This window comes from Desulfomonile tiedjei DSM 6799 (genome assembly GCF_000266945.1).
GTDB lineage: Bacteria > Desulfobacterota > Desulfomonilia > Desulfomonilales > Desulfomonilaceae > Desulfomonile > Desulfomonile tiedjei.
Map to the genome: position 1 here is coordinate 807,401 of NC_018025.1, position 115,343 is coordinate 922,743.

Here is a 115,343-nt window from a genome sequence, read left to right on the forward strand (position 1 = left end):
ATATCGCTTACAGTTCCCTATGGGCCTTTGGATATCGGGATCGCTTTTTATCCGTACCGATTTGCAGGAAGCTCCAGCATTCGGGAGGTCGTTGAAAATCAGGTGTCCCTTGGAGACAATTTCAACCCATACACTATTGCAGTGTACCCCGGCCAGCCTAACGGCGTAAATCCGTACCGACAATATTTCAGTCGTGCTGACGGAAGCGGGAGTTTCTCCAAAGACTTCCTGGCATTTGTGATGTATAGCTGCGGGCCGCTAAGAGCCGGCATTCTCGGTTCTTATGGAGCATATCACATCGGTCCTGAAGCTCAGTTGATTGACCCTGCGGGGATTCCCGCTCAAACCACCTGGGCGGCTCAGGACACGGAACTCTCTCACGGCACCACCTTTCTCAAGTACAACAACGGCCGGTTCTTCTTCAATGCGGAGGCAGCGTGGTTATACTGGACGGATCGCTTTGGATCGGACCCCAACGGAGAGGTTACGCCGCCCCATACCCGGTATGCGGAGCAGTGGCGCTATATGGTTGAATTGGGGCTGATGGCGGGACCTGCCAAAGTGAGTCTCCTGCATGCCTGGACTCCAGGTCCGGACAGAAGAGCTGGCACCATTATCGGCAAACAGCCCGCCCTTTTTGTATGGCATGCCGAGTATGATCGGCAACTGGGAAACTTTGATGTGTTCAGGCCCTACAGTTATCTTTTCAGCTACAACTACGGCGGAGGACTGAACGCTTATAACCTTTCCGGAGACGGATACTTGAGAGATGCTTCGGTATTTGCAGCCAGAGCCGACTATGCCGTTGCATCCAACCTCAATGTCTTTGGAACCTTTTTCTACGCGAACAGGACGTCCAACGGGTATAGCTGGGGTTCACTGGGCCCCAATGCCGGTGTTGGTGATTTTGGGAACGTTCCTGACGGGAATGTGAGCTTCAATATTAACCGCTATCCGACTTCTCCCAACATCCCCGATACTGCTCTCGGATATGAGATCAATGCAGGATTGGATTGGAAGCTTTTGGAGGGGTGGACCGCAGGAGTCGTCTTGGGCTATTGGCAGCCCGGCAAGTGGTTCAATTACGCATGTGCGGATCGGTCCGTTCCCGGATGGCAAGCAGGGACCGCAGCCAACAATTTTGGAACCAATCCGAACAGAACGATCGATCCCATCATCGGCGGTGAACTCTCGCTGGTATTTGAATTCTAACGCGGCAGCCGCGCTTCGATTAAGCGACTTCTTTGCGGAGTATTATCATGAAAAAACTGTTGTTCATACTGCTGGTAATGGTCCCCCTGACGGTCGTAGCCGGTCAGGCGTACGGTAGTCATCTGCTTCAAAGTAGTTCACAGATAGGACATAGCATTACATCTGCAAACTTTTCCCATCGATATAGCGACGGCTCCGGGATTCTTTCCGGGAACGATGCAAAGGCGTCTGTTCGAGTGGCTCATAATGCTCCCGCAAGACCCTTCCCGGATATAAAAGGTGACGACAAGCCGGGCGAGGATCTTGATCTCAGAATTGTTGATTGGGACAAAGCGAAAACCGACAAGAAGCCCAAAGTGGCTCCGGCTGGAGAGAACGAGAAAGGAGATAACGGAGAGGAAAACGGGAACGGAGAAGAAAACGAAGAAGAAAACGGTCAGGACGAAAAAGATGACGGAGTTGGAGGCTGGGACAGACAGTGGGACTGTCCAAAGCTCGGCTGATACCAGCTCGTCTCGAATCGCTTAAGAAATCGGGGGAACACGCGTTGAAAGTGGTCCTCCGATTTTTTTTGTTTAGAGGGATGTGTGCATACAAGCCGGCAGAATCTATTTATGCCTCATATCAATGAGCGTTCAAAGAAGTAATCCCGCCATCACCGGGAGCAAATCCGGTCCGGCAAATAACAGGTTTCTCAATATTCCCTCTATGAAAGCACATTGGTATCAATCTTGACGCATGCATCCGATGCGCGGTCGCAAAATACGTGTTCGATCGACCGCCAATCTCTCAAAAAATGGAAGTCGACAACATTATATCTTGACGACTGTGCCACGATTTGGCAGTATGTACTACAATGTCCATCTATTTTTGCTCCCAGTATCCTCCGCGCACAGCAGTAGCTGCGCGGAGGATACTGTCCCAGTGAGTGAATCCGTAATGAAGATGGCAAACGTGAAAATGCGCTTTCTTCGAACGAGGTGATTGGCTAACGGGATATGGATCTCCTGCCTCCTCGAAGAATCTTGGCATGTGCGGCAGCTTACAATTGAGTTCCAATTCCTGCACGTGTTGCAATGACACCATTTTGCCGGTCGCGATGGGTAAGCCTTATGCAATTTTAATTTCCACTGCGATCGGCAATTTTTTCGGGAAACAGTTTGATGAGGGACTACTGAGGCTTGATACGCATTCGCAATCAAAGAGCGAACATCCGGGAAACCCTTCTTAATAAGAAAGGTTCCTGAGATATTACTCCTTTGAAAGCGACTTGATATGAGTCCCCGAAAAAAGTCTGATTGCCCGAATCTGGAGACAATAAATGAGGTTGACCAAAGTTGGAATGCCGTTCATTCCGGGAGTAAAAAGTCTGCCCGTGGGCATCACTTACGACTACACGCCCGGAGGTCATACTCTGACAATGTGCATGGCCGATCCTACGACAGATGACATTTTGGCCGTTAACAAGCACGAGGCAGTTTTTGGGTTACTGTTAAGACAGAGCACCCTGTTTGTATTGTCAAAATTTGGGCATTCACCTTGGAAGCAATCATATTACAATTGGTGGATTAATGCGCCGGTAATGCGGCCGGACCCATGCACCGATTTGCATAGGCTCGAGATGAATGGCGGTATAGTGGCTACTGTGTGTCTGGTAAATGCAGGGAACGGCCTCCTGGAGGCTGTGCGAGCAGTGAGACTTTCGCTGGCATTTAGCAGGGAATTTCTCCGAGCAGTGTGTGCTCAAACCAAAATTCCATTCGACCCGTGGCGTCATGCGGAAATTGTGGAGAACGTCCTAGATGACTTTGCATCCGGAGCTGACGTCATGAAAGATGTTCTATGCATCTGCTCGGAGATTCCCGGCGGATTCGACCGTCTCGAAGACAGGACTTCGCGAGGATTTGCAGGATCTGCGTTTGTCGGAACCGCCTGAGAAGATAACAGACAATTTTCTGAGAAGGCTTCCTCGGTTCCGCTCCTTTGCTTCAAATTCTCTGCCGGCGCATAGTTAAGCAATTGTAGTTCGGCTACTTCTTTTCGTCAGCCATTTTGGGCTCGGCAAAAGCTGAAAATTCTATGGATGTGTCTACTCTGATGGTGTCCAGGTAAGCGGAATATTCTTTTGCAGACATCAGTTTTTCAATTTGCTTCTTGTGCATATCTATTTCGGACCTGACGAGTTTGTATTCCTCGAACAACACTTCAATCAAGTTTTTCAGTTCGCGTTTTCGCCTTCTCGCCTGTTCTACCGCTTTCAACGCCCGCTCGAGCTCTCCCAAGTGCCGCCACCTCCACGCAAATGCCGATGCAAAAATTGCACTCACAAGACAGACCGGCATTTTGAGTACCTGTTCTTATACAGATACTGCATCATACATGAATTGTCGAGAACAATTCCTATAGATATGCTGAAGAATGAAACGGAAAAGACAAGCAAGAAATCCGGCCGAAACATAACAATTATTTTCACCGACCTCTCATAGCGATTCGCTTTTCTTTTTGTAATCTGGCAGGCTGGAGGTATCCTTCGCTCCGGACGACGCAAAGCCGTCTAATCACTCCGCTCAGAATACCTCAGCCTTCGCCATCTTATATGCATAATTGCGAAATAGTATCAAAAGCATTCCCTTTGCACGTGAACAACTCTTTTGCCAAGCTTAGCCCCGTGCTATAGGTTTTCAAAATAGTTCCGAGAGGTTTTGAAATCAGCATGTGTAGCGGTATGAAACGTTTTGGGTTAAACTGACTCTGCCAGAGGACCGGTCTTATACCGATGCGCTATCAAAGAAGTGACAATGCTGAAGCTGGTGCTTCGGTGGGTCTCCGAAACGAAGTCAGGCTGCGCCGTCCGTAACGGAGGAGATCCTCCAGAGCCAGCAACCGATCGGCTTTCCGATATTACTCGTATGAAAGCGCATCGGTATTGTGCGAGTTCGCAATTAAAGAAGGAAAAATGGTATCATATCAAGAAATTTTCGACTCAAACCGGTTTGTGCCGATTTCAGACAGCCATTTCTTATCCCGTGCCAAATCGGCAGGGTACAAGGAGGTTCAGAGATGACTGACCGCATTGATACATCGGCGTCGCTCTCCTGCTGCGAGCAACCGGAATTGCAGCCACTCATAAAGCGTCTGGAAGAGACTGACGCTGAAATGCGGAAGTACAAAGAGCTATTTGAAGGCCTTCTGAGCGCCATTGATTCGTCGGCGGATGCAATCATAATTTACGATCTTGAAGGTAATGTTAAATACGTGAGCGATTCCTTTTCTCGGCTGTTCGGTTGGACGAAAGAAGAATTGCTGGGGAAGCGAATACCGTTTGTTCCCGAAGCAGAGCAAAACGTCTCACTGGCTCATATAAATCAACTGATCCAAGACGGCATATCCGTGAGCGGGTTCGAGACCAGGAGAAGAACAAAGGACGGACTCACCCTGGATGTGAGTATCAGTTCTTCGCGATATCTCGATCACAAAGGAGAACCGGTTGGGATTCTCGTCATTCTTCGTGACATTACTGCCTGGAAATCCTTACAACGAGCCAGGCAACGGGCCCTCAACCATCTTTCCCATGAGTTGACCACTCCACTTGCCATTATTGACGGTTCCTTGGCCAGGTTGGCAAGGCAAAATCTCACGACCGAAGAACGGCTGACATGCTTTCAGAGAATTAAAAGGAACTTGCAGCGGTTGAAAGAGGTTCACCTGATGGTGCAACAAATTGTTGCTCCCATTGAATACCAGCCACGTCCATTTCCCGTTATACCGTATATTTTGGATATTCTGGATACACTTCGGAAGCGAAGCTCTGGGAGATCGGTAGCTGTATTCCAGACATTGGAGCCTGTGGATGCCGACAAAATAGATCCGGACGTGTTGAAGAAGATTCTGGATACGCTCGTCAAGAACTCTATCGAAAATACTCCGGATGGCGGCACAGTGACCGTTATCCTGGAGAACAGCCCGTTAGGCCCTGTGTTGCACGTAAGAGATAGCGGTGTCGGCATTTTCCCGGAGGATCAGCCGTTTATCTTTGAAGCTTTTCATCATACCCAGGACACAGAGCACTACTCCACAAAGAATCCCTTCGATTTTGATGCAGGTGGCAAAGGACTTGAATTGATGCAATTAAAGATGTTTGCAGACGAAGGGTATATCGATATCACATTCAAGACAGGCAGATGCCGGCATTTGTTGACTCACAAAGAGCACTGTCCCGGCGACATCTCCTCGTGCCCGCATGTCGAAAATGAACAAGGCTGCAGAGAATCCGGAGGGACCAGCTTTTCCGTTCTGTTCAGAGGTCCTCATATGCAAAACTGAAGTGTGCCGTTATTCTTTGCACGGCTTTTCTTACGCATCCTCTTTGCTCAAGATGCTCAATCTGAAAAAACCGGGATTCCCGAAGGCCCTTATTGTGCCGGCAAGTTTCTTAAAGATTTACTGCCACTTGTTTGCGAAACCTGGACCAGTGGAATCGAGAATTTCTCCACGATCATTTCAAGTGTTCGCAAGAGCCCGGGGCGATTGCTCTTCTTCTTTCGTTTATGGCGACAACTATCTATTATTGTAACAATTCCTTTGTGTTTTTGCACGTATGTCACTAAATCTGTTTGGGAATTTCTGGATAAAACGGAAACCGTGCACGAAATTCCATACTGCTTCGCGCATCGCAAGTTCATGATTTCATAAGCATTTATATCGGCAGAGCCGTTGTCATCAATGAGCGCGAGCACTTCCAGGGAAGCTTTCATTCTGAGACACAGATTCACGGCATAATCGAAGGCATCGGATCCATTTTCAGGATCGTCCAGAACCAATAATACGGCTTTAGAGGGTGTTGATGCAGGGACAATTTCCAGAGCCGTATCGAATTCACCTGCTTCAGCGAACGCGGCTGCAGCCCAATGAGTCTCTGCTTGGTCTATGAGATCTTCATTTGGCTTGCATTCCAGAGATTCTTGCTCTGGGGCGCGTGCGCTTTGCGCGCTATCTTCGTTATCGAAATATTCAAGGGCAGTTTCATGCTCGCCGGCTTCTGCAAAAGTAATGGCATTGAGCATTTTTTCCAGCTTCTTCTTCATTCTCTTCATGGGGCCTCCTATGCGGAGCTGTAACAATTTTCATGCCATTTTGGATTTGTTCAGAACATGGCGGAATACGAAGTTTTCTTTAAATCGTCTCATCAGGTTGGCTGTGTCGGTTTGCAACAAATATCGGCCATCATTCCGAAAACAAACCAAAAATCGGGCAACTGCTCGGATGTTACATGGATGGGCGTTTCTGTTGCAGTATGCAACGCCTGCTTTCCTTTCCGGTGGCAATCATTCACCTGCATGTTACACAAAAGTCTGTTGCATAATGAAACGCCAGAAGTCTTACGCCAGTCACCAATAGATCTATTTGACTGGGCGGTCCGGTCAGGCACGCCGGACTCTACCATAAACGGTAGCGGCCGATCGGTGCAGACCGAATTAAGGTGAGAAAAGCGAATTACCACTGAATAGCAGGACGTCTTGCGCGGAGACAGCTTATGTTTCATAATGCAACACAAGGCTTCTTACTTATGCCATTGAAAAAAAGAGATCACATCATTATTGCGTGATTACAATATGTTGACCAGTGATCATTTCGTTCGGCATTTGGAACGAAAGTTGCTCTGAGGAATTATGGGTAGAATCAAGTCAGGAACTGCGCCAACATTCGGGAGAATCCATGTTCGGGACCTTGTATTCCATAAGTCTCCGCCGCAAAGTCATCATTGGAGCCGCTGTGGTCTATCTCTTCATGACGGCAACCATTCTCGGCAGTTATTATTCAATGCGATCCCTGGAAGATAAAATCAGCTACTTAGAAAACGTGAGTAAACTCGAAGAATCGGTTCTGGAAATTCGCAGATTCGAAAAGAACTATTTTCTTTATGGAAACAAGGACTCCCTGACTACAGCGCTCTATCATCTAAAGAGAGTCGAAGCATTAATCGCCGATAATACTGCCAAAATTGAGTCACTCTCATCACCCGGGCAGATTGCCGAATTCAAGGCTTCTCTGGCCGAGTACGGCCAATTGCTGGGTCAATGTTCCAATTCATTTGTGAAAGATTCCGACGGAAAGCCGGACTGCGAAAGCGCTATGAGAAAAACGGGGAATGCCATGGCACAGTTCGGGGAGACCGTAGCCAAACGGAAGCGTGACTCTATAAAAGAAACCATGAGAGCCACTGTCACACTGCCGTTATTCGGACTCATTGTCGTGGGATGTGGACTCGTTGCGATCGGGAGCTTTTTGTTTACCAAAGTCACCCGATCTTTGCTGCTCTTAGAGGACGGGACAACACGGATAGCTCAGGGAGCTTTCAAGCCGATTGAGACTCTACCGGCGGAACGAGATATCAGAAACATTCTCATAGCGTTCAACAGTATGGCGCTCCAACTGCAAGACAGAGAAGAACAATTGGTGCAATCGAAGAAGCTCGCCAGTTTGGGCACCATGCTGGCAGGGGTAGCTCACGAGGTGAACAATCCCCTTTCGAACATCTCTTCTGCATGTGAGATATTATTGGAAGAATTGGACGAAGCCGACAAGGAATTCCAGCGCAAGTTCCTGAAGAATATATTAGTACAGGTGGAAAAGGCACGCACGCTTATTCTGAATCTTCTGGAATTCTCCCGCGCAAAAGAACTCAATCTGGAAAGCGTGAGTTTGAAGGGAATCGTGGAAAGGACTCTCGAATCGCTCTCTGGAGAAAAGCCGACAGACCTCCGGGTTACCGTGCAGATCGATCCGGCAATTCGTGTTCACGTCGATCGGGGAAAGATGGAACAAGCCTTCACTAACCTCATTTCTAATGCATTTCAAGCTATAGACGGCGATGGAGAAGTGAAGATAAGAGCTTTGGCTAAGAAAGACGGGATAGTGAAAGTCAGGATATCTGATTCCGGAAAAGGAATTCCCGAAGAAAATCTCCCCAAAATATTCGATCCGTTCTTTACGACCAAAGACGTGGGCAAAGGTACGGGCTTGGGACTCTTCATCACTCATGACATCGTCTTGCGGCACAAGGGCATGATCCAGGTCAAAAGTTCACCGGAAAAGGGGACGACGTTTACTATTCAACTACCGGCAGTGGAGAATTCGTGATGTATGATCCTCCAAAGATACTTATAGTTGATGATGAGGAAATGGCTCTGACGAACCTGGAACACGTTCTCAAGAAACAGGGCTACCATATTACGACAGCGGATACGGGACCTAAAGGACTGAATTTCATCAAAACCCAGACCTTTGATGTCGTATTGACAGACCTGAAAATGGAAAAGATCGATGGAATGCAGATTTTGGATGAGTGCCGGCAACGACACCCCTGCACTGAAGTCGTCATGATAACGGGATATGCTACCGTTGATTCAGCGATTGAAGCTATGAAAAAAGGAGCCTATCACTATGTTTCGAAACCGTACAGGATTGACGCTGTTCGCAAAGTCGTGGCTGAGGCACTGGAAAAGATCCGCTTGCGAGAGGAAAATCTTCAGCTAAAACAAGAGTTGAAAAAGCTTCAAGACGACGGCCGGGTGAAGCTTATAACAAAAGATGCCGCCATTCTGCGACTCCTTCAGGTGGCAAGGCAGATTGCTCCCACCGACTGTAATGTGCTTATCACTGGAGAATCCGGTACGGGCAAGGAATTGCTGGCTCGCTTCGTACACGAGCACAGCCACAGAAGTGAAGGCCCGATGATGGCTGTCAATTGCGGGACTTTCAATGAAGAACTGCTGACCAATGAACTTTTTGGGCACGAAAAAGGGGCTTACACAGGGGCCCACGTCAGTAAACCCGGAATTATAGAGCTCGCCAGTGGCGGCACCCTATTTCTCGATGAAATTACGGAAATGTCCATAAACATGCAGGCAAAACTGCTCAGGGTGATCCAGGAACGGCAGCTCATGAGAGTTGGTGGGACGGCCAACGTACATATTGATGTCCGTTTCATTGCAGCGACCAACAGAAATGTTCACGAAGCGGTTGAGTCCGGTGAATTCCGTAAGGATCTTTACTACAGGCTGAATGTGGTATCCCTGAACCTATCGCCGCTGGCAGAACGCAAAGGTGACATCCCGCTTCTCGCACAATTCTTCGTGGAAAAACACTCCCGCCTCATGAAGCGGGAAATGCCGGTTCTTTCCAAAGAGGTGCTCGACATTCTCAAAGATTACGATTTTCCCGGCAATGTGAGAGAACTCGAGAACATAATCGAGCGCGGAATCGCTCTGGCGACTGACGGAGTAATAGAAGAAAAGCATCTTCCCGACGACATCATAAATCTCAAGATCACAACGTACAGACGTAAGGATGGTACTTTGCCGACTCTGGAAGAACAAGAAATCCGGTACATAAAGCAGGTATTGGAGGAAACCGGAGGAAACAAGACTTTAGCTGCAGAGACTCTGGGAATAGACAGAGTGTCGTTGTGGCGGAAAATCAAGCGCTATGGACTTGAGTAGCCGGTCTGACACCGTCCCGACCAATAAGTTGTTTCTTAATTTTTCAGTTTGTACGTTTTTTGCCGGCGAACTCAGGACTCACTGATTGCGTTGATGTGCGTCCTCGAGGAACACCACGCAAGAGCGACATCACTCCCGAGCGCACTTTCAACTCGTTACTCCGAGAAGCATTTCCTGTTTTTCTCCGATGCGGCTTGTAACCATGAGCCTTCCAGATGCGAGCGACTGTAGCGTTGCTGACACCTTGGGCCTCTGCGAGTGTTCGGGTCGTCCAACGATTGCCGTTGGGAGGATCTGTGTACAGTGTCGCTTCCATGATGGCTCGGACCTTTTCGCGCGCGATCTTCTTTGGGCTCGGTCCCCGAGGAGCATCTTTGGTCAGCCCGTCGGGGCCGTGCTTTTCGAAACGTCTTTTCCAGAGCAAGACAGTCGGACGACACGTATTAAGCTCCTGCGCAATTGCCGTATTGGATAAACCGTCTGCAGCCAGGAGGCAGATGCGTGCTCGAAAGAAAACCCGTTGGGGTATGGTCTTGGCGCGTACCCACGTTTCCAGAAGCTTGCGTTGATTTCTGCTCATGCTCAGTGGTATTGATTTCCTCGCCATAATGTGTTCAGCGGACCTCCTCTCTATCGGTTAACAGGTGAATGTGTGTGGGTAATGAAAGGAGAGTTAATAGAAGATGGAGGTTCTCCCCAGGCACTGCGATATTGAAACAACTATATCGGAATTCGCTCGCTCGTGCCAGGGGAAAAATCTAGCATGAATACTCAACCTATCAAAGGTTCCTTATACATGCTCGTAAGTCTCGGCTCCTATCGCAGCAGCATATTCGGCCCGCTTTGCTTTGAACATGCTGCCCAGTATGATAACCGCGCCCACGGCAAGCGCCAGACACATGGTGATGAAGCTCACTGTATCGAGTAGCGAGAGCATGGATGCATCGGTTGACATGAAGCCTAATTGTGTCAAGTAGCGTGGCATTGCCAACGCTCTACTCAGAGCGACTATGAGCATAATAGTGCCCATGACCACTTTGATCATGTGTTCCTTAACGAGGGTCGTTCCGATAGCTCCCAATTGTACTCCAAGCAAGGAGCCTGCGAGAATGATCAAAGTGAGTCTGATGTCCACCATTCCATGAATAGCCCACTTTACCGATCCACCTAAACCCATGATGAAAGCGATGACAAGTTCGGTTGCCGAAGAAATTAGACCGGTTGCTCCCACTACATATATCATACCGGGCACACCCACAAAACCTCCCACAGCGATTGTAGCAGCTAACAAACCTGTAAGGAGTCCGACGGGAATTGTGAACCACAGCGAAATGGTCAAATCTGCGGTTTTGAAATGAATCATCGGTGGAAGATTGATCTTCTGAAGTTTCCGGGCTAAAGCGGAGATCTGATCTTCAGCTCCGGATTTACTTATCTTCCATGCGTCATAGAAAACGTAACCACCAACAACCACCAGGACCAGCACGAACGATAGGCTGACGTAAAGGTTGGAACCGGCTTCTCCCCACCTGCTCAGGATGTATTCTTGAATTTTTATGCCTATCTGCACACCTACTGAGGCTGAAGCAGCCATAACAAGTCCAAGTTTGAGATCGACCTGCCCGTACTTGTAGCGTTTGTATGCGCCTACCAAAGCTTTGGGGAATTTATGACACATGTTGCTGGCCACAGCGACAGCAGCGGGAACCCCCAGGCTCATCATCCCGGGAGTCAGTACGAAAGCTCCACCCGATCCAATGAATCCGCTTACGAGGCCTCCAATAAACCCTACTATAAAGAGGAAACTGACGTTCATCCACGTCAAATCTATGAATTTGACGGCCTCTACAGCCTGGTCATGCATATCTCACTCCTTTCAGATGAGAGAAAGAGGAACGTGTTTATACAGACATACGGAGCCGAGGTCGCTCTCTCTTGGTAGCTCTCGGAGCCGACACAGCGGGACGTTTCACTGCCTGCTTGGTTACCGCTTCAATGCCGAGTGCCGACCAGAGATTACTGGCAAAAGCTCCATGCGCAAACGAGAACACAAATACCGTCGCTATGGGGAATACTGCGTAGTATCCCCCTCGTGCAAAGAGTTCCACGACTGTGTTTGCATGGGAGAACACAGCAGCATAGAGGATCGCAGTGACTGCGCCGAGCAGCATTGTTTGGATAACAAGTTTTTTCTGTGATTTGTCAGTTTTAGCCGACATGATTTACACTCCTCACATGAAGATTAGTCAAATAAAAAGGATCGCGAGCCGTCAGACGCGGTAAGAATGCTCACGCACTCTTATTCCTGGCTGTTTCCGTTTCTGATCCTGCAGTTGCGGTTTCCTCTGGGTCTCATTGAGAATTCCTCGAGCTTCTTGCCATTCGCCTTCTTCGGCAAATGCCACTGCCGCAGCCATCACTTCAAATCTCTTAAGCCAGTTCCGCATCTTCGTGCTCCTTTCCATCGCGAGAGATGTCACGAATCAATAGATCAATTTGCGTGCCATTCGGGTGCAATGCTGTAATTAGCTAAGAATACATGGTAATATGAATTGGATCTTTCAATGGAGAGTTCAGAGTGTTGTTGCAGTCTGCAACAACACTCATGTCGGAGGAGACTACTTATGAGATTTCAGTTAAATAGAAATTATTGCACCCGGCGTTTCACATGTTGCAACAAGCAACACTGATTTTTCTTCTCCGTTTCAAGCGCGTATACCATGCCTTCGCATTTGAGAAAGCAAAATCCGGGACAAAACTATTCAATCTTACTCTTCGAATTGGAAAATGCTAAGATGGCTTCTCGAATAGCTTGTCCCTTATAATTCTTCTCGTTGCAAGGATTCTCAAAATGGCCTTTTTTCGCAAATCCCAAGAAGACGAAAAGCCTTCGGTCCCGCAGGAGATACTCGATCTGCGCGCAGGAATCGACAAAGCACGGTTGCCCGATCACGTTCGCCCTGCAGCTCAAAAAGAATTGGAGAGACTGGAAAGAACGGATCCTTCGCTTCCGGAATACATTATCGGGTTAACCTACCTGGATTATCTGCTGTCTCTTCCCTGGAATCGTTATACGGATGACAATCTCGATCTTCAACGAGCCGAACAAATTCTGGAGCGTCAACATTACGGGCTGCACCATGCCAAGCAACGAGTGCTCGAATTTCTTGCGGTTCGGACTCTCAGGAGTCATAGGAAATTTCGCATCCTTATTGTTGATGACGAGGAAATGGCTCGTTCAAACATGGAGCACGTAATCAGCAAAGAAGGTTACGAGGTTCAGACTGCTGCCAACGGCCTGGAGGCGCTTCATCGTCTGCAAAGTGAGACGTTCGACCTCGTCATCACGGATCTCAAGATGGAGAAGCTTGATGGAATGGAGCTGCTTCAATCGGCAAAGCAGTCTTCTACGCCTCCGGAAATTATTCTCGTTACAGGGTATGCCACTGTGGATTCCGCTGTTGACGCCTTCAGCAAAGGTGCTGCACATTATCTGATAAAACCCTACAAACTTGACGATCTCAGGTCGATTGTGAACCGAACCCTCGATAAGAAGAGACATGCTCAATTCACTCGAGGTCCGATTCTTTGCTTTGCCGGTGCTCCGGGAACGGGAAAGACGTCAATTGGACAGGCTATTGCCGAATCGATGCAGCGAAAATTCGCACGGATCTCTCTTGCCGGCTTGCGGGACGAAGCTGAACTGAGGGGACACAGACGGACGTACGTCGGAGCAATGCCCGGGAGAATCATCAGTGAAATCAAGAATCTCAATCTGAAAAATCCGGTGCTGATGCTGGACGAAATCGATAAGATAGGGCAGGATTTCAAGGGCGATCCGGCTTCCGTCTTATTGGAAATTTTGGACCCGGAACAGAACCACGGGTTCAGAGATCACTATCTTGATGTTCCTTTTGACCTCTCCGCGGTCATGTTCATTGCAACTGCAAATGTTGTGGATAATCTGCCTTCCGCGCTTTTGGACCGACTCGAAGTCATCCAATTTCCGGGTTATACCGAAGCTGAGAAGATGGAGATTTCGGAGCGCTTTCTTATCCCTCGGCAGCTTTCCGACTGTGGACTGAGCGACCGAGATATCACATTCGAGGATGATGCTATAACTACTATCATCAGGGATTACACTCGAGAAGCCGGGCTGCGAAATCTTGAACGCGAAATCGCCAATGTGTGCCGCAGGCTCGCGTTTCTTCATCTTCTGCAAGGAGATCGGAACACTCCTGCAATTGTGAATTCTGGTATGGTGGCAGAATTTCTCGGTCCGAGAAAATATCGCCATGAAATTGCTGAAGCGAAGGATCGCATTGGCATTGCAACGGGGCTGGTTTGGACCGAATTCGGAGGAGAGATAATTTTTGTTGAAGCTGTGCGAATGAGAGGAAGTCAGCAGCTTATCCTAACCGGCTCTTTGGGAGATATACTTCGAGAATCGGCTCAGACTGCCTTGAGCTATATCAGGAGCAATGCGGAAGCACTTGGCATCGATCCGGACTTCTTCCACAATTCGGATATTCATGTCCATATTCCTGCCGGAGCCATACCGAAGGATGGACCTTCAGCCGGTATTACCATCTGCATGGCGCTTATATCGCTCCTGACCTCTCGTCCGGCGAAACGTGATATAGCCATGAGCGGCGAGATAACCCTGAGCGGTCGAATCCTTCCGGTAAGCGGTATCCGTGAAAAGCTGCTTGCCGCACAGCGAGCAGGAATCAAAACAGTGATTTTTCCCGCAAGGAATCAGGCCGATGTTGAGTCGTGTTCCAGTGAAATTACGAAGAACATCAAAGTCGTTCTGGCTGAAGAGATGATCGAAATTGTAGATCTGGTGCTTCCGGTGATATAGCTTTTTCTTGCAGCACCATGGATTTCGGCGGTGCCAGAAATTCTTTACGCTGTTTGATAAAGCTTCTTACGGATAGCTGCTCCCTGATTCTACTTTGGCGATATTATAGTAATTGCCAAAATCAATGTCCGATTGAGGATTAGGAGTATTGGTGGGTGCCGGCCTCCGTGCCGGCACATCTTCAATATGATAAATGATATCGCTAGAATGGACCGGCAGAGACGCCGGCCCCTACCAAATATCCTGTAATTCACACGCGGGCTAAACGACAGAATTCTTGGCACCGACCATACATTTATCTTGTTGCGACTATTTCCCGCATAGCACGTAAAACCGCATCCACATCAGGGAGCGTATTGAACGGCCCCAGACTGAAGCGCACTCCACCGGCCGGAGATGTCCCCAGGTCAAGATGTGTTAATGGAGCGCAATGGAGACCGCTTCGTGTAGCGATGTGAAAGTCGCCATCGAGAATGTCTCCCAGATCTCGAGCATCCATTCCGGCGATATTGCACATAAGCACCGCGACATGATTATTCAGATCGTTTGCGCGGTACAGGTGCACTTGATCCATCTCGGCAAATCCATCACGAAGTCGCCTGCAAAGCATCATCTCTTCCCGGTAAATGTTCTCTATGCCTCGTCTGGTTATATAACGAATCCCGGCAGAAAGCCCGATGATCCCAAGCAGGTTGATCGTTCCGGCTTCCAAGCGGAAAGGGTAATCGTCCGTCTGAAGCAGACTGCTTGAATCGACACCTGTGCCCCCGAATCGTGTCGGTTGTATTTCCAGGTCCTTTCGCAGCACAAGGCCGCCAATGCCTGTCGGTCCCATAAGTGCCTTGTGACCTGTGAAGGCCACTGCAGCGACCTCAAGTTCCTTCATGTTTACGGGAACCACGCCCGCGCTCTGGGTGACGTCCAGAATGAACGGTATTCCACGTTCATTGCACAGAGCGGCAATTTCCGCTATGGGTTGAACCGTTCCGATTACATTGGAAGCATGCGTCAGGACGACCAGTTGTGTCTCGGGTCGCATCAAATTACGAAAATCCTGAGGGTCCGTAAATCCTTGCTCGTCGAACGGGACGAGGTCGTAAGTAACGATTCCTTCTTGACGCAGATAATACAGAGGACGGAGCACGGAATTGTGCTCAAGCCGAGAACTGATGACGTGTCCGCCGGGTTTCGCCAGACCGAGAATAGCAGTATTAAGTGCGTCGGTCGCATTGTTGGCGAAGATAACGCGATCCGGAGAGTCGCCTCCAAAGAACTGACAAATCTGATTTCTGGTGCGAGATACGATTTCGTCTGCCTGTGACGCCAAATCGTACGTGCCCCTGCCCGGCGAAACGCCCAACTTTGCGTACACTTCGTGCATTTCCGCGAGCACTTCCGGGGGCTTGGGAAATGTCGTGGCAGCATTATCAAGGTAAATGATTCGATCCTCGTCCGTCATCGATTCATACCAATGCCCTTTCAAACCAGTAATGTCTGTGAAGGTTCAGGAAACACTTCTTACTGGAAGTTTCCTCCGGTATCGTCGCTTGATTCCGTATTAGCCGCAGCTCTTGGGATTCGGTAGTCCTGCCAAGCGTCGAGCACCTCGCCTGATTCCTTTCGGGAAACTTGCTTCAATCTGCGATATAGTCATGCCAGTAGCTTTTTTCAACTCTGAATTCAACGGCGCTCTACCATTGGCGAGGTAGTACTCTCGCAAGATGTTTATGATACGCCAATGAACTTCCTGCAACTGAGGCAGCCCATCCTCGAGAGCAAAGCTTTCTGCTACAGCTTCACTCCAGGATTCAGGATGGATAAGGAAACCCTCCTCATCAAGAAGGACTTCCTCTCCATTTATGCGAATTAACGTCTGGCTCACCCGAGTGCCTCATACCAACTCGCTTTCAAGAAGCAATACTCGAGGAACCTTTTTTACAAAAAAGGTTCCTCGAGTATTACTTCTTTGAAAGCGAGTTGGTATAACATGTATCTACTACGGTTTCAAAGCGTCCAAGACTCGCTGGGGAGTCGCCGGAAGGTTGCAGATGCGAGTTCCTCCCGTGGCATCCTGTATAGCGCTCATTATTGCCGCAGCAGTGGGCAGCAAGACGAACTCTCCTACTCCCACAGCGCCGAGTGTTCCTTTCTTTCTTGGTGTCTCGAGCAGTATGATTTCACTCTCGAAAGCGGTTTTCATAGTGGGAAACTTGAGGGAAATCCAATCAGTGGTTGTGCCGTGAATGTACTCTTCACGGAGGGCCATTCCCGCGCCCATGTCCAACCCACCTTCAATTTGCCCTTCTACGATTGTGGGATTGATGACGGTTCCGGGATCTACTGCTGCGGTTATCTTCACCACACGAACTTTTCCTGTTTCAGTGTCGACTTCCACTTCGGCTAATTGAACTCCGTGGACTCGAGACTCAAAAGGAGCCCCAAGACCGGTCTTGGGGTCCAAAAGAGTCGCATCTTGGATTCTTACTCCAAGATAACGTGTTGGCTTCCCAGCTGCCACAAGATCGTCGTATCCTGTTGCTCCGACTTCCGTCATAGCTTGTTTCAGATCTTCAATCGCCTTCACCATGGCTCCGCCGCTCATGTACGTGACCCTGCTTCCCGAGGCTGTGCTGGCATCAGGAGTCTGGTCGGTGTTCCGCGTGACCAGATGGACCTTTGAAGGCGGGATATTCATGAGATGAGCGGCAATCTGAGTAAGCATCGCATCATTACCTTCTCCGGGGTCGGATATAGAGCCGTACACAGTAAGTCCACCGTCCGGCATCAGTTCCACTGCTACGTTGGACCTGTCGGCTCCTCCTCTTCCAATACCAAAGCTTCCGCCCGCGATGCCTACTCCGCGACGATACCGGCTGTTCTTGCTAGCGGCTGCCTCGTCTCGAGCGCGATGGTAATGCGGTCGCAATGCCTCAAGACATCCCGGATAGGGCCATTCCTCGATCACCTGCCCAGTAGAGATAGATTCCCCCGGTTGAAGTGAATTGAGGAGGCGGAACTCCAAAGAGTCCATACCCAGACGCTGTGCCATCAGTTCCATCGCAGATTCCAGAGCATAGTTCACCTGAGGTGGCCCTGCTCCTCGAGCAGCTCCTCCCCATGCGCCGTTCGTGTACACCAGTTGTCCGTGAGCCTCCACGGCAGGAATGTTGTAGGAGCCACTCAGCATGAATAAGCACCTGTTCACGATGGCTTTGCCAACTGACATATAAGCCCCATTGTCCAGAGTGAAATCAATCTTGTAGCCCGTCAGTCTCCCGTCCCGATTAGCTCCCAACCTCACCTTCATCTTGAACGGGTGACGTTTGGTAGTAATCCACATGGATTCCGTAAGGGTGCACACATAGCGAACCGGTCGTTTAAAATGGAGCGCAGCCGCGGCTGCAAGCGCTTCGGCGGTAATATCCAGCTTGATGCCGAATTGGCCACCGATGAAGGACTGTTCGTAGCGCATATTTTCCCAGCCCACCGCTCCCTGAAGTACCATCAGGTGATGATGTATATTGATGCTTCTTCCGACGACTACAAGTTTGGGCTCTTCCTCTTCTTCCGTCGTTTCAAAGTAGGCCAGGGATGCTTCCGGCTCCAACGGAGCCTGATGAATAAGCTGGGTCGAGAACTCGGCTTCCACAATCTCATCCGATTGGCTAAGTGCAGATGCCGCATCCCCCTTTATCTGCGGGTGCACGTAACAGAGATTCGGCGAATTTTCGTGTACTCTCACGGCATCGTCTGCAAGCGCCTGGTCGGTTGTTTCAATCACGGGCAAAGGCTCATACTCCACGAGAACCGCTGCCGCGGCAGCGCGAGCCTGATCTCTGGTTTCTGCGGCAACAAGGGCTATAGCGTCGCCCATGACATGAACTTTTTTGTCACACAACAGAGGCTGATCATCCTGCAATCGATTTGACCCCTTGATGTCGCTTGCTACCATAATTCCCACTACTCCCGGCATCTGAGCAGCCGCAGAATAGTCTATTTTCTTGATGATCGCGTGAGCCTGCGGGCTTCGCGCCACGGCCAATTCCAGGACTCCGTCCTTCTGTATGTCTGCGGCGAATTTTGCGGTTCCGCATGCCAGTGCGAGAGCATTCGGCCTTGGGTGTGAGACACCGATCATACCCGCGCTCAAATCCGGACGATGTTGTTCGATAGTAGTTTGTCCGTTCAAAACATCGGCAGCCAGGTTCACAGCTTTGATAATCTTCTTGTATCCGGTACAGCGACAAAGGTTGCGCCTGAGCGCTTCCTTTATGGCATCGTCGTCAGGATGAGGATTCTTGTCGAGCAGAACCTTGGTAGCCAGAACCATACCCGGAGTGCAAAATCCGCACTGAACTGCGCCGGAAAGCACAAAAGCCTCCTGAATAGGGTGAGGCTTGTCAGGAGTGCCCAGACCTTCTATGGTGACAATCTCCGCTTGTTCCAGATCCGCTATCTTGGTCAGACACGAGCGAACCGCTTTGTTGTTTACCAACACGGTGCAGGCCCCGCATTGCCCTTTCCGATCGCAGGACTGTTTCACGCCTGTGAGCCCCAGATCCTCTCGGAGCACATCGAGCAGTACACGCCGATCGTCGTCACCCACGTGCAGAGTAACCGGACTACCGTTCACTTTAAAATCGATTTTCTTCATGCAGGTCGTTGCCTCCTTGCCTCTCATTGACCTAACGTCACCAGGACCTCACCTTGGCCGCACGGTTGTTCCATCCCGGTTCAACCATCACCAGTTCACCGCGATTATCACATTGAGGCGAATCTTTCGCTCGGAATTCCGTCGAAACTCTAATTCTTGCTGAGCACAATCCGAGGAAAAATCTGCTGTGGTCCCCCCGCGCCTCTGATACCAATGTGCTTTCATAGAGGGAATATTGAGAAACCTATTATTTGCCGGTCCCGGCAAATCTCCTTCGCTACGAACGCCACGCCTTGGCGTGGCTGACTTCGCTTCGGAGGCATGCCGATCCCGGGTTTGCTCCCGTCGGTGGCGGGATTACTTTTCTGAACGCACATTGGTATGAGTTCCACGCTCGCTCGGCTCCTGGAATTGCAGGAATCTCTCACAGGAACCAGATGTAGAGACTGCATCTTCCAGTGGCTAGTTTGCTGTAATGTACGCTGTACGAGCCGTTTGTGTCAAGAGAGACATTAGGTCGCCATATCCGGGAGGGATTTAACAATTCCGGAACCGGTAAATAAGACTTCCATGCATGCGTTAAGATCCATCATGGGCTTGCAGTAGCCCTTTTTTCTTTGAACCGGATAGGCAGCGTGTAGCTTATACTTTCGCCATCCAGAAATCCAGGCAATGAAGGGAATTTATCTGAAGCCTTGTACATGATTTCCACAGCCGCATTATCGAGGATTTGACAGCCGGATGTTCCCACCACTTCCACTCTGGCCAATTTCCGATCCCTGTCTATTGTGAATGCTACCATTACCTGCCCATGACGTCTTTCTTTGAGGGCCTCCTGCGGAAAAAACGTCGCCTGCCGTATGGCGGCAAGCAGCAGGGATTCGAAATCCCGCATTGCGTTTCCCAAGGCAGCGCGCCGCATATGGAGCGTGCTGGCTACCTGGGGAAGGCTTGCAGACGACTCCTCTTTCTCAGGTTCCTTCTTCTTTTCGGGCTCTGCAACACGAGGTTCACTATCAGGCAGCTTTTCTGCGATTGTCTCATTGAAATCCGCGGGAGTTTCCTTGATAGTCTGTGCCAGTATTTCAGGACTCTCTTCAGGTTGAGACTTCTCCTCGGCTTTTTCCGACTCCACTGCAGCGGGTGAATCGAACGGTGCAGGCGTGGGGGCGACAGCAGTCATATCCCGATCCGAGATTACGGAGACAAAGACTCGGTCCGGATCGCCGAAGGGATCGCCCGCTATTCCGGACATTGCAGGAAGCAGCATGCCAACGGCAGCGAATCCGCAAAGGTGAACGGCCATTGAAGCGCTGATAAAGGGTATGAATTTCTTTGAAATCATCTCGTTTCCGCCGAATCCGGGCTGTTAGGTTGATCTTTTTTTCTCTGGGTCAGAATTGCAATTCGATGCAATCCCGCTTGCTTGACCATTCCCAGGATGTCCACCATTTGCCCGTATGCTGTGCTGCGATCGCCTTTGATGAGAACAGTGGTGTCACGATCTTCACGCGCCCGGGTCAATAATTGTGATAACAGCGATTGGCTGTCTACAGGGTCTTTGTTCATATAGATCGTGCCGGACTGATCCACGGAAACAGTTATCTCTTTCTTCTCCTTGTGAATCTTCTGAGAAGATGCTTCAGGAAGATCGAGCCGAATACCTGGTGAAACGTTGAATGTCGTCGACAAAAGAAAAAATATGATCAACAGAAATACAAGATCGACTAATGGAGTAATATCCAGCGAACTATTCTTTGATTTTCTTTTGGTGCTGAGCCACATTTGACTCTTCCTCGTAATGGTATAACAAGTGTTTTTCTCGTCAGGTTCTCGAAGGAGTCAAAACCCTCAAAGAAGGAGAGTCCGGCTGCTGCTTGATAAGGGCTTCGGTTATGGCCACAGCCTTCTTTTCCAGCTCAAGGGAGATATGCTCGGACCGACTCTGAACATACCTATCCATGACCACTACTGGAATCGCCACGGCAAGACCCGCGAACGTAGTAATGAGCGCTTCGGAAATTCCCGCTGCGAGAAGTGGCGGGTCCACCACGGTGTGTTTGGATATCACGTCGAAGGCCTTGATCATGCCCGAAACAGTTCCAAACAGTCCCAGCAAAGGAGAAATGTATGCGACTGTACCCAGGATCGACTGATATCGTTCAAGCTCCACAGCTTCCTGCTCACCGATCTCGGATACCATGAATCGGATCATATCGCCTCCCTGATCGTGGTGCGAAAGGCCGGCCCGAGCAATTCGGGAAAGAGGAGAATTAGGGTGGGCATCGCACAGTGCTGCTGCGTCTTCGGGTCGCCCCTGTTTGATGTGTTCCCGAAAGTTTCGGACGAAACCATTGGGAATCAACTTGTTGTGGCGAAGACTCCAAAGACGCTCGAGAAATACGGTTACAGCGGCAACGGAACATAATAAAATGGGGTACATCGCTATTCCACCCCGGTGAAACAGGCCAACGAGATCCATGATATTCACTCCCTGAACGCTAAATTAGTGCGCGACCGCGAACAACATCGCAGGACATATAAACGGAAAAATCGCGCGGATCATAGCACAATATGCTCAACTGTGCCACCATGCATTTCTTCTGTCAAGGTGTATCTAGAATGCACGCGGCGCTCCCGCTCTAACGAAAGCTTCTGCTTGGTCGATACGAGCTAGCCCGAAACGTAGTGGCCGTTGAAAGCGAAGCGTCCGAAAAAAGAGACGACCATTTCTCTAAATGCATGACGCCGCTTTCGTCCAAACGAACAATGAGGATCTGGCGCATTCATCTGCGCAGACGGCCGAGCCCATTCCTTCACGGAATTGCTGAGAGATTTCGGTGAGAATGACGAGGAGAGAACCCCTGACCTCCGCGGCTACGGCGGTCAAGGGGCAGGCGGGAATAAGGTCTGTCTTCCCGTTACCTGCATTCTCTTCCATTGCGTTGTTCGCGTCAAGATCTTCTTGCTATTTATCTCATAGGTTCTCTGCCATCAGCAGATGGGGGTATGAGGTGCCGGTATGAGAGTCGCCTTACAATGACTGTCAAATTTCAGTGTCGCGTTATTTGGATTCTTCTTCCATCATTTCAGCAACTTTGCATTCAACTCTGGACAGGATTTTCGGCCTGAATAACAGTTGACATCTTGAAAGGACTGTTGGTATCGTATAACCGACTTGTCGGTTCCGAAATCCTACCGACATGCTTTGGGGAAAACGGTGCAAAACCGATGCTGCCCCGCAACTGTAACCGTTGACGAAATCTGCTTATACCGCTGGAAGAAATTCCGGGAACGTGCGGAGATTAGGTAAAGACGGAAGCCAGAATACCCAAGCATGGAGGTTCACCGAAAAATCCTGCGCGGGCGGGATGGTGAGAGATAAGGTCAGACCCTCTTTCGCCGCGCGCGGAAGAGGGTTTTTCGTTTTCTGACGATGAGTAACGGAAGGCTGTGACGAAAGGGCTACAGATGTGAACTGCAGGCTTTCTACACAGTCTGATGAGCCAACGTTTTAGCGATGATCGAATGGACAGAGCCTGGGCTGGCTTTCACCAGCCGAGGCTAGACGCTGTGAAAGATCTTGACAAGCTACTGTGCTCAGTAGTACGATTCAGCGTAGCGTGCTACTCCTGCGCCTGACTATAATCTGTTTGATACCGATTATGGTGACGGTTATCGCGGATACGAGTGCTCGACAGGTTCCCAGGGGGGAATGCTGAAGAGGAAACTCCTGACCTCCGCGGCTACGGCGGTCAGGGGCAGGTGGGAATAAGGTCTGTCTTCCCGTTTCCCGCCTTCTTCCTCCTTTTTGCAATTCCCGATGCGAAATTGTAGTCGTTAATCGACCACTGTCTCGGTAGCCGGATCTGCACCGGCGAGACTGCTGCCACTATTTCCGGGTCAGGTCTCGGCTCCCACTTTCTGCAATAGGAGGATGGATTCATGTACCGTCTTGCCGTTTTATTCGGCATCGTCATCTTATCATTTGCATCGATTGCGCCCGGATTCTGCCAGGGAATTCCTGGCCGCTATCCGCAACCTTTTCCTACTATCAATTCTTGTGTACCAAGTCGTCCGGCTCCCTCTGTATCCCGGACGATCCAGGTTGATGTACCCGTACCGTGTGCTCCCTTACCATGCGGCCCGACAATGGCCTGCCCACTCAATCCTTGCGGTCCGCCAGTGTGCGGAGCACCACCCTGCGCGCCTTCCCAGCCGGTACAGGTACGTGTGGATGTGGTCGTTCGTCCTGAAAACCCTCAGCTGTGCGTACCACAGAGATTCTGCTGCGAAAATCCTCCTATTTTCGAGCCATTCTTCTGCAAGGCTGCGGGGCTGATCCAATCCTTGATCGTTGCTCCGCTGAGTATCGGTGAGAGGTTCATGGGGCACCCGGTGCCTGCGCCTTTACCGCCGGCCACTCCGATACCTTGCTGCCATATGCCTGTGGCTAAATGCCCACAGCCACAGGCTGCGACTCAATGCATGCTGCCTTGCCCACCTCCGATCAGTTATGCATCACCGGGGCTACAGGCCAAGGTTAAACCTTCCTGTAAGCCAATGCCGGCCCAAGGGTATCCTTCCTGCAGTCCGTTTTCCAGATGATGGAGGAGCCTTGCTAGGCTTTTGAAACCCCAGGAGATTACTTTTCTCTATCTCAACAATATGTAAGATGTCTTCACGGCATATTACATGCTGCTACATAAGGGATAGGTACTATGAGTCGTTTTCATTCCAAATATAAGAAGCATCTGATTGTAGTCTTTCTGATCATGGGACTGACTAATCTTGGAGATTTGCTGGTATGGGCTCAACAAGCAGAGCCAGTTCCTCAGCTGGAGCCAGTAGATGTAGAAGCTCCTGAGCGACGCCCGCAAGCCAGGGGCACTACTGCCCCCAGAGCGGGTGCGGATTACGATGAACCGGTTCCTCCGAGGCCATCGTTTGATGATCGTGGGGGTGTGTCTCAGGTGTTTTCGGGAAACGCAATGCCTGAGTCCACGAGTTCTTTGGTGACCGGAAAATCGCAAGTATCTCAGAGCGCAACCTCGCTCCCTGCACAAGTTCAGGTGATCACACCCCAAGACATCCGAGGGCTCAACTACTGGGGTGACAGTTCCAACCTGTTTATGCAAGTGGCCGGAGTCAAAGCCGTAAACTGGGGTCAAGGCCTGATCGGCAATGGCTTTTCTATGAGGGGTTTTACCACATATGGTTTTACTGGCGTCTTCGTTGACGGGGTGCCTCAGAATTTCCCATCAGCTGCTGGAGGCTCAGGTGAGTACGATATCACATGGCTTGCCCCGGAGGCGATCGAGAGAGTAGAGATCATCAAGGGTCCTTTTTCCGCTCTGTATGGCGATTACGTATTGGCCGGCGTGATCAACATCATCACGAAAAAGAGCGAGCCTTCACCGAGCGTGACTTTTTCCGGAGGCAGCTTCGGCTCTTTTCGCGCCTTTGGGGTCTTCAGTCGAGAGACATGGGTTCCTACGCCGTATCTCCCGTATGATTACTACAATATCGAGGGTTACAGGGATAATTCTCAGATAAGCTGGGTTAGTCCCTTCAACAAGATTTCCTTCCCGATTCTGGGAGGAATTCTTTCTGTGCGATACAACTACTTCAGCGCGGATTGGGGTGCGCCCGGGTATTGGCCGATCGACTGGGTCAAGGGCGGACTTGTGAAAAGAACTAGCGCTTTTAATACGACAGACGGCGGCTATACGAGAAGACAGGAGTTCGTGCTGAATTATGCTCCGGCGTGTGGAGAACGAGGGCTGTACGGGACACTGTACGTGGATAGACGGAATACCATCAGGTACTACTCGTTTAACGGTGCGACTTTCGCCACACGCTATGCCCCCGGTCAATCAGCGCGCCAGGACGACCGCACATACCGGGGAGGCCGCCTATACTACAATTTTGTCTTCGGCGATATGGGTTCACTCATCGTAGGGGGAGAAACCAGGCAAGACAGGGGTGAGGCGCAGCAATACGTAACAGTTGACAGGCAAAGGAGAACGACCACCTATGATTACGACATGAGGTTGTCCAACTGGGCGATCTTCTTGCAAGGCCAGATCAAACCTGCTGAGTACCTGAAGATTGTCGGTGGCGTGAGATGGGATTATTTCACAGAGGGCTTCGAAAATCTCGGGCGGCCTCAGAACTCTGGAAAAGGCTTTCCGTTCATCCAGTCCCCGAAGATCGGGTTTGTCATGACACCAACCCCGAATTTTAATATTTTTGGAAATGTCGGCCAAGGTTTCCGATCACCTACGAACCTGGAGATGTCGACATATAGAGCTAACGCCAGGGCGAACTTCGATCTGGAACCAGCGCAGATCCAGACTTACGACTTGGGCTTTAATGTCTCCCTCTTCGGCAATCTCTATTTGGCCGCTGATTATTACCACACAAACATGCAGCGAGAAATCAGGACAGTGAACGGCCAGCCGATGGCCATCGGTGATACGGTGCGCAAAGGCTATGAATTCGAGGCCAGATTCTATCCGACCAACTCCCAGGATTTCAGCGTCTACGGCAATTATGCGTGGGTTGATGCGAAGGTGATTGATCCTGTGACCCCGGGGCAATTCCTCGTGCCCGAGGTGTCGGAACATGTGATCAAAGCAGGGGTATCGATGCAGCGGGACTTCAGTCGAGGTAGAAAAGTGCTCGCGGATCTGTACTACGAATACACCAGCGGCGCTCCGTATTACGGATCCACTACGATCCCCGTCTTTGGGCCGGACTACGATGTGTACAACTTCAAACTCACTTATACCGGAAATGGATGGTCTTCGTTCCTTTCCATTCGGTGCAAACCACGTGAATACTCTAACGATTTCACATGGGTAATGAATAACCTTCTGGTGTTTGATCCTCAACCAAAATGGGAGTTGGCCTCGGGGCTCACGTACAGCTTTTGGTAGAGGCAGCAATTCGTAAGCTACAGGAATTCAGATGCGTGAAATAAGCGGCATATGGGGCATCCGGTGCCTTCATGCATTCCGAAGCTGCAGTGCCAGCCGTCCAGCACCCGCGTGCCGCCCTGCTTTTACACTGCCTCCATGTATTAGCAAGTGCCGTCAACCTGTTGCCAACTGTGCGACAAATTCCCGGCATTCGATGTCAACGGTTCGATGGGACCATATTATGGCCCGGTCTCAAGGTGATGGAGAGGTCGGAAGCCACGGAGAATATTTCTTCGACACGAAGTCAGCGAATCCGCTTATTCACGGCAAGCCTCAGGCTGCCATCAAGGAATACATGCTATGAGAGTATCTTATTTCAACTACAAGGTTTGGCTGTATGCGTTCTTGCTCGCTTTGGGAATGGCTAATGTTGCCGATGTTGTCGCATTGGCTCAGGTAACGGAAGAGGTTCCTCAGCTCGAGCGAATCGATATAGAAGCTCCCCAGCGACGTCCAGCAGCCAGGACGGGACTACCCCCAGAGCAGGGTCTGGTTACGACGAGGGAACACCGTCGACTCCCCAATCATCCGACGATCAGACCTCATTGTCCATGTTTTCTGCAAGCGAGATTCCTGCATCCACCAGGTCACTGGTAACCGGAAAATCCGAGGTTTCTTTGCGGGCTGAATCAATGCCCGCTCAAGTTTCAGTTCTAACCAGTCAAGATATTCAGCGCCTCAATGTCCGCAACTATTCAGACTTATTCTCGACCATTCCCGGAGTGAATGCGTACACCATCGGCCAGGGACAGGCCACACACTCATTTTCGTTCAGAGGTTTTTCCGGTGCGGGCGGAGCTGACGTAGCCATTTTTATCGACGGCGTTCCACAGAACACCCCTTCGACATATCAGGGCTCGACGGGATTGTCGGAGATTTCCTGGCTACCCCCGGAGGCCATTGAAAGGATAGAGGTTATTAAGGGACCTTTTTCGGCTCTGTATGGAGATTTTGCCATGGCAGGAGTCATCAACATTATTACGAAGAAGAGTCAACCTTCGCCCAGCCTCGACTCTTATGGGGGCAGCTTCGGAGCTTTTCGAGCTCTTGGAGTGCTTAGCCGAGATACATGGGTGCCTACTCCTTACCTTGTCGACGAGTACTACAGAATCGATGGGTACAGAGATAATTCTCAACTGGGAAGTTTCAGTTCATTCAACAAATTCTCTCTACCAATTGCCGGCGGAATTCTCTCTTTGCGATACAACTACTACAAGGCGAAGTGGGGAGCCCCAGGATATCTCGTCATCAATGATGTGAAACGAGGCCTCGTGAGCAGAAGGCGCGCCTACAACGTGACGGATGGGGGCGATCAGAGGCGGCAAGAAATAGTCCTGAATTATGCTCCCCTTTGCGGAGAACGAGGATTGTATGCCACTGCATACGTGGATATCTGGGACATACTTCGGTTAAACGATCTTCAGTCCACTGGTTATCAGGCAGCCAGGGAGGACAAAAGGACGTACTGGGGTGGCCGTATCTACTACAACATGGTCTTTGGGGATGTTGCATCGCTTACAGCAGGAGGGGAAACAAGACTGGACATAGCCTCACCCCAGGACCACAGAACCGATGGTAACAGACAATATACCAGTACGAACTACTATTACGATTTGAAGTTGTCCAACTGGGCATGGTTCCTCCAAGGGCAGATCAAACCTGCCGACAAACTGAAGATAGTCGGGGGAGTGAGAGGCGATTACTTCAAAATGGATGCACAGAATTTAACGCGACCTCAAAACTCCGGAACCGGATTCCCGCAGATCATATCTCCCAAAATCGGAGCAGTCCTCACGCCCACCAAGGATTTTAATATTTTCGGAAATGTCGGTTTCGGCTTTCGATCTCCATCGTACTTGGAGGTTTCTCCGTATTCAGCAACCAGTCAGAAGAATTTCGATCTGGAGCCAGCTAAGATAGACACGGGCGATGTGGGCTTCAATGTTGCCCTCTTCGGTAATCTCTACTTTGCAGCCGCTTACTATCACACGATCACACAGCGAGAAATCCGGCTCGTAAACAACGTTCCGACGAATATTGGAGATACGTTGCGTAAGGGATACGAGATCGAAGCCAAATTTTACCCATCCAGAGATGTAAGCGTCTTTGCAAGTTACGACTGGGTAGACGCAACTGTTATAAATCCTGCCCGGGCCGGTCAGGTTCTCGTAACCCGGGTTCCCGAGCACATTATCAAAGGAGGTATACAAATTCAGAGAGATTTCGGATTCAGCAGGCGATTAGTCGCTGACGCGTATTACCAATACACCAGCGGATTCCCAAACTATTCCGGAACGAGTGCTGTCCCGATATTTGGTCCGGATTACGATGTGTACAATTTCAAACTGACGTACGAGGGAAACGGGTGGTCGTCTTACGCCACCGCGAGGTATCAGCCGAGAGAATTCTCAGCGCCGATAACTTTCGTACTAAACAATCAAATGACCTTCGGTCCGGAACCAAAATGGGATTTAACTTCGGGGCTTTCGTACACGTTCTGATAGTTCCCCGCAAGCTTTCACTGCTTGATGGTTCATAACTCAGACCTCTACGCTGTCCATCAAGCCACTAGTGTCAGGGTAACAATCGGCATTGCTATTACCCGTAGATCAATCGTTTCTATTACAGGAGAAAATCATGTTCAAGAGAGTTCTTTTTACAGCCTTGTGTTTGTTGTCTGCAGCCACTCTCGCGGTCGCCCACGACGCTTGGATTGAGAAGCGCGATGGAGAACTGGTGGTGCTCTATGGGCACAGAGAGAGGCACGATCCTTACGATCCGCAAAAAATCAAAGATCCGAAAGCATATGATCCTAAAGGAGTCGCTGTGCCGGTGGATATCGTAAAACATAAGGAGAATGCGACCCTCGCTCTGAAAGGCAATGCGGCTATTGTCTCTGTATTCTTTGATAATGGTTACTGGGTAAAGACAACCGATACAACCAACGTGTGGAAGAATCTTCCCAAGCGCGAAGCCCAAAAGCAATTTACTGTATTGGATTCATCCAAAGTCCAGAAATACGCAAAAACAATCCTGGCATCCTGCGAGGCATCGACGAAACCCATTGGCCTGCCTTTTGAGATCGTGCCGGAAAAGGACCCGTTGACCGTAAAGCCAGGGGACATATTGCCGCTCAAAGTTTTGCTAGATGGAAAACCCCTCGAAGGGGTTGTCATAAAGACTGGTGATTCGAGTCACTCCGAATCCAAGCAAGAAATCAAAACTGATAAGGATGGGAAAGCGAGCGTGCCTATCTCAAAGCCCGGGCCGCAATCCATCAATGTGTTCCAAAAACTGTCCTTGAAAAACGATCCGGATGCAGATGGTCTTTCTAATTCGGCCAGTCTTACCTTTGAGATCAAGTGATGCAAAAGTCTTTTGAGGTCATGTTGCTTCCGCTCATGGTACTGACCGGCCGGAAGCCAGTTTCAAAGAACACTCTGGAATGCGTGGTAGCGATGGAAAGGACCGCGTGCTCTTGAATCTTCGGAACCATGACCTTTATGATTGTCGTTTCATTTTTCATATTTCCGGGTAACTGGCCAACTCTCCGGAAATATGTCTGAAAAGGCTTTAACCTCTTGATGCCAAAGAGCGAAGACCACGCACTTTCTTGCTCCCTCGTATGATCGGAGGTTGAGCCTTTTCAATTTCCAGTGAACTCTTCAGTATCAAAGGGCTCTTTGTAGCACCTCCCGGGGATGACACCAGATACAAATGTCCCAAAAAAGGACTTGACAACTTCGAAACAGTAATAGTACGCTTGTGAGAAACGTGCCACCACAATGGTCGCAACAAAAAACCTGTCCGATATCCCATGAAAAGCGTTGTACTCCAGAGTGGGTGTTCTGCAGGTTCCCAGGGGGAATGCTGAGAAGATTCCCTTGACTTCCGCGGCAACGGAAGCCAAGGGCAAGCGGGAATAAGGTCTACCATCCCCGTTTCCTGCCATTTTCCATCTTCCCACGATCCCCGTCAAGAGGCTTTTCTTGCGTACAGCCTGTCTGGGGCTGAGCGCTCAGCTACAGGTTGGGCCATTTTTCTTGTATCCGCTTGATGTTTCGATCTTCCGGATCGATTGATGAAGGAGTATGTCATGGTCCGTTGTGCTTTCTTTTTCTCTTTTATCCTTCTTATAGCAAGTGTTACTGTGGGGGCTTCTCAAGGAACACCAGGGGCATATCAATGTTCCGTTCCGGTACTCAATCACTGTGCTCCGTCAAGGCCTGCACCTCCCATAACTCGGACAGTGCAGGTCGATGTACCTGTCCCCTGTGTCCCTATTTGCGGCCCTGCCATGCCGCATCCCTCTCAGCCTTGCGCTCCGCCCGTGTGTGCACTGTCTTGTCCGACTCAACCCGTACAGGTGAGGGTTGACGTTATCGTCCGTCCGGCAGGACCTCAGCCGTGCCCACCACCGAAGTGTGAGAATCCTCCGGTCTTCGAGCCCTTCTTCTGCCAGGCGGCAGGGATGATTCGATCTTTACTCGTCCTTCCGCTTTGCGTGGGTGAACGCCTCATGGGCCATCCGGTGCCTGTGGCTATTCCGGCGCGACCGTGTCCGCCACCAATTCCGGCTTGTGGCTTAGCGACTTATCCAAACATGAGCAACTGCCCGCCGCATGTCCAACGTGCACCCGCCGCTCGACCGGTTGAGTGTGTGATTCCGGCGCGTCCGGTTTCCAAGGTGGCACCTTGCGGGCCTGCATTGATCAAGCCGTTTCCGTCTCATGGCAATTCCCTTCGATAACCGAAGAGGCCTAATGACAATCACGTGCGGAAGCATCGTAAGTCGGGTTGTTTTTTGTTTCTGTACGGCGTTGGCGTACGGCTGTTATGAGGGATATACATCATGAATGCGTTTTGTTCCTGTCGCAAGATCTATTTGTGTGTGCTCTTTTTGGCTGCAGGGGCGATCATTTTTGCCACTAATTCGGTTTCGATCGCCCAGGAAACTGAATCTTCACGCCCACTCGAACGAATCGATATAGAAGCTCCCGAGCGACGTCCCGCAACCAGGGCAACTACCCCGTCCCGGTCTGGTGCGAGTTATGATGAACCCGCTCCAGCGCCACCTTCTTCAACTGAGGATCGCGGAGGATTGTCCCAGGTGTTTTCCGGAAGCGGAATTCCGACGTCGACCCTTTCCCTGGTGACCGACAAGTCCCAGGTCTCTTTGGGTGCGGCATCACTTCCTGCTCAGGTTCAGACGATTACTCCGCAAGAGATTCAGCAGCTCAATGTCTGGAGGGAGCCTGCAGACCTGTTCATGAGAATCGCAGGAGTAAATTCCTATTACTATAATCAAGGGACACTCGGTCTCAGCATCGGCATGCGAGGATTCGCCAGTGCCAATGAAATCGCGTTTTTTGTGGACGGAGTACCTCAGAATTACCCTTGTCAGGCTGGTCAGGGCAGGGTTCTGATTCAGTGGCTCGCACCTGAGGCAATTGAAAAAATAGAGGTCATTAAGGGCCCGTTTTCAGCACTGTACGGCGATTTTGCGATGGCTGGGGTGATCAATATCACTACAAAGAAGAGCGATCCTTCTTCGAGCTTGAGTGCCGAAGGGGGGAGCTACGGTTATTTTCGCGCATTGGGAATCTTGAGTACTCCGCGGCTGTTCTTCACCCCTTTCCTCGTTCAGGAGTTCGATACTATCGACGGATACAGGGACAATTCGGAATTTAAGCAAGGAAGCACGTTCGACAAAGTTTCCTTTCCTGCATTGGGGGGAACTCTTTCCCTACGATACACCTATTATCAATCAACCTGGGGTGGCTCCTGTTATGTGCCTATCGATCTGATCAGAAACGGGCAATGGAATAGGAGGCGTCCCATCAACCCGACGGATGGCGGTGATGTAAGGCGATCCACCGCGGTGATGAACTATTCGCCCATGTGCGGCGAACGGGGGCTCTATGCAACGCTATATGCGGACAGATACCACGGCATGAGATACGACCAGCGTTGGCCCCTCACCAGTAACCAGATCGGCCGTATGGAAAACACACTCTACTGGGGCGGTCGTGTCTATTATAACCTTGTTTTCGGCGATATGGCCTCCCTCACGATAGGTGGAGAAACGAGACAGGATACGGGAGACCAGCAGCAATACAACACCTTTGAGAGGATGTTCAGGTCACTTACGTACAGTTACGATATCTCAATGGCCAATTGGGCTATGTTTCTGCAAGGGCAAATTAAACCCCACGAGAGAGTAAAGATTGTTGGGGGCGTGAGATGGGACTACTTCACGCAGCGATTCGATAATTTCACACGCCCTCAGAACTCCGGTAAAGGATTTCCTTTTATCAGATCTCCGAAAATCGGGTTTGTCATGACTCCTACAGATAATGTCAACATTTTCGGAAACGTAGGTTGCGGGTTCCGGTCGCCGTCGAACACCGAGGTTTCTCCGTACGGAGCAACCAGCAGATCCAACTTCAATCTAGACCCGGCGATGATTCAGACTTACGATCTCGGTTTCAATGTAGCCCTCTTCGGTAACCTTTACTTCGCTGCCGACTACTACCACACGTACACCCAGCGGGAAATCAAGACTGTAAACGATCAGCCGGTCAACATAGGCGACACCGTGCGCAAGGGTTATGAGCTGGAGGTTAAATATTACCCATCGTCTGAGATAGATTTTTTCGCCAGTTACGCATGGGTAGATGCAAAGGTGATTGACCCTACCTATCCGGGACAATACCTCGTAACCTATATCCCGGAACATCTTATCAAAGGCGGGGTGACGATGCAGAGGGATTTCGGCCTTCGCGGCAGAGTGCTGGCAGACCTGTACTACGAATATCATAGTGGAGCGCCGTTGTACAAGAATTCGACTGCAACGATTCCTCTCTATGCTCCTGACTACGATGTGTACAATTTTAAGCTCAGGTACTCAGGAAACGGTTGGTCCTCCTGGGTGTCTGCAAGATGCCAGCCAAGGGAGTTCTCTTCATCCTACTTCACCGTCAATGCCGGCCTTCTCACATGCGATCCTCCACCCAAATGGGAGGTTGCATCAGGTCTTACTTATTCGTTTTGGTAAATGATGGACATGTATGCGGTATGCGCTAGGACCGACATTCCCGGGGAATAGATTATCATGGCAGCGGGTGAATACGAACGAAAGAACAGAAGAAAAGAACTTCCGTTTCTCTCTTCCAAAGACTGTCAATCTGACAAAAGCTTCTTATACCAATGTGCTTTCATAGAGGGAATATTGAGAAACCTGTTATTTGTCGGTCCCGGCAAATCTCCTTCGCTACGAACGGCACCGCCTGACTTCGCTTCGGAGACATGCCGGAACCGGGTTTGCCAGATGTTACTTCTTTTGAACGCACATTGATTAATCATCGTTTCAGGAGGAAACATGTACAAGCAAATCGTTGTAGCAGTTGTATTTGTGTTGTTTTCGGCTTCTCTCCTATCTGCGCACGAAGGATGGATAGAAAACCGTGACGGCGAACTGGTCTTTCTTTACGGACATGGCCAGAAGCTCGATCCCTATAAACCCGAATACATAAAGGAAGCCAAAGCGATTGACGCCAGTGGCAAAGCAGTCGCTGTCGAAATTGTAAGAGGCAAGAATCACGCATCAATTACCCCAAACGGGAATCCGGCGATCGTAACCATGCTTTACGACAGTGGGTACTGGGTCAAGACGACGGATGGATACAAGAACATAGGAAAACGAGAAGCTGAGAAGAGCAAGCTCACTGTTGTCGAGGCACAAAAAAGTCGGAAAGATGCCAAATCCATCCTGACTCCTTGTGGAAAATTCTCCGAACCCGTAGGCATCTTCTTCGAAATCATTCCCGGAAAGGATCCTTTCATGGCTAAGATCGGTGATGCTTTTCCCATTAGGGTATTGATCGAAGGAAAACCTGTTGAAGGCCTTCCGATCTCTCTGGGAGTCACGGATCATTCCCAGACCAAAGATTTGCCGAAAACCGATAAGGACGGCTGGGCAAACATCACAATATCGGAACCCGGATTACAGTTGATAACCACGAAACACACGCTCCCGGTCAGTGGCGATCCCGATGCTGATATTCTTGTAGCGTGCACCAGTCTTACGTTTTTGGTGAAATGATCTTTCAGTGAGGCGAAAAGTGATATTCAGACTCGTTTGTATCCTGTTGCTGCTTCCGCTCTTCGCTGTCTCTTGGGCGGAAGCTCATTCCATCGAGTATCAGGTCGAGAACCGTGGAATCAGTGCACGATTCTTCTTCTTGCCCAATGAGCCGGCGAACTACTCCGGGTACGAAATCTTCGGACCTGGAGATAAGATCCCATACCAGAAAGGCCGTACCGATAAAAACGGAGTCGCTGCTTTCCTGCCGGACAGGCCGGGAAAATGGACGATCAAGGTAACAGCCGAATCCGATCATGGAGGACACGCAGCAAGCGTGGATATTGACGTGAAGGAAAGTCTCCTGATGGAATCCTTCAGCAAGCCGCTCGTGGCTCTGCACGCGAAATTCTTCATAGGTGCAGGGTTACTGCTTGGAGTGTTCGGCATATGGGCTATGTGGAATGCTCGCCGTCAATATCCCAGATTCAAGGAACACACCTCAGAGGAATGAATTTATATTCGTCACGAGCTTTCCTTGAAGATAAAGCGAACTGCCGGGAGCAGGCACCGCAGTCTGGCACGCTGTTCCCGGCAATTCTTAAGCAATTTGTTCGGTTGGTATCTAGTGGGAATGTTCGTGAAGCTCCGAGCCGTGAGTCGCATGAGCGTGGTCGTGAGAACCATGATCTCCCGCATGATCATGGCCGTGCGACATCTGTTCCCCACCATGCTCGTGAGGATGTTTGTGCTCATGGCGGTGTTCGTGAGCGTGTGTGTGAGAGTGCTCGTGAACATGCACAGTATCTCCGTGGCGATGCTCATGAGTGTGGGAGTGGCCGTGCTCGTGAGAATGCAAATGCTCGTGTTCGTGATTGCCTTCCATGTGTATGGACTCCTTTCGATGATTCTCGGGCTGGTCGCACAATACTCTTTAGTAATAGGCTAAGGCGGCCATCATAAATTGTCAATAAAGTGCCATAGTTAAGTAGCACGTGATACCACCGGCATACGTTTGGCTGAAAGGATCGTCGTTCATGACACGTCCTGTCAGGAGGGTCGCAGGAGCAGTATGAGACGCGTATACAGGACATGGGAGCGCTTGCCGAAAGGCTTGGCTCAAAGATAACGTATTGGCAATAGGAGTGAATCGATCCCCCCGGCAGCGTGAACGGGCTGCTGCGATTGGGCTCTGTGCCAGTCCGCCGCATGAAACAAATAGGAGAGACGCATGAAGTATCCGGCTTCATTCGAGTGTCCGCCGGCTCCGCCCAGGGAGACAGCACGAATTCGGCAAGCCTTATCAGTGAGAGTCGATGCAGGACTCGTACGAGCGTTTTATGAGGCCTGCAAACGTTATGAGCTTAGACACAGTGAAATGATGGAGATCATTTTATGGAATGCGCTTGAAAAGCCGCCACTGAGTTACCAACCTGAGTCCGGAGCATCCAAAGAAGATTCGGGAAAACCTGAGTAGAAGAAACTCATACGATCTCGCAATCAAAGAAGGAAGATCGGGAGACACTTGCCAATACCAGAAAGGTTCCGCAGATGTAATTGCTTTGGAAACGCTGAAATTCCCGACCTGTGCCATCATTACGGTCGGAGTGTTTTGACCCAACGTGAGCGTGACAACCTGCGAAATCCGAAGCCGGCATACAGCGATTCCGCTGCCTGATGTTCACTGTCCACTTCCAAATCGATTGCAGCGATTCCGAGTTCCCGAGCGTGCTCCAATAGCTTGCTCAAGAGCTCCCTGCCGACTCCCTTGTTCCTGTGCTCCGGAGAGACATAGATCTCTTCCAACCACCCCACAGGACCCGCATGTTCTATACTGAGAATGGTTGCCAAGTACGCAATGCCGATTACCTGTCCATCGATTCGTGCCAAAAGAAAGAACCCGAACCGCTCATCTGACAAGATGCGTGCCACGACCTTCGATATCGACTGTGCATCATGCTGAATGCGATGCTCCCGGATTTGGGCGCAAAGCAAACTCACTATGGAATTTTCCTCTCCAGCTTGTGGTCTGGTAATGGACAGTTGTTCATGGTCGGATGGCAATGCTGTTGCCTTATTGAGAATGCTCGTATCTCGGCGGTTCGTTTCACTCCGCCCAAAATGGTACGCTCTGACCCGTTTCCACTCCGGCGTTTTCTTCAGAGCAGCATCTAAATCATGGCTCTCCCGAGATTTCGCGCTCCAATTCACCCAAAGGCGGCAGAAGAGCGGATATCGAATATTTCAATCCAGGAATATCTTTTTCGATGATTAGCCACACTTCTTCCAGATATTCTGATATTCCGCGCTCCATGTCTTGCAGCAATCTCGAAGATTTCGTTTCGCTTTTCTTTGAGCAGCTCTTCGACTCGCATATGAATTCCCGGAACACCACTGAGAATTTACCGTCAAAGGCGGAATAATTATAACAGGATTCCTTTATACAGTTGGAAAGCTTTGCAGCCGTCAGGTTCCGTTTTATGAGAACCCCAAAAATAACGGACTTATACAACCAAGAAGGACGGCGTGAAGTCGGCAACTCGTGTTACGTCGTATCTCTCAGGGCCATCTCTCTCGACGAGAAGGGCTGGAACAAGAATTCTTCCAAACTCAACTTCGTTGCGGCTCCTCACGAGTCTTGCGGAGCAGACTGCGCTCATGACCAAGACATCCACAGTAATTGCGAAGTAGATGTCAGAGGCAACTACAATCAAGAATGGTCTCAAACTTTGCTTTTGACCCGGTTCGGAACAGTACCTGCTAGTGCTGGCGAAATCTTCCAATTTCATAGCGAAGACCTGCAATGACCTGAAGAGAGTGTTTCACCAGGCACATTGAGAGAAAAGCCATATTATATGAGAGGAGGCGAGCTATACGTCCTGGAGCACGAAATTTGATCTTACTCGTGATACGAACATGGCCGAAGCACGATCATCCGATCAGTCATTAGAAACGTCCCTCATTACCATTTTTTTGGCGGGCGATGTTATGACCGGCAGAGGCATCGATCAGGTGATGCCCCATCCGAGCGATCCCACACTCTATGAGCCGTACATAAGAGATGCCAGCGCTTACGTCCACCTTGGCGAACAAGCAAACGGTCCGATTCCGAAACCGATAAGCCATTCTTATATTTGGGGGGATGCGCTTGGTGAACTGAAAAGGATGTCGCCGCACGTGAGGATCATCAATCTTGAAACAAGCGTAACCACCAGTGACGACTACTGGGAAGGTAAGGGCATAAATTATCGAATGCATCCGGAAAACGTCCCCTGCATTACTGAGGCCGAGATAGACCTGTGCGTTCTTGCGAATAACCATACTCTTGACTGGGGGTACTCTGGCCTCATCGAGACGTTGGAGACCCTGAAAAACGCAAAAGTAAAAACCGTCGGAGCCGGCCGAAACAGAGAAGAGGCTGAAGCTCCAGCCATACTGGAAGTCGGGAAAGAGGCCAGAGTGGTTGTCTTCGCTTTCGGGTTTCCAACGAGCGGCATACCATTGGATTGGGTTGCCGAGGAAGATAGCCCCGGCGTAAACCTGTTCCATGACCTTTCGGATCAAACAGTCTGCTATCTTGAAGGAAAAGTCCGAGAAGCAAAACGGCGGGGCGATCTCGTCATAGCCTCAATCCATTGGGGCGGCAATTGGGGGTACGGAATTCATCCCGAGGAAATTGAATTTGCTCACAATCTCATAGACCGGGCAGGGATTGACATAATCCACGGACACTCCTCGCACCATGTGAAGGGAATAGAAGTGTACAAAGGCAAACCGATTCTTTATGGCTGTGGTGACTTCCTGGACGACTACGAGGGTATCAGCGGCTATGAAGAGTTTCGAGACGATCTCGGGCTCATGTTTTTCGTGACTATGGACGCGGGCTCCGGCAGGCTCGTTGGTATGCAGATGATCCCAACCCAGATCAGAAATTTCAAGATAAACAGGGCGTCAAGGTCTGATGCATTGTGGTTGAGGGATACTTTGAACCGGGAAGGAGGCCCATTTGGAACTCTGGCCGACCTGGATGCGGACAATATTTTGAATCTACAATGGGATGAAACTGCTCGGAATCCATAGGAAGACCGGAGAAAACTAACCTGATTCTCAAATTGGCAGGGCGTGTTCATCGGGGCACGCGTGACTATATTAACCGCAGCTCAGGAAAGAAGGTACACAATCATGATGTGCTCATTTGCAACACTGGATCACGAGGCCCTGAAGATTCTGGAAAATGTCGAAGGTGAGACCGGTAAGACGATCTTGGCTTATGACTGTTTCGTTCCCGAAACAATTGGTGAAGAAGAAATTCACAAAATCAGGGAAGCGGAAAAGAAACTGTGCAGGACTCTCGTAGCCATAAAAACCGAACATTGAAAGTGCATGTTCATGGAAAATCCCAGTCAAAGCCATTACCGATGAGGTCCATGAACTGAGAATTACCATTCTTTAATTCCCTGTTTATGAAATGAAGATCCTGGATATTGTGCCATCCAGGATCTTCTCCATGAAATTCCCATGATGGTGAGAAGGACCAATCAAAGCAGGATCACTTGATTCAGAGGCGAGCACGCTATTCCAATTCTAGCTTTTCCAGATCCATCGACTCATACCGATTCGCTTTTTGTTTTTATAATCTGGCAGGCTGGAGGTATCCTTCGCTCCGGACGACGCAAAGCCGTCTAATCACTCCGCTCAGAACACCTCAGCCTGCGCTATCTTATATGCATAATTGCGAAATAGTATCACATGATTGAAGAGAAACGCATCGAACATGCTTGCGATGAGAGCTCGACCGGTGGTAGCATGTCGTCTGCAACATCCGCCCTTGAAGAGCTCTCAGAATGGAACTATATAATCTGGGCAGAGTTCCGTGGGAACAATCGCAACTCATCTACCACGCTTTGGCGTACCTTGGCCGAGAGGCCATGTGCACGTGCTTTCCCGCTACGCCATATTTCAGCATAGGTTATCACCAGGACATCAGCCAAGAAGTCGATCTGGATTTCTCCACAGACAATAAAATACCGGTATTTCGGCGGGAAGTTGGAGGCGGAGCTGTATATTTGGACTCAAATCAGGTCTTTTTCCAACTCGTCCTACACCAGAAGAATCCCCATATATCCATGTGCCGCGAAGCATTTTATAGAAAGTTCCTGGAGCCTGTGGTCAAAGTGTATCGCCGCTTGGGCATACCTGCACATTACAGAAGAACAGCGGACATAGCGGTAGGAGACCGGAAGATAAGCGGAATCGGAGCAGGCGAGATAGGTGATTGTGCGGTGCTTGTAGGCAACGTCATACTGGATTTCGATTTCGACACGATGTGCAAAATGCTTAGAATGCCGGATGAGAGTTTTCGAGCGCGAGTGCGAGCCGCAATGGAAGACAACATGACTACAGTGCGCCGAGAGATCGGGAACCAAGCCAGCCGGTGGAATCAAGCAGAGATAGCTGGACTCCTGGTGGCAGAATTCGAAAAGCTTCTCGGGTCCTTTGTTCCACACGACGTAGACAGTGAACTCCGCTGCAAGATGGAAGAATTGCAGGATCTCATGACAACCCGTGACTGGCTACATCAGAATAACAGACCAGCAGTCGCCAGAATAGTGACAATTCGTTCCGGCCTGCAACTCTGCCAAGAATCGGTGGAGACGCCTGTAGGGCCAATGTCAATAGAGTTTGAGATCAGGGACGGAGTCTCGGCTCACGTGTCTATTTCCGGCGAAGCGTGTCAGCATCCTGGCTCGGAATTCGCACGGCTCGAATCGGCACTGATCGGAATCTCTCCGAAGGAAATCCGTACCGCCGTTTCAGAGCACTTCGCCCCAGTGCAGATGCCAACTCCGATACTCACCGACGAACCTGTCTAAAAGCGGCCCACGCGATTTCGTTTTCCCAGATTTTGACCTCAAGCGCACTGACGTTGGAAGCTTTGATGCGGTCGGAGAGAGTCGTGCACACAATGCGAGAGAAATGCTCAATGCTCGGGTTAAGACCTGAAAAATCCGGCACGTCATTCAAAGTCTTATCCCGAAATCGACTGACAATCTCATCCAGCGCGTTTTCCACGTCAACAATGTCAACAAGGTACCCGTGCTGATCCAGCGTCTCTCCCTCTAATAACAACTCCACCTCATAGTGATGCGAATGGAGCTGATTTTCCGCTCCCCAGTCTCCCCCGAAAAGATAGTGCTGCGCTATAAAGTCCCTCTGCACAGCTATCTTATATCCGGATGAATTTGTAGCAGAACTCATAGTACCTCCTCACATGCAACGGGACCTGTTCAGTTCTAAAGTACCTTACTCTGTGATCTCTGGTGAAACAGTCTCTGAATGCGGCGATCCGAGTGATCGAATTCCGTATTTTTTCATCTTGTCGTACAAGGTGTTGCGCCCGATTCCCAAGGCATTGGAGACCTTCGTTATGTTACCGCCAAAGTGAATAAGGGCGTCCTCAATAGCCTTCTTCTCGACTAACGCCAGCGGCATGATTTCGGTATCCTCAGCCATTGTCCGCACAGGTTCTTTCCTTTTTAGGTGAGGGGGTAGATGAGAGAGTTTCAACTCTTCTCCTTGCAGCAAGTTGACGGCGTACTCGATAGCGTTAGCCAGCTCCCGGACGTTCCCGGGCCAGTGGTAAGCCTCGAGAACACCGTAAATCGCGGGCTCCATACTCTCTACATTTTTTCCCACCTTTCGGGAGATTGTCTCTATGTAATGGTTAGTGAGCAACCTGACATCGCCCTTGCGGTCCCTGAGAGGCGGAATGGTTATGGCTACAACATTCAACCGATAAAACAGGTCTTCTCTGAATCTGCCTTTCGACACTTCATCATAGAGGCTTCTGTTCGTGGCAGCTATGATTCTCACATTAACAGGGATCATCTTGTTGTCGCCAACACGCACAATTGCCTTCCCTTCGAGAACCCTGAGAAGGTTCACCTGCATCTCTAATGGCATGTCGCCAATTTCATCAAGAAAGATGGAGCCCCCATTGGCCAATTCGAGTTTGCCGAGGCGGCCGCCTTTTTTTGCACCTGTGAAAGCCCCTTCGACATAGCCGAAGAGCTCACTCTGAATAAGCTCTGCCGGTATGGCTCCGCAATTCACCGACACGAAAGGGCCGTCTCTTCGGTCACTTGCGTTATGAATCGCCTGTGCGAAAAGCTCCTTTCCAGTTCCGCTTTCGCCAAGAATAAGGACAGTGGACGGGCTCTTGGCGACCTTCTTTGCCTTTTCCAGGGTGTCCCGCATGGTCAGGCTCTCGCCGATGATGTCCTTGAACATGAATCTTGAGTCGCTCTCATGTCTGGCGCCTGGTTGGGACGAAGCCTGTCTCACCTTTGTGAAAGTAAAGACCGCTCCCAGTTTTGAACCATCCTCACTAATTATGGAATTTGCCGACCCGACGCAGCGTACGTACGTCCTTTGCGATTTTAGCAACAACTCTTCCTCTGAGTACTCTCTGCTGCCATGCAGAAAATCATTCAGCTTTCTATCCATCCTGAGGACATCATCGATCGATCTGCCGACTAAATCCCTCGGGTGCAACATCAGGAGTCTGGCAGCCGGAGCATTGATCCCCGTGATCAGGCCCTTGTTGTCAATGGTAATCAGTCCCTCTGATACTGAGTTGAAAATAGTCGCGAGATGCTTGCTCACGCTCACGTAATACTTGTGGGACTGCTCCAGTTGTAACCGCTCTTCTATTGCCCGCACCGCGGCGACCGTGATTCCAAGGCTGTGAAAATGGGCCTTCTCTCGAGGGCCGGACATGTCCAGGCATCCGACGACGCCTCCTTGGGGGTCCCTTATGGGAGCCGCCGCACAGGTCCACAAATGGTGCGTTTCACAATAGTGCTCTGCGCCGGTCACTTCTATAGGGCATCCTATGGTCAAGGCTGTGCCAATAGCGTTTGTACCCACACTGTGTTCAGACCAGTTGGCTCCCGGGCCGAAGTTGAGTTTCTCGGCCTGCCTGATTGACACCAGATCGCCAAGGCTGGCAAGGATGTACCCGTCTGTGTCCACCAAAACGATCACAAAGCCCGAACCGCGGACACATTGATGAAGTGTTTCCATGATGGGTTCTGATATCTCGCGCAGAAGGCCTTTTCTCTCCTCCAAGTCTCTGTCGGAGATGAAATCCCGGCACTTTCCTTCGTCAAACTCGACGCCTGCATTCTTACATCTTTCCCAGGATTCGAGGATTGCTCTTCTCACCGGAGGCGTTTCCACCGACCCCTTTCTTACGAAGTCATTCCAGAACTGCCTCTCCATCTGAGTGCACGGACTCCAAAGCTGGGAAAGTGATTCCTGGAGAACCGGCTCTGACACGTGATTAATCGCGGCTGCATCGGCAGACGCACTTCTCTCGATTACCCGGAACTGATCTTCGACTCGGACTAACTTGTACATGTCTTTGCTCCCCCTGGCAGGCGGCCGTCTTGTGCCTGTAACCTACACACTACCGGTGAGACGGACTGGCGTGTGCGTCCAGCACTGGTTGTTCAGGCATTCCGGCGTTTATCGCCAATGCGGCAAGCAGCGAAGACAGAGCGTGGGGGAAGAGTCGGGCCGGCACAGAACACCCGACTGACAACTGCCGCTTGGCGGAGAGGCGCCTGTATAGAATAATTTCTTTACATGCGAGCCTCCGGGGATTCTGCTATTGCAAACCTTTATATTACGGTACCATATCGTGTTCCAAGCTGTCAATCTTGTGGAGACCCCTTCAAGGGGCGCTTCTTTGATCGGGTTTTGGCATCAGCGCCTTGTGTACGAGCTGAGTCAGATCCATGACATCTATAGGAACTTTGTTTCTCTTCACATAGGTTGTCATGGTCCGTACGCACTGCTGACAGGTGGTAACCACGGCTTGGGCGCCGGTGCCCAGCGCTTCCTCTACTTTCTGCCTGGAAATAGCAGAAGAAAGATCCGCGTCAATCATTTCCAGGTTGCCGCCACCTCCGCAGCATTGGCACTTTTCCCGATTCCTTGGAAGCTCAATCAGCTCCACGCCGGGGATGGACCGAATAACTTGCCTCGGCTCGTCAAAGACATTCGCACCACGTCCCAAATCGCAGGGGTCGTGATAGGTAACTGTGAGCCGCACTTCTTTCAGCGGGATTCTCTTTGCTTCGAGCAGTTCCATCAGGAACTCGGATGCGTGGAAGATCTCAAACTCGTGAGGATAGTATTCGCGCCACATCTGGTAACAGGACGGGCAGGCAAAGACCACTGTTTCGGCACCTTTTCGCCGTATTGCCTCCAAGTTGTGCTTCAGATACTCGTGAAACATTTCCCTGAGGCCCGCTCCCAGCAAAGGGAATCCGCAACACCACTCATCTTCTCCCAGCAGCGTGAAGTCTACACCGCTCACGTCAAGAATTTCCGCCAGGGCAATGGGAATGGTTTGGGCCAATGGGTAATAGGCAGCCACGCACCCGGTGAAATAGACGACTTTGGCCGTGTCCTTCATGTACCTGTGTTCGGGAGGATCGCGCATGTCGTCTACCCAATCGGCACGTTCTTCTCCTGGTTCCCCAAAAACATTGCGGCTTTCCTCTAGATTGTCTCTGATCGTTTGGATCTTCTGCGGATAATGGCCGGAATGAAAGAGATCCTGGCGAATGGAGAGCCACAGATTCTTGAGGTTGATACCAACCGGACAGGCTTCCTGGCAGCCGGCGCAGAGCGTGCAGCGGAAGACAACACTGCTGAACCGTTTCCACTCCTCCTCGGATATGTCCCTTTTTCTTAAGATTCCACGGAACAACCCTGTACGGCTCTTTAGGACATCTCGCAGGCCCTTCATCCGGCATAGCGCTGAAAGCGTGCCGTCCTTTGAAGCAGAAACCGCGGGACAGACATCCCCACAAAGTCTGCATTGGGTACAGGCATCCATCTCGATGAGCTGTCTGATACTGTAGTCTCGATTGCTCACGCTAGTCCTTCTTGTATCTTGCGATGTCTGCCAGGAGCCACGGCTCCACAGTCTCTCGTCCATGAATCAGTTTCTGGACTTGCGCTGCGTCCTTTGGACGGATTCTGAACATCCATCCGGCTCCATAGCAGTCTTCGTTGATTAGAGTTGGGATAGTAGCCAATTCCTGGTTTGAGGACTCTATCTCTCCATCCACTGGCGCATACACTATGCCCAGCCATTTTCCGGATTCCACCTTGGCGAACTTCTTTCCTGTCTGAAGAGCCTTTCCCTCGAAGGGAAGTTGAACGTACACGATCATCCCTGCCAATTGTTGGGCAAAATCGTCCATACCCATCACAAGAATGTTCCCGTCTGTTCTGACCCAAAAGTGGTGTTCCTCGTAGTAAAGGTCATCAGGCATATTGTATCCCTGGATTTCCATTACTCTGTTCCTTTCACATCTGAAAGAGCATCACATGCGTCGAGCCCTGGATTGGTTCACGGGGCCGATCCCTTTACAGGGTTCTTTAAACTGACTGTCACGGCGTTCATGCTGAGGACAACAGGCGCCACGATGATGTGGAGCAAATGGCTGAAAGGCAAATAAGCCAGGACAGCCCCTGTTGCGATCGCGTGAAAGTACCAAAGGTACCCGTAAGCGCCTGGAAGCGCGGAAGTTTGCTCAAACACCCGACTAATGGCATATCCCAGAAATGCATATTCCGATCCGGCCGGACTTCCCTGCATGGCGATGCGTACTCCCTCCAGGACAAAACCTACGACTACCGTGGCCCCTATCAAGAAGAGCGCCAACCAGTCCTGCTTGGGGATGCCAGCCATGTCTCGATTCGGGACGACAATCCGTCGTAGAGCGATGAGGATGACACCAAAGAGGATCGACAGGCCACTCGCGTCGAACGACAAAGCCACGGGAGGGTAATCCTTGTCGAGTAACGTCCACGGTAAGGAGGATTGCGGTATCCATAGCGAAGTCAGAAGGGCTGTCATGCCCCACAGGAAGCGGAACATGAAGGGGAAGAAGATCAGAGCATGTATGAACCAACGTGTTCTGGACTGCCGGAAGAGCCTCCTCTGCAAAAGCACATCGAGAGCTATCGTCTTGAGGGCATAGAGCCTTTTGATCACGAAGAAAAACCTTCGTGTATTGCCGGGAGGCTTGTGCATCCCTCTCTCGATGGTTGATTTTCCCGATGCGGAAACGTTCCCGGAGAACCAGACCGCGGCCAGTCCAATGAGCCCAAACAAGAGCACCAGCAGCGATATCATGGATGTTGTGTCCGCTATGGACAGGGTGGCCGCATGACATGGCATGCATATGATGCTTTTTGGGGGAAGAACCATTGCCGCAGCACCTATTACGTTTGCACTATTGTGGCAACGTTCGCAGGAGCCCGCGGCGGCCGTCAGAGTCATGTTATGAACATCGATAGGTCTGTCGGTCTTGCGGTCAATCTGCCAAAGGATTGTTCCGGATGCGGCATTTTTTACCGGAATGGCGCCCGCGATGTGGCAAGCCTCGCAACTTACCCGGAGGTGGGCATCGTGCGCGATTTTCTCATCGTGTCTGTGATGACAGCTCAGGCAAGGGGTCCGTTCTCGCTTTGTATGACCGAACTCTGCAGACTTCGGGTGGCAAACGAGGCATGACAGCTTGGAATGCGTGGTTGATGTATACGAGTGACTCTCGATAATCGGAACGGTGCCTGTGACGTTTACACGTTCCGTATTCTTTCTATTACTCTCCGTACCGTGACAGGCAAAGCAGAAGTCGGAGACTTTCCGCACGGTTTCGGCACCTTCTGTCCCGACCGATCGGTGACAGGCCATGCACTTCTCATCTTGAAGAGAAAGGGTAGGGAGGCTCGTTTGAAGCTTGTGGCATGCTCCACATTGCTGGTTGACAGGTTTTGACGGATCGAAAGATGCCGCGAGATTCTTTGTAGCAAGCTGGTAATGCGGGTCGTGGCAGTTAACGCAAAAATTGTATTCCTGTCGGTTGTCGACTGGTTTGCCGGCGTGCGTCCCGCTGTCCATTTTAACCACTATATCTTCGTGACAGCGTGCGCATTTTTCAGTTCGAAAGAAATCGCGCACCGACTTGTTGACATCGGCAGGATTGGGATGCCGCTCCTCCTGCGGGGTTGAGACATGACAGTCGGTGCAAGAAATCTGCCCATGGACCGAAACATGGAAGCGACCGGCATCCACAAACCACGAAGCCCCAACATGGGGCGCCACCGCTAACAAGAGCGCTGCAATCAGCGCTGAGGCGCTCAATCTCCGGCAGAGACTTCGAATCGATGTCCTTGGTGTTTTGTCTACCGAACCCATTTCCCATAACCGCTTCGAAAGAGAACGCCGACCGGTGGCGCTCTCAATCAGTCATCACTGTGGCGACACGAGAATCTTGATATGCTGTTCCCTGTTTGCAAGCAGCTCCTTGAAGCCCTTCTCCACAATATCATCCAACTTGATTTTGGCTGTAATCATGGGCTGAGCGGCGATTCTACCATCTGCCATGAGGGCAATAGCTGTGCTGAACTCACCGTAGTATGCGAGAGAGCCGACGATTTCCTTCTCAAAGAAGACCAGGTTGTTGAAGTGGATCTCGCTGGGCTTCTCAAAAATCCCCACCAGCACGGTCTTTCCCCCTTGCCTGGTCAAATCCACGGCAAGCGCACCTGTCTCGCTGCCACCGACACACTCGATGGCCACATCGACCCCGAGTCCGTCGGTCAGTTGACGAACCGCCTTGATCGCATCCTGTTCCGAAGGATCGATGACGGCAGTGGCCCCGAGCTTCTTTGCGTATTCCTTCCGGGCTTGAGCCATTTCGAGCACGATGACCTTGCTCGCCCCTGCTGCTTTGGCCGCCTGCAGCGTAACCAGTCCAATGGTACCTGCCCCCACCACCGCAACAGTGTCGCCCTCAAGAACGCGGCCTCTCCGGATGGCGTGCACTCCTACCGCAGCCGGCTCCACGACGGCACCGACGTCAGAAGGCATTTCCGGAGGAAGTCTGTAGATGGTGTAAGCGGGAACATTCACGTAATCTGCAAAAGCGCCGTTGGCCATGAGCCCCGTGAAGGCCAAGGAACTGCACACGCTGTAGCGGTTCCGTTTGCACATATAGCATTTTCCGCAGTACTGGCAGGCATCTGCGGTGATTCTCTCCCCAACCTGAATATTCTGGACCCCTTCACCAATTTCAACCACTTCGCCTGAGAACTCATGACCCAGAATCAAAGGTGCCTGCACACCTGTCAGAGGATGAGGAGCTTCCGCAGGGATGAAGATAGGACCTGCATCGTACTCGTGCAGATCGGAGCCGCAGATGCCGCACCAGTGGACTTTTACTTTGACCTGTCCGGGCCCTGGTGCGGGAGGCTCGGGAACATTCTCCACTCGCACGTCCTTCTTTCCGTACCATACAGCCGCTTTCATCCCCTGTTCTCCTTTTCGCTCCCTACTTCCCAAATATCTCGTCGCCGCTTTTGAACCCTAACCCAGGATGCATATCGAACCGAACGACTCCCACGGGGATCTGGCCTCCCACTGCCTCCACCACTTTGGCGGTGCCGACGTTGCCGAATCCTCCGCACAGCTCGATGGCCTGGATTCCAGCAGCAGCCAAGTCTTTTGAAACTCGTGCCGCGTCTGCATAATCTTTCACGGCGATCGCAAGCAGCTCGACATGAGGGGTCTTTACCCATGATCTGTGCTGGAGCGGATCCCCTTCCGGAGCGATGAAAATAAACGCCGCCTTGAGCGCTTCATTGGTGGACATGATGTTGGTCTCCTTTGAAAGATCGTTTTGACTACATACACCGTAAGTCAGGTACATCAGCGACCACGTTTGAGAAACGTCGTGCTAATGCCGTTCCATCCTTCCACTCAAACTGCGAGTTAGCTCGCCTCCCATATCGGGGCATTTCTCCCAAGCGAAAACCTGCCTGGTCATGGCCGCGGACATGGTTCGGGCTACATCCACCACCACAGGGCCGTCCTTCGCAAGATAGATGGCTGCATGTTGGCCGGGACGCACCTCCACTTCTCTCTCGCCGTCCAGCGCCAGGACTGACGGCACGGTGCATACCTGCATCTCTTCTCCGACATTCATAACTCTCTCGCTTTTGATGGGGACATCTTCAATCAGTCCTGGCGCAACCGCTGCCCTGACAAAACGATCGTCCCCGCCGAGTTCCAGATACAGGCACTGCGGCTGTTCGGCACGGATGCGGTGAAGCTGGCCTCCGATGGCGGAAAGGCCGATATTGCCTGGTTCCGCCCGATTGAAGAAGACCTGACGAACCTTTCGCATGTCCCAGACCGCTCTGGATGCCACAAAAAGGTCTTCGCACACAGCTACGTCGATCAAGGCCATATCAACGACTCTTCCGTCCAACTTGACATCCAGTCTGGTAGAGGAAAAGGTGCTTTCTTCCATTGGCACAGCCCTGTTTGCAATGAGACCCGCGGCCAACCCTGCTACGGTTGCTTCGATCATGTAAGAAAAGACGTTGTTTGTTCCCGTAGAGATCGGTAGGATGGGAACCCGTGTGGTTCCTTTGGCTACTACACGGTTGGTCCCATCCCCACCCAAGGTGACAATGCATGTTGCACCTTTTTCTTCCATAATTCTCGCAGCTTCTACGGAATCTCTCTGGTCGGCTTTAGTGTCGAAGTTTAGAGACGCCACGGAGATGTCGACCTTTAGCCCATCCAGAGCTCTCGGGACAATCCCATAGTAGTCGGGCATGTAGCAGACCTGATCTACTCCCACTGCCTTCAGCCCGAGCAAGACACGGCGCACAATCCGCACCTTTTCCTGATTGTCAAAGGCGCTGCCGAACGCCACAAGCCGGCGGATATCCTTACCCGAGGCCGGATTGGCAATGATTCCCACGAGTGACAAGTCAACCTCCCCGCCTGTCGCAGGCCTTCGAGGAGAAAAGCCGCCTGAACTATGATTCCACCACCGTCTTGACCGCCTTGACGATCTTCTCCTCGTTGGGGATGAACTCCCGCTCTAGGACTGGAGAGAAGGGAACCGGCACGAAGGGCGCAGCCACTCGTAGGATCGGAGCATCCAGTCTGTCAAACGCTTTTTCGGCAACGAGCGCCGCGATCTCTGCTCCCGGGCCCTGGAACTTCACCGCCTCGTGAACAATCACCAGGCGATGCGTTTTGCGGACCGATTCCAGAATGGTGTCTTCATCCAGCGGGCTGAGAGTCCGAGGATCCAACACCTCTACGCTGATGCCGTCAGCAGCCAGTTTCTCGGCGGCGCCCATCGCAACACGGACCGTTTGGGCTGTGGCAATGACCGTGACGTCCTTTCCTTCACGCTTGATATCTGCCTTGCCTAACGGAATGGTGTACTCTCCGTCTGGCACATCGCCTTCACTTGCGTAAAGGATTTTGTGCTCCAGAAAGACCACAGGGTTGTCGTCCCGGATCGCCGAGATAAGGAGCCCTTTAGCATCATGGGGAGTGCTCGGTATCACGACTTTGAGTCCCGGCACGTGCATGAACCAGGACTCCAGGCACTGAGAATGCTGAGCCGCCGCGCCAATTCCGGCTCCGCATGTGGCCCTCAACACCATAGGGATCTTGGCCTTTCCGCCGAACATGTACTTCATTTTGGCGGCCTGATTGAAAAGTTGATCCATAGCCACTCCGATGAAGTCGACAAACATCAATTCAACCACCGGTCGCAATCCGCAAGACGCTGCCCCGACTGATGTTCCTATGATGGCGCTTTCGGTAATGGGCGTGTCGCGCACCCTCTTCGGCCCAAACTGGTCGAGCAGTCCGGCAGTCACGCCAAAAATTCCACCGTAAACACCCACATCTTCACCTGCCACGTAAACATTGGGATCTCGCAGCATCTCGATCTTGTGGGCATCGTTTAAGGCTTGAGCAAATGTCATAGTCGGCATGTCATCATGCTCCTTTACTTGGATGGACTATCGTTAAGTTCGCATCTCGCCGACGCTCTCTCTATTGCGTGTACAAGTCCTGTGTCAGCTCACTGGGATCGGGATACGGACTCTCTTCCGCGAAACGCTCGGCTTCTGCTATCCGCTTCGCTATGGATGCCCTGATTTCATCGATCTCTTGCTGAGTCAGCACTCCCAAATCCAACAGTTTCTTTTCGAATCGAGGAATCGGATCTTTCTCTTTCCATTCCTGGACTTCTTCCGAGCATCGGTACACGCAGGGGTCACCCTCGAAATGGCCACGATGACGGTACGTCTTGCACTCGATCAGCGACGGCCCCAGTCCTTCTCGCGCCCGCTTGATTCCTTCGCTGGCAGCTTCATAGACCGCCATGACATCGTTCCCGTCCACCACGACTCCAGGCATGTCATACGCACCGGCCCGGTCCGCGATGTTCGGCACGCACATAGAAGTCGTTGTGCAAGAGGATATGCCGTACATGTTGTTCTCAGCGACAAAGACAACCGGCAGTTTCCAGCATGTTGCGAGATTCATGGCTTCATGGGTTGTCCCCTGGTTGGATGCTCCATCTCCGAAAAAGCAGACGGCTATGCTCTCCTTTCCCTGGTACTGGCATGCCAGAGCGGCCCCTGTGGCCAGGGGAGGGCCTGCCCCCACAATACCGTTGGCCCCCAGAATCCCAAGGTCAACGTCGGCAATGTGCATAGAGCCTCCCTTGCCCTTGCAGTACCCATTCTTTTTGCCAAGCACTTCGGCCATCATGCACTTCAAGTCCCCTCCCTTTGCAATGAGATGGCCGTGGCCTCGGTGGGTGCTGGTGATGTAGTCGGTGGCAAGCAAATTTGCGCATACGCCTGTTGCCACTGCTTCTTCGCCGACGTAAAGATGCACGAACCCCGGGATCTTTCCGGCCGCAAAAAGCTCGCTCACCCGCGTCTCAAACATGCGAATCGTAGTCATGACCGTATACATATCGATCATCTGTTCCTTGTTGATCTCCATCTTTCTGTCCCTCCATGCTGGAAGTGTCGGTGACTGAAATCCTGAAGCCTCCTTCCCGAGTCTGTGAGATGTGCTGCCGGTCCCTTGAAAACCCTCCTTTCCCCATACTTGGTCACCTTTCAATGAGCACTGTCACTGCAGCGTTGGCCACTATGATCTGGTCGCAATCGCTCGCGAATTGCGCCACGCAAAGCCCCTTTGTTATCATTCCACCCTCGATGACTCGAGCAGTCTTGCGCCCTATTGGGACCTCGGCCATCACCCGATCGAGGTCGACGTCCCCGGGCCTGGGCACAGCCACGAGGACCTCTACGTCCAGCGCCAGCAGATCCACCATCCCAAGGATTTCGACAAGCCCGCAGAGACAGCTCCTGGAAATAGCATCCTTCACGGCGCGACAGGCGGCCTTGGTTACATCCTCGCCATGAAGGTCTATGCCGGTTCCGATCTCCACGATGAAGCGTTGCGCTGCCACGATTTCACCCCTTTGACTGATAAGATTTGAGTGGTTGTCTCATTGAACAGACCATTTCACCCGCGCGATAAGAACTTCGAACCAGAGGTCCTGCTGCCACTTTCTTGAATCCTTCCGATCGAGCGATCTGGGCCCACTCTTCGAATTCGGCCGGAGACACGTAACGACTCACTGGAAAGTGTTCTTTGGAAGGTGCAAGATACTGCCCGAGGGTGAGAAACGAACAGCCTGTACGGCGAAGGTCTGTAATCGCCTCCAGAATCTCTTGTTCTGTCTCGCCGAGTCCCAGCATGATGCCGGATTTGACGATAAGCCCGTGCTTGCCGGCATATTCCAGGATACCCAACGAGCGTTGGTACCTCGCCTTGGGGCGAACGATGGGATAGAGGCGTTTCACTGTCTCTACGTTATGGTTGAACACATCCGGACGAATGTCACAGATTCTCTGTAAGGCCTTCAGAGATCCCCTGAAGTCCGGAACAAGAACTTCGACGCTCACATCCGGACAACATTCTCGGACCTTCTCTACAGTTCTTACAAAATGCTCGGCGCCTCCGTCGGGAAGGTCATCTCGCGTCACAGAGGTAATCACGGCGTGTTTGAGTCGAAGGAGTTGCACTGCTTGAGCTATGCGTTCCGGCTCGCCTCCATCCACAGCGTCAGGCTTGCCTTTGTCTACTGCACAGAACCTGCATGTTCGGGTGCATATGGTCCCCAGGATCATGAAGGTAGCAGTTCCACGCGCGAAGCACTCGCCCAGGTTAGGACAGCGAGCGCTTTGACAAACAGTACTGAGACGCAGCCAGGAAAGCACGGACTCCATTCGATCGATGGATTCCGTGCACGAAGGAGAGAGAACTAACCAGGAAGGTCGCTCCGTAGGTCGTTGGCGCACCTCCGGCGGTGTCGCATATCCGAAAATGCGGCAAAAAGCTCTCGTGAAACGATCTTTCACCTCAGCCATATCCACTGACTGCCCCAACTCGCGCTCCATGGAGGTGACCTTTCCGTCCGGATCGCCGCAAGGGTTGATAGATTCGAACCACCGGAGGTCAGCATTCACATTCAACGCAATGCCGTGGTAGGTCACCCATCGTCGGCATGCTACGCCCACACTCGCAATCTTTGCGGCGCCGGCCCATACACCGGGGTTTCTCCCTCTGAACTCGGAAGCCAATCCGTAGCTCCGGAGTACTGCTGCAACTGTCTCCAGTAGCATTTGCAGGTACAGCCGTAAGTCTTTGGTCTGGAGCTTAACGATCGGATAAGCCACAAGCTGCCCGGGACCATGAAAAGTGGCCATGCCACCTCGGTCTACGTGGAATACCGAGGCCCCTTTCCGATTGATTGCTTCTTCAGATTCTCGAAGGTCGTCCAGACTTCCGCTTCGTCCTATGGTCACCACCGGGGGGTGTTCAACCAAGATCAAGCGGTCCGGAGAAAGTTCTGCAATGCGCTCCGAAACCAAAGCTTCCTGGAGCTTCAAAGCGTCGTCGTATATCAAAAGTCCCCAGTCCAGGACCTGCAAATGAGAAATTGAGGCATCGGTCATTCTGAGCGCCTCCTCTCGTCTCTGAGGGCCAAGAGGACCAGGCTTCAGCGCAAACCGAGAACGCTCAAGTCTGGAGTCAGCGTTTCGGTAGATAGAGTGCCCAACCCGCAGTGTCCTTGGCCGCATCGGCGACTGTCTCCGAGTACGTCGGATGCACTCGAATACTGCGGGCAAGTTCGTTTACCGTTGCTTCCAGTTGCATGGCGAGGATAGCCTCGCCCACCAGGTCCGTGGCACCAGCTCCCACAATGTGAACACCGAGGATTTCTCCGTATCGAGAATCCGACACGACTTTCACGGACCCTTCGACTTCGCCGCGGCTCATAGCCAGGCCGTTGATGGCATAGGGAAGGGTTCCCACCTCGATTTCCAATCCTCTTTTCTCCGCCTCCTCTTCGGAAAGGCCAACTGCACCCACTTCCGGCGATGTCCAAAGGCCGCGTGGGATCAGATGGAAAGGATACGTGCTACCTCTCTCCATACAGTTCTCCCCCGCAACGATTGCCATGGAGGATGCGGCATGGCTGAACATCCAGCCTCCAATGACGTCTCCGATGGCATAAATGCCCTTTACGGAAGTCTCCAACCGGTTGTCCACCAGGATTCCCCCATCCTCATTCAGCTTCACGCCGACCTGCTCGAGCCCCATATTGACCGTCGCCGGTTTTCTCCATGCAACCAGTACCTTTTGCACTTCAACACTGCGATCTGCGGCCGCCGAGAGCACACACGACCAGCCGGCTCCAGATTCTGCCTTCGTGATCGATTTGAGCGTGTGACGTGTGAGAACCTCTACTCCTTTCTCCCTGAGGGACTGCGTGATTCTCTGGCTGGTGTCATGGTCTTCGCGAGCGAGGACGCGCGACGATTCGGTGGCCAAGACCACCTTGCAGCCGAAAGAGTTGAGGAGAAAGGCCATTTCTACTTCTATATAGCCGGAATCACACACGAGAATTGACGACGGGACGTCCGTCATTTCGAAAAGCTGATCCGTAGTGAATGCCGCCTCTTTCAGTCCCGGAATAGGAGGGAACGCCAGGGAGCTTCCGGTAGCGACAATTATTGTCTTTGCCTCATAAACCGTGTCTTCCACAGCTATTTCCCGAGGGCCCTTTATCACGGCACGCCCCCGCAAAACCGACACGCCGTTGTTTTGAAGAAGTGCCTCCATGCCCATCCGGATGTCTGTCGCTACCCCATTTTTGCGATCGACAATAGCTTGCAGGTTTACCTGTTCGATGGCAGCCTGGATTCCGAACTCATGACCTTCGCGGATCAAGGCCAGGAGCGCTGCTGCACGCAACCATGTCTTGCTGGGGATGCATCCGGTGTTCACGCACGTGCCACCCATTTGGCCACATTCCACGAGGGCCACCTTTCCTCCGAGCTGAGACGCTCTGATAGCTGCTGCGTATCCTCCAGGTCCTCCGCCAATCACAATCACATCATACATATCGTTTCCCTCTATCGTCCCTCGTTGATAGTCAGGTCAGAATGAGAGCCGGCTGTTCGAGATAACCCGCGAGCAATCCCAGGAACTCACTTGCGGGTGCGCCATCGACGACTCGATGATCGATGGTGAGGCTGAGCCTCATCATGGATCGGATCGTTATCTCACCCTTGAGGACAACCGGCTTTTCCACCACGCGGCCGACTCCGAGAATTCCCGTCTCGGGCGGTCGCAAGATGGGAGTGAAATTGTCCACGTTCGATGCGCTCAGATTTGTAATCGTAAAGGTCCCGCCAGTCACATCTTCAACGCTAAGTGAGCTTGAGCGGGCTTTCTCAACAAGGGTACGCGCCTCTGCGGCAATTTGCAGGAGCCCTTTTTGGTCTGCTTCATGGAGCACCGTCACGATCAGACCGTCGGGAATGGCCACAGCTATCCCCATGCCGACTGAGTCGTGCAGGATGATTTCATCACCGATCTGGGTTGAGTTCATGATAGGAAAACGTTTCAAGGCACGGGAAGTCGCCAGGATGAGAACGTCATTGAGCGAAATCCTGACGGATTCATCCTTCTTGTAGATCTCTCTCACGAGGTTCTGAAAACGCAGCGAGTCGGTGACATCCACCTCGGTCATTAGAGTGAGTTGTGCAGTGTTCTGCAGGCTGGCGTGCATGTTATCTGCAATGGCTTTTCGCATGCCTGTCAGAGGAATGGTTTTGCCAGGCCCCGTCTTCTCCTCGATTACCGGCGTCTTCTGCTGGAGAGCTCGTTCCACATTCTCCTTGGTTATCTTCCCACCCTCTCCTGTGCCGGTGATTGTGGAGATGTCGAGTGCTGCTTGATTCGCCATCGCTTCCGCGAGTGGGGTGATTCTGGGCCTTCGTTGGGCTTCCTCATGATATCGCGTGACGTCTGCTTCCTTGATTCGTCCCTCTGCGCCCGTGCCCGTCACTAGGGCCAGGTCTACTCCGAGATCCTTTGCCAGACGCTTTGCTGCAGGGGTTGCCAGGATATCGCCTTTTTCCTTGGGCTTTTCGGCTTCTACTCTCGATGCGGCGCCGGCATATGCCGCCTTTGTCTCGGTAACATCGCCGGTCTGTGTTCCTTCCATCCGCTCGGGTTGTTCCCCTGATTCCGCGATCACGGCCACAATGGCGCCAACCGGGACGACCGCACCAGCGGGGACGACGATCTGGAAAAGAATTCCGGTGACAGGGGCTTCGACTTTGTTGGTGATCTTCTCCGTCTCCACCTCGAAAAGATCTTCGCCTTTCCGCACGTTATCTCCTTCATCCTTGTGCCACTTTGACACTTTTCCGGTCTTCATGGTCATACCGAGTTTCGGCATTGTGACGTGAACGCTCACTGGTACGGTCCTCCCGTTGGCGTAATCATGTGAAGTCACGGATCAAGAGGGAACGCTGCGGTGATTTTGCAACTACTATGCCAACGGACAGAATGCGTAGGTCCGTGGGCAGACGAAGAACACATTTTTCGTCGGGGCACACTCCCTGTGACACGAATTGTCTTTCGAAACAGCGATCTTCATGGAGACATAAGAAATCTGATTATCTGCGTGCAGTACTGTTCGATATTCGAACACCCAATTTCGACTTAAATGCTTGCTACGCGATAATGGCTGCTGTTCGCGTTCCGAACACTGTTCGCACATCGAACACGTATGCTCTGATCATGACGAAGCCCAACCCCCCTGTTCTCAATTCACAAGGCGTTGACATTTCCGGAGTGCTGGCATTAGCGCGACATCAAGCGCTGAAGATGGATCGGCATGGGACGCTAGAGGGATTCATATATGGCGTCATTATTGCATACCATTCAATTGGGCACGTCCCACCGAGCCTGATAGCTCGCCAGCTTATTTGACAACGCTAATCATGAGAAAGGTAGAAAGGAGTCTTGAACGAACTGCTCAAACAAATCGCTCAAGAAGAGAGCGTCCAAGAGTTGGATCTCCTGACCAGCTTTCAGAACGGACGAGTTGCCGTATTCAAGGCCCCTCCCAACGGCAGGGCCTTGGCAGTCGGTGAGAACCTTCGCGTAAAGGTGAACGCTAATATAGGCACTTCCGGTGACATTGCGGACGAGGATTTCGAGCTCAAAAAACTGGAAGCCGCTCTCAGTGCCGGCACAGACACGGTTATGGACCTTTCCACAGGTGGGAATCTGAGGGCTGTGCGTCGGAAGATTGTGGAGGCATCGTCGGTTCCAGTAGGTTCTGTTCCGATTTATGAGGCAATTGTGGACGCTGCTCGCCGGCGAGGGGCCGCCGATAGTATGAACCCGGACGAAATGTTGGATGCGATCCGGCTCCATGGCGAAGACGGCATAAGCTTTGTGACCGTCCACTGTGGCGTCACACTTTCGGGACTGTCTCAATTGCAGAACAATCCAAGAGTCTGCGGCATTGTGAGCAGAGGGGGGAGTTTCCTGGCACGGTGGATGCGGGCGAACAAAAAGGAAAACCCGCTCTTTGAACGATATGACGAGGTGCTGGACATCTGCAAACAATACGGAATGGTTCTTAGCCTCGGCGACGGTCTCAGACCGGGAGCAATCGCGGATTCAATGGATCAGGCCCAAGTAGATGAGCTGGTCACTATCGGGCAGCTGTTCCGTAGGGCGAGGCAAAGAGGAGTCCAGGCCATAATCGAAGGGCCGGGCCACGTCACTCTGGATCAGATTCCGGCGCAGGTGATGATGGAGAAGAGGCTATGCGATGATGCACCATTCTACCTGTTGGGACCTCTCGTGACTGACATTGCCCCCGGATTCGATCACATTACTTCAGCCATAGGAGCGGCCGTGGCGGCCGCTGCAGGAGCTGATTTCTTGTGCTACGTCACTCCGTCCGAACATCTCGGCCTTCCCGACGCGGACGACGTTCGTATCGGTGTTCTTGCCGCTCGTATATCCGGTCACGCTGGTGACCTGGTTCGGCGGCGCCCGGGTGCTCGGGAGTGGGATGAAAAAATGAGCCGGGCACGCAAAGACCGAAATTGGGGTGAACAGATACGCCAGGCCATAGACCCCGGTTTGGCCCTCAGCATCCGGAGGAAGACGTGCCCCGAGGATCACGAGACGTGCACGATGTGCGGTGATCTCTGCGCTTACAAGGCTGACTCCTTGATCTGAACTAGTCGCCGCTCGTTATTGTGCGGTCTCACTCCGCTTTTCTAAAAAGGTCGAGAGATTGTCGAGCATTCCAATATGCCGCAATTCGATATGCTTGATCTCTCTTTTTTTCTTACGGCTCGGAATCGGGAAGAGCAAACATCAACCTACGATAATCAAATAACAAATTCTGGAAGGGAGGTGGAATCGCAAGCATTTTGCCGTGATTTTCAGCAAGAGAGACAATATGGCAAAGAGTCGAACACATTCTCCCCGGGAATTTCTTTCGTCCAATGTACACGAGGAGGGAACATCGATGGCGTCAGAAAGCTCTGCGAAGATCAAGTGTGAAGGAATCAACCAAATAGCAATTGTAGTCAAGGATCTGGAGACTGTGGCGAAGCACTACTGGAACATCTTGGGTGTCGGACCTTGGTATATTTACGACTGGGAGGCACCGTTAGTCTACGATCGCAAGTATCACGGCAAAACTGTCTGGGCCAGGGAAAAGATAGCTTTGGCACAGGTCGGAGGTGTGCAACTTGAACTGGTCCAACCGGTTGAAGGCCCTTCTATCTATCAGGACTGGTTGGACGAACACGGAGAAGGATTGCACCATTTGAATTTCCTGGTTAACGATGTGGACGAGGCCGCGGGAGTATTGGCAGAACAAGGCTTCATAAGCATACAAAGCGGGCGTTTCGAACCCAAGGACCAGAAAGGAGCTTACAATTACATTGATATCAAGCCCCTGAGGGCGATCTGGGAACCTGTTCACATCGGGGAAGTAATTGGCGGGACGCCCACCATGTTTCCTGCAGCTTCAGAAGAAGGAGCACGCGGCGTGAGCCAGGAAAGCCCCGCGAGGATCACGTGCAGGGGAATTAACCAAGTCGCAATTGTAGTCAAAGATGTGACGAGCGTGGCGAAACACTATTGGAACATCTTGGGTATCGGGCCCTGGTACATTTACGACTGGGAGGCACCGTTAGTCTACGATCGCAAGTATCGCGGCAAAACTGTCTGGGCCAGGGAAAAGATAGCTTTGGCACAGGTCGGAGGTGTGCAACTTGAGCTGGTCCAACCGGTTGAAGGCCCTTCTATCTATCAGGACTGGTTGGACGAACACGGAGAGGGGTTACAACACTTGAATTTCCTGGTTAACGATGTGGACGAGGCCGCGGGAATATTGGCAGAACAAGGCTTCATGAGCATACAGAGCGGGCGTTTCGAACCCAAGGACCAGAAAGGAGCTTACAATTACATTGATATCAAGGCCTTGAGGGCGATCTGGGAACCCGTTCACATCGGGGAAGTAATTGGCGGGACGCCCTCCGTGTTTCCCTAACCTTCCTTCGCAATCACAATGATTGTGAATCTCAGGCTCGAAGGAGGCCCAAGATGGATCTAGGGTTAAAGGGCAAAGTGGCGTTGGTAACAGGAGCCAGCCAGGGCATCGGCAAAGCCTGCGCCCTGGCTTTGGCCGAGGAAGGTTGCAACTTGGCCGTCTGCGCCCGAAGAAGGGGGCCGCTGGAGCAGGCGGCTGAGGAGATGAAGGCCAAGGGAGTGGAAGTCCTTTGTGTAGCAGCAGATGTCACCCAACCGGAGGATCTCAAGAGTTTCGTCTCACAAGCCGTCCAGAAGTTTGGTCGTATTGACATCCTTGTCAATAATGCCGGCACGGGGCGGCTGAGCGACCCCATGGAATTAACTGAAGAGGAGTTCCGATACAACATGGATCTCATGCTGTTCGCACCCATCCAGTGTTCCAGGGCAGTGATTCCTCTCATGAAAACGCAGGGCGAAGGTCGCATCATCAACATTTCCTCCATATTTGGGAAGCAACCTGGAGGTCTGCTGGACTACGATGCCATCAAGGCAGCCGTGATCATGTTCACAAAAGACCTGAGCAACTACTTGGCAAAGGACAACATCCTCGTGAATGCTGTATGCCCGGGTCCTATCTGCACGCCGCTTTGGGAAGGCCCAGGGGCTTTGGGAGATCAACTGGGCCAAGTGCTAGGCACGTCAGGCCAGGAGGCAATCAAATGGTACGCCGGGCAAAACATCCCGCTTGGACACCACGGTGATGCCGAAGACATAGCCAACATGGTGGCATTCCTGGCATCTGATAGGGCTAAGTTCGTGACCGGCCAAGCGATAAATGTGGATGGTGGGATGGTGAAGTGCACGGTTTAACGAAGACATTGCTCAAAGGTGATTCAGGCTCGGGATTCTTGCTGTAAGGTTGCACTGAAAGGTTCTCCCAAGAATCGGTGTAACGGCAGATGAATCGCGCGAAAAGACGAATGCCCGTTTTTCCCCCAAGGATCCATTCAGTTATACGTGGGGAAAATCCCCCTACTCCCCTTTATAAAAGGGGGTAAAGAAGCAACCCGAAATTCCCCCCTTAGTAAAGGGGGGGTAGGGGTATAGGCGTTAAAATAAGAGCATCCTGCTAGGCCCCAGGCCTGACCGAAGACGCGTTCACGAATTCACAGGCATAAACCATCAAATAAAACAGATAATTGTCATTGCGAGGAGCGCAGCGACGTGGCAATCGCCTGGGACTCAGGCGCGTAATTTCATGCGATTGCTCCGCTTCGTTCACAGGCATCCTACGCACTCAGATAAAATACCTCTCGAGACTGAAGCCTTGCTCTCCGTAGTGTTATTTGAGGGTCACCAGTCATAAAGGACTTCCCAGTGATCCTGGAAGGATAAGTCGACTTGACTATAGCGATAGATCAACGTCTTGCCTGTACCGGGAGCATTACTTGCATCCTCCTTCCAGTATCGTAGCTCGATAGCCGGAAGGAGCCGCTTTCCATTCTTCGAACCAATCCTTTCTGGCGAAACTTCTATCCATTTCTCTTTTTCTTCTATTATCTTCCATACTGCGCCATCGATCTTGTTTCTTACTCTCTCTCCAACTCTCGGAAGCTTCAGGTCTCCTCTCAGCTCTTTGAATCGATACACCGGACGCTCTTCGTAATCGAGCATTCTGTCTCCGAGAATTTTGATGCCTATTGCTCCTAAAGGAGCAGTAATGAGGATCGAAAGGACTGCCACAGCGAGGATAACATCTCCCGATGCGACGCCCGCAGCCAGAGGAACGGCACCTATAGCAGCCTGGACGGTGGCTTTCGGAATGTAAGCGACAACACAGAAGAGCTTCTCTTTCCAAGTGAGAGGAGTGCCGAGAAGAGAAACGTAGGTTCCAACGCTGCGGAATACCAGCCCTACGAGGATTACCAGAGTCCCGGTTAAACCGGCCTGCCATGCCACATGGATGTTTACCTGAGCGCCCACAAGCACGAAGAGAAGAAGTTCCGCTAGCACCCACACTGTTTTGAGTTTATGCGAAATGATGTGGGCTATGGGTTCCGCTTTCTCAAGGATAATGAATCCTATGGCCATCACTCCGAGAAGCGATGCAATCGGCACAGTCTTTTGAAAAGCATGTTCCAACCAGGTCAGCAGGATAGCCACCGCAACTACGAGAAGAGTACGCTTAGGGGGTTTCCAGTCGTACCGTTGAAACACTCGAACAAGTGCGTAGCCCGGAATTATGCCTACAAGAATTCCGAGCCCGATGGACAGAGGAATCTCGGCCAGTTTTGCAGCAACATTGATCTCACCGCCTCCGTACATTCCCAGAAAAATAGTAAACAGTACTATTACGAAAACATCGTCAACTGAGGAAGCCCCAAGGAGCAGCGTGGGAATCCCTTTTTTTGTTCCTCGTCCGCGATCCATGAAATCAATCATGAGCGGAACAACGACTGCCGGAGAAACCGCGGCAAGTATGGAGCCGAGTATGGCTGCTTCAAGATAGGAGATGTGAAGGAGTGAAGGACCTACCAGTACGACTCCGACGATTTCGAAAACTGCAGGAACAGCGCTCATGGTGAGAGCCGCCCGCCCAACCCGGTTCAAGGTGTCTTTGTGAAGCTCAAAACCCGCTCGAAGCAAGATGACGATAAGAGCGATCATCCTGAAATCAGCCGAAACCTGCATCATCTGAGGACTCATGATGTCGAGGATCTGGGGTCCTACGATGAGTCCCACTATGAGCATGCCAACCAGTCCGGGAAGACTCATGCGACGAAACAGATAATCCCCCATCAGGCCGAGCACAATAATAAGAGCCAAACTGAAAGCCATGGAGAAGCCCCCAAATTCGAATGTAAAAAGTTCGTTTCCTGGCGCACAGTTTTTTCAGGACACAAAAAAACCATCCGGTGAATACCAGGATGGGGCATGATTCTTCGTCTGTGAAGACTCCTACCCCTGAACAGTAGGAGTCATCAGCCGAATCCGGCTCGGCGGTTAATTAGGCAGACTCCATTGCCTCGTGCGAGAAAATCTAACGAAAACTTTCCGAATATGCAAGCCTGGACGTTCCGGAAAAATGGGCCTTCCGGAACTCCATTTATTCCTTGCTTCACAAAGTTCGGGAAGGAACTTCTTGTGAGAAGCTCCTCCCCATAGCTGCAGTTATCGGGCGGCATCCGGACAAAAGACTTTGGTGCCGTTAATATCCTTTTTCTTCATCTCGGTGCTTCTTTCAATACGCCTCCAGGCCCGATCCTGCTTTTCCTGTTCGTCCTCCATTTGTCTCCATTTCTGATTGATAGTGGCTCGTTGATTTCCACGTGATTGCGCCTGATCGACAGAAAACATCAAACCCAGGACAATGGCGATTCCGAAAACGATACACTTCTTCATAGCATCCTCCTCGAACGCTGATGATTCAGGGACAGAGTCTACGGATATCTCCAGAGAAGGGCTGAGGCTTGCTCCGCCCCTCCCGGTTTATTTCCTTTTTTCAGTATTTGATCTGCAAAATCTGCTTGAGAGGGCCTAGTGGCCTACGATCATTATCGTGCAGGCATTCTTCAAGAAGAGAATTGCTCCCCAGAAGAATGTCTTCTCACAAGGATTTCGCTTAAGAACGAGGAGGCATCAAATGAGCAGAACGGTCGCATGTAAGCACTGAAGAACATTGCTCGCAAAGATGTTTGCGGGATGAACGAATCGTTCGTTCACATCATTTTGAAAAGAGTGCGGAGATTCGAGCAGAGTTGCTGCACTCGGGGATTTCCAGGGAAGATGGGTGGAAGCTTGCCTGGTCAATGCAGAAGGATGAAAGCTGGGCTGGTGTTCTCCTCCTACGCAACAACAGTTCCACGGAGAGTACACACTGTCGTCTGCCAGAAGAAAGAAGTGCTTAAAGGCATGCACTGCCACCTGAGCTTTCGAAACGACATGACAATGGGAATCCTCATCCGAAGGAAGACCTGACTCATTATGGCAGCAGCCGGTTTCCACCATGCTTCCACAAAGGTTGATAGCGTATACGATAAGAATGAGCCAGATTGCTACTCGTTTTCCCATTGTCAATCCAAAGAGTTGTCAGAATTCGAGCGCTGTCGGGCACCCTTTGATAGTCATTTCGTACCTCATAGCAGTCGGGTTTGTCAAGATTTCTCGAGATGAGTCGCCTGTAAGTGGGATTCAGTCAGAGAAAAAGCGGAGTCGAAGACTACTCCACAGGATCAACGTGATCCATGATTTTTGCGGTTCGAGATTTGAGACAGCCTCCTAGTGTCCACTCAAATAACGGCAGGCATCCCGTGTGTTCGCGGGGCCCCTACCTGCTATTTCTTCAAGATCGATCCCAGAATCCCCCGCACTATCTGCCTGCCGATGGAACTTCCGATACTTCTTGCAGCACTTTTCGCCATAGCCTCCAGCACGCTGTCTCTCTTGCCCGACCCGGTCAAAATATCAGGCAATCCCCAACCTTGCTGTCTCTGCGGTTCATAGCCGGTCCGAGTCTGTGTCCGAGTCTCTGTCTCGGGTTCCTCTCTCTGCATAGTTCGGATACTCCGGGACTTGAGCTGTTCGTACGCAGATTCGCGATCGATAGCATCTTCGTATTTACCAAACAATGGGCTGGAGTTGATTTCTTGTCTCCGTTCCTGGGGGGTGATGGGACCGATCCTGGAAGAGGGCGGGGCAATGAGTGCCCGTTGAACAATACTCGGAGCTCCTGAGGGTTCGAGGGTTGAAACGAGCGCTTCACCTACTTTCAGTTCAGTGATGACGACAGCAGTATCGATTTTCGGGTTCTGTCTGAACGTCTGGGCCGCGGTTCGAACTGCCTTTTCGTCCCGGGGCGTGAAAGCTCGCAAAGCATGTTGCACACGATTGCCAAGTTGTCCGAGAATCGTATCGGGAATGTCGAGAGGATTCTGAGAAATAAAGTAAATGCCCACGCCTTTGGACCTGACAAGCCGAACCACTTTCTCAATGCGGTCGAGCAGAGCTTTCGGCGCTTCGTCGAACAGAAGATGCGCCTCATCGAAGAAGAAGACGAGCAATGGTTTTTCCAGATCCCCAACTTCGGGCAATTCCTCGAATAACTCCGACATGAGCCACAACATGAACGTGGCATAGAGACGAGGATTGTCCATCAGTTTATCTGCTGCGAGCACATTTACCACACCGTACCCTTTGGAATCCGTTCGCATGAGATCTGCAAGTACCAGTGCCGGTTCTCCAAAAAGCTTTTCGCCTCCCTGTTGCTCTAGAGAGAGAATGCCGCGTAAGATGGCTGCAACAGAAGTCTTGCTGACGTTTCCGTACGTCTCCATGAGCTCCTTGGCATTTTCGGAAACGAAATTCAGCAGAGACCGCAAATCTTTGAGATCCAATAAGAGCAAGCCATTATCATCGGCAACTTTGAAGGCTATGTTGAGAACACCTTCCTGGATCTCATTTAGTTCCAGAAGCTGTGCAGCCAGGAGAGGCCCCATATCCGAGATAGTGGTACGAATCGGGTGCCCCTGTTCACCGAAAATGTCCCAGAACACTGTCGGAAATGCTTCAGGGCCATAATTCTGCATCCCCAGTTTTTTGGCTCGCTCGACAAGTTTGGGTTTCGATCCCCCCGGTTTGCTGATGCCCGAAAGGTCGCCTTTCACATCAGCCATAAAGACCGGGACACCGTGCCTGGAAAAACCTTCGGCGAGAACCTGAAGAGTAACGGTTTTCCCCGTGCCTGTCGCTCCCGCGATGAGACCGTGCCGGTTCGCAAGACCGAGATTCAAAACGATCGGTACAGCACCTTTGCCCACAAATACGCCTGGTTCAGTCCCCATGATCGAGCCTCCCGGAGTTTGCTCGAGAGAATAAAATGCAACTACTGAGAACTATGCTTTGCCCGGGAAACGGAGTCAACCTTGTCATGAGAAGAACTCATTCATATGGCCAAAAATGTTATTGAAAGTATCCGGAAATCGGCAATCAACGAGAATCTTTGCCCAATCGGTATAGTGAGATTGGTGAGCGGGCACGTGTCAGAAATCGATCAAATGGGCTGCAGAACTTCTTCTGCTTGACAGTGACCAGTTCATTGTCCATTATCGATCAAAACGGTAGTCGAATGATGACGCCAAAATGGAGACTCGGAGAGAGAAATATCATTCGACCTCGCTGATCCCGAAAATGCCGATTGTCCGGTCAGCCGAAATGTCAGGATTGTCTACGCCACTGCCATTTATTTCCATAATGTAAGGAACTTTTCTCCGATGCTCCAAAGACTATATGTTCATAATTTCAGATGCCTGGAAAATTTTGAGCTGCCCACAAAAGAGTTGTCATCTGCTCTTTTGATTGGAAAAAACGGTACAGGCAAGTCAACTATTGGCATTGTATTGGAGACACTTCAGGGAATTGCGAGGGGCAGGAATAGGGTAGGGGAACTCGTCGAAGAAAGAGATTTTGCCGGAGGAAGGTCTGATGTTCCGATCCGGTTTGAGTTAGAAGTTATACTTGGCGGGAAATTGTTCACGTATATGCTGGTGTTGGAATTGCCGGAGAGATTCAGAGAGCTTCGTGTTGCTGAAGAGCAATTACTGGTGTCTGGAGATCCCGTTTATTCGCGCAGAGAAGCTCAAGTCATTCTTCACGAGACATCCCAAAATATTCGGGCTCAATTTCTCATGGATTGGCATCTCGTTGCCCTTCCTGTAATTCAGGAACAATCAGAGCAAGATCCGCTACATCATTTTCGGACTTGGCTTGCTCGCACTGTGATTTTGGCTCCGATCCCTGTCTTTATGACAGGCGATGCTAGTGGCGATACTCTGTTGCCGAAGCGAGATGGTTCGAATTTTGGGGAATGGTTTTCCGGGCTGCTCGGCCACTACCCTGCGGCCTACACAAAAGTTGAACAATTCCTCAAGGATGTTATGCCTGATATCAGGGATTTTGAATATGAACGTGTGGGCAAAGATTTCAAGACCATGATCGTTTGGTTTGAGAGGAAAAAGAAACTCGACGTAAAATTTGAGCGCTTATCTGACGGTGAGAAATGCTTTTTTCTTTGCGCTGCCGCCTTGGCTGCAAACGAATTGTATGGTCCGCTCTTTTGCTTCTGGGATGAACCTGACAACTATCTGTCATTATCGGAAATTGGATTTGTTGTTGCGGCTCTCCGGCGTTCATTCGGAAAAAGTGGCCAAATTTTAATCACATCTCATAACCCCGAAGCAATTCGCGGGTTTTCTGATGATAACACTTTTGTACTCGATCGTAAGAGCCATTTGGAGCCGACTGTTATCAGGCCGCTCAGCGACATACCCGTCAAAGGGGATCTTGTGAATGCCATAATTCGCGGTGACGTATTCGATGAGCATAAATAAGTACGGGCCTCACATTCTTGTAGTGCCCGAAGACGATGCTAACCGTCAGATTGCAAACGGATTCATTCTCCACCCCGACATTAACGGCCGTGCTATTCAAGTCCTGCCTCCTGCTGGTGGCTGGATGAGAGTTGTGGAAGATTTCACTGCGGATCATGCCAGTGGGTTACGGCAGTATGACCAGAGGAGGCTCGTAATGCTCATTGATTTCGATGACGAGCGCGAACGACGATTCGAGTGCATAAAGAGGCAAGTTCCTCAAGAGCTGGATAATAGGGTGTTTATTCTGGGAGTGTTATCAAATCCCGAGAATTTGAGGAAAAGCATCAATGTAAAATATGAGGGCATCGGAAGGGCTTTGTCGGAAGATTGCGCTAAGGACAGGCATGAAATGTGGGGCCATGCTCTTCTCGCCCACAACGAAGGTGAATTAGAGCGAATGATATTGGACGTTAAGCCATTTTTATTTGTTCCATAGTGTTCTGCATCGATCTTTTAATACCAATGCGCTTTCATACGAGTAATATCTGAGCCGATCAGTTGCTGGCTCCAGCGGATCTCCTCCGCTACGGACGGCGCAGCCTGACTTCGCTTCGGAGACCCAGCGGAGCCGGCTTCAGCATTGTCACTTCTTTGATAGCGCATCGGTACAAATTATACCGATTCTCGAAAGTAATCACGGATTGTGAAGAGCAGTTCCCAGCAATTGGTAGCGCCGGCCTCCGTGCCGGCGAACAATTCACCAAACAAAGCAATAAGTTATCGCCGGCAGGGACGCCGGCGCTACTGATTCTTCCCATTGCAGGCATTGGATTCCGTCAAGACTTTCGATAACAGCTATAAGCTGATAGCTTTTTTCGGAGAACAGAAACGTTACTGAGCTCGTCCGCCTTCAATCACGATTACTCTGTCTGCGCACTCCACTGCAGATTGTCGATGGGAGATAAAAACCACAGTCATGGTGCCTCGCAGATCCTGAAGTGCTTGCATGATCCGTTGCTCGTTCTCAACGTCCAGATTGCTCGTTGCTTCGTCCAGCAGCAGCAACGTGGGTTTTCGCAACAATGCCCGGGCTAGGGCGATCCTTTGGCGCTGTCCTCCTGAAAGCCGTACTCCCCTGTCTCCTACGACCGTGTTGAGCCCCTCGGGCAGGTTTTTCACAAATTCATGTGCAGCAGCCAGCCTCAATGCATGCCAGATGTCATCTTCAGAACATTCAGGAGCAGCCCAGCGCATGTTGTCCTGCAAGGTCTCATGAAAGAGCAGGCTCTCCTGGGGAACGTAGCCCACTGATTTGCGCCATGAATGTATTACGTCTCCCGAAAGCGGTTTGCCATCGATGAGGATCTGACCGGAATCCGGTGTCAGTAGGCCGATCAGCAAGTCCGCGAACGTGCTTTTGCCACCGCCTGAAGGCCCGAGAATGACGGTGGTCTCTCTGGCAGCCAAGACCAGATCTATTTCATTGAGAACATAACGCGGATCTTCTTTGATATAGCTGAAAGACACACGCCGAAATTCTACGCCTGTCTTTAATTCAAGAGGATCTATCTTGGCTGGAGCCAAAGCTTCCTCAGCATCGTGAAACCGATTCCTCATTTCCACTACAGCTTTGTACGCAGGCAGCATATTCAACGTGCCCTGCCATGTCCGCTGCATCCACGAAAACAGCGGCACAAGACTGCCAAAGAGAAAAACCATAACCAGTAATTTTGCCGCAGGAACGTGAAGGATCTGAACTCCTACGAAGAAGAATAGTGCCACGGCAACTACCCCTCCGATTTCATAGTACATGCTCGTGGATGAGAGAATTGCAGAAAATCGATTGGCTTGCTGCTCAAGGGCTCCGCTCAATCTGCAGAAACTCCGAATATGCCGTTCTTCAGCTCCGAAGCTCTTGGCGATTTTCATCCCGGACAGGTGATCCATCAAAACCCCGAATAGAGCGGCCATGGTTTGGCGCCATTCCTCACCTAGGGCATAAGATCTGCGGTTCAGAGGCCTCAAAACGATCAGCAGAATGCCGGAACTGATTATTGCTACGCATGTGAGCGGAACAGACAACATCATTGCTATGCCGATGTGCACTATCACCACGAAAATCGTGCTGATCAGGGCAAAGAGCCCGTACGTACCGTTATCGATGGTGGTCAGATTGGCGGTCATGACGTGGTTAATTTCAGATCCTCTGATCTGCATGAACCTGAGCCATTGAACCCGCGCCATCGCGCTGAACAGGTCATCGCGAAGTTTGCGCGTGAATGCGTGTGACAGCTTCGAGTTAAGTATCGTGGACCAGCGTTGCGCTGCTGCATAGAGCGTCACTATTCCAATATAGACGAGAAGCACGGCAGGCAAATTCAGAGGAAGCCCGGTGAAATTCCAGACGGTTCCGATAGCTGCGACGATCCCTGTGGGTGCGGAATCCCCGATTCCGATCAATTGCAGAAACGGAATGAGCATCAGCAATCCAACTCCCTGTGTCAGGCCTCCCGCAACCAACACGAGGATAGCAAAATATGCCCGTATTCCCGCGTGATCGAATAATTCCCATACGTATTCTCGAAACAGCTCGTTTCTTGAATAATCTTTCATGAAAGGGTCCTCTCTCCTGAGCGCAGTATTCTACGGATTCTCATACTTTGCCTGGTTTCACAAGACCGACCGACAAAACTGTTATGATTATTATTTGGCATTATCGCCCATTGAATCAACTGGCTCACTGGGATATAGTCTCGTATGGGAGAAATGCATGCAGAGAATGATATGGAAATTGATGAGGTTTTTGTACGCCCTTGGGACACCTCATCTTGAACAACCTGCGAATCGACATGACGGTACGAATAATGCGTTATACAGATTGATGGTATGGACGGCGAATCAACTAAAAGTATTAATCCCCTTACACATAAGGACAGAAATATTTAACCGGATCTTGGCGATCACATCTAAAACAACCGGAAAAACCGAGAATGGTATTCCATCGCATGTTGACAATTTCAAACAATCCTGGGGCGTGAACATTATCGGCTGTTTCAAAGGTGAGCTAGGGATTGGAGAATCGGCTCGTTCAAGTCTGCGAGCATTCTCGACCATCCCGGTTGCAGTGAATGCCGTAGACTATCGCTTGGGGTTCAAATCCAGGATGAATGAAGAGGTTTTTCATGAACTGAAAAATTCCATCAAACCCTACGACATTAATCTTTTCCACGTTAATGGAGATCTCACACTGGCAGCATATAATGAGATGGGCAGCGATCTATGCAATGGTGCTTATAACATCGGATATTGGGTATGGGAAACAACGGAAATGCCTAGTCAGTGGCTGTATGCCACACAAGTGCTGGACGAGATTTGGACAGCGTCAAATTTTTGTCGTGAAGTCATAGGAAAGAAAGTTGCTTTGCCTGTTGTACGCATTCCTCATAACGTTTCCCCCGTTGCGGCTGCGCAAGTCGGTCGGGAGGAATTTGGAATTCCCAAGGATGGATTCGTATTTCTCAATATGGCCGATTTCTTCAGTACTCCCGAACGAAAGAATCCAATAGGCTGCGTGTCGGCTTTTTTCAAGGCTTTTGGAAAACGACCCAAGGACATTTATCTTGTGTTGAAGATAAGCAATTCGAAGAATCGGCCGGAAATACTGGAAACCATCAAGAAACTTGCTAAGGACAACGAGAGCCTCATCTTGCTGGACGATTATTTGGATCGAGGAAGAGTTAACGCCCTTATTTCATGTTGTGACTGTTATGTATCGCTGCACAGAGCAGAAGGATTCGGACTTCCTTTGGCTGAGGCAATGTATTTTGGAAAACCTGTCATTGCAACTGCTTGGTCAGGGAACATGGATTTTATGAATGAGGACAACTCCTTTCCTGTCAGGTATTCCCTGGTGCCAATTGAGCACGATGTCGATCACTATACTCGCGGTGCCAGTTGGGCGGAACCGGACCTCGATCACGCAGCCGAACTCATGAAGAAAGTAGTTTCTTGTCCGGAAATGGTTCGACAGATAAGTGAGAATGCCCGGGAAACCATTCACGGTCACTATTCTCCGGAATCTGTAGGTACAATGATTTTACATAGACTGAATGCAATTCGAGATGAACGAGAATGCAGAAACGGAAGCAAAAAACAACCTCATCAGGTGTAGGAACAAACAAAATGAGAACGCATACAAGAATGACTTCTTATGCCATTTCGCAATTATGCATATAAGATGGCGCAGGCTGAGGTGTTCTGAGCGGAGTGATTAGACGGCTTTGCGTCGTCCGGAGCGAAGGATACCTCCAGCCTGCCAGGTTACAAAAAGAAAAGCGAATCGGTATTACCTGTGATCGGTGTACGATGATTCACTCAATTTCTTCCATATATTGTCACGGTGCCGAAATAGATCGAATGCCAAAGATCTTACCCTGCCGGCAGCGAGCAAGGACGTAATTCCCGAAGCAGATAGTACGAATAGTGCTGAAGCTGCCAGAACCACCCAGTTTTCCTGTTTGGGCATTAAGAAGAACAGAAGAATAGCAGTAAGAATTGCGGGTAACGCCGGTCGAGCCAAATCTTGTATATAGTAAACGATTTTCTCGGCAGGTAAAATCTTGCGATGCATTGCAGGAATTCCGAAGAGCAGGTATGACCCGTTTATCAACAACCATATTGTGGCAGCGCCCACAATGCCAAAATGCGTTGCGAACAGCCAAAGTAACGGGAGCAGAACCACAATCGCAGCAGAGTTGATCATCAAGTTGAGAGATGTCCAGCCGTATGCCAACTGTAACGCATATGGAATCTGGTACAGGGCGCTACACATGTTTCCTACGACAAGAAGACTCATTGCCAAAGCCGAGGAATCGGCGATAGCACGATTGCCTGAAGCAAGTCCCAGAATGCTCTGGGAGTACAAAATGAGCGTGATCGATACGGGAACTACAATGACTGCCATAATTTGGCAACAGGAGTGATAAAATGCAATTAGCCGGGATCGATCGTCAGAATACGTGATGCGGGCCAATTGAGGAAAAAACGAGGTGTAAAGTGGTGCCGAGCATTTCAAAACGATTCCGGAAATAGCCCAGATCAACATATAATTTCCGAACAAATCGAGAGGCAAAATTTTGCTCAAAACGATTTTGTCCATTTGCGTGAGGATAAGAGCTGTAACTCCAATTCCTCCCAGGCCTGCTGAAAATTGTCTCAGTCGTAGAAGCTTCCTCCAACTCGGACGTGACTCGAGTTCTTCGGTTCTCGGAAGCGATTTGTACAGAGCATAGCGGGCCAACGCAGTCTCGCAACAACTTGCCGCTATCTGCCACAGGAAGAAAGCCTCGATTGTGCCGGAGACTTTCCAAAGTACAATGAACGATCCTCCAGTTTTTAATGTGGTATTCCCCACCAACAGCACGTTATAAAGAACCTGCCTCTGAAGCCCGACCAACGAGCTGGAATACAAAAGGAAAGGACATCTGACTGTGATGAGCGCTCCCATGAGCACCAGAGCGAAAGAGACGGACTCCGGGGAGATTTTTTGCACCTTCAACCAGTTGTCGGCTATAAACGATGATGCGAGTATTATGATAAGCCCAAAGAACAAACCTACGATTATTACCGGATACTCAAGGCTCCGCACAAAACCTCTCGATGTCTCGCTCGAATCCTCCGACACGGAAATCCGTGATAGTTCTCTATTCATGGTTCCTGCCAGACTCATGTCCAAGGGCAGTAATAAGGATTCAAAAACAAGATACAATCCCACAATTCCGTACGCTTCTGCACCGAGGAACCAGTAATACAAGGGAATTGCAAAGAAAGCGATGCCTCCGGCAAACAAGGTGCCTAAATAATTCGCCGTTGCATTCGTGCCTACTCTAAACATAGTCTTATCGTCATATCCTGAGAATCATCTCAAACAACCGAGCGGAAGCTTGCCGGCACTTCATACCGATGTGCTTTCATAGAGGGAATATTGAGAAACCTGTTACTTGCCGGTCCCGGCAAATCTCCTTCGCTACAAACGCCACGCCTTAGCGTGGCTGACTTCGCTTCGGAGGCATGTGGGACCGGATTTGCTCCCGCCGGTGGCGGGATTACTTCTTTGAACGCACATCGATATCACTTGTTGGATACGCCTTGAAGAATTGAGCGAATTTTCCCCCAACGTATCTGTATACCGCGGTTGATGAAGGCCATGAATTTTGAAGGTGAACGTAATAACCTGATACAGTATGCCAGAAAAGAGCCGAGTATTCTGTATTTTATCGATAAGTACATGATCTTGGGAAGGGCTATCGGATTGACCAGGAGATCGTGCGTTTCCATATTGGCTATCAGCCAGGCCCGAATCAATTCCCGTTTGGGGAATTCGCGAGAATCGCATATAGGACTGTCGAATTGCGCTCGATCGTTCACCAGAGTTGTAAAATTGCGCTGGTCTTCCACAGTTCCATTTTCTTCATACCATTTGTACACGGCAGTACCCGGCCAGGGAACAACCATGTTCCAATAGCAATAATCAGGTTCGAGCGATCGAGCGAATCTGACAGAATGATAATGTCTCTCAGGCGTGTCGCCGGGGAGACCTATAATGAAGCACAGGCCGAGAAGGAGATTATGCTTTTTGACTAATCCTGCTGCCGCGCGGATTTTCTCGAGCGATTCCCCCTTATGCACTTTCTTGAACACTTCCGGATGTCCGCTTTCCGCACCGAGGCATATATTTTCTCCACCTGCGGCAACATAAAGCTCCAAAAGCTCCTCATCGACAATATCCGCTCTCATATTGTCAATGTAGAGCCGAACTCCTTGACATGATTGCGCCATGAGTCGCAGAAATTGCTTGAGCCTGAGTGAGTCGTACCCGGGACAGTCGTCGGTAATAACAATGTTACTGATAGCCGGGAACTCCGATCGTGCCGCGATGATTTCCTCGAGACATTCTTCGATCCTACGCGAACGTATCTGTCTGCCCGCAACGCGGTGAACACTACAAAAGCTGCATTGATAATTGCATCCTCTGCTCAGTTGAATCTGGAAAACAGTCATATGTTGATTTCCATAAACGACGCTCAGATCGGCACGAGGTATTCTATCGGGATTTGTAGGTTTGGCATCGATGTACGTAGGATTGCTCGTTAATGTGTTTGGCTGCAAAATATCCAGAATTACATTTTCCGCTTCACCGCGAACGACATAGTCGACGTTGGGAAACTCTCGAAAATCCTCAGGGAAAACGGCAAAATGCGGTCCTCCAAGGAGCACTGTTCCGTTCCAAATCGTCTCCAGTTCCCGCAAGAGAACAACGGTCTCTCTGTGAAGAAACGAAAACACTGAAATGCCTATCACGTCGGGACGAAAGTCCTGAACGTGCCACTGAGCATCTTTGATAATCGCGGCATCTGTAACATGCTGGAGGAAGCTCAAGTCCAGCACTCTTGTTTCATGCCCGGCATCGGAAAGAATGCTTCCCAACAGACAGAACCCGAGATGAACACGGTCGGTTTCGGTTCTTCTCTTTTTTGTAGGGTTAATAAACAGGACGCGTTTGTTTGTCTTCGACATTTCTATACTCGCCCAAAACATCCGAGGAGATTAGTTTTGTTTCAAAAATGCTTCTTCATTGAATTGCCGGCTCAGAATTAGGCGGCAAGAGCGTGAGCGACTTAGGAACTCGAAGCCCTCTACTCAAGAAAAGATTGGTGTACTGACCTTCCGTTTCATAAACCTTCTTCATAAACCTTGTATAATCTGACATGGTCACCAGGTCGTGTCGAGGATTCTTCAGATCGAGAAATATCTCAGGTTTGAGATCCGAAAGTGATTGCAGTAAATCGATTGGTCGCTCACCCTGAAGCTCCAGAGCAGGCGGATTAAATTCCAGCAGCATCTGAAAACCGGCCGATTCTGCTAGAGTTCTTGCCATACCTCGCAAAGCTGCCGGCTCAGATCCTTCCACATCCATCTTCATGATGAATTTGTCGGTCCTGGAGATGTGTCGTTCCTCCAAAATACTATCCAGGGTTAATCCCTTCACCTCCAATCCGGAAGATCTACGAGATGGACTGGCAGAGATGTAACTACTTCCGGATGAAGGGGTGACTGCAAGGTACATCTTCTTATTGAGAGTGTCCGTAACCGCTGCATTCACGAGCATGACCTTATCCAGTTTGTTATAAGCAACAGACTTGGCCAGAAATTTAAAAATTCTTGGATTAGGTTCCACAGCGATGATTGTAGGTCCTGGCCTGTCAGAAGAACAGCACGATGCCTCAAGCGTATAAGCGCCGTAATTGGCTCCCAAGTCTATGACAGTGCTCTCGGGATTCAGTCGGATACACTCTTTGAAAAGCTCCATCTCACGCGGTTCCAGGAGCCAGGAGCCTGTCCTGAAATGCTCGAAAAAAATTCCGCGCCCCCCCATATCGGTAACGTCGAGGAATGCAGTATAGGTCTCCGTATCTATTCTGCCTCTGCATAAAACCATGAGAACCGGTACGAGATGGGGTCCAATCCATGTTCGCGCACTTTCCGGAATCAGGGTACGGTAGAAGTTCACAATCGAAAAAAGTAATCCATGCGGATGTGTCGTAATAGGCATAAAAATCCTTACTCAAAGCACGAGCCTGACAATTCGTTCCGTCAAACGATCTCTTCGATCATAACGAGGGCAAATCGTTGTCTCTGCATTCTGACCGATCGCAAATGCATTCGGCCGCAAAACGTATGGCCGGCAGTTCCAAGAACTCCCTCGCTCACGAGAGGCATTCTGTGCGAGAGAACATCTTTGACAAGCGATGCCGCCCGTTCTTTGGCCTTGGGATCGGGAAATAAATCGGGAAAATGCTTCCCGATCTGATGGGAAGGATCGATTCTCCTGCATGCCTGATTGGCAAAGATAATCTCACTTTCGGCATTCACAAGAAACGTCGGGATGGGGAACGCTTCGAGTAATTTGACCGTAGTTTTCAAGCGGAACTCGGTCAGATCGAAACTCCCGGACTCGGAAACGCCTTCTGAAAACATTCCAGTCAGATCGATAGTGCCTTCGGTCAAGCCACCGGTTCTGGAGCAGTCATCAGAGCGTTCTTTCGCCGCACCTTTGCATAATTTCATAGCCTCATCCTGCTTCATGGCTCCTCCAGGTAACTTTTCGGCAGCTCACTCGGGTAGGATCCCTCTCCATAATCGATGAGCGAATGTGGCCGAAGAATAGTGTTTCCGACTTCTTACCGGGAACAGACCGGTACTTCCGGATCGTTTCCGATCGACCGGATTCGTCGAATCATTTTAGCACAATAGCGTACAGATTCCCGTCATTGCTCCCTACATACAAAACATTGTTCCAGACCCGCGGCGAGGAGAACACCTGGCCACCTGTTTCAAACGACCACGCCACCGAGCCCGTTTTTGCATCCAAAGCATAAATCCGGTGATCCGTACACCCCGTATAGAGTCTGCCATCCAGAACCACGGGAGAAGAAAACAGATTGCGTAATCGCTGAAAGCTCCACTGGATCGCTCCGGTCTGCGCATCCAGGGCATGGAGAGAACCATCCAAACTGCAGGCAAACACAGTCCCATCCGCCACGGCCGGGCGGGATGCCACCGCTCTCTTTAACGAAGATCGCCATTTTTCAGTCCCAGAAATCGGGTCCAGTGCATAGAGATTACCATCATCCGCTCCAAAGTAGATCAAACCGTCGAAAAATGTGGGAGAGGAATTTACCGGCCCGCTTGCTTTGAATTCCCATACAATACCACCGCTGCGAATATCTGCCGAGTAGAGAATTCCCCTGTGGCTTCCGCACATAAGCATGGAACCGATGATGGTGGGTGCCGATTCCGTCCAACTGAAGAACGGGCTGTCCACTCGAAGTCTCCATGCCGGCCGGCCATTGTTAATGTCCAGAGCATAGATCATCCCATCGGAACTCAGAAAGATTACTCGGTCTTCGCCAATTGCAGGGGAACACCAGATCTCACGTCCGGCTTTAAACTTCCATTTCAGCGTTCCCGTTTCCACATCGATTGCGTAGAGATGGTGATCCCAGCTCCCGATATAAGCTGTCCGGCCGCTTATCAATGCTGAAGACCTGATCACATTACCGGTCCTGAATTTCCAGTTGAGCTGACCCGTTTCACGAGCCACCGAATAGAGGTTCCAATCCCAACTCCCGAACACTATGGCTTTGTCCGAGACTGCAGGCGATGAGAAGATCCACCCTCCGCATTTGAAAGTCCACATCGAAAAAGGGACCGACACCGGAGCAATTGTTTGAACATCGTTCAGTTCAATCCTGGCAGATTCCGAATCGATTCGATCCTGAGTCAACTGTGCGGGATCGAGAAGCCCCGCTCGTTGCAGTCTATCGTATACCGACAACAGGCCTTTGGCGGAAAGACCGTACTTCTTCATAAGTTCGATGTCCGGAAGTCCCTTTTGAATATCGGCCAGGATTTCACGGGCATTTAGCCGTTTGGTGGTGTCGGGCACGGAAAGATCCTTTACTGATCCACTTCTATCGCGCACATCTAATATATCATGCCTTTTCCTGTGCATCAAAAGTGGATGGATCCTGAACCGCTACCGCGGAGCAGAATGTCGAAGTTGCCCGGAGTACGGACTAACCGAAACAGAAACCGGTGGAGGCCCGTAAGGGACAACAGCGGGAGCACACACAGGTCCCAGAATCACAGGCGCTACAATTGGCGGAGGTGGCGGGAACAAGGGAGATGGCTCGCAACAGGGAACGATAGGCACAATGGGAGGCGAACAGACCGGAACCGTCGGACAACCGAGAATCGGACCGCCAACGCATGGAAAATTTTCTGCCGGGCAGGGAAGAGCAACCGCTAGCCCCATGAGAAGAGCAATGACACAGATAAGCACGTTTTGTCCCTGGATTCGCATGAGAAAACCTTTTGCTAAAAGAACAAAGTTATGAAAATAAGCTAAGGTATTGTATCATTTAAGTGCGATATGGTCAAGATATATCAGAGTATATCTGATTCAATGAAGTAGTTTAGGGATAACCCCGCATCCCCATAAGAATCCAGAGATATGAGGTGAGAGAATCAGGGAAAAAGGTTTTTCAATCGATTCGCTTTCTTTTCATAATCTGAGAGGCTGGAGGTATCCTTCGCTCCGGACGACGCAGAGCCGTCTAATCACTCCGCTCAGGACACTCCAGCCTTCGTCATCTTATGTGCATAACTGCGAAGTGTATCAATTCTGCTGACCCGATGCTGTTGGAATTACCTGCATGACAGCGGAATCATGCAATTGCACGTGAGACAAGAAGAAAGGCCTTTTACCGCCCGCATTTCGGGGAATGTGATCGACTTGCTCCACGCGTATGTCCATAGCGTCCCACTGCATGTGTTCGCGTACCCGTTTTTCGAGTGTTTTCAGAGTGTGAGTCCCGAGTTTGTTCCATGGCACGACCTTAATATGTAGACTATTTAGACTCTCTTGAACAATCTGGCTTTCTTTGACTTCATCCAGGTGGTGAAAGACAAAATTCAAACCGAGGGATGACACTACAGTGTTTCCGGGTGTTACGATGAGATCCGATTCCCTGCCAATGATCCCTGAAAGAGTAGGGTGTTGTCTTCCACAGGTGCAGGTTCCAAAACTTCCGGTCACAAGATCGCCCGTGCGATAGCGAAGGAACGGCATAACGAAATTGTGGAGATTCGTACCCACGATTTCAAAATATCCGCCGTGTCTGGGGACCAATTCTACGTATCCGGCTTCCATCTGAATGTGATATCCCCGGGCTTCCGCACATTGCATCGCGACTGCCACGGATTCCTCTTGACCGTACCAGTCGATGACAGGAGCTCCAATAGCGACTTCTATGGTTTCACGCATGTGCGGGTAAAGGTTTTCCGAAGAGGTAATGATATATCGCGGTGAGTGGATTTTTCTCCTATTTGTTTTCAGCCATCGTGCCAATACGTACAAACAGGAAGGCCAGGCGCTGATGAAATCAGGCTTGAAGGAATTCAGCGCATCCGCTGTCTGGGCCAATTCGCGTTCATCACCTCTGTCAAGTGTGAGCCTCAATTCTCGCCCGACCCGATCGTATTCAAGCAATTTGTTAGGATTGGAGAATCGAAACACGCGAAAACGAGCTACGGAGTCGCTTTTTCTGTAACCTAACCAGAACATATGGCGTAAAGCCAGAGCGCGATCCATGGAAAGAGTTGCATCATCCACATAGAAATCGAAAGGTGAACCGGTGCTCCCGCTGGTATGCGCAGGATCTCTCCTCCACGATCCCATATTCCTGGCTATGAGGTTGTTTCTTTCTCTAGTGATGATTCTCTTGGTCAAATAAGGAAGTTTTTTCAGGTCCTCGGAGGACTGAAAATCCTGGGGCTTCAGCCCGCGTTCGTCGAAAAGTCTCCTGTAATACGGTACGTTGGCAAAACAATGATGTATGAGAGGTTCGAGCTTTTTTTCCTGATAAGCAGTCAATTCTCTGTGATTCCAATGTTCGCTCTGTTCGAGCAAATGCAAAGCATCCCGAAATCCTTTACCATAACGCAGTTTCGGGGGTATCAACCGATATATGAACTCAGCCCCCGCTACAAAGGGAGTAGGCGCTTTTCTTACATATGATTTGAGCCATTCGAGCATTGAAGATATTCTCCTGCCGGAATAATTGACCTGAAACTCGCCTACAAATTCTCTGATTTCTCGATTACCAGATCTCTATACGAAAGCCCTCGTCCGCAATCTCTTTTGCATTAATTCCTGTTGCGTACTACAAACCTTTTTATACAGAAAAAGACACTTTAGATGAAAATGTAATTCTTTTTGCATATAAATCCTGCACAAGCAAATTACGGAGCTTCTTCTGTATCGAAATCTCGAGAAGCGTAACATTTTGATCTGAATTACGAGGTAGAGAGGTAAAGGTAGGCAAGGGGGGCTTTTGGGTGAAAAAAGCAAGGCGCCGGAACATGCTGGAATATTCCGACGCCGTACACCCACACTCCATTCGGGACAACTTCAGTTAATATCCCAACTCCAACTGAAGTCCCAGGGCGATGAAGGACTTTGAATAACTGGAATCCGCAACTGAACTGGTTCCCGCCTGCCCCAGGAAATCGTCGGATTGCAGGACAAGTGCGTTGACCTGACCGTTACCTTCGATTTCATACCAACTACCGGTAAGCCAAAAGCCGGCCCGCAAACTCGGTGTTAGACCGATGGTGGCTTCCACAGATCCTTCCACAAATCGGCCGTTGTTCCCATCGAGTTCGTACTCTGTGCGCGTCACTTCGATGACCGGCGGGGCTACGTTATTTCTGCAGTTGATATCGAATGCATTGCGCCACTTGTTCCAGGCGAGGGGACTTCCTATAATTCTCCATCGGTATTCCGGGTCCCAAATACTGGGGCACGGCTTCTTACAGTTTCTTCCTCTCAAACCGACATAGGGAATCCAGGTTTTTCCCATGGGATCACCGGCCAACTGACCGGTACCACCCGGTCATATACGTGCACAACTGATCCCTAAGCCTGGTGCCAGGCCGGCTGCAATTCCCACATCAGAAGCTTGAGCAAAGTTCCTCGGGTCTGCCATGGCGTAATCTATGTGCTCGGCCCGGAAGCCAAAATCAACTCCGAGACACGGCGTTACCATGATGGCCAGGCCACCTTCCATCATCCACCAGTGGACGTTCTTGGCAGTCCAAACCCAGGGAGACACCAGGTTTTGAGCATTATCAGGGGCCGGCAAGAGTGCCCGGCCGGTTGCATTCATGGTAATCGTGCCATCCTTCGGAACATTCGCACCAATCTGGTAATAGAGAATAAGACTGCGAACCGGCTCCAATTCGAACCCCAGAAAGCCGACCCAGAACCGCTCGTCCGTCATGCCCAGTGACATCTGCTCGAAATTGAACTGGGGATTTGCAGGATCGACATTCCTGAAGGGAAAATCCGCCTTCTCGGTTAACCACATCGGGCCTATCTTCCCAAATGCTCTCAATCCACATCCAGGGTCATTCAGGAGAACCGGACCCGGCTGGCAATTCGGAACCTGACCATGACCCGGAGGGGTGCACTTGGAAGGCTGCGCCACACCCGGCATGGGCATGGGAGGAATTTGATAGGCTAGGCCGATACATGGTAACAGGGCGATAAACAAGGTGCAGAACAACAACCTCAATTTCAGCATAACCAGCCTCCTGATTCGGACAAAAGCCCGCACATAGATAATTTTTACCGTCTGCTCATGACGACATTCGGGTGAGTTCTTATATCATAAAATATATAGAAAAGTCCAGTTAATAAGCTGATTATCTAATTATTCAATTTAATAAAAAGTAAAAATATATTGATATAAAAGATTATTAATTTGGATGTCAGGCGCTATTCGCTGCAAATGCCGGATTTGTTCGTGAAACGGGGTGCCAAAATTCATATTCTGTGTCATCTACACAATGGTTTGAGGTTTTTGTTTGACCCATAGTGTAATGAACGATAAGCTCGGTGAATGTTTGGACTATCCTTGATGGCAATGCCGCCAATACCGGGCAGACCGATTATTCGGCAGGAGCCGGCCTGGAGTGGGCATTGAGATACTCGATTGAATCCCAATGGTGACGCATGAATGCACGCTGGATTCTGAAGAGAGCAGCGAAATGGATTCTTGAATTTGGTATGACCCTGTCCGGAGCCGGGATGCTCTACAGGGCGAGCGCTGCATACCGGAACGGATTTAGAATCTTGACATATCATGGGGTGGAGGACGATCCGACCGATTCTTACAGTATTAAGTCAGATCATTTTCGCTATCACATGGCTTATCTATCCGACCACTATCGCGTTATCGATATGTCGGAATATGTTGAGTGCCTGAACACCGGTCACGATTCCGGGCCGAACACGATTGCCGTAACCTTCGACGATGGGTACAGAGAATCCTGCACTACAGTGGCCGAGATTCTTCAACGACATAACATTCCTGCCACATTCTTTCTTGTCACGGACATCCTGGACAACGGTCCTCCGAATCCCGGACGGGAGTTCCTTTCCTGGTCTGAAGCCAGAGCCATGGTTTCAGCCGGTTTCTCATTCGGCTCGCATACCGTGAGTCACCGCAGTCTGGCGACTTTGACTTCCGACCAGGTGGTTGAAGAATTGGTGACGTCGGGCAAGAGAATCGAGGAAGAACTGGGAGTCAGGCCAATCGGGATCTCCTATCCGTATGGGACTGTTCGAGATATTCCCTCTGATATCGCGGCTCAGGCTTCACGAGCCGGGTATTCCTATGGAGTAACCGCATTGCATGGACTGAATCGGATCGGGCTGAATCCGTTCTTGCTGCGCCGAACGAGTATTACGGCTGGCGATGGACCTCGCACATTCAGGATGATTCTCAAAGGAAATCTCGATCCGTGGTGTGTGGTGGACAAATGGGGATATCGTTTGCAGAGGCAGTATGACAGCCGGTTCAGCCCGGAAAAATACGAAGGCTCTCGTTGACTCGGTTCGGAGAAGAACTTCTAAAAAGCTCCTCTCCCATCCTCCTTACTGCATGGCGTTCGATTCAAATCCCCCCAGCCCCCTTTACGAAAGGGGGGATAAGAGGCAAGATCTTAATTCCTCCCTCATTAAAGGGAGGTTAGGGGGATTTGAATCCCCGACGTTACGTGAAAGTCCCATTTCCCTTTTGAATGGAAAGGGACGGCTCTACGATTTCTCTGATGATATTTTTCCAAGATTCGATCCGAGTCCGTTTGGGCGTTCACGGATATTTCAACTCGAAAAAAAAATTGACACACAATTCGGCTTCCAATGATATAATATCGCTGCTGATGCCATTCCCGATGTGGTACGGGAATTGCTATCGTTGCTGGTTTGAAGAATTGGATTTCCGAGAACGTCAATGAATACTCAACGGGCAGACGATATTTCGACCATTTTCACCCACTCTTCCGACGGGTTGGTTCTCTCGGACAGAGAGGGACGGATGTTGAGACTAAATCCTGCGTTTCGCCGCGTCAGTGGCCTCCCGAATAAACTGGCAATCGGTTACAGGGCAAATGAGCTCGTAGAAAGCGGTCTTCTGAGCGATTCTGCCATCGCCAGAGTTGCCGATACAGCCAAAGAAAGCACGGTCACCCTAATAACAGCAGCAAAGAAAGAAGTGCTGGCAACGGCTCGCCCCATTCTGGACGACGCGGGTGGCATGGTTGGAATAGTATGCAATCTCAGGAATCTTGGATTTTTCCACAGGAAAAATCGCTCGAAACCAGCGACCGACCCCCTGCAATCGGAAGAACACCAGGGTATCGTTGCCCAAAGTCCCAAGATGCTTCAAACTCTCGAACTGGCGACCGATCTGGCCAAACTCGACTGCAACATTCTTATTTTTGGTGAAACAGGCGTTGGCAAAGGCTTGTTGGCTCATTATGTGTATAGCAAGAGTACACGGGCTCAGACTGGCTCCTTCCTCAAAATCAACTGCTCTGCCATACCTGCATCTCTTTTCGAATCCGAACTCTTCGGATATGAGCGAGGCGCTTTCAGCGGGGCGCTTGAAACGGGTAAACCAGGACTTGTCGAGATGGCGGACAAAGGAGTCCTCTTTCTCGATGAAATCGGAGACATGCCGCCCGAACAGCAGGCAAAGCTACTCACTGTTATCGAGGACGGCAGTTACGTCCGAGTCGGTGGAACATCGCAGCGACAGGTCGATGTGAGGATAATTGCTGCGACTAACCGGGATCTGACCAAGTTAGTCTCTAAGGGTCATTTCAGAGAAGATCTGTATTATCGCATTGCCGTCGTGCCGATCCATATCCCGCCACTTAGAGATCGACAAGAAGATATTAAACGGCTTCTACTTCATTTTCAGGGAGTTTTTTCAGAGAAACACAGCCGCAAGCGGGTCTTGAGTCCACAGCTTTGTGACTGTCTTTGCCGTTATTCTTGGCCCGGCAATGTGAGAGAGTTGGCCAATCTTGTTGAGTGTCTCATTGTGACTGGAAAAGAAGAGGTGCTCAGCGAGCGCGATCTCTCTCGTTCCTTTCCCTTTGCCAGCCTTTGCTCGACTCCGGAGAAGCCTTTTCTTGCTTGCAGTGAATCGGAATCTCTCAAAGATCTTTTGGCAAATTACGAGCTTGAATTAGTAAAACGTGCCATAGAACAAAGTTCCTCGTACACCGAAGCTGCCCGCCTGCTCAAAACGAGTCTCTCAACCATCAACAGACATGCCAGACGTTTGAAGGGGGCTAACAAGAGCGTGGCCATATTCGCTTTTGCCCTACAGAGTGTCTGCTCCATTGTTTCCAGCGTGTAGTTTCCAATCGACACAATGCTGACCGGCAAACCGGTTACAATTCGTCTGGACAGCTCTTCTTTTTTGCACCAGCACCTTTTTCAGTATCCGCAAGAATTTTTCTCTCCAAAACGATTATAGTGTCTGCCCAAAAGTTTTGTCCGATTCAAATCTCCCCAGCCCCCCTTTAAGGGGGGTAAGAGGCAACATCTTAATTCCCCCCTTATTAAAAGGGGGCAGGGAGCATAGGCGCTAACTTTTCTGCAATTCTTTGTCCCGCAGGGACTGAAGAAAATAGCCCGGTAATTCATTGCCGGGATTTTATGTATCCGCCGTCCCTCTGGACTCTAAAATCATTAGGTTTTTTCCTTATCCGGCGATGAATCGCCGACCTATTGTCAGTTGTTCCTCCGGAACAAACGACCAAAAACGCCATAAGTTAGCGCCTATGGGGGGCTGGGGGGATTTTTCGACTAGCATCTGCACGAGTTTCAGTCATCTCTTTTGGCAATGACTATAACTGAACTGTTCATTGCCGATTTGCCAGCGTCATCCATGAAACAGTAGGTCATCGATGACACTGTTTCGCTCCACCGACTGCTGAAGACAAATCAGTGAAATGGTCTTTTTCCGCGCCCGATCCAAATTCGCTCTAAATCGGCACCGCTTTTGCACCATGCCATTTCCGAGTTCGATGGAAATTTTGGAAAGACAGGCAGGAACGTATGAAAAGCGGATTTCGAGACAAAAAGCTTGTATCGCGGTTGCTTCTGATCGTGGTCGGTTTTGTAGTCGCTACAGCTATAATCTTCGGCCTTTCTTCAAGAAAGATAAGACATGAATACTGCTGGGCAAAAGAGACCACATCAGGAGAGATGAACGAGACGCACATACAGCCCAGCGAGATCATGAACTCCCTCCGGAATGTCCGGGATCCCGAGATTGACATCAATATTGTGGATCTCGGGCTGGTGTACGAAGTCCGAACAGAAGGTACTGCCGTATTCATAACGATGACACTTACCACGCCTGCCTGCCCCTATGGCCTCGAATTAATACGAGACGTCAAAAAAGAAGTGATGAAAGAGAATGTGCGGTCGTTGCGGCTTATCGTCACCTTCGATCCTCCTTGGACAGTGGAGAAGATGGCTCCTGATATCGGGCTGAAGAGATTCAGTCAAGAGAGGAGCATGCAATGACTCTTCAGTCTTTGGGGTCTCATCTTTTGAGCGGGTTTGGTTTGGGATTGACTACCGGGCCGTTTTGCTTTGCTGCTTGCTTCCCGGTACTTCTCTCCTTTGTGCTCGGTGACAAGCCCGATGCCACAAAAGAGACGTGGCATTTCGTGGGACGTTTCATAGCCGGTCGTTTTGCCGCGTACATGATAGTCGGGTTCATATCGGCAACTCTCGGCGCGATGTTGGGGGCAGCGACCCACAAGATTTGCGGTATTGCATGGGTAATCTTGTCTCTCTCTCTCATCGCTCACGGGCTGGGCCTAAAACTTCCTCATGGCGGACTTTGTGAATGGATAGCCCGGCAACCTGATAGGAAGCTATTCCCCTATCTTGTTGGGGGACTCACTGCACTCAATGTGTGCCCGCCAGTTCTCCTCGCCATAACGTATTCCCTTAAATCAGGAAATTCCACAGCGGGCATAGCGGTGTTTGGAGCGTTTTTCGTTGCGACAAGTCTTTTCATTCTTCCAGCGGGTTTCGCCGGATATCTGCAGCGACTTGGATTTGTTTCGTGGCTCGGTCGTCTTCTAGCCGTTGTGGTGGGAATTGTATTCCTTTGGGAAGGTTTTTCCCTCTTGCGAGGGTACATATGAAAACCACTGCTTTTCCAGGGTCATTACCATACGGAAAAAAGAAGGTTACGTCTATGTACATGCTCCTCTTTTACGTGCTTGCTTGCGTCCTTATGGCATTATCCACAGTGTTAGCCGGTATACAATGGACCGAAGCCAATGGGGTTGGGCCGTACATTCGGCTTTTGCTCAACAAACCTTTCATAATCATCATTACCGTTACCATCTTTGTTTTGAGCGGCATTCTGACGCAAATCGGAAAATTTCATTTCGATTTGTCCTACTACAAGATTTCAATCATCTGGTTTGCCACTTCTTGGGTAAGCTTGATCGTTTTGTGGCTTTGTCATGGCATCAAACCCTGTCGAGCCGAATTGCTGGGACTGGCTCTCTGCCATCTGGGTCTCGCTGTGTCCATAGTAGGTCGAACTGAACAGGGTTTTTTGCCTTGAGACCACAAACGGATCGGCAACGGCCGAAGTGCTTGCGGTCGTTGTGAAAATAAGAAAGGCACGGAATCGAAAGGAGGTAAGCAATGGAATCAGTAGTCAGTCAACCGAGACCGATTCCGAACTGGGCATCCCGGTTATTCGCCCTACGGTGGTACGAGTGGCTCGGCTGGCTTCTAGAGGTAGGTCTCGTGTCCACGTTTATCCTGGTCACGGTCACCCAGTTTCTCGAAGACGAAGCACGAGGTGGATGGGTGATGATCGTGTTGACCATTCTCTTCTGCGCTCCGGGAGTGTGGATCTTGCTGGGGTATAGGCCTGCATTAGGGAGCAAACTTGGCAAACAAGATATTGGGTTGGCAATCGCTTTCGCGATTTGGGCCATACTTTTCATCTACTTGATCGGATTTCTGCCACAACACGAACAGGGTCCTTTCGGGAGCCCCTAGCCGGAAGATTGGACAGGAGAACGTACCAATGAAAGACAGGCGTATGTTAGGCGTGCTGGCATTCCTCGTGTGGTGGGGCATCTGGGGAGCGCTGCTCACGGGGACCCCATTCAAAATCGGTGAACGAAAAATCTATCCCCCCGAGCAAGGCCTGGGGACAATTCCTTACGTTGGGAATGACATCAAAAATCTTCAAAGACTTAGCATCAAAGATTTTGCGTCATTTATTTACGGTAATCAGCCTTCACGAGGCCCGAAAGGGACCACGTTCGATATGGTCAATCACAGAAAGGAAATACCTCAACTTGCGTCGATAATTCACAATACGACCCGATTCGGCGCTCCTGAAATGGTTGAAGGGTTTTGGGGACCGGTTAATCCGAAGAAAGTAGACCTGCCGGACCCGGTTACGCTCACGAAGTTCGTTAAGGAGATGGCACTGTACCTGGGAGCGGTTGATGTCGGAATCGCGGATTTGGGGCCGAATCCTGAAGTCTGGTTCTTCCAAGACGACTCATTCGGTTATCCATTGCAGGTCAAACCTGCAGAGCATCGGTACGCCATCGTAACCGTTAACGAAGAGAAACAGTCCTTGCATCCCTACCCCACGGGATGGAATGTCGACTCCATACGATACTATAGCAAGGTATCGAAGAACTACTGGGATGACGACTTCGTTGCCGGTCACATCGCGGAAATGGTTCGCATGATGGGCTATCACGCGTGGGGACACAATAACGCCTACGTAAAGAGCGTTCCCTTAGCCATTATGGCAGGTCTCGGAGAATACGGGCGTTTTGGAAATTTGATCACCCTCAACTGGGGAAGCAACGTGCGTATCAATGCGGTAACGACCGATCTGCCTCTCATTCCGGATAAGCCGATACATATCGGCGTTGCAGACATTTGTGAGAAATGCACGAGATGCATCGATTACTGTCCCATGAAAGCGATACCCATAGAAGAGATGGAATTCATGGGAGTTCGTACCTGGAAACCGAATTTCTGGAAATGTAGGCGTGCGACAGTAGTCGGACTGAACAATGTGACCGATGCTAGCACGTGCACTCTGTGCAGGGACGTCTGTCCCTTTGTCAAGGATACTACTACTCCAGCTCATAAATTGGGCCGGTATATGGTGAGTCGTTCCAGCATAGGAAGGAGATTTATCTTAAATCTTGATTATCTTTTGTATTCACGTTGGAACAGGCACGGCCTGCAACAAGTGATGACCGACAGACGTACGCGGCTGCGTGAGGCGAATGCAAAGTATCCTGAAGGAGACTGGTGCAAAGAATGGTTTACTACAGGAACCAAAGATGAAAAAGGCCGCCGTATTTATCGCGAAAAGAATCCTGATGGCATCATGGCCGTTGCCAAAGGAGGGATCGGCATAACCAATCCTTTCTACTCTTCAAAAGACTTGGCGGAACCAACCTTCGGCAAATGGCCGACCTGGGAAGATCCTTGGGGAAGAAAGATCCTGGGATATGAGGATGGCAAAGAGGGTGCTCCAAGACTCAACCTGAGGCCAACTGTGAGAATGATAGGAAGTACCGTCCTGTCAGGGGTGGCTGGAAGTCCGATGGTAGCTTATGCCCTCAAGAAGATGCTTCCGGAGGAAGCTAGAAACCAAGAACCTGAAACTTGGTGCGGTGCCGGGTTCGACACTGCATGCAATCCGCGCTCGAACAGCTACGCTTGGTAGCTCCTGCAATACTCCAGGGCCGGTTCCTTCAAGGACCTGCCCTGAGGACAGCAAAATGGCAAATGATAATAAAGATAACGACCTAGGTTTCCTGGTAATGATGATTGCCGGAGGAATCGCAGGTGCATGTTTTAACGTCGCTCTCGGCTCGTTTGTCTGGAATCTTGAGGGCATACTCGGCGGGCTGATAAGCGGGCTTCTCGTTCACTTTGTCTCCTAGGAAGAAGGAACAGGATGTTATCACGAGAACATACGAGGAAAACCGTGATCCTTGCCGGGAGCTTTGCGTTCTTTGCTTTTTGGGTAGCGCTCCTGCTTCCCATGGATACAAATCTCCGGGGAGGTTACCTGGTTGCCGGAGAGGTGAAGCAAGCAAACGATCCGAAACTTGTTTTTGCCGCCCTAATGGCGCCGGAATATAACGGACCGAAGGATAGAACATTTTCGTTTCAGGGTATCTGCAACGAGTCCATCAGCGTTCCTCTCGAGGCGCCCGTCAGCGCCATAAAGACTGTCGTAACGGACCGATCGGCCAAATCCCTTGAGATCAAGGATGTGGCTAAATCACTGGGAGCGGACCTCGTGGGGATATGCGAATTGGATCCGCGATGGAAATTCAAAGGCGTGCCGCTCGATCACAAGTACGCCGTTGTAATAGCTGAAGCTCTCCCTTATTACTTGTGCAAGGAGCAGGAAGACAACATTAAGGCAATGCTTGCGACCAGAGCCACGCTGGATTTCTACCGTGCCGGGGGAAAAGTGGCTCTATTCCTGGCAAAAGCCATTTGGGAGCAAGGTTATCCGGCTCGCGCCCACTATGAGAGCTGGAGCCAGGTGATGACCATTCCAATAGCGATAGATGCCGGTCTAGGGGAATTGGGGAGAAACGGCATGCTCATAACCCCGGAATTCGGACCTCGCTGCCGCATCTCCATTGTCACTACGGACCTTCCGCTCGAACCGGACAAACCGAAAGCTCTCGGCATAACTGAGACGTGTCAACTCTGTGACAAATGTGCTCTCGCCTGCCCTGCTAAAGCCATACCCAAAGGTAGTGAGACTCTGTCGGGAGGTGTCTCAAAATGGCCGGTAGACATGGAGAAATGTTTCAACTACTGGTACAAGGGCGAAAACTCCTGGATCAGATGCCTTACGTGCATGACGAGTTGTCCTTGGAACAAGCCTGATAATCTGCTCCACAGAATCGGAATCTTCCTCGCATCACGCTCCTCCTTCAGTCGTTGGCTCCTGGTCAAAGTCGACGATGTGATGGGATATGGTCAATGGGTGGACACCTTACCGAAGGAGACTCCTCAATGATGGGCATTAGATGGTACGAATGGATAGGATGGACTGTCGAGGCCCTCGTCATAGCGCTTGCAATCGTTTTCATCGGCTCGACGATTTCGGAGGGAGAAATTCGTCCGATTCTCGTCAGCACGATCGGATTCGGAATCGTCATCGGCGCATGGACCTGGGTAATGCTCAAGTGCGGAAGATAGGAGCACTAGCGATGGTCTATTCTGTGATTCATGATGTAACCCAGTGGTTGCTCATGTTTATCGGCTTTTGCGTAGTTCTGTGGAGCATAGGAAACTCATACTTCTCCAGAGAGCGCGGGAGAGTGATGGAGGTTGGAATGCCGGCCGATTGCAGTGCCTATAACAGGGCTGCCGTAATCCTCCTGCTCATCGAACTGGAAGACGGTAAGATTGAGAAAGCGGAAATGAGTCCTTGTGCAGCGTGCATGGAAAAAATAAAGACGGGTGATGTCGTGACGCTCATCAGGAGTGCCGACCGAGTTATTGCGCAAAAAGGGGTGTCGTGGTGTCTCTAAGTCTGGTCGGCGCGCTTTCTTTGGGATGGTTTTTCATGCTGATGTTGGCGTCTGTTCGTCTGTGGATACCCCAAAGAATCTTGACACTCCAGTCGTTATTACTGGGAGGAGCCTTGCTGCTCCTGGTACTGGCGAAGGTATTCGGCACGGATGTTCATCTACCTGCTCTTCTCACCACGACAACACTGAATCCGATTACTGCTACAATTGGCGGTTTTCTCTTGGCCGGCGCAGTCGAAGCTGCTGGTGGCTTTGCTGCCGCTGGCGCTATTCTGGTCCGCTTATCCAAAGGTTTTTTCGGTTTGTCCGGAACCGTCATCCTGTTGGTAAACAGCCCGACCATTTTTGCCATGCCGTGCGGACGCATCTGGGCCGCAGCACTTATGCCGGCAGCACTCATTTTCGGAGTCGACCTTGCTCGAAGACATGCAAATCCCGTACTGCTACCCGTTATAGTCTTCGGTCTTATCGCTAATGCAGCGGCTTCCTGCGGGCCATCCCCTCTTGGAGGCATTGGAATGATGGGAGAAGGGCTGGGAGGATTTCTCCAGGGAAGCTTCATCAAGCCTCAGCAATTGGCAATCATGGGCATCACGATGGTTACAATGGTGGCTGTCGGTTTGTGGCAAAAGATAGGAATCAGGCCTGAGACATTGAAAAAAACCGTTATTCACCAACGAAAACTGCCGAGTACTGCTTATTATGTTTTCTTCTTTTACGTCGTCTGTCTTATTGCTGTCTTTATGTTGAAACCTTCCATCCCAATTCAGACTATTCTACTCGGAATGACAGTGGTGATTGTGTTTTTAGGAAAGGTATCCCTTCATGACCTGATTGCGGGCATAATTCTTCATCCTATCACTGCGATGATAGCGGGATTCATCATGGCCGGCGCCCTTGTTGTCACCGGCGCATTCGATACGCTTGTTTTCATTCTCCGGTACCTTGCTTTACATACACCCCTTGGTTTTCTGGGAGTATCGATACTCCTCGTTTATCTTCCCATTATATTCCCTATGCCTTGCGGCCGAGTCATGGTAGCAGCGCTTTTGCCGGGAGTCGTCATGTTCGGCAAGGAAGTCGCTGAGATCACGAATCATCCAGAAGCATTCAGTGGCCTATTGATCGCCTTTATTCTCAGTTGTGCAGCTTCTTGCTCCTCCTCACCTCTAGGAGGAATAGGGGGCATAGCGGAAGGAAACCTTGGGATTAAACCGGGAATAGCAGGAAAACCCTTGCAACTTGGTATTCTAGTTGGTGTGCCCGTGGCATCTCTGATCGCCACTTCTTTAGGGTTTTCGTTCCAGATGTCGTGGGCAGACGAGCTGTTTGTGTTTGCGGGATTTGGCCTGGTGTTCGGCGCTGCAGCGAACCTCATCCTGGGACAATCATTTTACAGACCCGGAGGTTTGTTGAGTGGGCTCCTTTCGGCTGTGCTGATGTGGATAATGTAAAATGAAACGGGTATTTTTTTATTTCAATGTAGGCTCTAGCTGTGCGGCAATTCTCTTCTTGGGCCTCTTTCCCATGAATGCTCTTCTCTCCGGGTACCCGTGGACGATTACGTGTTACAACTGCAATATTTGCAGACTAGCGTGTCCCGCAGGGATAGATCCTTATGGTTTTGTAATCGCCGCTCTTGTCAACGACCCCGATCACTATATGTCCGCAACACGCCTTCGGCTCAGGCTCGCTCAAGCAGAAGCCCTAGATCCGGAGATGCTCGTCTCGGTGAATAAGACGAAGATGAAAGCCCGAGAAGCTCGAATTACGGGTATTCCTGAGGAAACCGAGGTAACGATAATAGCCATGAAAGCGAAACACGCGGCAAAGTATTGCTTCTTGTGCGCAAATTGTTCGAAACAGTGCCCCATCAGTCTTCCTATAAAGGATATCGCCCAGGAATTGTCCGAGAAGGGAGGATTTCGGTGAACAGAGCGCTCATCTTGGTTATAGCTTTTGCGGTGCTGACGGGCTTCTGTTACATCTTCCAGAAATCCCCCGAGATTATTACGGAAGGATTGTACCCAGTCGTAAGGGCAACCGAATCGTCTTTCGAATTTGATTCGGATTCCATAAATATCACGTTACATGAGAAAGCAGCGACCGACAGGATTGCAGTTTTTGGTTACGATACCCAAAATCGGCAGGTAGTCATGATAAAGCCTGTGCGAAACTGTACGAAGATAGTCATTAGACCGGGAGATTTTGCCGATTACCGGGTGTCATTAGAACAGGACGAGGTGAAGGGGTCTGAAATACTTCGAGAAGTTCCCGGTATCAGTAAGAGTGTCGATTTCTTCAAACTTCTCGTGGAAGCCAAAGCAGCTTCTCGGCGCTATGGTGTGCAGGACTGTTTGTATCCCTTTTGTACCCGCTGCATGGATGTATGCCCTGTCATCAAGCATGGAGTTATCAAAATGAAAATTGACAAGCAGGGCGCTTTCTATCCGGCAATCCACCTCACAGGCTGTCCCAGAAGTGGAAAATGCTTTGCGGTATGTAGAGTCGGTGCAATCTTGAGTGTGAGCAAAGCTGCAGGAGAGAAAATATCTACAAGACCTGCTGAGTAGATATGTAGGAGGAATCTATGTTGCTTGCAGCATATACTGCCGGCACCGTACTCTTGATAAGCACGGTCATCCTGCTGGTGGTCTATCTTTGCTTAACTAGACATGTCCAGGTACTTCTGTGCACCGAATGCCAACAGTGTAAATCCTTTTGCCCGATGCTTTCGCGCGGCTGCGATCCCGTTGCCATTATGAAAGCAGCGAAAAGCGGCCGTGGTGACATGATTACATCCTGCACCGGATGTCGAGCTTGCACGAGAGGATGCCCCCAGGGCCTTGAGCCCTATCTGGAAGCAAAAAAAATGGAAAGTCGCCGAGCTTTCTCGTGAAACAGAGGAATGGAAGGTGGGCGCATGAAGAAGTTTGTGGTTCTCATCGTCATCATCATCTCCCTTACTTCCTTCGCCAGTTTTGGAAAAGCTCTGGACGCAGGTTCCCCGGAAATCATTGCCGCTCTAAACTACTTCAAGTCAGCGCAGTTGGATGATGGCGGTTTCGGTCCGGGCGGTCTTACTGAATGGGTAATGATGGCCATAGCTGCTGCAGGGCAGGATCCTCGCTATTGGCGTAAGAACGGTAAGACTCCCATGGATTATCTCCGAAAGCGGAACCTGACAAACACACCTTCTGATTGGATCAGGATGGTTCTGGTGCTCGTCTCGGTTGGCGAGAATCCTCGGAATTGGCAGGGAACCGATTTAGTTGAGAAAATCAAATCGAATTACAGGAACGATCAGTTTGGCGACGAACTCTCTCTACGTGACGATTTCTGGGCGACTATCGCCTTAATTGCAGCAGAGGAATCGGACTCTCCATACGTAGCCGCTTCGGTTCGCTTCATACTTGAACACCAGAATCCGGACGGTAGCTGGGGCGCATCAACCACGGGCATCGAAATAGGTCCTGATAATACTGCTACCGCTGTCATTTCCCTTCTGGCAGCCGGACACCCCAAAGATTCCGCAGCCATAAAGAGGGCGATTCATTATCTGAAGACTATTCAGAATTCTGACGGAGGATTTCCCTATCTGTTTGTCCCCTCCAATGCTGCGACGGATTCCCTGGTCATGCAAGCTTGTTCGGCTTATTCGACGGATATTCTTTCCGAGAAGATGCATGACCGTGTGGTAGCACATTTGCTGCAACTTCAGGAGACGGACGGGTCCTTCAAATGGACGGAGACTTCTTGGGACGGCAAGCTGATGATGACCGCTCACGCTGTAACCGGTCTTCTCGGAAAATACTATCCCATTCATCCCGCTCTCTCGGATTGGATTACGGTCGATGTGCGAATCGAAGGAAAGGATCACACGCTGGTTCACTGCCCCATTACCACTCCATCATCATCTGCCACGCCGCTCTCAGTCCTTGTGGAAGCGTGCATGCAGGCCGGGATTGAACATGAAATTACGCAAGTGAAAGATTCATCTTATTTGAAATCCATCCAGGGCGATAGAGATGTCTGGCAATTCAGAATAAACGATGTTCTTCCCATGTCTGCCGCTGATTCCCTCAAACTTGCCAGCGGAGACGAGCTTGTTTGGTTCTACGATCCTGAGGGCTGCAGAAGTACTCTGAAACTGGAACTGTGTACTCTTTCTCTCTGCCCCGGGGAAGAAGCACATGTACGAGTGACACAGTTCGACGATGAAACAGGCTCCTGGAAGGATTGCCCCAATTACGCTCTTGTTGTGGATCAGGGCATACAAAGTTCAAGCAATGGGGTGAGTACAATTCACTTCTCCAAAGAGGGAACATATTCTCTGCATGCGGAAAAATCCAACGGCATAAGATCGGTTAAGAAAATTGTCACTGTAGAGCAATGCCACCCGATTACAGTTCGTGTTCGCATAGAAGATGAAAAGCTTGTGCCTTGGGAAGGATTGGTAACGTGTTCCGGAGCAGAAATTATTGACTTGAAAGGACAGAGAATTCAACTCCGTAAACCGGTGCTCGTTTCCGCCCTTGAAGGAGCCCGAAGAAGTGGTGCGATAGAGTATACAACAGTCAAGACTGCTCAAGGACTAATTCTGGTATCTATAAACGGCCAAAGTGAGGACAACACGAACGGCTCCTGGTGGTACGAAGTCAATGACAAAAGGGTTCATAGCAACATTGACGAATACGTCCTGAACGATGGAGACAAACTCCTCTTCTACCGGAGTCCTCAGCACCGAAAGTAGCCTCCTCCTCCACAGAGATTGAATTTTCGACTTACTTTTTTATTTGCCTCACTTCATAAAAACAGTATAAATAAAGGGTCCTGATCGTTCATGAAACGTGTTGTCCGGGGGGTTTTGTGATGAGAGGAACCCAATTGGCTCGTCAGTGGAGAATCATTAGGCTAATAGAGAACTATAAAAGAGGCCTCAGCGGAAACGAACTTTCTCATGAACTAGGAATCCCACTTAGAACTATTTACCGCGATCTTGAAGCAATCCAAGAGGCCGGTTTTCCTATTTACACTGAAAAAGTGGGGAAGAGTTCTTATTGGAAGCTCGTAGACACCTTTAGAAAAGATTTCCCACTGCCCTTGACAGCCACCGAACTCATGAGTCTCCACATGAGTCGAGACATATTGAGCATTTTTGAAGGAACCATATTCCAGGAGAGTATTGAAAGCTTGTTCAACAAAGTGAAGACAGTGCTATCCCCTGAAACTCTTCGGTATTTGGAAAACATCTCCGGCCGGTTGAAAATCGGTTTTGCTTCATGCAAGGATTTCACCTCATGCAGGGAAGCGATCACAGAGATAAGTGAGGCTACTGCCAAGAAGAGGTGTGTAGAAATCCTGTATAAAGCCGTCTCTGCACGCAATGAAACCCGCAGAAAGATAGATCCTTATCAAATTTGGGTCATGAACGGAGGGTTCTATCTTATAGGTTTTTGCCATCTGAGAAAAACTGTTCGCACCTTTGCTATGGATCGGATCAAGGATTTCAATGTTCTGGATGAGCAGTTTCATCTTCCGAGAGACTTCAACCTGGAAAACTATCTCCGCACCGCATTCAACGTAATGCGAGGAGAACCTGAGAAAATAAGAATTAGTGTGTCCTCGGCTGCTGCTCACGTCATTCGTGAACGAATATTTCACCCAACGCAGGAAGTCAGGGAACTCCCGGATGGAGGAGCTGAGATTTTTCTCAATGTACCCATCAACTATGAAATCATCTCATGGATTCTCGGGTTTGGCTCAGCCGCTAGAGTTATTGAACCGGACTCTCTGAAAAACCGCATAAGAGACGAGCTCCGGGCTGCGGCGGCAAATTATGACAAACCACTCGCTGCAGGAGAGGCATTCACGAAAAAAATGCCTGCACGTTTGTCCTGATGTGACAAACATGTCTGGTACTAATGGGGGGATCATGATGAAAAATGACTCCTTCATAAAACGAAGCACGGTGTGGACAATCTACACTCCCTTTGAAGTTTTCTAGTATCCATCAACGGAGAACATAAATGTCCGACGTCTACCTTGCACACTCAGCCAATCGATTTAACAGAGTCGATTATTTGCGGGAACACCTTAAAGACGTAGCAGCTCTTGCCCAAGAATTCGCCTCTGTGTTCGGCGCGTCAGCCGAAGCCAATGTTGTTGGCCTGCTTCACGACATCGGGAAGTACGGCAGTCTTTTTCAGAAGCGTCTGGAAAATCCACGCCAAGAGAAAGGCATTGACCATTGGTCAGCAGGCGCCTGGATTGCTCTGATGAAATTTAAGCAGCAGGGCATTGCTGCAGCATTGGCAATTCAAGGTCACCATGTGGGCTTGCAACAACTCGATAATGACACTCTGAGGACATTGAACCTTGGGGAATTGCAGAAGAACCATCCTTTGGAATTGCGAATCTCCGAGGCCGATTGGGAAGAACTGCTCACTAGATTTCATGACGATAGCCTGCAACTGCCTGAGCCGCAGGAAATTCACACTTCCCTATTGGAGAACCACGATTTAAATGTGGCAGCAATGCTGGACATTCGCATGTTATTTTCGGCGCTGGTTGATGCCGACTTCCTGGCAACAGAGGCGCATTTTCAACCGGCAGTCACGGGGGAAAGATGCTTTCGCAAACGTGGCCTTGCTCTAAATGCAGAGAGAGATTGGAACATTCTGTCACTCTTTTTGGACGACCTTTCAGCAAAATCAGATGCTTCTCTGGTCGTGAAAAGGCTCAGAGCAGACTTGTTGCAGGCATGTATCGTGGAAGCGTCTCGCCCTCCAGGGCTATTTACTCTAACGGCTCCGACTGGGACTGGCAAGACACTGAGCATGCTCGCTTTTGCACTGAAACATGCGCTTGTGCACGGCCTCCGGAGAATCGTCGTGGTGGTCCCGTACTTGAGTATTATTGAGCAGACCGTTAGCGCATATCGAACGGTCTTTCAATTTGCCCAAGATGGCAGCAATACGGAGCATTACATTCTGGAGCACCACAGTCTGGCCGGAACGAAACAAGTTGGGGAAGACTCTCGAGGTCGCGATGATGATATGGAGGATGAGAGCCGCCGTATGCGTCGATTGCTCGCCGAGAATTGGGATGCGCCTATTGTTGTCACTACCAACGTCCAATTCTTGGAGTCTCTCTTTGCAAATCGTTCTGCCGCTTGTCGCAAGTTGCACCGATTGGCCAGAAGCGTCATCCTCTTCGACGAGGTTCAAACGTTTTCAGTTGACAAAGCAATCCCCACATTGGCGGCCCTTTCCAGACTCGTGGAAAGGTACGATTCCACCGTCGTGTTATCCACAGCCACACAACCTGCTTTCCGTCATCTGCATTTGGCTGTTCAGAAAAGTTGTAAAGCGGGATGGCAGCCCAAAGAAATAGTCTCCGCGGAACTAAGGCTGTTTGAGCGCGCGAAAAGAACCACCGTCGAATGGTCTAATCACCCAATATCGTGGAGCGATCTGGCAGATCGTTTAGCACAGGAACGTCAGTTGTTATGCATCGTGAATCTCAAACGGCACGCGCTGACCGTATATCGAGAACTCAAAAAGAAAAGCCTGGAAGGCTTGTTTCATATGTCCACGGATATGTGCCCTGCTCATCGAACTGAAGTACTAAAAAAGATAAACATGCGTCTAAACGAAGATAAATCATGCCGTCTCATTTCCACCCAATGTGTAGAAGCTGGCGTCGACATAGATTTTCCTACAGTTTTCAGAGCATTGGGGCCGTTTGATGCCATTGCGCAGGCAGCGGGACGATGCAACCGCAAAGGAAACTTCGGGCTCCGTACGGTGCACGTATTTCTGCCCGACGACGAAGCGTATCCCCAAGATGGGGCTTACTCCCGGGCAGCTCAGGTAACCCGAATGTTCCTCAATGAATTAGAGAACTCGGACGTGGACATACACTCACCCGGAATGTTCCACGAGTACTATTGCCGATTATATGATTTGTTGGACATGGAAAGCCAGAATAGGCCTCTGAAAGATGCTCTTAACCTGAGAGATTTCACAAAAGTGGCCGACCTATATCGAATCATCGACAGTGATACCATCAACGTGTTAGTCCCATATGATCATCAAACCTTTCAGAAGCTTCGGAATGAAGCATTGGCAAGCGGTATCACGAGGCACTGGATTGCCAAGGCGCGGCCATATACCATAGGGATGTTTCGGCCAAAGCCCGATCACCCTCTCTGGCTATATCTGGAAGCTGTTCCGCTAAAGAGCAGAAAGCCTTCTGGGGATTGGTTCGTCTATTTTGAGGCTCGTCACTACAGTTCAGAGACGGGGTTAGTCGTCCCCTCTGAATTGAGCGACTGCCTGATAGCCTAAATAAGTTCACAAAGGAGGTCATATGCGTCCGAACGATCAAGTTCTGGAGGTGTGGGGCGAGTTCGCCTGTTTTTCCAGACCGGAATTTAAAGTGGAACGTTTCAGCTACCCCATTATCACCCCATCGGCTGCTCGCGGGATATTTGATGCAATCTACTGCAAACCTAATAAAGATCCAACACGAGCCGAATTTAGATGGCAGGTGACCAAAATAGAAATTCTAAATCCTCCGAAGTACATCGCTTTGCGCAGGAATGAAGTAAAAGAAAAAGTCTCCGTCAAACCTGCATGGATTACGGGAAAGGAAAATCCCAAACCCATTTTGGCTGATGCGACGAAGGATGCTGTGGGAGGAAACGACGAGAAAGGGCGCACTCAGCGGCAGACGATGGCGCTAAAAGACGTTCGATATCGTCTGCATGCTCAGATTCGTCCCTGGAAAGGCTTTGAAAGCAGCCTCCCTGCGCTCGAAGCTCAGTTCAGAAGACGCTCCCGAAACGGTAAGTGTATATACCAGCCCTATTTTGGTTGTCGTGAATTCCCCGCCTATTTTGAATTAGTAGAAGTCCTTTCGGACGCTGCCAAGCCAGTCTCGATTGATATCGATATCGGCCTAATGCTCTATGATGTCTTTGATCTGTCAAAGCCTGGGACAAGTGACGATCAGCCCAATATAAGTCTGTTCCAATGCAAGGTTCGTCAAGGCATTGTCGAGATTCCGGATTATGACAACGATGAGGTGCTTAAACCACACCTAGGGGGATGATAATGCTTCAGTTGTTGCTGAAATACGCCGCGGAAAACCTTGAACCCGAGCCCGGCTTCGCGTCTAAAGACGTTCGTTGGGCAGTCATCTGCGGCCAAGACGGAAAATACCAAGGGGTCATTGAGCTCGGTGACGTAAACACAGAGAAGAACCTGGGGACAACGTTCCCCAAATGCCCGGATCTCAGCCAGCCCGAACTCGTTTTAGGGAGCACCACCAAATGCCATTTTTTGGTAGAAACCGCTAAAGTGGTGATGCTGTTCGATCCCGCGAAGAAGGATTCCGATTACATCACCCCTGATGAAGGCTCTCATGCTAAACATGAGTTTTTTGTGAGTTTGCTTCGTCAGGCAGCCTTAGAAATGAGCCAATTGATGACTGTCGCTGACTGCATTTCGAATCAAGATGTGATCAAACAAGCTTGCAGAGACCTGAAAAGGCAAAAAGCACAGGCGAATGACAAGGTTACTTTCCGTATTGGAAATGCATTTCCTGTCGAATCCCATCAATGGCACGAGTGGTGGCGGAATTTCAGAAAGAACCTGGCTGATACCAAATCTGAAAAGAGAATCAAAAAGGCAGGACCAAAGAAGACTGCCACCGGGGTGATGCGATGTTTTGCGAGCGGTGAACTGGTCGAGCCTCTGCTCACGCATCCCAAAATTAAAGGTCTCGAAAAAGTCGGCGGCCTGCAATCCGGAGATGCTCTCATAGGCTTTGATAAAGACGCTTTCTGCTCGTACGACTTGCAACAATCTGCTAATGCCGCGGTTTCTGAGCAAGCTGCCACAGCTTACCGGGATGCTCTCAATCATCTCATTAAGAAAAATGGTCACGTTTTGGCTGGCATGAAAATCGTTCATTGGTTTAAGGAGAAGATCGAGCCGCCCGATGATCCTCTATCATGGCTTCAAGATGATCCGAATCTGCAAAAAGCTTCTGCTGAGGAAAGAGCACGAGAACTTCTTGACAGCATCCGCACAGGTAAACGTATCGACCTCCTAAATAATCGTTATTATGCTCTCACGCTTTCTGGAGCAGCGGGGAGAGTTATGGTGCGGGATTGGATGGAAGGCGCTTTCGAAGAGTTGGTGGAGAATGTGAGTTGCTGGTTCGATGATCTTGCCATTGTCGACTGTTTTGGAAATCCGCCGACAAAATCGCCGAAACTTGAAACAGTGTTGACAAGTCTCCTCCTTCCACGAAAACACAAACAAGAATATCGGGATTGGGTAGCGTCCATTGGGCCTGCACGGATGGGGCTCTGGCAGGCTGCTATCCGCGGCACCGGTATACCTCATGTGGTGGTCTCACGTCTCGTTCCACTCCACAATGCGTTCGTGAGTAACGGAACGCTTGAAGCGGCGTTGAATGCCAATGAGAACGTAGGATTGTTCATTTCTTTGCTTCAGACGCGAATGGGTTTGTTGAAAGCATACCACACAAGAAAGCATAGGATTAATGGAGGAAATCTCATGAGTGGAACTCTAAAACCTGGATTGAATGAGGATCATCCGAGTTCGGCCTACCACTGTGGGCGACTCATGGCAGTCCTCGCCGATGTACAACGTGCTGCATTGCCTGATGTGGGAGCGGGAATTGTGCAGCGGTACTACGCGGCGGCCAGTGCCACGCCTGCTCTCATTCTCGGCCGTTTGACACGTTTGAGTCAATTCCATTTGAGTAAACTGAAGACGCCTCTGGCCAGATGGTATGAGAAAAGGCTATCCAGCATATGGGCACTACTTGGAGATGGCCCTCCACGCACGCTTGATCTGGAGAAACAGAGCCTCTTTGCTCTAGGGTATTACCAACAAATGGCCTTTCGTGAAGATAAAGGAGGACAAGATGAGTAATACAATCGGGAACCGTTATGAGTTCATGTACATGTTTGATTGTGAAAACGGAAATCCCAATGGCGATCCTGACGCAGGCAATTCCCCGCGCATCGATCCTGAGGACATGCGTGGATTAGTATCTGATGTCGCTCAAAAACGTAGAATTCGGAATTATGTTCAAATCGCCAAACAAAATATTCTCCCATATGGGATTTTTGTGCAGCATGGGACAAACCTCAACACCAAAATTGCACTAGCTCACGAGAAAAGCGGCGGTATGCCGCCTTTCGACGAAAAGAAAAAGAAATGGAAAACCAACGGCGAGAAGGCCGCGGCAGCCGGAAAATGGCTATGCTCAAATTTCTATGACGTGCGGACTTTTGGCGCAGTGCTGAGCACTGGACCCAATGCCGGACAAATCCGCGGTGCAGTTCAGCTTTCGTTTGCCCGCTCTGTTGATCCCATTTTACCGCTGGATTTGTCTATCACGCGCATGGCCGTGACCGACAACGAGATAAAAGGGCCAGATGTAGGATCAAAAGATTTCGAACAATGGGAGAAAATTCAGCCAGAGGATCAACTTCGCACGATGGGGCGCAAAAACTTGATTCCATATGGCCTTTACGTTGCCAAGGGCTTCATCAGTGCGCACTTGGCCGAGGGAACTGGTTTCAGCGAACAAGACCTGAGCATCTTCTGGGACGCCCTGCTGAACATGTTCGAGCACGACCGTTCGGCGAGCAAAGGAATCATGTCCGTTCGGGAGCCCATTGTTGTTTTCAAACATATTGGTACTGACACCAACTCCGATCAACGCAAGCAACAGGCCAAGCTGGGTTGCGCACCTGCTCATAAGTTGTTCGATCTAATAGATGTTAGGAAACGGGACGAGGTCGAGGTTCCTAGGTCTTTCTCTGATTACAGAGTCCTTTTTGACAAGAGCAAATTACCAAAGGGCGTTCAGGTGGGGTTTGTTCTTTCAGGCGAAAACGGAAAGGCTCATATCCAATGGGATGTCGTTCCAGAGATGGTGATTGCACACTGACATGAGGCTTGGGGGGCGTGATGTACGAAGATGACAAGCTACTTCCACTGTCCGCGTTGCAGCACGTGCAGTTCTGCGAGCGACGGGCTGCATTGGTACATCTTGAATGCATATGGCAAGACAACGTGTTTACTGCCGAAGGCACGGTCGGGCACGAGCGGGTCCACAGCCTCACAAAGACTGAAGTTCGTGGAGATCTTCGCATAGCCCGGGGGTTGTTGATTCGCTCTTTGCAGCTCGGCTTGTCCGGGAAAGCAGATGTGGTGGAGTTCCATCGTGTGGAAGTCCATCCAGGGGAAAAAGCAAAAGACAGCGAATCCACAAGCGTCCGTTTGCCTGGCGTAAGCGGATTGTGGCGTCCGTATCCGGTGGAGTACAAACGGGGTCGACTGCGGTCGAACCGGAGCTTTGAGGTTCAAGTCTGTGCACAGGCGATGTGCCTGGAGGAAATGCTCCAAACCACGATTGAGCGCGGAGCCATCTTTTTCGGAGAGACTGCCAGGAGACTAGAATTGAAGTTCGACACCGATCTCAGATCTGAAACAGTTGCTACTGCTTTTCGGCTCCATGAGATCATGAATTCTGGGATAACGCCTCCGGCCAAATTTGAGAATAAATGCAAGAAGTGCTCTCTGTTGGATGTGTGCATGCCCAAAATCACAGGCCATCGGAGTAAGGTTGAAACCTATCTTCGACGGACAATCCGTGAAGCGATGGAGACAAATCGATGAAGCGTGTGCTCAACACATTGTATGTCATGACCGAAGGATCGTATCTTTCCCGAGACGGCGACACAGTAAAAGTGCAGGTGGAAGAGGAGACCAGGCTTCGAGTGCCGATCCACACGCTTGACGGGATCGTGTGTTTTGGGCGCGTGACCTGCAGCCAACCTCTGATGGATCTTTGCTGCGCCCATCAGGTCAATATATCGTTCATGAGCATGACCGGGCGCTTTTGGGCACGAGTGCAAGGCCCTGTCCACGGTAACGTGTTGTTGCGAAGGGAGCATTACCGGAGAGCCGATGACCAAAATACACGTCAGTCTGTGGCATGCCCGATTGTTACCGCAAAGGTCCTCAATTGTAGGCACGTGCTTCTTCGGGCGGTGAGAGACCATGCTGATAAAATCGATGAAACACGTATCAGAGATGCTGCTGCAAAATTAGCAGAAGTCGCAGAGTCGCTCCAGCACGGGCCAACTCTGGAAACAGTCAGAGCACTGGAGGGAGAAGCAGCGCGACATTACTTCCAGGTCTTTGATCACCTGATTACAGTTCAAAAGGAGGATTTTTTCTTCAGGGGAAGGAGCAGACGCCCGCCTCTGGACAGCATGAACGCTTTGCTTTCATTTCTCTATTCGGTGCTAACTCATGATGCGGTCTCGTCTCTGGAGGCCGTTGGTTTAGATCCCTGCGTGGGATTTCTTCATGAAGACCGGCCAGGCCGACCGAGTCTCGCTCTAGATCTCATGGAGGAATTCAGGCCGGTGCTCGTGGACCGTTTGGCATTATCGCTAGTAAACCGGCAGCAAGTCCGCTCTAAAGGTTTCAAGCAAACTGAAAGCGGGGCAGTGCTCATGGATGATGAAACGAGGAAGAGAGTCCTCACAGCTTATCAGGATCGCAAGAAAGAGGAAATTACGCATCCATTTCTGGGAGAGAAAATGCGGACCGGGCTTCTTGTGCATTCCCAGGCACTTTTGTTTGCTCGATATCTGAGGGGAGACCTTGATGCATATCCCCCGTTTTTTTGGAGGTAAGTATAGCCATGCTGGTGCTCGTGACCTATGACGTGAACGTGCAGACTCCGGAAGGTAGGAAACGACTTCGTCTGGTAGCAAAGACCTGCAAGAACATGTGTCAGCGAGTTCAGAAATCGGTGTTCGAATGTCTGGTCGATCCGGCGGAGTGGGTCATTCTGAAAAACAAGTTGGAGGGGACAATCGACCCGGAGATTGACAGTCTTCGATTCTATTATCTTGGAAAGAACTGGAAGCGACGAGTGGATCATATGGGTGCCAAAGAGCCGTACGATCCAGAGGGACCACTTTTGGTATAGAGGCGATAATTGCGAACCTGAAGCTCACATGAAAAGGCCCCAGGTTTCGCAGAAGATGCAACATTCTGTAATTATGAGAGAATATTATTGTCTTTCTGTGGAGGGATGGTCGGCATGCGAATGCCAAGATCAGGATCGCAGAACAGATGATTGTAAACACTCATTGATGCGGGTCTCAGAGCTCCGCAGTCGCCCCTCACGCAGGGGCGTGGATTGAAACATTTGATTTGAGCGCATATTCTGAGGAGTTCAGAGTCGCCCCTCACGCAGGGGCGTGGATTGAAACTCATTATCAACCGATACAAGTTCCTTAAGTTCACGTCGCCCCTCACGCAGGGGCGTGGATTGAAACCATAATCCAGACCGATTGCTTGGCATGCGCGCCGTCGCCCCTCACGCAGGGGCGTGGATTGAAACTTGTAAAGATGTTGATTATTTTTGGGAGGTCGAGTCGCCCCTCACGCAGGGGCGTGGATTGAAACAGTCAGTATACGAGAGCATGTGACGGTGGGTGACGGTCGCCCCTCACGCAGGGGCGTGGATTGAAACCCAATGTCAAGCGTAACAAATGATAAGGGTAAGACGTCGCCCCTCACGCAGGGGCGTGGATTGAAACTCATTATCAACCGATACAAGTTCCTTAAGTTCACGTCGCCCCTCACGCAGGGGCGTGGATTGAAACATTCATCGGCAGCAAAGCGGCTCGTGCTGGCAAAGGTCGCCCCTCACGCAGGGGCGTGGATTGAAACATGTAGTCAAACTCCTCGTATTATTTGTCTCCTAGTCGCCCCTCACGCAGGGGCGTGGATTGAAACAAGCTGACGAAGCGTTGATACTCGCAACAGAGCCGTCGCCCCTCACGCAGGGGCGTGGATTGAAACCAAGATCAACGTGGGTCGTACTTACCTGATGGTAAGTCGCCCCTCACGCAGGGGCGTGGATTGAAACTTTGCACTGTATTATGAGGGTAAAAGTCCTGGAGTCGCCCCTCACGCAGGGGCGTGGATTGAAACTGATCGTGTTGAAGCGCGTCTCCGCTACGACATGTCGCCCCTCACGCAGGGGCGTGGATTGAAACCCCTCCAGAAAGTTCGGTATTATCAACCGTATTGGTCGCCCCTCACGCAGGGGCGTGGATTGAAACCAGACAAGCAAGACGGCAAATACTTAGACTTGACGTCGCCCCTCACGCAGGGGCGTGGATTGAAACATATTCGGCACTTTACCATCCGGCATACTTCCCCAGTCGCCCCTCACGCAGGGGCGTGGATTGAAACGGGTGTTGGGAGTAATGGTCTCCTACCGACCGGGTCGCCCCTCACGCAGGGGCGTGGATTGAAACAACCCATTGAATGTTAGAATGTAGTGCGGAAAGTGTCGCCCCTCACGCAGGGGCGTGGATTGAAACTCGATTAGCGTCCGCGTTCAGCTTATTGCAGACGTCGCCCCTCACGCAGGGGCGTGGATTGAAACCATTCCGATGATAACCGTGACTGCCGATTACCAGAGTCGCCCCTCACGCAGGGGCGTGGATTGAAACTTTCATTCCGATTTCAGGACGTAATGCTCGCCTCGTCGCCCCTCACGCAGGGGCGTGGATTGAAACATCAGTGAATTTGGAAAACGCTTTATAACCGCCTGTCGCCCCTCACGCAGGGGCGTGGATTGAAACTGTCTGCGTCTTTTCTTCGCTAACACAACGGAACAGTCGCCCCTCACGCAGGGGCGTGGATTGAAACATATAACCGGCTGTTCGAATAGGAATGTTATCTTGTCGCCCCTCACGCAGGGGCGTGGATTGAAACAAGTTATCCACAGGTTATTAACAGCTTTATCAGTCGCCCCTCACGCAGGGGCGTGGATTGAAACATCCCCAAGACTTAAGAGTGTTCAAAACTCCGGAAGTCGCCCCTCACGCAGGGGCGTGGATTGAAACAAGCCATGAAAATCAAATACGCCAATGAATTACTGTCGCCCCTCACGCAGGGGCGTGGATTGAAACAAGGGACTGACGGCCAAGCGTTAATAGTCGATTCGTCGCCCCTCACGCAGGGGCGTGGATTGAAACTCCAATGAACACCGTCAAGGATTGGAAACTCAAACGTCGCCCCTCACGCAGGGGCGTGGATTGAAACACGAGTGCAAGTTCCGATCCTGCTGTATTGTCTAGTCGCCCCTCACGCAGGGGCGTGGATTGAAACTCAATCCTGAGCGTAGTATCCCTTGCGATTGGTGGTCGCCCCTCACGCAGGGGCGTGGATTGAAACACTACCGAGCATTGTAAAAAAATCTGATTGCAAGTCGCCCCTCACGCAGGGGCGTGGATTGAAACTATGCTCCGGAGGGGGTTAGATGAAGTGTAAAGTCGCCCCTCACGCAGGGGCGTGGATTGAAACTGCACGGGATGGTTTATCGAGTTGAGGATGTAAAGGTCGCCCCTCACGCAGGGGCGTGGATTGAAACAACACAATCTTGACGAAAGGGCAGACGAGTTATGGTCGCCCCTCACGCAGGGGCGTGGATTGAAACTGGCCGACTATCTCTTCCATGTCCAGGTTTTCGCGTCGCCCCTCACGCAGGGGCGTGGATTGAAACAATATTCGATACAAAATCACAAGTGATGGCAAAGTCGCCCCTCACGCAGGGGCGTGGATTGAAACATAAACGTCAATGGCGAACAGGCTAAAATTGGCGTCGCCCCTCACGCAGGGGCGTGGATTGAAACTTCTAAAGGATGGGCAAAGATTCTTAATGGTCCCGTCGCCCCTCACGCAGGGGCGTGGATTGAAACATTCTACTTGAGAAAGGTGGATCTCCCACTACAGTCGCCCCTCACGCAGGGGCGTGGATTGAAACTGATAGAAGATTTGACAAATGGCAGGGTTACAGTGTCGCCCCTCACGCAGGGGCGTGGATTGAAACAGGAAGGATGTTTCGTGAAACTGTTATGATGCATGTCGCCCCTCACGCAGGGGCGTGGATTGAAACGGTTTTTTGGCATCGGGGCATGGGATCATCCGCTGGGTGTCGCCCCTCACGCAGGGGCGTGGATTGAAACATGATTATGTTTTACCAAGAAGACAGGATATATGGTCGCCCCTCACGCAGGGGCGTGGATTGAAACTCCCAACATGGGGCCGATCTCAGGAAGGATCTCGGTCGCCCCTCACGCAGGGGCGTGGATTGAAACTTGGTAATCTCTTGTCCAAGGTGAAGGCTTCAGCGTCGCCCCTCACGCAGGGGCGTGGATTGAAACGCTTCTTACAGCGCTTAACCGGAAGGAAAGGAGGAGTCGCCCCTCACGCAGGGGCGTGGATTGAAACGAGGATTGGGATGTTTACGTTCCGACCGTGGCATGGTCGCCCCTCACGCAGGGGCGTGGATTGAAACCAGTGAAGTGATTGAACAGAATGCCGTTGCACGGTCGCCCCTCACGCAGGGGCGTGGATTGAAACAGGGACACCTATTCGTGGAACGTGCTGGAGATGGTCGCCCCTCACGCAGGGGCGTGGATTGAAACCCTGTTCACGGGGGAATCACGTATGCCGACAATGTCGCCCCTCACGCAGGGGCGTGGATTGAAACAGTATAGATCAAGCAGAAAAGATTCGCAAGATTGTCGCCCCTCACGCAGGGGCGTGGATTGAAACAAGACCGCAGCCTGTCCATAGTTGTTGATCTGCGTCGCCCCTCACGCAGGGGCGTGGATTGAAACAAAAGTGTACGCAGCGCTTGACGATCTGACCAAAGTCGCCCCTCACGCAGGGGCGTGGATTGAAACAACGAAGATAATCCGTTTGAATGCTTCGAGACGGTCGCCCCTCACGCAGGGGCGTGGATTGAAACTTGTTTGTCCTAATGGGTTAATATAACATCCCATGTCGCCCCTCACGCAGGGGCGTGGATTGAAACTCGTTAATCGATGCCTTACGCTCGAAACCCACGGCTTCCGTCGCCCCTCACGCAGGGGCGTGGATTGAAACTCGTTAATCGATGCCTTACGCTCGAAACCCACGGCTTCCGTCGCCCCTCACGCAGGGGCGTGGATTGAAACCTCCTCGGGAACTATACCACTGATGGAGACAACGGTCGCCCCTCACGCAGGGGCGTGGATTGAAACAGTTTCCCTCCGACTTTTTTCCTGATCTTCCTTGTCGCCCCTCACGCAGGGGCGTGGATTGAAACACTTGTTCGGGCATGACCGCTCCGACTACGGCGTCGCCCCTCACGCAGGGGCGTGGATTGAAACGATTTTATCATTGAAAACTATGTCCAACCCAAGGCGTCGCCCCTCACGCAGGGGCGTGGATTGAAACGATCATGTTGTGGATTCCCGCCAAGGGCACGATAGTCGCCCCTCACGCAGGGGCGTGGATTGAAACATCCCTCGTAGTCAAGTAACAGCCCGTGTCAGGGTCGCCCCTCACGCAGGGGCGTGGATTGAAACTCTCTCCATGTTGTGCACATAACTAATCAGACACGTCGCCCCTCACGCAGGGGCGTGGATTGAAACAGGATGCCCTGGCGTTCGTCACCGAGCCAGGGCGTCGCCCCTCACGCAGGGGCGTGGATTGAAACCAGGAAGTATTTACCAGAGGACATGACTAGATAGTCGCCCCTCACGCAGGGGCGTGGATTGAAACCAATATATACCCTATAATAGAGTACTGACCGGCTTGTCGCCCCTCACGCAGGGGCGTGGATTGAAACAAGACGAATTTCTCCTATTCCAAGAAAACTTGATAGTCGCCCCTCACGCAGGGGCGTGGATTGAAACCCCTACAGCAGCAACGATGTCGGCGGCAAACTCGTCGCCCCTCACGCAGGGGCGTGGATTGAAACCAGAGTGAACCGCACGTGGTCTGCATTACTACCGCGTCGCCCCTCACGCAGGGGCGTGGATTGAAACCCTACCTGAGTAAGCGCAAGGAGCAACGTAGGCCGTCGCCCCTCACGCAGGGGCGTGGATTGAAACTATTCAAGGGTAGCCCGCAGCGTCCCCATGAAGTGTCGCCCCTCACGCAGGGGCGTGGATTGAAACGAGCCGGAGGACCGGCCATGAAAGACGGTAGTTTGTCGCCCCTCACGCAGGGGCGTGGATTGAAACTTGACTTGTCTTTTGTGGAGAGGTTTATCACGTCGCCCCTCACGCAGGGGCGTGGATTGAAACAAAATCTCACGGCGCGCCGCTTCGCAGCCACGGGGGTCGCCCCTCACGCAGGGGCGTGGATTGAAACCAGAAACACGCTATACAATCCCTGTCGGCCAGTGTCGCCCCTCACGCAGGGGCGTGGATTGAAACCATTCGTGCTCCTGGTTTTCGGCTGCCGGGCTGCATGTCGCCCCTCACGCAGGGGCGTGGATTGAAACCTCACGGTTATCACCGACACCGTTATCTCTAACGCGTCGCCCCTCACGCAGGGGCGTGGATTGAAACCCTCTGGCCTACGGCGGAAACCCGCCTAAAACGGTCGCCCCTCACGCAGGGGCGTGGATTGAAACGTAAAGGTGGATTTCATGATCTCAAAGATACAGAGTCGCCCCTCACGCAGGGGCGTGGATTGAAACAATGATCGGTGGGAGCAGGAAGGCGTGTTTCTCGAGTCGCCCCTCACGCAGGGGCGTGGATTGAAACCTTTCAGGTCTTACACCTACCGGTCCGAATCAGGTCGCCCCTCACGCAGGGGCGTGGATTGAAACACCGCACCATAACAGGAACGGAGGCATGTAGAACGTCGCCCCTCACGCAGGGGCGTGGATTGAAACTCGTTTAGGAATGCAAACGATGGCACGGGGGTTGACGTCGCCCCTCACGCAGGGGCGTGGATTGAAACAGGTGCGTCCGTAATGGGCGCCGAGTTGAGCGGTGTCGCCCCTCACGCAGGGGCGTGGATTGAAACTCTACGACCACTTACCGCAAGATCAAAAGAAGCCGCGTCGCCCCTCACGCAGGGGCGTGGATTGAAACATCTTTTCCAAAAGCAACTTGATCTGATGCTCGGGTCGCCCCTCACGCAGGGGCGTGGATTGAAACACCGGAGTATTTCCTGAATCCTCGAAATGCCCTGTGTCGCCCCTCACGCAGGGGCGTGGATTGAAACAGGACAGGCTCAACCGCAAGGGATCACCGGAAAAGTCGCCCCTCACGCAGGGGCGTGGATTGAAACGAGCAATGCTGTAAATGCTGGGAGAACTATCAAAGTCGCCCCTCACGCAGGGGCGTGGATTGAAACTCAATTGCTTTTTGAAGCGGGTAAAATTTAACTGTCGCCCCTCACGCAGGGGCGTGGATTGAAACGCTTCTAATTTCAGCTTCCAAAGGGAATCCACAGTCGCCCCTCACGCAGGGGCGTGGATTGAAACTATAGGTCGGAGAAGCATTCCGGCAGTCCATTCGCGTCGCCCCTCACGCAGGGGCGTGGATTGAAACTCTGTGGTCAAAGATCACCTTCAGGAAGGGTCCACGTCGCCCCTCACGCAGGGGCGTGGATTGAAACCGAGACCTACGGCTTCCCTGCCGATTGGGAACAAGTCGCCCCTCACGCAGGGGCGTGGATTGAAACCTCGAACTCGACGTGCTCAACTCCAAAGAGCTTGTCGCCCCTCACGCAGGGGCGTGGATTGAAACAGGTTTTCCATGCTACCAGGATTGACTACCAGCGTCGCCCCTCACGCAGGGGCGTGGATTGAAACTTTACTATCTCGGAAACACGCATGCCGGTTCCGAGTCGCCCCTCACGCAGGGGCGTGGATTGAAACAGCTTTTGAGGCTTCCACGACAAAGAGAACCATCGTCGCCCCTCACGCAGGGGCGTGGATTGAAACACCCCAAAGCTGGTCAGAGAAGTTCTTGAACCGTGTCGCCCCTCACGCAGGGGCGTGGATTGAAACATTGGTGGGAACCTTTATTACATCCAGGATGTGGTCGCCCCTCACGCAGGGGCGTGGATTGAAACAAGTCAAAAGATGCACTGTCGTTTGCGGAGAAAGTCGCCCCTCACGCAGGGGCGTGGATTGAAACCGCATTCATGAGCGCAATATCCATAGTGTTCTGTCGCCCCTCACGCAGGGGCGTGGATTGAAACTCGTTGAGCTCGAGCGGTCCTAGACATTCCGGACGTCGCCCCTCACGCAGGGGCGTGGATTGAAACTCCCAGTAAGTGTAGAGTCCCGCCAACGTAGATCGTCGCCCCTCACGCAGGGGCGTGGATTGAAACTATGCTAGAATTCCTCTTTGCAGCGTTGCGCTGAGGTCGCCCCTCACGCAGGGGCGTGGATTGAAACACGGTTCGAGCCCCCTGGCCGTTCACGCCATCAGCGTCGCCCCTCACGCAGGGGCGTGGATTGAAACTCCGTCCCCAACCTGAATCTTGACCGCTTTCCCAGTCGCCCCTCACGCAGGGGCGTGGATTGAAACAATCGATCTGGCAGTGCGGAGTAAACGGCTCATCAGTCGCCCCTCACGCAGGGGCGTGGATTGAAGCAACTGGAATGTGAGGGTTTCAGAAACCGGGCAGGTAGTCGTCCCTCACGCAGAGGTACTTCGTTTCACACGGACGCAATCATCTTTCGGAAGAAGAAACCAAGAATGATTTTCCCATTATTCAGATAGCAAGCGGAGGCTGAGAGAGTTGCATCCGTCTATCTGCTGCGCAAAATAACAAACGGTTAGAGTCGACTCCTTGATGTTTTTGCAGCACCGGTTCCCCAGAGATGAGACATGTTTCATCTCTGTCTCACGGCAGAGCAGGCATGTCCCATAATAGGACGGGATAGTGAGGACGCAATCAAAGACAAAGTTAATGCGCTCCCCAACAGTGCGTATTCACGGAGTTAATTATGTTTACTCAAGTTCCGCTCAGGTGGCATACCAAATGCATAATTCGGGTTGGAACCAAAGGCACTATCCTTGTAACGACATACCTCACCATCCAAGGAGTCGCAAATGCACTACCCTCTTTATAGACCGAGAAGATTGAGGAAAAGTGAAGAATTTAGAAGGATGATCAGAGAAACGAGGCTGTCAGTAGACGATCTCGTTTCTCCTCTCTTTGTTGTGCCTGGCAAGAATGTCAAGAAGCCAATTTCGTCCATGCCGGGCAATTTCCAGATGTCCACCGACTTCATAGTGGAAGAAGTGCGAAAGATAAAAGGTTTGGGCATCCCGGCCGTCTTACTTTTCGGAATACCTGACAGCAAAGACGAATCTGCTTCGGGAGCTTTTGCCAAGGACGGAATCATCCAAACAGCAGTAGCAGAGATCAAGAATGCGGTTCCTGATATCATCGTCATTACCGATGTGTGTCTCTGCGAATACACCAGCCATGGTCACTGTGGTATGATCCGAGGCACGGAAGTCGACAACGACCCGAGTATCGACATCCTCGCCGAAACCGGTTTGTCCCATGCCGTTGCCGGAGCTGACATGGTGGCTCCTTCCGCTATGATGGACGGACAGGTGTTCGCAATAAGAAAAGCCCTTGACCAAAATGGTTATGCGGGCACCCCCATCATGGCCTACTCAGCCAAGTATGCGTCATGTTTCTACGGTCCATTCAGAGAAGCCGCTGAAAGCGCTCCACAATTCGGCGATAGAAAAACATACCAGATGGACCCGCCCAACAGCAACGAAGCCATGAGAGAAATTGCCCTGGACATTGAAGAGGGTGCAGACATTATCATGGTGAAACCGGCTCTTCCATATCTCGACGTCATTCAAAGAGCTAAAGACATGTTTGATTTGCCGGTTGCAGCTTATAACGTCAGTGGCGAGTTTTCCATGATTAAGGCGGCAGCCAAACTAGGATGGATTGACGGAGATCGAGCCATGATGGAAGCGGTAACCGCGATTAAGAGGGCAGGAGCAGATATCATCATTACCTATTTTGCACCGGAGATAGCCAGGTTTCTTCAAGACCAGTAGACAAAGATTGCATATATAGCCAGCCGGTCCTCATATTATCTTAACGGTCAGGATGGCGTGGTCGTCACCGAAATGACGGTTGAAATCTGAGGGTTCCCATTTGCGGCCACGCTGTTGGCGAAGGAGAAATCTTCTCGATCGGCTGCTACCGGTCATGACCGTATTTTTCCAGCTTGCGATACAAGGTACTCCTGGAAATGCCCAATTTCTTGGCGATTTCATTCTTACTGAGCGTCGATTTGAGAAGTCTCAGTACCAGCTCACGTTCAACCGAGTCAATTCGTTCAGTCGCGTAGTCGCTATCATTACTCAATCGCTCATCAACAATTTCGGATGGCAGGAGACAACTGGTAAGTCGGTTAGTGGGAGCTATATTCATCATTCGTTCCAGCACGTTCTGCAACTCCCGCACATTTCCGGGCCAGTGATACTGCATGAATTTTTCGAGGACATCATTGTCGACAGCGATAATTTCTTTGCCCATTGACATGCTGATTCTTCTAAGAAAGGAATCGACCAGGAAGGGAATGTCCGTCTTTCTTTTCCTGAGAGGTATCATCTGAAGCGTAAAAGCATTCAAGCGATAATACAAATCCTCCCTGAATGTGCCTTTTCTGACTTCCTCCTTCAAGTTTCTGTTGGTGGCGGCTATGATCCTGACATTTATCTTGGTCACTCTCGTCCCACCGACTCTTATTATGGATTTGTCCTCAATAATCCTTAATAGGGCCGTCTGTAATTCCAGCGGTGCATCGCCAATCTCGTCCAAGAAAATCGTGCCACCCTCGGCAAGCTCGAATTTCCCAGGGCATCCTCCTTTTCGGGAGCCTGTGAACGCACCGTCAGAATATCCGAAAAGCTCGCTGGAAATCAGATCCCGTGGAATGGTAACGCAGTTTACGGCAACATATGGACCATCACTCCGGCGGCTACCATTATGAATCGCCTGAGCGAAGATATCTTTTCCGGTCCCGCTTTCCCCCAAGAGAAGAACGTTGGAATCAATCTGGGTCGCGATTCTAGCCAATTCTACCGTTGCTAAGAAATCCGGATGATTTCCGATCACGTCCTCAAACTGGAAGTTGGCCTGAGCTCCCATCATTCTGGTAGCCAGAGTCCTTGCCCTCTTGATCTCGTTGAGAATAATGAGCTTACCTATCACCTTATTCATGGAAACGATGGGGTTGCAGGTCAGCGTAAAATCGGCGAAAGAATTCTTGAATTGTATTCTTACCTCGATGTCCGTTAATGAATCATTATTGTTGATATGGTCTAATAGCTTGCTGTTGTTCCTTTGCCAAAGGGAGTTAATGTTCATAGCCGGGTGTCCGTCAGGGTGGGATCCAAAGAGTTTCTTGGCATTGTTGTTCATCAGCGAGATAGTCCCATCGGTATCAATGGCTATGATTATTTCCGGAATAGAGGAGATGACTGTCCTTTGAAAACTGTCAGCAATCTGGCACTCGGCAAGCGCTTTTCTGAAGCGGTATTCGTTTTGGATCGCGGTGGCTGAGGCTACAACCATCCCCAGGGTATGCGGATGAGCCAGCTCGTGGTGGCCGGTCATATCTATGACGCCTACCAGATGACCCTCAGAATTGCGAATTGGCGCTCCGGAACATGTCCATCTCCGTGAGTTAATGCAGTAGTGTTCACAGCCACAAATCTGGAGAGGCTTTCGCAATGCCAGGACCGTACCCACCCCGTTCGATCCGGCAATCTCTTCTCTCCAACAGGCCCCGACGACGAATTGTCCCTGTTTGATGCTTTGCAGAATGTGATCGTCTCCCACAAGCTGTATCAGGAATCCGTCCGCATCTGCCAGCGCAACGACGAAGCTCGATCCTTTGACAAACTCGTAGAGATGTTCCATGAAAGGGCGGCTGATTTCGATCAACTCGCTATTAGTTTCCAATAGATCGTCCAGCGCCTTTCCCTCAAGCACCAAAGGGATTGACACAAGGTACGGGTCGACTCCCTTTGATTTACATCTTTCCCATGCATCCAAAACCAGGGCTGAGATGATTGAGCGGTCAACTTCCCCCCCGCGCACGAACTTACGCCACTCACTGTAGATACTGTTAAACCGTTCGACAGTATCCAACATAGCTTTCCTCCTTTGCACCGGCCGATTATTCCGGTCCAAGAACGGAGCGTACACGGGAATCTTATGGAGAGGTCACGTAGCATTTTTGTCCCAACTTGAGACAACGTGTGTCTCGCAACGGGACAGTTATACTTCACCACAAACTGAGACGGAAAGCAAGCGCATTC

General features: G+C 50.8%; 92 protein-coding genes, 1 CRISPR repeat array and 2 riboswitches (1 of these 95 cut by a window edge). Of the genes, 50 read left to right on the forward strand and 42 right to left on the reverse strand.

The window, feature by feature from the left end; translation table 11 throughout:
• The 3 genes from DESTI_RS03505 to DESTI_RS03515 all read left to right on the forward strand — a co-directional run.
• A protein-coding gene (locus tag DESTI_RS03505; protein ID WP_014808587.1) for a hypothetical protein crosses the window boundary here: on the forward strand, nucleotides 1–1,212 show its 3' portion. It extends 540 nt beyond the left edge of the window; only the last 1,212 of its 1,752 coding nucleotides appear in the window; the start codon falls outside the window, past its left edge; its stop codon occupies nucleotides 1,210–1,212.
• A 47-nt stretch (nucleotides 1,213–1,259) separates the two neighbouring features.
• The gene (locus DESTI_RS03510; RefSeq protein WP_014808588.1) at nucleotides 1,260–1,715 is read left to right on the forward strand and encodes a hypothetical protein; all 456 of its coding nucleotides are present in this window, start codon (nucleotides 1,260–1,262) and stop codon (nucleotides 1,713–1,715) included.
• Nucleotides 1,716–2,533: 818 nt separating this feature from the next.
• Nucleotides 2,534–3,148 (forward strand): hypothetical protein, encoded by a 615-nt coding sequence (locus tag DESTI_RS03515; RefSeq protein ID WP_014808589.1) that lies wholly within the window; start codon nucleotides 2,534–2,536, stop codon nucleotides 3,146–3,148.
• A gap of 94 nt (nucleotides 3,149–3,242) precedes the next feature.
• Here DESTI_RS03515 and DESTI_RS03520 read toward each other — a convergent pair whose 3' ends face one another.
• Complete coding sequence (locus DESTI_RS03520; RefSeq protein ID WP_014808590.1) at nucleotides 3,243–3,494, reverse strand: hypothetical protein; 252 nt, start codon at nucleotides 3,492–3,494, stop codon at nucleotides 3,243–3,245.
• 778 nt (nucleotides 3,495–4,272) lie between these two features.
• Here DESTI_RS03520 and DESTI_RS03530 point away from each other — a divergent pair.
• A complete protein-coding gene (locus tag DESTI_RS03530; RefSeq protein WP_014808591.1) occupies nucleotides 4,273–5,535 on the forward strand; it encodes a PAS domain S-box protein in 1,263 nt (420 codons plus the stop codon).
• An 89-nt stretch (nucleotides 5,536–5,624) separates the two neighbouring features.
• Here DESTI_RS03530 and DESTI_RS03535 read toward each other — a convergent pair whose 3' ends face one another.
• Entirely contained in the window at nucleotides 5,625–6,305 is a 681-nt protein-coding gene (locus DESTI_RS03535; protein ID WP_014808592.1) for a universal stress protein, read from the reverse strand.
• 622 nt (nucleotides 6,306–6,927) lie between these two features.
• On the opposite strand from DESTI_RS03535, the gene DESTI_RS03540 reads away from it, so the two are divergent.
• Entirely contained in the window at nucleotides 6,928–8,352 is a 1,425-nt protein-coding gene (locus tag DESTI_RS03540) for an ATP-binding protein (protein ID WP_014808593.1), read from the forward strand.
• Entirely contained in the window at nucleotides 8,352–9,713 is a 1,362-nt protein-coding gene (locus tag DESTI_RS03545) for a sigma-54-dependent transcriptional regulator (protein ID WP_014808594.1), read from the forward strand. Before DESTI_RS03540 ends, DESTI_RS03545 begins: the two co-directional genes overlap by 1 nt.
• Nucleotides 9,714–9,756: 43 nt before the next feature.
• On the opposite strand, the gene DESTI_RS03550 is transcribed toward DESTI_RS03545, so the two are convergent.
• From DESTI_RS03550 to DESTI_RS30570, 4 genes are all read right to left on the reverse strand, one after another.
• Nucleotides 9,757–10,320, reverse strand: coding sequence for an IS630 family transposase (locus tag DESTI_RS03550; RefSeq protein ID WP_014808595.1), 564 nt, complete (start codon nucleotides 10,318–10,320; stop codon nucleotides 9,757–9,759).
• Between the two features lie 183 nt (nucleotides 10,321–10,503).
• Nucleotides 10,504–11,577: a sulfite exporter TauE/SafE family protein gene (locus DESTI_RS03555; protein ID WP_014808596.1), complete on the reverse strand. Its 1,074-nt coding sequence runs from the start codon at nucleotides 11,575–11,577 to the stop codon at nucleotides 10,504–10,506.
• A 37-nt stretch (nucleotides 11,578–11,614) separates the two neighbouring features.
• The gene (locus DESTI_RS03560; protein ID WP_014808597.1) at nucleotides 11,615–11,932 is read right to left on the reverse strand and encodes a hypothetical protein; all 318 of its coding nucleotides are present in this window, start codon (nucleotides 11,930–11,932) and stop codon (nucleotides 11,615–11,617) included.
• Nucleotides 11,933–11,983: 51 nt separating this feature from the next.
• Nucleotides 11,984–12,160, reverse strand: a complete 177-nt coding sequence (locus DESTI_RS30570) for a hypothetical protein (protein ID WP_014808598.1) — start codon at nucleotides 12,158–12,160, stop codon at nucleotides 11,984–11,986.
• Nucleotides 12,161–12,564: 404 nt separating this feature from the next.
• Here DESTI_RS30570 and lon point away from each other — a divergent pair, with 404 nt between their 5' ends.
• The gene (gene lon / locus DESTI_RS03565) at nucleotides 12,565–14,577 is read left to right on the forward strand and encodes an endopeptidase La (protein ID WP_014808599.1); all 2,013 of its coding nucleotides are present in this window, start codon (nucleotides 12,565–12,567) and stop codon (nucleotides 14,575–14,577) included.
• A 295-nt stretch (nucleotides 14,578–14,872) separates the two neighbouring features.
• Here lon and DESTI_RS03570 read toward each other — a convergent pair whose 3' ends face one another.
• The 6 genes from DESTI_RS03570 to DESTI_RS03600 all read right to left on the reverse strand — a co-directional run bounded on the left by DESTI_RS03570 (nucleotide 14,873) and on the right by DESTI_RS03600 (nucleotide 21,713).
• Nucleotides 14,873–16,036 (reverse strand): aminotransferase class V-fold PLP-dependent enzyme, encoded by a 1,164-nt coding sequence (locus DESTI_RS03570; protein WP_014808600.1) that lies wholly within the window; start codon nucleotides 16,034–16,036, stop codon nucleotides 14,873–14,875.
• 99 nt (nucleotides 16,037–16,135) lie between these two features.
• Nucleotides 16,136–16,459 carry a TusE/DsrC/DsvC family sulfur relay protein gene (locus tag DESTI_RS03575; protein ID WP_014808601.1) on the reverse strand — a complete coding sequence of 108 codons (324 nt, stop codon included), beginning with the start codon at nucleotides 16,457–16,459 and terminating at the stop codon, nucleotides 16,136–16,138.
• A 114-nt stretch (nucleotides 16,460–16,573) separates the two neighbouring features.
• Nucleotides 16,574–19,231 carry a molybdopterin-dependent oxidoreductase gene (locus DESTI_RS03580; RefSeq protein WP_014808602.1) on the reverse strand — a complete coding sequence of 886 codons (2,658 nt, stop codon included), beginning with the start codon at nucleotides 19,229–19,231 and terminating at the stop codon, nucleotides 16,574–16,576.
• Between the two features lie 589 nt (nucleotides 19,232–19,820).
• Nucleotides 19,821–20,576 carry an energy transducer TonB gene (locus DESTI_RS03590; protein WP_014808603.1) on the reverse strand — a complete coding sequence of 252 codons (756 nt, stop codon included), beginning with the start codon at nucleotides 20,574–20,576 and terminating at the stop codon, nucleotides 19,821–19,823.
• Nucleotides 20,573–21,016 (reverse strand): ExbD/TolR family protein, encoded by a 444-nt coding sequence (locus DESTI_RS03595; protein WP_014808604.1) that lies wholly within the window; start codon nucleotides 21,014–21,016, stop codon nucleotides 20,573–20,575. Before DESTI_RS03595 ends, DESTI_RS03590 begins: the two co-directional genes overlap by 4 nt.
• Before the next feature lie 40 nt (nucleotides 21,017–21,056).
• On the reverse strand, nucleotides 21,057–21,713 hold the full coding sequence (locus DESTI_RS03600; protein WP_014808605.1) for a MotA/TolQ/ExbB proton channel family protein: 657 nt from the start codon (nucleotides 21,711–21,713) through the stop codon (nucleotides 21,057–21,059).
• A gap of 681 nt (nucleotides 21,714–22,394) precedes the next feature.
• Nucleotides 22,395–22,584, forward strand: a riboswitch (cobalamin riboswitch).
• Nucleotides 22,585–23,952: 1,368 nt separating this feature from the next.
• Here DESTI_RS03600 and DESTI_RS03610 point away from each other — a divergent pair.
• From DESTI_RS03610 to DESTI_RS03620, 4 genes are all read left to right on the forward strand, one after another.
• Entirely contained in the window at nucleotides 23,953–26,172 is a 2,220-nt protein-coding gene (locus tag DESTI_RS03610; protein ID WP_014808607.1) for a TonB-dependent receptor plug domain-containing protein, read from the forward strand.
• Between the two features lie 342 nt (nucleotides 26,173–26,514).
• On the forward strand, nucleotides 26,515–26,811 hold the full coding sequence (locus DESTI_RS30575) for a hypothetical protein (protein ID WP_014808609.1): 297 nt from the start codon (nucleotides 26,515–26,517) through the stop codon (nucleotides 26,809–26,811).
• A gap of 35 nt (nucleotides 26,812–26,846) precedes the next feature.
• Complete coding sequence (locus DESTI_RS03615) at nucleotides 26,847–28,715, forward strand: TonB-dependent receptor (RefSeq protein WP_157212089.1); 1,869 nt, start codon at nucleotides 26,847–26,849, stop codon at nucleotides 28,713–28,715.
• Nucleotides 28,716–28,851: 136 nt separating this feature from the next.
• Nucleotides 28,852–29,580, forward strand: a complete 729-nt coding sequence (locus DESTI_RS03620; RefSeq protein WP_014808611.1) for a DUF4198 domain-containing protein — start codon at nucleotides 28,852–28,854, stop codon at nucleotides 29,578–29,580.
• A 280-nt stretch (nucleotides 29,581–29,860) separates the two neighbouring features.
• On the opposite strand, the gene DESTI_RS03625 is transcribed toward DESTI_RS03620, so the two are convergent.
• A complete protein-coding gene (locus DESTI_RS03625; RefSeq protein WP_014808612.1) occupies nucleotides 29,861–30,166 on the reverse strand; it encodes a hypothetical protein in 306 nt (101 codons plus the stop codon).
• A 900-nt stretch (nucleotides 30,167–31,066) separates the two neighbouring features.
• Here DESTI_RS03625 and DESTI_RS03630 point away from each other — a divergent pair.
• From DESTI_RS03630 to DESTI_RS03655, 5 genes are all read left to right on the forward strand, one after another.
• On the forward strand, nucleotides 31,067–33,271 hold the full coding sequence (locus DESTI_RS03630) for a TonB-dependent receptor (RefSeq protein ID WP_014808614.1): 2,205 nt from the start codon (nucleotides 31,067–31,069) through the stop codon (nucleotides 33,269–33,271).
• A gap of 324 nt (nucleotides 33,272–33,595) precedes the next feature.
• Complete coding sequence (locus tag DESTI_RS03640) at nucleotides 33,596–34,318, forward strand: DUF4198 domain-containing protein (RefSeq protein ID WP_014808615.1); 723 nt, start codon at nucleotides 33,596–33,598, stop codon at nucleotides 34,316–34,318.
• 19 nt (nucleotides 34,319–34,337) lie between these two features.
• Entirely contained in the window at nucleotides 34,338–34,811 is a 474-nt protein-coding gene (locus tag DESTI_RS03645) for a hypothetical protein (protein WP_014808616.1), read from the forward strand.
• Nucleotides 34,812–34,835: 24 nt separating this feature from the next.
• On the forward strand, nucleotides 34,836–35,246 hold the full coding sequence (locus DESTI_RS30580) for a hypothetical protein (protein WP_014808617.1): 411 nt from the start codon (nucleotides 34,836–34,838) through the stop codon (nucleotides 35,244–35,246).
• Nucleotides 35,247–35,528: 282 nt separating this feature from the next.
• Nucleotides 35,529–35,774: a hypothetical protein gene (locus DESTI_RS03655; protein WP_014808618.1), complete on the forward strand. Its 246-nt coding sequence runs from the start codon at nucleotides 35,529–35,531 to the stop codon at nucleotides 35,772–35,774.
• A 119-nt stretch (nucleotides 35,775–35,893) separates the two neighbouring features.
• On the opposite strand, the gene DESTI_RS30585 is transcribed toward DESTI_RS03655, so the two are convergent.
• A complete protein-coding gene (locus tag DESTI_RS30585; protein WP_041285935.1) occupies nucleotides 35,894–36,298 on the reverse strand; it encodes a GNAT family N-acetyltransferase in 405 nt (134 codons plus the stop codon).
• A gap of 915 nt (nucleotides 36,299–37,213) precedes the next feature.
• Here DESTI_RS30585 and DESTI_RS03675 point away from each other — a divergent pair.
• The 3 genes from DESTI_RS03675 (at nucleotide 37,214) to DESTI_RS28375 (ending at nucleotide 40,170) form a co-directional block, all read left to right on the forward strand.
• On the forward strand, nucleotides 37,214–38,377 hold the full coding sequence (locus tag DESTI_RS03675; RefSeq protein WP_014808621.1) for a CapA family protein: 1,164 nt from the start codon (nucleotides 37,214–37,216) through the stop codon (nucleotides 38,375–38,377).
• 102 nt (nucleotides 38,378–38,479) lie between these two features.
• Nucleotides 38,480–38,674 (forward strand): hypothetical protein, encoded by a 195-nt coding sequence (locus DESTI_RS03680; protein WP_014808622.1) that lies wholly within the window; start codon nucleotides 38,480–38,482, stop codon nucleotides 38,672–38,674.
• Nucleotides 38,675–39,141: 467 nt separating this feature from the next.
• Entirely contained in the window at nucleotides 39,142–40,170 is a 1,029-nt protein-coding gene (locus DESTI_RS28375) for a lipoate--protein ligase family protein (protein ID WP_014808623.1), read from the forward strand.
• Here the strand turns inward: DESTI_RS28375 and DESTI_RS03690 are convergent.
• From DESTI_RS03690 to DESTI_RS03755, 14 genes are all read right to left on the reverse strand, one after another.
• Nucleotides 40,151–40,555, reverse strand: a complete 405-nt coding sequence (locus tag DESTI_RS03690; RefSeq protein ID WP_014808624.1) for a 6-pyruvoyl trahydropterin synthase family protein — start codon at nucleotides 40,553–40,555, stop codon at nucleotides 40,151–40,153. The genes DESTI_RS28375 and DESTI_RS03690 overlap by 20 nt on opposite strands.
• Nucleotides 40,556–40,600: 45 nt before the next feature.
• Nucleotides 40,601–42,718: a sigma-54-dependent Fis family transcriptional regulator gene (locus DESTI_RS03695; RefSeq protein ID WP_014808625.1), complete on the reverse strand. Its 2,118-nt coding sequence runs from the start codon at nucleotides 42,716–42,718 to the stop codon at nucleotides 40,601–40,603.
• 316 nt (nucleotides 42,719–43,034) lie between these two features.
• Nucleotides 43,035–44,246, reverse strand: coding sequence for a (Fe-S)-binding protein (locus tag DESTI_RS03700; RefSeq protein ID WP_014808626.1), 1,212 nt, complete (start codon nucleotides 44,244–44,246; stop codon nucleotides 43,035–43,037).
• Between the two features lies 1 nt (nucleotide 44,247).
• On the reverse strand, nucleotides 44,248–44,670 hold the full coding sequence (locus DESTI_RS03705) for a glycine cleavage system protein H (RefSeq protein WP_014808627.1): 423 nt from the start codon (nucleotides 44,668–44,670) through the stop codon (nucleotides 44,248–44,250).
• A gap of 56 nt (nucleotides 44,671–44,726) precedes the next feature.
• Nucleotides 44,727–46,580 (reverse strand): respiratory nitrate reductase subunit gamma, encoded by a 1,854-nt coding sequence (locus DESTI_RS03710; protein WP_014808628.1) that lies wholly within the window; start codon nucleotides 46,578–46,580, stop codon nucleotides 44,727–44,729.
• A 54-nt stretch (nucleotides 46,581–46,634) separates the two neighbouring features.
• Nucleotides 46,635–47,693, reverse strand: a complete 1,059-nt coding sequence (locus tag DESTI_RS03715; RefSeq protein ID WP_014808629.1) for a 2,3-butanediol dehydrogenase — start codon at nucleotides 47,691–47,693, stop codon at nucleotides 46,635–46,637.
• Nucleotides 47,694–47,715: 22 nt separating this feature from the next.
• Nucleotides 47,716–48,036 (reverse strand): DUF6506 family protein, encoded by a 321-nt coding sequence (locus tag DESTI_RS03720; RefSeq protein WP_014808630.1) that lies wholly within the window; start codon nucleotides 48,034–48,036, stop codon nucleotides 47,716–47,718.
• Nucleotides 48,037–48,120: 84 nt separating this feature from the next.
• Entirely contained in the window at nucleotides 48,121–49,155 is a 1,035-nt protein-coding gene (locus tag DESTI_RS03725; protein WP_272913407.1) for an ATP-NAD kinase family protein, read from the reverse strand.
• A 58-nt stretch (nucleotides 49,156–49,213) separates the two neighbouring features.
• Complete coding sequence (locus tag DESTI_RS03730; protein WP_014808632.1) at nucleotides 49,214–50,191, reverse strand: alpha-ketoacid dehydrogenase subunit beta; 978 nt, start codon at nucleotides 50,189–50,191, stop codon at nucleotides 49,214–49,216.
• Between the two features lie 61 nt (nucleotides 50,192–50,252).
• On the reverse strand, nucleotides 50,253–51,215 hold the full coding sequence (locus tag DESTI_RS03735; protein ID WP_014808633.1) for a thiamine pyrophosphate-dependent dehydrogenase E1 component subunit alpha: 963 nt from the start codon (nucleotides 51,213–51,215) through the stop codon (nucleotides 50,253–50,255).
• A 112-nt stretch (nucleotides 51,216–51,327) separates the two neighbouring features.
• Entirely contained in the window at nucleotides 51,328–51,690 is a 363-nt protein-coding gene (locus DESTI_RS03740) for a Lin0512 family protein (protein ID WP_014808634.1), read from the reverse strand.
• Between the two features lie 4 nt (nucleotides 51,691–51,694).
• Complete coding sequence (gene lipA / locus DESTI_RS31360) at nucleotides 51,695–53,242, reverse strand: lipoyl synthase (protein WP_014808635.1); 1,548 nt, start codon at nucleotides 53,240–53,242, stop codon at nucleotides 51,695–51,697.
• A 76-nt stretch (nucleotides 53,243–53,318) separates the two neighbouring features.
• Nucleotides 53,319–54,695: a dihydrolipoyl dehydrogenase gene (gene lpdA / locus DESTI_RS03750; protein ID WP_014808636.1), complete on the reverse strand. Its 1,377-nt coding sequence runs from the start codon at nucleotides 54,693–54,695 to the stop codon at nucleotides 53,319–53,321.
• 31 nt (nucleotides 54,696–54,726) lie between these two features.
• Complete coding sequence (locus DESTI_RS03755; RefSeq protein WP_014808637.1) at nucleotides 54,727–56,058, reverse strand: dihydrolipoamide acetyltransferase family protein; 1,332 nt, start codon at nucleotides 56,056–56,058, stop codon at nucleotides 54,727–54,729.
• A gap of 551 nt (nucleotides 56,059–56,609) precedes the next feature.
• Between DESTI_RS03755 and thiC the strand changes: the two genes are divergently transcribed.
• From thiC to DESTI_RS03775, 3 genes are all read left to right on the forward strand, one after another.
• A complete protein-coding gene (gene thiC, locus DESTI_RS03760) occupies nucleotides 56,610–57,845 on the forward strand; it encodes a phosphomethylpyrimidine synthase ThiC (protein ID WP_014808638.1) in 1,236 nt (411 codons plus the stop codon).
• Between the two features lie 295 nt (nucleotides 57,846–58,140).
• On the forward strand, nucleotides 58,141–59,172 hold the full coding sequence (locus DESTI_RS28380) for a VOC family protein (protein ID WP_014808639.1): 1,032 nt from the start codon (nucleotides 58,141–58,143) through the stop codon (nucleotides 59,170–59,172).
• A 53-nt stretch (nucleotides 59,173–59,225) separates the two neighbouring features.
• Nucleotides 59,226–60,023, forward strand: coding sequence for an SDR family NAD(P)-dependent oxidoreductase (locus tag DESTI_RS03775; protein ID WP_014808640.1), 798 nt, complete (start codon nucleotides 59,226–59,228; stop codon nucleotides 60,021–60,023).
• Between the two features lie 483 nt (nucleotides 60,024–60,506).
• On the opposite strand, the gene DESTI_RS03780 is transcribed toward DESTI_RS03775, so the two are convergent.
• From DESTI_RS03780 to DESTI_RS03795, 4 genes are all read right to left on the reverse strand, one after another.
• Entirely contained in the window at nucleotides 60,507–61,991 is a 1,485-nt protein-coding gene (locus DESTI_RS03780) for a cation:proton antiporter (protein WP_014808641.1), read from the reverse strand.
• 127 nt (nucleotides 61,992–62,118) lie between these two features.
• A riboswitch (Fluoride riboswitch) is annotated at nucleotides 62,119–62,188 on the reverse strand.
• Nucleotides 62,189–62,324: 136 nt separating this feature from the next.
• Nucleotides 62,325–62,555, reverse strand: coding sequence for a hypothetical protein (locus tag DESTI_RS03785; RefSeq protein ID WP_014808642.1), 231 nt, complete (start codon nucleotides 62,553–62,555; stop codon nucleotides 62,325–62,327).
• A gap of 237 nt (nucleotides 62,556–62,792) precedes the next feature.
• Nucleotides 62,793–63,224 carry a hypothetical protein gene (locus DESTI_RS03790; protein ID WP_014808643.1) on the reverse strand — a complete coding sequence of 144 codons (432 nt, stop codon included), beginning with the start codon at nucleotides 63,222–63,224 and terminating at the stop codon, nucleotides 62,793–62,795.
• 263 nt (nucleotides 63,225–63,487) lie between these two features.
• On the reverse strand, nucleotides 63,488–64,993 hold the full coding sequence (locus DESTI_RS03795; RefSeq protein ID WP_014808644.1) for a helicase HerA-like domain-containing protein: 1,506 nt from the start codon (nucleotides 64,991–64,993) through the stop codon (nucleotides 63,488–63,490).
• Nucleotides 64,994–65,422: 429 nt separating this feature from the next.
• Here DESTI_RS03795 and DESTI_RS03800 point away from each other — a divergent pair, with 429 nt between their 5' ends.
• Together DESTI_RS03800 and DESTI_RS03805 are read left to right on the forward strand one after the other, a co-directional pair.
• Complete coding sequence (locus DESTI_RS03800) at nucleotides 65,423–66,538, forward strand: AAA family ATPase (protein ID WP_014808645.1); 1,116 nt, start codon at nucleotides 65,423–65,425, stop codon at nucleotides 66,536–66,538.
• A complete protein-coding gene (locus DESTI_RS03805) occupies nucleotides 66,525–67,016 on the forward strand; it encodes a hypothetical protein (RefSeq protein WP_014808646.1) in 492 nt (163 codons plus the stop codon). The genes DESTI_RS03800 and DESTI_RS03805 overlap by 14 nt, the downstream gene beginning before the upstream one ends.
• A 395-nt stretch (nucleotides 67,017–67,411) precedes the next feature.
• Here DESTI_RS03805 and DESTI_RS03815 read toward each other — a convergent pair whose 3' ends face one another.
• Complete coding sequence (locus tag DESTI_RS03815; protein WP_014808647.1) at nucleotides 67,412–69,133, reverse strand: ABC transporter ATP-binding protein; 1,722 nt, start codon at nucleotides 69,131–69,133, stop codon at nucleotides 67,412–67,414.
• A gap of 157 nt (nucleotides 69,134–69,290) precedes the next feature.
• On the opposite strand from DESTI_RS03815, the gene DESTI_RS03820 reads away from it, so the two are divergent.
• Nucleotides 69,291–70,691 (forward strand): glycosyltransferase family 4 protein, encoded by a 1,401-nt coding sequence (locus tag DESTI_RS03820; protein WP_014808648.1) that lies wholly within the window; start codon nucleotides 69,291–69,293, stop codon nucleotides 70,689–70,691.
• Nucleotides 70,692–70,865: 174 nt separating this feature from the next.
• On the opposite strand, the gene DESTI_RS03825 is transcribed toward DESTI_RS03820, so the two are convergent.
• The 8 genes from DESTI_RS03825 to DESTI_RS03860 form a co-directional block, all read right to left on the reverse strand.
• Complete coding sequence (locus tag DESTI_RS03825; RefSeq protein ID WP_014808649.1) at nucleotides 70,866–72,413, reverse strand: lipopolysaccharide biosynthesis protein; 1,548 nt, start codon at nucleotides 72,411–72,413, stop codon at nucleotides 70,866–70,868.
• A gap of 236 nt (nucleotides 72,414–72,649) precedes the next feature.
• Nucleotides 72,650–74,095, reverse strand: coding sequence for a B12-binding domain-containing radical SAM protein (locus tag DESTI_RS03830; protein ID WP_014808650.1), 1,446 nt, complete (start codon nucleotides 74,093–74,095; stop codon nucleotides 72,650–72,652).
• Nucleotides 74,096–74,150: 55 nt separating this feature from the next.
• Nucleotides 74,151–75,131 (reverse strand): FkbM family methyltransferase, encoded by a 981-nt coding sequence (locus tag DESTI_RS03835; protein WP_014808651.1) that lies wholly within the window; start codon nucleotides 75,129–75,131, stop codon nucleotides 74,151–74,153.
• 41 nt (nucleotides 75,132–75,172) lie between these two features.
• Nucleotides 75,173–75,664 carry a PAS domain-containing protein gene (locus DESTI_RS03840; RefSeq protein WP_014808652.1) on the reverse strand — a complete coding sequence of 164 codons (492 nt, stop codon included), beginning with the start codon at nucleotides 75,662–75,664 and terminating at the stop codon, nucleotides 75,173–75,175.
• Nucleotides 75,665–75,815: 151 nt separating this feature from the next.
• A complete protein-coding gene (locus DESTI_RS03845) occupies nucleotides 75,816–77,027 on the reverse strand; it encodes a beta-alanine-activating enzyme beta-propeller domain-containing protein (protein ID WP_157212091.1) in 1,212 nt (403 codons plus the stop codon).
• 732 nt (nucleotides 77,028–77,759) lie between these two features.
• Nucleotides 77,760–79,178 carry a phenylacetate--CoA ligase family protein gene (locus tag DESTI_RS03850; RefSeq protein WP_014808655.1) on the reverse strand — a complete coding sequence of 473 codons (1,419 nt, stop codon included), beginning with the start codon at nucleotides 79,176–79,178 and terminating at the stop codon, nucleotides 77,760–77,762.
• A 379-nt stretch (nucleotides 79,179–79,557) separates the two neighbouring features.
• Complete coding sequence (locus DESTI_RS03855; RefSeq protein ID WP_041285942.1) at nucleotides 79,558–80,004, reverse strand: hypothetical protein; 447 nt, start codon at nucleotides 80,002–80,004, stop codon at nucleotides 79,558–79,560.
• Between the two features lie 33 nt (nucleotides 80,005–80,037).
• Nucleotides 80,038–80,727, reverse strand: a complete 690-nt coding sequence (locus DESTI_RS03860) for a hypothetical protein (protein WP_014808657.1) — start codon at nucleotides 80,725–80,727, stop codon at nucleotides 80,038–80,040.
• Nucleotides 80,728–81,158: 431 nt separating this feature from the next.
• Between DESTI_RS03860 and DESTI_RS03865 the strand changes: the two genes are divergently transcribed.
• The 25 genes from DESTI_RS03865 to hemB all read left to right on the forward strand — a co-directional run bounded on the left by DESTI_RS03865 (nucleotide 81,159) and on the right by hemB (nucleotide 113,069).
• Nucleotides 81,159–82,037, forward strand: a complete 879-nt coding sequence (locus DESTI_RS03865) for a polysaccharide deacetylase family protein (protein WP_041285943.1) — start codon at nucleotides 81,159–81,161, stop codon at nucleotides 82,035–82,037.
• Nucleotides 82,038–82,440: 403 nt separating this feature from the next.
• The gene (locus DESTI_RS03875; protein ID WP_014808659.1) at nucleotides 82,441–83,856 is read left to right on the forward strand and encodes a sigma-54 interaction domain-containing protein; all 1,416 of its coding nucleotides are present in this window, start codon (nucleotides 82,441–82,443) and stop codon (nucleotides 83,854–83,856) included.
• 704 nt (nucleotides 83,857–84,560) lie between these two features.
• Nucleotides 84,561–85,034, forward strand: coding sequence for a metal-sulfur cluster assembly factor (locus DESTI_RS03880; RefSeq protein WP_014808660.1), 474 nt, complete (start codon nucleotides 84,561–84,563; stop codon nucleotides 85,032–85,034).
• On the forward strand, nucleotides 85,031–85,666 hold the full coding sequence (locus DESTI_RS03885; protein WP_014808661.1) for a sulfite exporter TauE/SafE family protein: 636 nt from the start codon (nucleotides 85,031–85,033) through the stop codon (nucleotides 85,664–85,666). Before DESTI_RS03880 ends, DESTI_RS03885 begins: the two co-directional genes overlap by 4 nt.
• Nucleotides 85,663–86,097, forward strand: a complete 435-nt coding sequence (locus DESTI_RS03890) for a hypothetical protein (protein ID WP_014808662.1) — start codon at nucleotides 85,663–85,665, stop codon at nucleotides 86,095–86,097. Before DESTI_RS03885 ends, DESTI_RS03890 begins: the two co-directional genes overlap by 4 nt.
• An 83-nt stretch (nucleotides 86,098–86,180) precedes the next feature.
• Nucleotides 86,181–86,543 (forward strand): hypothetical protein, encoded by a 363-nt coding sequence (locus tag DESTI_RS03895; protein ID WP_014808663.1) that lies wholly within the window; start codon nucleotides 86,181–86,183, stop codon nucleotides 86,541–86,543.
• Between the two features lie 28 nt (nucleotides 86,544–86,571).
• Nucleotides 86,572–88,251 carry a reductive dehalogenase domain-containing protein gene (locus tag DESTI_RS03900; protein WP_014808664.1) on the forward strand — a complete coding sequence of 560 codons (1,680 nt, stop codon included), beginning with the start codon at nucleotides 86,572–86,574 and terminating at the stop codon, nucleotides 88,249–88,251.
• A 55-nt stretch (nucleotides 88,252–88,306) separates the two neighbouring features.
• Nucleotides 88,307–88,471 (forward strand): hypothetical protein, encoded by a 165-nt coding sequence (locus DESTI_RS30590; protein ID WP_014808665.1) that lies wholly within the window; start codon nucleotides 88,307–88,309, stop codon nucleotides 88,469–88,471.
• Nucleotides 88,472–88,485: 14 nt separating this feature from the next.
• Nucleotides 88,486–89,571: a 4Fe-4S dicluster domain-containing protein gene (locus tag DESTI_RS28385; protein ID WP_052315992.1), complete on the forward strand. Its 1,086-nt coding sequence runs from the start codon at nucleotides 88,486–88,488 to the stop codon at nucleotides 89,569–89,571.
• A complete protein-coding gene (locus DESTI_RS03910) occupies nucleotides 89,568–89,753 on the forward strand; it encodes a hypothetical protein (RefSeq protein WP_014808667.1) in 186 nt (61 codons plus the stop codon). Before DESTI_RS28385 ends, DESTI_RS03910 begins: the two co-directional genes overlap by 4 nt.
• Nucleotides 89,754–89,764: 11 nt before the next feature.
• Nucleotides 89,765–90,088, forward strand: coding sequence for a hypothetical protein (locus DESTI_RS03915; RefSeq protein ID WP_014808668.1), 324 nt, complete (start codon nucleotides 89,765–89,767; stop codon nucleotides 90,086–90,088).
• The gene (locus DESTI_RS03920; RefSeq protein ID WP_211213736.1) at nucleotides 90,079–91,542 is read left to right on the forward strand and encodes a hypothetical protein; all 1,464 of its coding nucleotides are present in this window, start codon (nucleotides 90,079–90,081) and stop codon (nucleotides 91,540–91,542) included. Before DESTI_RS03915 ends, DESTI_RS03920 begins: the two co-directional genes overlap by 10 nt.
• 1 nt (nucleotide 91,543) lies before the next feature.
• The gene (locus tag DESTI_RS03925; RefSeq protein WP_014808670.1) at nucleotides 91,544–92,020 is read left to right on the forward strand and encodes a 4Fe-4S dicluster domain-containing protein; all 477 of its coding nucleotides are present in this window, start codon (nucleotides 91,544–91,546) and stop codon (nucleotides 92,018–92,020) included.
• Complete coding sequence (locus tag DESTI_RS03930; protein WP_014808671.1) at nucleotides 92,017–92,661, forward strand: 4Fe-4S dicluster domain-containing protein; 645 nt, start codon at nucleotides 92,017–92,019, stop codon at nucleotides 92,659–92,661. Before DESTI_RS03925 ends, DESTI_RS03930 begins: the two co-directional genes overlap by 4 nt.
• A 17-nt stretch (nucleotides 92,662–92,678) precedes the next feature.
• The gene (locus DESTI_RS03935) at nucleotides 92,679–92,987 is read left to right on the forward strand and encodes a hypothetical protein (RefSeq protein ID WP_041285945.1); all 309 of its coding nucleotides are present in this window, start codon (nucleotides 92,679–92,681) and stop codon (nucleotides 92,985–92,987) included.
• Nucleotides 92,988–93,011: 24 nt separating this feature from the next.
• Nucleotides 93,012–94,841, forward strand: a complete 1,830-nt coding sequence (locus tag DESTI_RS28390; protein WP_014808672.1) for a DUF4430 domain-containing protein — start codon at nucleotides 93,012–93,014, stop codon at nucleotides 94,839–94,841.
• Between the two features lie 119 nt (nucleotides 94,842–94,960).
• Nucleotides 94,961–95,989 (forward strand): helix-turn-helix transcriptional regulator, encoded by a 1,029-nt coding sequence (locus tag DESTI_RS03945; RefSeq protein WP_014808673.1) that lies wholly within the window; start codon nucleotides 94,961–94,963, stop codon nucleotides 95,987–95,989.
• Between the two features lie 128 nt (nucleotides 95,990–96,117).
• Entirely contained in the window at nucleotides 96,118–98,439 is a 2,322-nt protein-coding gene (locus DESTI_RS03950) for a CRISPR-associated helicase/endonuclease Cas3 (protein WP_014808674.1), read from the forward strand.
• Nucleotides 98,440–98,461: 22 nt separating this feature from the next.
• Nucleotides 98,462–99,205, forward strand: coding sequence for a type I-C CRISPR-associated protein Cas5c (gene cas5c / locus DESTI_RS03955; RefSeq protein WP_014808675.1), 744 nt, complete (start codon nucleotides 98,462–98,464; stop codon nucleotides 99,203–99,205).
• Nucleotides 99,206–99,207: 2 nt separating this feature from the next.
• Nucleotides 99,208–101,061, forward strand: coding sequence for a type I-C CRISPR-associated protein Cas8c/Csd1 (gene cas8c, locus DESTI_RS03960; RefSeq protein WP_014808676.1), 1,854 nt, complete (start codon nucleotides 99,208–99,210; stop codon nucleotides 101,059–101,061).
• On the forward strand, nucleotides 101,054–102,088 hold the full coding sequence (gene cas7c / locus DESTI_RS03965) for a type I-C CRISPR-associated protein Cas7/Csd2 (RefSeq protein ID WP_014808677.1): 1,035 nt from the start codon (nucleotides 101,054–101,056) through the stop codon (nucleotides 102,086–102,088). The genes cas8c and cas7c overlap by 8 nt, the downstream gene beginning before the upstream one ends.
• Nucleotides 102,089–102,108: 20 nt before the next feature.
• A complete protein-coding gene (cas4, locus tag DESTI_RS03970) occupies nucleotides 102,109–102,819 on the forward strand; it encodes a CRISPR-associated protein Cas4 (RefSeq protein ID WP_014808678.1) in 711 nt (236 codons plus the stop codon).
• Nucleotides 102,816–103,847 (forward strand): type I-C CRISPR-associated endonuclease Cas1c, encoded by a 1,032-nt coding sequence (gene cas1c / locus DESTI_RS03975; protein WP_014808679.1) that lies wholly within the window; start codon nucleotides 102,816–102,818, stop codon nucleotides 103,845–103,847. The genes cas4 and cas1c overlap by 4 nt, the downstream gene beginning before the upstream one ends.
• Nucleotides 103,848–103,855: 8 nt before the next feature.
• Entirely contained in the window at nucleotides 103,856–104,146 is a 291-nt protein-coding gene (gene cas2, locus DESTI_RS03980) for a CRISPR-associated endonuclease Cas2 (protein WP_014808680.1), read from the forward strand.
• Nucleotides 104,147–104,334: 188 nt separating this feature from the next.
• Nucleotides 104,335–111,630: a CRISPR direct-repeat array (repeat unit 32 nt; unit sequence GTCGCCCCTCACGCAGGGGCGTGGATTGAAAC).
• Between the two features lie 461 nt (nucleotides 111,631–112,091).
• A complete protein-coding gene (hemB, locus tag DESTI_RS03985) occupies nucleotides 112,092–113,069 on the forward strand; it encodes a porphobilinogen synthase (protein ID WP_014808682.1) in 978 nt (325 codons plus the stop codon).
• Between the two features lie 145 nt (nucleotides 113,070–113,214).
• Here the strand turns inward: hemB and DESTI_RS03990 are convergent, their stop codons facing one another.
• Complete coding sequence (locus DESTI_RS03990; RefSeq protein WP_014808683.1) at nucleotides 113,215–115,176, reverse strand: sigma-54-dependent Fis family transcriptional regulator; 1,962 nt, start codon at nucleotides 115,174–115,176, stop codon at nucleotides 113,215–113,217.
• Nucleotides 115,177–115,343 lie beyond the last annotated feature (167 nt).

Bases quoted from the DNA above. Each gene is read 5' to 3' on its own strand.
- DESTI_RS03510 (WP_014808588.1), top strand. From the start codon at position 1,260: ATGAAAAAACTGTTGTTCATACTGCTGGTAATGGTCCCCCTGACGGTC.
- DESTI_RS03515 (WP_014808589.1), top strand. From the start codon at position 2,534: ATGAGGTTGACCAAAGTTGGAATGCCGTTCATTCCGGGAGTAAAAAGT.
- DESTI_RS03530 (WP_014808591.1), top strand. From the start codon at position 4,273: ATGACTGACCGCATTGATACATCGGCGTCGCTCTCCTGCTGCGAGCAA.
- DESTI_RS03535 (WP_014808592.1), bottom strand. From the start codon at position 6,305: ATGAAGAGAATGAAGAAGAAGCTGGAAAAAATGCTCAATGCCATTACT.
- DESTI_RS03540 (WP_014808593.1), top strand. From the start codon at position 6,928: ATGTTCGGGACCTTGTATTCCATAAGTCTCCGCCGCAAAGTCATCATT.
- DESTI_RS03545 (WP_014808594.1), top strand. From the start codon at position 8,352: ATGTATGATCCTCCAAAGATACTTATAGTTGATGATGAGGAAATGGCT.
- DESTI_RS03550 (WP_014808595.1), bottom strand. From the start codon at position 10,320: ATGGCGAGGAAATCAATACCACTGAGCATGAGCAGAAATCAACGCAAG.
- DESTI_RS03555 (WP_014808596.1), bottom strand. From the start codon at position 11,577: ATGCATGACCAGGCTGTAGAGGCCGTCAAATTCATAGATTTGACGTGG.
- DESTI_RS03560 (WP_014808597.1), bottom strand. From the start codon at position 11,932: ATGTCGGCTAAAACTGACAAATCACAGAAAAAACTTGTTATCCAAACA.
- DESTI_RS30570 (WP_014808598.1), bottom strand. From the start codon at position 12,160: ATGCGGAACTGGCTTAAGAGATTTGAAGTGATGGCTGCGGCAGTGGCA.
- lon (WP_014808599.1), top strand. From the start codon at position 12,565: ATGGCCTTTTTTCGCAAATCCCAAGAAGACGAAAAGCCTTCGGTCCCG.
- DESTI_RS03570 (WP_014808600.1), bottom strand. From the start codon at position 16,036: ATGACGGACGAGGATCGAATCATTTACCTTGATAATGCTGCCACGACA.
- DESTI_RS03580 (WP_014808602.1), bottom strand. From the start codon at position 19,231: ATGAAGAAAATCGATTTTAAAGTGAACGGTAGTCCGGTTACTCTGCAC.
- DESTI_RS03590 (WP_014808603.1), bottom strand. From the start codon at position 20,576: ATGATTTCAAAGAAATTCATACCCTTTATCAGCGCTTCAATGGCCGTT.
- DESTI_RS03595 (WP_014808604.1), bottom strand. From the start codon at position 21,016: ATGTGGCTCAGCACCAAAAGAAAATCAAAGAATAGTTCGCTGGATATT.
- DESTI_RS03600 (WP_014808605.1), bottom strand. From the start codon at position 21,713: ATGGATCTCGTTGGCCTGTTTCACCGGGGTGGAATAGCGATGTACCCC.
- DESTI_RS03610 (WP_014808607.1), top strand. From the start codon at position 23,953: ATGAGTCGTTTTCATTCCAAATATAAGAAGCATCTGATTGTAGTCTTT.
- DESTI_RS30575 (WP_014808609.1), top strand. From the start codon at position 26,515: ATGAGAGTATCTTATTTCAACTACAAGGTTTGGCTGTATGCGTTCTTG.
- DESTI_RS03615 (WP_157212089.1), top strand. From the start codon at position 26,847: ATGCCCGCTCAAGTTTCAGTTCTAACCAGTCAAGATATTCAGCGCCTC.
- DESTI_RS03620 (WP_014808611.1), top strand. From the start codon at position 28,852: ATGTTCAAGAGAGTTCTTTTTACAGCCTTGTGTTTGTTGTCTGCAGCC.
- DESTI_RS03625 (WP_014808612.1), bottom strand. From the start codon at position 30,166: ATGGCAGGAAACGGGGATGGTAGACCTTATTCCCGCTTGCCCTTGGCT.
- DESTI_RS03630 (WP_014808614.1), top strand. From the start codon at position 31,067: ATGAATGCGTTTTGTTCCTGTCGCAAGATCTATTTGTGTGTGCTCTTT.
- DESTI_RS03640 (WP_014808615.1), top strand. From the start codon at position 33,596: ATGTACAAGCAAATCGTTGTAGCAGTTGTATTTGTGTTGTTTTCGGCT.
- DESTI_RS03655 (WP_014808618.1), top strand. From the start codon at position 35,529: ATGAAGTATCCGGCTTCATTCGAGTGTCCGCCGGCTCCGCCCAGGGAG.
- DESTI_RS03675 (WP_014808621.1), top strand. From the start codon at position 37,214: ATGGCCGAAGCACGATCATCCGATCAGTCATTAGAAACGTCCCTCATT.
- DESTI_RS03680 (WP_014808622.1), top strand. From the start codon at position 38,480: ATGATGTGCTCATTTGCAACACTGGATCACGAGGCCCTGAAGATTCTG.
- DESTI_RS28375 (WP_014808623.1), top strand. From the start codon at position 39,142: ATGGAACTATATAATCTGGGCAGAGTTCCGTGGGAACAATCGCAACTC.
- DESTI_RS03690 (WP_014808624.1), bottom strand. From the start codon at position 40,555: ATGAGTTCTGCTACAAATTCATCCGGATATAAGATAGCTGTGCAGAGG.
- DESTI_RS03695 (WP_014808625.1), bottom strand. From the start codon at position 42,718: ATGTACAAGTTAGTCCGAGTCGAAGATCAGTTCCGGGTAATCGAGAGA.
- DESTI_RS03705 (WP_014808627.1), bottom strand. From the start codon at position 44,670: ATGGAAATCCAGGGATACAATATGCCTGATGACCTTTACTACGAGGAA.
- DESTI_RS03710 (WP_014808628.1), bottom strand. From the start codon at position 46,580: ATGGGTTCGGTAGACAAAACACCAAGGACATCGATTCGAAGTCTCTGC.
- DESTI_RS03715 (WP_014808629.1), bottom strand. From the start codon at position 47,693: ATGAAAGCGGCTGTATGGTACGGAAAGAAGGACGTGCGAGTGGAGAAT.
- DESTI_RS03720 (WP_014808630.1), bottom strand. From the start codon at position 48,036: ATGTCCACCAATGAAGCGCTCAAGGCGGCGTTTATTTTCATCGCTCCG.
- DESTI_RS03730 (WP_014808632.1), bottom strand. From the start codon at position 50,191: ATGCCGACTATGACATTTGCTCAAGCCTTAAACGATGCCCACAAGATC.
- DESTI_RS03735 (WP_014808633.1), bottom strand. From the start codon at position 51,215: ATGGAGATCAACAAGGAACAGATGATCGATATGTATACGGTCATGACT.
- lipA (WP_014808635.1), bottom strand. From the start codon at position 53,242: ATGACCGATGCCTCAATTTCTCATTTGCAGGTCCTGGACTGGGGACTT.
- lpdA (WP_014808636.1), bottom strand. From the start codon at position 54,695: ATGTATGATGTGATTGTGATTGGCGGAGGACCTGGAGGATACGCAGCA.
- DESTI_RS28380 (WP_014808639.1), top strand. From the start codon at position 58,141: ATGGCGTCAGAAAGCTCTGCGAAGATCAAGTGTGAAGGAATCAACCAA.
- DESTI_RS03775 (WP_014808640.1), top strand. From the start codon at position 59,226: ATGGATCTAGGGTTAAAGGGCAAAGTGGCGTTGGTAACAGGAGCCAGC.
- DESTI_RS03780 (WP_014808641.1), bottom strand. From the start codon at position 61,991: ATGGCTTTCAGTTTGGCTCTTATTATTGTGCTCGGCCTGATGGGGGAT.
- DESTI_RS03785 (WP_014808642.1), bottom strand. From the start codon at position 62,555: ATGAAGAAGTGTATCGTTTTCGGAATCGCCATTGTCCTGGGTTTGATG.
- DESTI_RS03790 (WP_014808643.1), bottom strand. From the start codon at position 63,224: ATGGGAAAACGAGTAGCAATCTGGCTCATTCTTATCGTATACGCTATC.
- DESTI_RS03795 (WP_014808644.1), bottom strand. From the start codon at position 64,993: ATGGGGACTGAACCAGGCGTATTTGTGGGCAAAGGTGCTGTACCGATC.
- DESTI_RS03800 (WP_014808645.1), top strand. From the start codon at position 65,423: ATGCTCCAAAGACTATATGTTCATAATTTCAGATGCCTGGAAAATTTT.
- DESTI_RS03805 (WP_014808646.1), top strand. From the start codon at position 66,525: ATGAGCATAAATAAGTACGGGCCTCACATTCTTGTAGTGCCCGAAGAC.
- DESTI_RS03815 (WP_014808647.1), bottom strand. From the start codon at position 69,133: ATGAAAGATTATTCAAGAAACGAGCTGTTTCGAGAATACGTATGGGAA.
- DESTI_RS03820 (WP_014808648.1), top strand. From the start codon at position 69,291: ATGCAGAGAATGATATGGAAATTGATGAGGTTTTTGTACGCCCTTGGG.
- DESTI_RS03825 (WP_014808649.1), bottom strand. From the start codon at position 72,413: ATGTTTAGAGTAGGCACGAATGCAACGGCGAATTATTTAGGCACCTTG.
- DESTI_RS03830 (WP_014808650.1), bottom strand. From the start codon at position 74,095: ATGTCGAAGACAAACAAACGCGTCCTGTTTATTAACCCTACAAAAAAG.
- DESTI_RS03835 (WP_014808651.1), bottom strand. From the start codon at position 75,131: ATGCCTATTACGACACATCCGCATGGATTACTTTTTTCGATTGTGAAC.
- DESTI_RS03840 (WP_014808652.1), bottom strand. From the start codon at position 75,664: ATGAAGCAGGATGAGGCTATGAAATTATGCAAAGGTGCGGCGAAAGAA.
- DESTI_RS03850 (WP_014808655.1), bottom strand. From the start codon at position 79,178: ATGCTCGAATGGCTCAAATCATATGTAAGAAAAGCGCCTACTCCCTTT.
- DESTI_RS03855 (WP_041285942.1), bottom strand. From the start codon at position 80,004: ATGGGAAAAACCTGGATTCCCTATGTCGGTTTGAGAGGAAGAAACTGT.
- DESTI_RS03860 (WP_014808657.1), bottom strand. From the start codon at position 80,727: ATGCTGAAATTGAGGTTGTTGTTCTGCACCTTGTTTATCGCCCTGTTA.
- DESTI_RS03865 (WP_041285943.1), top strand. From the start codon at position 81,159: ATGAATGCACGCTGGATTCTGAAGAGAGCAGCGAAATGGATTCTTGAA.
- DESTI_RS03875 (WP_014808659.1), top strand. From the start codon at position 82,441: ATGAATACTCAACGGGCAGACGATATTTCGACCATTTTCACCCACTCT.
- DESTI_RS03880 (WP_014808660.1), top strand. From the start codon at position 84,561: ATGAAAAGCGGATTTCGAGACAAAAAGCTTGTATCGCGGTTGCTTCTG.
- DESTI_RS03885 (WP_014808661.1), top strand. From the start codon at position 85,031: ATGACTCTTCAGTCTTTGGGGTCTCATCTTTTGAGCGGGTTTGGTTTG.
- DESTI_RS03890 (WP_014808662.1), top strand. From the start codon at position 85,663: ATGAAAACCACTGCTTTTCCAGGGTCATTACCATACGGAAAAAAGAAG.
- DESTI_RS03895 (WP_014808663.1), top strand. From the start codon at position 86,181: ATGGAATCAGTAGTCAGTCAACCGAGACCGATTCCGAACTGGGCATCC.
- DESTI_RS03900 (WP_014808664.1), top strand. From the start codon at position 86,572: ATGAAAGACAGGCGTATGTTAGGCGTGCTGGCATTCCTCGTGTGGTGG.
- DESTI_RS30590 (WP_014808665.1), top strand. From the start codon at position 88,307: ATGGCAAATGATAATAAAGATAACGACCTAGGTTTCCTGGTAATGATG.
- DESTI_RS28385 (WP_052315992.1), top strand. From the start codon at position 88,486: ATGTTATCACGAGAACATACGAGGAAAACCGTGATCCTTGCCGGGAGC.
- DESTI_RS03910 (WP_014808667.1), top strand. From the start codon at position 89,568: ATGATGGGCATTAGATGGTACGAATGGATAGGATGGACTGTCGAGGCC.
- DESTI_RS03915 (WP_014808668.1), top strand. From the start codon at position 89,765: ATGGTCTATTCTGTGATTCATGATGTAACCCAGTGGTTGCTCATGTTT.
- DESTI_RS03925 (WP_014808670.1), top strand. From the start codon at position 91,544: ATGAAACGGGTATTTTTTTATTTCAATGTAGGCTCTAGCTGTGCGGCA.
- DESTI_RS03935 (WP_041285945.1), top strand. From the start codon at position 92,679: ATGTTGCTTGCAGCATATACTGCCGGCACCGTACTCTTGATAAGCACG.
- DESTI_RS28390 (WP_014808672.1), top strand. From the start codon at position 93,012: ATGAAGAAGTTTGTGGTTCTCATCGTCATCATCATCTCCCTTACTTCC.
- DESTI_RS03945 (WP_014808673.1), top strand. From the start codon at position 94,961: ATGAGAGGAACCCAATTGGCTCGTCAGTGGAGAATCATTAGGCTAATA.
- DESTI_RS03950 (WP_014808674.1), top strand. From the start codon at position 96,118: ATGTCCGACGTCTACCTTGCACACTCAGCCAATCGATTTAACAGAGTC.
- cas5c (WP_014808675.1), top strand. From the start codon at position 98,462: ATGCGTCCGAACGATCAAGTTCTGGAGGTGTGGGGCGAGTTCGCCTGT.
- cas8c (WP_014808676.1), top strand. From the start codon at position 99,208: ATGCTTCAGTTGTTGCTGAAATACGCCGCGGAAAACCTTGAACCCGAG.
- cas7c (WP_014808677.1), top strand. From the start codon at position 101,054: ATGAGTAATACAATCGGGAACCGTTATGAGTTCATGTACATGTTTGAT.
- cas4 (WP_014808678.1), top strand. From the start codon at position 102,109: ATGTACGAAGATGACAAGCTACTTCCACTGTCCGCGTTGCAGCACGTG.
- cas1c (WP_014808679.1), top strand. From the start codon at position 102,816: ATGAAGCGTGTGCTCAACACATTGTATGTCATGACCGAAGGATCGTAT.
- cas2 (WP_014808680.1), top strand. From the start codon at position 103,856: ATGCTGGTGCTCGTGACCTATGACGTGAACGTGCAGACTCCGGAAGGT.
- hemB (WP_014808682.1), top strand. From the start codon at position 112,092: ATGCACTACCCTCTTTATAGACCGAGAAGATTGAGGAAAAGTGAAGAA.
- DESTI_RS03990 (WP_014808683.1), bottom strand. From the start codon at position 115,176: ATGTTGGATACTGTCGAACGGTTTAACAGTATCTACAGTGAGTGGCGT.